The following is a 114,029-nucleotide window of genomic DNA, read 5'->3' on the forward strand; positions in this document are numbered from 1 at the left end:
CAACCTCGTGGGCATCGAGATGGACCAGGACGGCATCCTGCCCGAGGCGCTGGAAGAGGCGGTGCGCCGGCATGCGCCAAAGGCCCTCTATCTCAACCCGACGCTCCAGAATCCCATGACCATCACCACGTCCGAGCGCCGGCGCAGCGCCATCTGCGCCATCGCGCGGCGCATGGGCGTGCCCATCGTGGAGGACGACGCCTATGGCTTCATCGCGACCCACGGCCCGCCGCCGCTCGCCGCCATCGCGCCGGACATCTGCTGGCACATTGCGGGCCTCGCCAAGTGCATCGGCGCGGGATTGCGGCTCGCTTACGTGGTCGCGCCGGATGCGCGGGCGGGCTGGTCGTTCACGGGCGCGATGCGCGCTCTCTCGGTGATGGCCTCGCCGCTGACGGCCGCGGTCGCGACGCGCTGGATCGATGACGGGACGGCCGACACGATCCTGCGCTTCATCCGCGCGGAGGTGTCGGCCCGGCAGAAGCTGGCGGCGCGCCACTTCGAGCCGGGCACCTACCTCTCTGATCCCCTGAGCTTCAACATCTGGCTGCCGCTGGGCAATGGCTGGACCCGCTCGGCCTTTGCCAGCCATGCCAGCGGCACCGGCATCGGCGTGGTCGCCAGCGACGCGTTCACGGTGGGCGGAACGCCGGCGGAGGCGGTGCGTGTCGGCCTCGGCGGCCCCATCGACCGGGCGCAGCTGGAGCGCGGGCTGGAATTCATGGCCCATGCGCTGGAAGGCCCGCCGGAAATGGCGGCCGGCTTCTTTTAGCCTCCGGGCCACGGTAGGTGCGTGCTTTCTTCCTCTGCCCGGTCGAGGACTGGCCATGACGAATCCCGGACATACCGAGCCGCCCGCGGAAAAGGACCCTCGACCCGCCATTCAATCTTCGCTGAAGGATGCGCCGCCCGGCTGGGTCAACCGGTTCGGGGGTAAGCTCGTGCTCGTTCTGCTGGACAACAAATACACGCCCTCGATCCGGAACGGGCGCAGCCTCTGGGGCCTGCATGATCCCCTCACCTATCGCCCGAGCAACGGGGAAGACACGATCACCGTGCCCAAGGGCTTCGTCACGGATCTCGCCTCCGTCCCGCGCTGGGGGTGGATCATGCTCCCGCCCGACGGCCCCTGGGTGAAGGGCGCCGTCATTCACGATTTCCTCTACGCCACGCAGGGTACGGGGATCTGGTACGCTCATCCGTCCGGCAATACGCGGACGGCGCCCTACACGCGGGCCGAGGCGGACTGGATCCTGCGGGATGCGCTGGAGAATCGCGGCGTCGATATCATCCGCCGCAACATCATCTGGGCGGCGGTGCGGATCGGCGGTGCCGGGGGATGGGGCAATGACCGGTCCCGCCGGAAGCGCGCGACCGCAGCCGACGAAGCCTTTATCCGGGAGTGATGGTGGCGCCCGATATCGCGCCGCCTTCACTGCCGGCCGCGAGGCGCGCCGCCCGGAATTTGCCGCATCGATGGCGGAAAGTTGGGGAGGTTGACACGCCGCTCACCCTTCATGGCGGCCAACGTGGAGACCTGACAATGAGCCGTGGTTATCCATCAATGACCGCTCTGCTCGGCCTGTTGGCCATTGCAGGCTATCAAAACCGCGACAAGATCGGGGAAATGCTCGGAAAACTGGGGGGCGGAGCGACACCTGCCGATCCCAATCAGCAAAGCGCCCAATCCGGTGGGCTCGGAGGGGTCCTTGGCGGCCTTGGCGGCCTGCTAGGCGGCGCCAGCGCCGGCTCGGTGCTGAATGGCGGCCTGTCGGAGCTCCTCGAACGCTTCCAGACGAACGGCTACGGCGATGCCGCCGAATCCTGGGTCGGCACAGGGGCCAACAAGGACCTCCCGCCCCCTCAGCTCGAACAGGCCATCGGCCCGGACGTGCTCGAAACGCTCTCCAGACAAACCGGCCTCTCCCGCGAGGAGCTTCTTGCGCGGCTGACACGAGAGCTTCCCGAGGCCGTGAACAGGTACACCCCGGACGGGCGCCTTCCCTCAGCCGACGCGGCCTGACAGGGCTTGCCGCACTGTAAAGCGCCGCCGCGGGTCACCGCATATCGCTGACCGGCCAGGGCCCGCCCCAGTTGGGCGGGCCGCGATGCGCGCTCCAGCCGTATCCGGATGCGTCAGCTCTTTACTTCCCGCCACGCCATGCCCCTCTTGTGGGGCGGCGGGGGATTCTCACCGGGAACGGGCGGCGTCGCGCCGCCGGCCGTTCCGCCCGGAGACCATTCCTCATGGGGCGGCACGGAAGGTGGTGCTTTTGATCTCTCGCTGGGGCCGAACTTGGCCGGTGCGTTCTTCGCCGGTGTGGTCATGGTGTCCTCCCTGGGCTTTAGGGAGAGGAACCAGACAGGGCGGGAAAAGTTCGCCGCCTATCGCGACAGGCCCGCCATCCCCCTCCCCCTCAATGGAGAAGCAGCGATGGCGGGGCCTTAACGTCAGGCCGCGTCAGACCCGCACGGCGAACGGGTCTCGGGCCTCGTTGGAAAAGTCGATCATCACATTCTTGGTGCGCAGGAATTCGTAGAGCCCGGCCGCGCCGCGCTCGCGCCCGAAGCCGCTTTCCTTGATGCCGCCGAACGGCGTCTGGGCGGCGGAGGCGCGATAGGTGTTCACCCACACCATGCCGGAATTGATGGCGCGGCTCACGCGCTGCGCACGGTTGAGATTCTGCGTCCAGATGCCGGAGGCGAGGCCGTAGCGCGTGTCGTTGCCGATGGCGATGGCCTCCTCCTCCTCATCGAACGGGATGATGGAGAGGACCGGGCCGAACACCTCTTCCTGCGCGATGCGCATGGTGTTGCGCACGTCCGCGAAGATGGTGGGCTTCACGAACAGGCCGTTTGCAAGGTTGCCCTCGCGCGCCGCCTCGCCGCCGGCCACCAGAGACGCGCCGTCCTGCTTAGCCGCCTCGATGAAGCCGAGGATCATGTTGAACTGGGGCTCGTTGGCGGCGGTGCCCATCTCGGTTCCCATGTCGAGGGGATCGCCGAGCTTGATCAGCTTCGCCCGCGCCGCGAGGCGGTCCACCATCTCCTGATAGACCGGCCGCTGCACCAGAAGGCGCGAGCCGGCGATGCAGGTCTGGCCGGTGGCGGCGAAGATGCCGGCGAGCGCGCCCACCACCGCCTTGTCGAGATCGGCATCCTCGAACACCATGTTGGGCGACTTGCCGCCCAGCTCCATGATGACCGGCACGAGGTTCTTGCCCGCAGCCGCCGCGATCTTGCGGCCCGTATGGCCCGAGCCGGTGAAGGAGATCTTGTCGACACCCCCGCCTTCCACCAGAGCCGCGCCCGTGCGCCCGTCGCCCGTGACCACATTGAACACGCCGGGCGGGAAGCCGGCCTGCTCCACGAGGCTCGCGAATTCCAGCGTGGTGACCGAGGCGTGCTCGGAGGGCTTCACCACCACGCAATTGCCGGCGGCCAGCGCCGCCGGCAGCTTGTTCGCCAGCAGCGCCATGGGCGAGTTCCAGGCGGTGATGAGACCCACCACGCCGAGCGGCTCATAGGTGGCGTAGTCGAACACATCCTTCTGGTCGAGCGGGATCACCTGGCCGAAGATCTTGTCCGCAAATCCCGCATAGAAGCGGTAGATTCGCGCGGAGAACGGCATCTGGCTGCGTGTCTCGCGGATCACCTTGCCGTTGTCGGTGCTCTCCAGCTTGCCGAAGCGGTCGGCATTCTGCTCCAGCAATTCGGCGAGCTTCAGGAGCATGCGGCCGCGTTCCAGGCCGTTCACATGCTTCCAGGTGGTGTCGAAGGTGCGCCGCGCCGCCGCGACCGCCGCCGCCACGTCCGAGGGGCCGGCCTGGGAGATCAGCGCCCAGGGCTGCTGGTTATAGGGATTGTAGGTCGGGAAGGTCTCGCCGCCCGCCGGCGCCACCCAGCGGCCATCGATATAGAGCTGGTAGGTCTTCAGATCTGCCGGCGCGTTCATCCCGTTTCTCCCGTGTCTTTTGTCCGCTTGCGCGTGGCCGCATGACGTGGCGCGACGCTAGAAGCTGCGGGCATAATGAAAAAATACCGATTTGGCCTTGAGCGATGCGCCCCCGATATACTGGACACCCAAGCCCACTATGCACAATTTGAATGCTGAAGGCGCTATCGTGATTATCCCAAGATGGTGAAGCCCCCTATGTTCGCCGTCACCAAAATGTTTTTATGTCCGCGAGCCGTTGCGGGAGAACAGAAAAACCGGCGGCGTGGGACCGACAAGGACGGTGGGAGATGGGATCGCCAAGGACTGACACGCCGGATGCCGAGTTTGACTTCATCGTCGTGGGTGCCGGCTCCGCCGGGTGCGTGCTCGCCAACCGCCTCTCCGCGGACAGCACGCACCGCGTGCTTCTGATCGAGGCGGGCGGCAAGGACAACACCCTCAACATCCACGTGCCCCTGATGGTGGTGAACCTCCTGAGGGACGAGCGCTATACGTGGCCCTTCATGACCGAGAAGCAGGTCCATCTGAACGGCCGCGAGCAGCTCTGGACGCGCGGCAGGGTGCTGGGCGGCTCGTCCTCCATCAACGGCAACGTCTATGTCCGCGGCGACCCCGCCGAATTCGATTCCTGGAACATCCCCGGCTGGGATTGGGAGGGAATGCTCCCCTACTTCAAGCGCATGGAGAATTTCGCCGAGGGCGATCCCGCAACGCGCGGCAAGGGCGGCCCCATCAACGTCACCCAGCTCAAGCATTTCGACAAATTGGGCGACGCCTATCTCGAGGCCAACCGCGAGGCCGGCTTCGAGCTGGTGAGCGACTATAATGACGGCCACTACGAAGGCGCGTCCTATCTCCAATATTCCACCAAGCGCGGCTTCCGCTGCTCCTCCTCGGTGGGCTATCTGCGCCCGGCCCGCTCGCGGCCCAACCTCACCGTGTGGACCAACACCCTGGTGAACCGCGTGCTGATCGAAGGCAAGCGCGCCGTGGGCGTCGAGTGCCGGCGGGACGGCAAGGTGGTGAAGGTGGCCGCGCGGCGCGAGGTGGTCGTCTCCGCGGGGCCCATCCAGTCGCCCAAGATCCTGGAGCTGTCCGGCATCGGACGGCCTGACCTTCTGCAATCCCTGGGCATTCAGGTGGTCCATGCGCTGCCGGGCGTGGGCGAGAACCTCGCCGACCATCCCAATGTGCGCCTCACCTTCGAATGCGCCCAGCCCATCACCATCAACGATGTGCTTCAGCGGCCCACCAGCAAGCTGAAGGAGGGCATCCGCTACATCCTGTTCGGCAAGGGCCTCCTCTCCATCTGCTCGGCCACCGCCCACACGGTGATGCGCAGCAATCCGGGGGAGAACCAGCCGGACCTGAAGCTGCAATTGCAGCCCTTCTCCGGCAAGGATCGCTATGCCCGCCGGCCGAAGGACGGGCTCGACCCCTATTCCGGCTTCACCGTGGGTGTCATGGCCCTGCGCCCGCGCTCGCGCGGCTACGTGCACGCCGCTTCCGCCGACCCGTCGGTCTTCCCCAAGATCGACCCCAATTATCTGGCGGCGGAAGAGGATGTGAAGGTGCTCACCGCCGGCATTCTGGCGGTGCGCCGCCTCGCCGAATCCCCGACGCTGAAGCGCCTCATCGTGCGCGAGACGCGGCCGGGCCCGGAGGTGAGGACGACGGAGCAGATCGTCGAGTACATCCGCTCCACCGCTCAGACCACATGGCACGTGGTGGGAAGCTGCAAGATGGGCTTCGACGCCGATGCCGTGGTGGACCCCGAGCTGCGCGTGCGGGGCATCGAGGGCCTGCGGGTGGTGGATTCCTCGGTCTTCCCGACGGTCCCCTCCTCCAACACCAACGCGCCGACCATTGCGCTCGGCGAGAAGGGCGCGGACCTCATCCTGCGCTCATGGCAGAAGGTCGTCGCCCTCAACGCGGCCGCCTGAGACTGATTGATTGTCATGATTGAACGTATCGAAGTCATCGTCGCCGAACTGCCCATCCGCCTGAAGCGGATCTTCTCCTCCGGAAGCTACGACACCGGTCCGCCCGAGCAATTGCTGGGCAAGCCGGTGTTCGTGAAGATCTTCGCGGACGGCGTGGTGGGCTGCGCACAGATCCGGCCCATCAGCCCCGGTCATTTCGTGGCGGACACCACCCATTCGGTGGTCGCCGCCATCACCGAGATATTAGGGCCGAACCTCATCGGCCGGAGCATCTTCGACATCGAGGCCATCACCGAGATGTTCGATTTGCGCCTTGCCGCCAATCCGGCGGCGCGGGCAGTGCTGGACATCGCGCTGCACGATGCCATGGGCAAGGCGCTGGGAGTTCCGGTGCACAAGCTCATCGGCGGATGCAGCCAGAGCGTCATCCCGCTCGAATGGTCCGTGAGCCTCGCCGACGATATCAACGTGATGATCGCCGAAGGCCGCCGCGCGGTGGACGAGTACGGCATCAAGGTCCTGTGCATCAAGGCCGCCGGCAAGGGCGGCTGGAAGCAGGACGTGAAGAATTTCGAGGCCATGCGCCGCGCCTTCGGCGACGACATCGTCATCGGCGTCGATCCCAATACCGGTTGGAGCGTGCCCGACAGCATCGCCGCCATGCGGGCCATGCGCCCGTTCGATGTGGGCTATGTGGAGCAGCCCGTCAGCCGCCGCGACCTGGACGGCCTCGCGGAGATCCGCCGTAATGCGGCGGGCGTGCCCATGATGGCGGATGAGAGCCTGTTCACGGTGGAGGACGCCGTGGACCTCGTCCGGCACCGGGCGGTGGATGTGTTCTGCATCAAGCTCTACAAGGTGGGCGGCCTGACCCCGGCGCGGAAGATCGCGGCGGTGGCGAAGGGCGCCAACATCCTGCTGAACTGCGGCGGGCTTGCCACGGTCTCGAACTTCGAGGCGGCGGCGGCCGCGCATTTCTGCGCCACCATCCCCGCGCGGCAGACGTTCGGGGCGGCCGAATTCGTCTTCGGCCTCGGGCCCCTGGGGCGCGATCCCCTGGTGGTGGACACCCCGCTCGTCATCAAGGACGGCGCGGTGGAGGTGCCCACGGGGCCGGGCCTCGGCCTCACCCTGGACGAAGCCGCATTGGAGAAGATGACGCTTCAGAAGAGCGTGGTCGCGCGCTGAGCGGTTTGTCCTGGACAAGCGACAGCGAAGCTGGAGCGCAGATCCGGGACCCAGCGCAAAGCACCGCCGAAGGCGCTTCAACCCCTCTCCGTCGCTGCACGACGGAGAGGCCTTCACGCTGGTCGCGGATTGCCGGCTTCGCCGTAGCCTTGCGCTGGGTCCCGGATCTGCATTCGCGCTGCGCGCTCACTTGTCCAGGACAAGCCTCATCCCCCTCACCCCCCATGCTGCTCCCGCAGCGCCCCACGCACCACTGCCGGCGTGAGCTGGGGCGCGACCGCCTTGATGAAGTCCAGCATGTAGCCGCGCAGATAGGTGTTGGCGCGAAGGCTGATGAAGATGGTGCTCGGCTCGAACAGGTGGCTTGCATCCCGCAGGCCCAGCTCCAGATCGCGCTTGGGATTGTAGGTGATGGTGGTGAGAACGCCGATGCCGAGGCCGAGCTCGATATAGGTCTTGCACACGTCCGCATCGATGGCGGACAGGATCACCTTCGGCTCCAGCCCCGCCTTGGTGAACGCGTTCATCACCCGCCAGCGGCCGCTATAGCGCTGGTCGTAGGAGATGATGGGATAGCGGGCGATCTCCTCGAGCGTCAGCTCCTCGATCTTCAAGATCGGGTGGTCCTTCAGCGCCACCACCGAGCGGGGCAGCGAGAAGCAGGGCAGCTTCACGAGGTTGGGCAGCACGTTCATGGTGTCGGTGCCGATGGCAAGGTCCGCCTCGCCTGCATCCACCATGGCGCAGATGTCTTCCGGATTGCCCTGGCGCAGCACCAGCTGGACGTCCGGATGGGATTTCACGAACTCCTCGATCACGTGAGGCAGCACATAGCGCGCCTGGGTGTGGGTGGTGCCGATGGTGAGGGTGCCGTGCGCGCCGGAATTCACGTCGTCCTTCAGCGAGCGCAGCGCCGCCATGTCGGTGACGACGCGTTTCGCGATCTCCAGCACGAGCCGCCCCGGCTCGGTGGGGCCGATGATGCGGTTTCGGGTCCTCAGGAAGATCTCAAAGCCAAGCTCGGCCTCCAGAAGCTGCACTTGGCGGCTCACGCCGGGCTGGGAGGTGTGCAATGCCTCCGCTGCCGCCGACAAGTGGTTGTTCTGACGTACGATTTCCAAAATGTACCGGAGCTGCTGAAGCTTCATTTCCACCCTGCATGTGTTTTTCACATGCTAGGATAACGTCTTATTCTGTGCGTGCATACTGGTGATCGCTCTAAGTGTCTGGCGATGGACAAAACGGGGCACGCAAGAGGCCCTGCGCACCAGGAGTCTCGCTCCATGACAGAGCCTTTCAGCAAGCGGTATGACGTGATCGTTGTCGGTGGTGGCAACGCGGCCCTGTGCGCAGCGCTTTCAGCGCGCGAACAGGGCGCCAGCGTTCTTGTGCTGGAGCGCGCGCCGCTCGAGGAGCGCGGCGGCAATTCCGCCTATACGGACGGCCTCATGCGCGTCGTCTACGAAGGCGCCGACGACATCCGCGCCTTCGCCCCCGACCTCACCGACGCCGAGGTGGAGAGCGCCGATTTCGGTAGCTACACCGAGGGCGACTTCTTCGACGACATGGCCCGGATCACCCAGTACCGGACCGACCCTGACCTCTGCGAAATCCTCGTGCGCAACAGCAAGGCCACCATGCTGTGGATGCGCGACCAGGGCGTGCGCTTCATGCCGAATTTCGGTCGGCAGGCGTTCAAGGTGGACGGCCGCTTCAAGTTCTGGGGCGGCGCCACCATGGTGGTGGCCTCCGGCGGCCCCGGCCTCGTGGACGCGCTGTATCTCGCCGCCGAGAAGAAGGGCGTCGACATCGTCTATGAGGCGTGGGCGCGCGACCTCGTCCATGACGACAAGGGTGTCCACGGCGTCATCGTCCAGCACGGCGGCACGAGCCACACCGTGCTCGGCGGCGCCGTCATCCTCGCCTGCGGCGGCTTCGAGGCCAATGCCGAATGGCGCGCCCGCTATCTCGGCCCCGGCTGGGACCTCGCCAAGGTGCGCGGCACCCGCTTCAACACCGGCGACGGCCTCCAGATGGCGCTCGATCTCGGCGCCCAGCCCTACGGCCACTGGTCCGGCTGCCACGCCACCGCCTGGGAGCGCTATGCCAGCGACTTCGGCGACCTCGCCGTGACGCCCCAGTATCAGCGCCACTCCTATCCCTTCGCGGTCGTCGTGAACAAGGACGGCAAGCGCTTCATCGACGAGGGCGCGGATTTCCGCAACTACACCTACGCCAAATACGGCCAGGCGGTGCTCGCCCAGCCCGGCCAGGTGGCCTGGCAGATCTATGACGCCAAGACCCGCCATTTGCTGCGCGACGAATACCGCACCCGCCACGTCACCAAGTTCTCCGCCAACACGCTGGAGGAGCTGGCCGACAAGATCGAGGAAGTGGACAAGGAGCAGTTCCTCAAGACCGTCACCGAGTTCAATGCCGCGGTCCTCGACGACGTGCCCTTCAACCCCAATGTGAAGGACGGCCGCGGCGCGCCCGGCCTGCCGGTGCCCCGCTCCAACTGGGCCTGCAAGATCGATACGGCCCCCTACGAGGCCTATGCCGTCACCTGCGGCGTCACCTTCACCTTCGGCGGGGTCAAGGTGACCACCAATGCCGAGGTGGTGAACACCTCGCATGAGCCGATCCGCGGCCTGTTCGCGGCCGGCGAGATGATCGGCGGCATCTTCTACTTCAACTATCCCGGCGCGTCGGGGCTCACCTCCGGCGCGGTGTTCGGCCGCCTCTCGGGGCGCACCGCCGCGCAGTTCGCCCTCGGCCGGAGCCCTGAAGAGAGCGCCGCCGTCAGCAAATACGGCCGCAGCGCCGCCGAATGATCACGAACGGCCCCCGGCACCAGGGCCGCCTTATTCCCAAGGAGTTCACCTATGAACGTTGCCGTTGACCCCACCGTCGCCTCCCCCACCCGGGCGCTTGCCGAATTCTCCGTCGGCCTGCGCTACGAGGACCTGCCGGCGGATCTCATCACCAACGCCAAGCAGTGCATCCTGGACAGCCTCGGCTGCTCCATCTTCGGCTCCAACAAGCCCTGGACGCTCTCCGTTGCCCGCGTGGTGGAGAAGCTCGGCCAGAAGGGCAGCGCCAGCGCCTTCGGCATGTCGCTGCGTGCCGACCCCACCGGCGCCGCCCTCATCAACGGCACCGCCGCGCAGGGCTACGAGTTGGACGATTGTCACGACCAGTCCATGTCCCATTACGGCGCCGGCGTCGTTCCCTCCGTGCTCGCGGTGGCGGAAGCGTTCGGCCCGTTCGACGGCAAGGACCTGATCCTCGCCACCGTGGTGGGCTATGAGTGCGGCACCCGCATCGGCAACTCGGTGAGCCCCCACGCCTTCACCCGCGGCTTCCACCCCTGTGGCCTCACCTCGACGTTCGCCTCCGCCGCCGCCATCGGCAAGCTGCTGGGGCTGAACGTGGACCAGTTCGTGAGCGCGCTCGGCCTCGCCGGCTCGCAGGCCGCCGGCCTCATGGCTTCGCAGTACGGCGCCATGGCGAAGCGCTTCCACTCCGGCAAGGCGGCGCAGAACGGCATCCTCGCCGCCATGGCCGCGAAGGAAGGCCTGACCGGCGTGCGCAACGTGCTGGAAGCCCCCTATGGCGGCTTCTGCTCCACCTACGCCGCGCAGTACGACCTCGGCTACATCACGAACGGCCTCGGCACCGACTTCGAGATGCGCCACAACGGCTTCAAGCGCTACTCGTCGCTGGCCTCCAGCCAGACCTCGGTGGACGCGCTGCGCGCCATTCGCGAGAAGCACGGCGTCAAGGGCGACGACGTGGCCAAGGTGTTCGTCGAGACCACCGAGATGGTGCACCGCCATTGCGGCTGGCCCTATGTGCCGGCCGAGACCATCACGGCGCAGATGAACCTGCCCTACACCGCCGCCGTGACGCTTCTGGAAGGCAACGCCTTCGTCGACCAGTACGCCGACGAGAAGCTGCGCGATCCCAAGATCCTCGACCTCGCAAACCGCGTGGAAGTGGTGATCGCCCCCGACCTCGACGCCCTCGGCCCGCACGAGATGCGCGCGGTGCGGGTCACCGTCACCATGAAGTCGGGCGAGACGTTCACCCACGCCCAGACCTACCGCTCGGGCCACTGGAAGAACCCGCTCTCCGACGAGACGCTGAAGGCGAAGTTCCGCGACCTCGCCGGACGCCGCCTCGCCCCCGAGGCGGTGGCCGAAGTGGAGGGCATCGTCTCCAGCCTGGAGACCCAGTCGGCCCCTGCGGCCAAGCTCGGCGCGGCGCTCCAGAAGGTGCGCGCCTGACGCTCAACGTGCGGGCGCGCGGCAATGCGCGCCCGCCGTCATTCAATTCTGAAGGGATGAGGGATCATGGGAACGCCGATCACCGAGCACACGCTCTCCACCACACTCGCCGAATTCGCGGCCGGGCTCACCTTTGACCGCATCCCCGCCGAGGTCCGCGCCGCCGCGCTGTGGCACGTGGTGGACTCTATTGGCGTGTGCATCGCCGGCGCCAATCCGCGCGAGGAGAGCGGGCAGGCCGCAAACAAGCTCGCCAAGCAATGGTCCGGCCCCGGTGCCACCGTGCTCGGCGTCGGCTCCACCGTGCGCCCCGAGATGGCGGCGCTGGTGAACGGCGCGCTGGCCCAGGCGCTGGAGATGGACGACAAGCACGGCTCGTCCCTCGCCCGCCCCGGCTCCACCGTCACCCCGGCGGTGCTTGCGGTCGCCCAGGCCAACAATTTGCCCCTGTCCAACGTCATCACCGCCGTGACCGTGGGCTATGAGGTGATGATCCGCCTCGGCTTCGTGGCCGGCGAGCGCTTCCTGGAGCGCGGCTACCACACCTCCTCCCTCCTCGGCGCGTTCGGCACGGTGGCGGCCATCGGCTCGCTCATCAAGGCGACCCCCGCCGAGATCGTGGACGCGCTCGGCATCGCCGGCACGTTTGCCGCCGGCATCCAGGAGGCGACCCGCACCGGCTCCACCTCCAAGATCCTGCATGGCGGCTGGGGCGCCCATTCGGGCATCGTCGCCCTCGACCTCGCCCGCGCCGGCATCACCGGCCCGGTGACCGTGTTCGAAGGCAAGTTCGGCTTCTTCTCCTGCTTCCTCACCCCCATCAAGGGCGAGCTCAACTTCGCCATCGCGGCCGAAGGCCTCGGCACCCGCTGGTACACGCCGGAGACCGCCTACAAGCCCTATCCCTGCTGCCAGCTCCTCCACGCCTTCATCGAGGGCGGCAAGCAGATCCTCCAGGACTTCAAGGCGGACGGCGTCTCGCTGGATGCCATCGAGAGCATCTCCTGCCAACTCGCCGAGCCGGGCCTCACCCTCGTCACCGAGCCGAAGGACCGCAAGAAGGCCCCGAGCCACCCCCACGAGGCCCGCTTCAGCCTGCCCTACGGCGTCGCGACCACGCTGGTGCATGGGGATGTGGACGTGGAATCCTTCCGCGTCGAGCGCCTCTCCGATCCGGTGGTGCGCCGCCTCATGGCGCTGGTGGAATCCTCCGAGGACCCGGATTCCGACTATCCCCAGCATTGCCCGGCCATCCTGGAGATCAAGGCCAAGGGCAAGCTCTATCGCCGCCACGTGCGCTTCCATCCGGGCTCCCCGGAGGCGGCGCTCTCGAAGGACGACGTGCTGGACAAGTTCGCCCGCAATACGGGCTGGCTGTTCGGCGACCGCGCCCGGGAGGTCGGCGCCGCCTTGACCCAGACCACGGAGAGCGCCTCGGTCGACACCATGTTCCAGCGCATCGCCTCTGAGGCGGCGCGCCGACCGGTCGTGAAGGCGGTCTGAACCATGGCCGTCACATCCGAGGCGACCCGCCCCACCACCGAGCTGCGCCGTTTCGACCGCCTTTTCATTGGCGGTGAATGGGTGGCACCCCGCTCGGGCCGGATGATCCGGTCCATCGAGCCCGCGACCGAAGAGGTCTGGGCCGAGGTGGCGGAGGCGGACGCCTCGGATGTGGATGATGCGGTGAAAGCCGCGCAGGCAGCCCTGCGCGGCAAGTGGAGCCAGATCACCCCCACCCAGCGCGGCGAGCTGATGCTGCGCCTCGCCGCCCTCATGCGGCGCGACGTAGACAAGCTCGCTGAGGTGGAAAGCCGCGACAACGGCAAGCCGCTGCGCGACACCAAGGGCGAGATCGCCCGCGCCGCCGACTGGATCACCTTCTTCGCCGGCGCCGCCGACAAGATCAACGGCACGCAGATCCCCTTCCGGCCGGACGCGCTCGCTTACACGCGCCGCGAGCCGCTGGGCGTGGTGGGGGCGATCCTGCCTTGGAATTCGCCCATCTCGCTCTGTTCCTGGAAGCTCGGCCCGGCGCTCGCCGCCGGCAACACCATCGTCCTGAAGCCGGCAGAGCAGACCCCTGCGAGCCTGCTCGCGCTGGGGAAGTTGGTCGAAGAAGCGGGCTTTCCGGGCGGCGTGGTGAACGTGGTGCCCGGCTATGGCGAAGTGGCCGGCGCGGCGCTCGTCGCCCATAAGGGCGTCGCCAAGATCTCGTTTACCGGCGACCACCGTACCGCCCAGAAGATCATGCAGTCCGGCGCCGCGACGCTGAAGCGCTGCACCTTCGAATGCGGCGGCAAGTCCCCCTACATCGTCTTCGCCGACGCGGATATCGACAAGGCGCTCACCGTCGCTCTGCACAGCGCCTTCCGCTCCACCGGCCAATCCTGCTCGGCCGGTTCGCGCGTGTTCGTTGAGCGCTCCATCCAGCGGGAGTTCGCCGAACGCATGGCGGAACGCTCCCTCCGCATCCGCCTCGGCAACCCGCTGGACCCCAAGACCCATATCGGCCCGCAGACGTCAGCCGAGCAGCTCGCCAAGACGGAGAGCTACATCGCGCTCGGCCGCGAGGCGGGCGGGCACGTGCTGGCAGGCGGCAAAAGGCCGGACAGCCAGCCGCGGGGCTATTTCATCGAGCCCACGGTTTTCGTGGATGTGGAGAACACCTCACGGCTCGCGCGCGAGGAAGTGTTCGGCCCGGTCGTGGCGGTGATGCCGTTCGAGGACGAGGATCACGCCGTGAGCCTCGCCAATGACACGGATTACGGCCTCGTCGGCGGCCTCTGGACGTCCGACGTCACCCGCGCCCATCGGGTGGCACACCGCATCGAGGCCGGGCTCGTCTCGGTCAACACGTTCCGGCCCGTGCACTGGATGCTGCCCTATGGCGGGTACAAGATGAGCGGGATCGGGCGCGAGAACAGCCTGGAAGTCCTGAACGAGTATACCCAGACCAAGACGGTGGTGGTGGAGCTTGCCATCGGCGCTCCGGCGGACCCCTTCGCGGATTGACGCCGGAAGGCGCCTCTGACGCTGGGTCAATAGCATGGAGCATAATAGTTAGGCAGGGTTGGGATATCAAAAGCACATACTCGATCCCCAATCGGTATTTGCTCCGCCTCCCTTGCCACCTAAGCTCGGCTGAAGGGACCACATCCGGCACGTGCCGGAAAAAGAGGGTCCACGCCGAAAATACCTAGGGAGAGGACATGATGAGTTACCGCAGTGCGGTCGCCTGCGTCGCGGCCCTGATGCTGGGTCTCGTTGCCCCCGTGGCGCGGGCCGAGCAGCCCATTTCGATCATCGTCGCCTATGCGGCCGGTGGCACCACGGACACGCTCGCCCGCATCATCGGCGCACGGCTCTCCGACAAGCTCGGCACGCCGGTCATCATCGAGAACAAGGCGGGCGCCACGGGCCAGATCGGCTCGCGCTATGTGGCCAAGGCCGCGCCGGACGGGCGCACGCTCCAGATCGCGACCCAGACCACCCACGCGGTGGCCCCGTCCCTCTATCCGAACATCGGCTACGACCCGATGAAGGATTTCACCCCCATCAGCCTCGTGGCGTGGTCGCCCTTGGTGCTGGTCACCAACCCGTCCTTCCCGCCGAAGACGGTCCAGGAGCTGATCGCCTACATCAAGGCGCGGCCCAAGGAGGTGAGCTTCGCCACCGGCGGGCGCGGCGACGGCTCCTTCATGGCCGCGATGTTCTTCAACAACATGGCCAAGATCAATCCGGTGGCGGTGCCGTTCCCGGGCGAGGCCCCGGCCCTGCCGCAGGTGCTGGGCGGCCAGCTCCCTTATATGTTCTGCTCCGCGCCCACGGTTGCCGCCTCCATCGAGGCCGGGCAGCTCAACGCGCTCGCCGTGACCTCCAAGGTGCGCGCCTCCAACCTGCCCAAGGTCCCGACCATGGCGGAGTCCGGCCTGCCCGGCTACGAAATGGTGAACTGGTGGGGCTTCTTCGGCCCGGCCGGCATGGCGCCGTACCTCGTCAAGAAGCTCAACACCGCCTTCGTGGACATCCTGAAGGAGCCGGACACCAAGGCGAAGCTGGAAGCCCTGGGCTACGAGCTCACCGGCACCTCCTCGGACGAGTTCAAGGCCTATGTGGGCTCGGAGATCGACAAATGGGCTGCGCTGGTGAAGGCCGAGGCCGCCGTCCAGCAGCAATAGGATTGCCAATCGAGACCTGCGGGGGCCCGTGCATGCGGGCCCCCGCGACGCTTCAGGCGGAGGAATGAATGGATAATCGCTACGTCTCCCCACGGCCGGCCCACACCACGATCAGGGACCCGCAGAACTTCGTCGCGGGCTTGATCCTGATGGGCTTCGCCGTGGTGGGATGGCTCTCCACCTCGGACCTCGAGGTGGGCACGCTGTTCTCCATGGGCCCCGGCCTCCTTCCGCGCTTCCTCATGGTGTGCCTCGCCGGGTTCGGCGTGTTCCTTTCCGGCACGGCGCTGGTCCAGGACGGTCCGTCGGTCCGGCTGTCGGACTTCAGCGCCATACTGGCGATCGCGGCGCTCGTCGCCGCCGCCGTCGCCGCCGGAAGCCTGATGGGGCCAGGCGACGTGTTCGGCCTCGCGCCCTTCGCCTTCGTCTTCTGCGTGCTCTACCTCGCGCTGATGGTCGGCCTCGTGGTGCTCAGCGTGCGGCGCTCCACCTGGCTCGACCGCAGCGGCCTCCGGGGACCGATCTTCGTGGTGGGCGGAGTGCTCGCCTTCGCGCTGACCGTGCGCTCCTGCGGCCTGTTCGTGGCCGGTCCCCTGCTCGCGCTCATCAGCGGAGCCGCCGCGCCGGACACGCGCTTCGGAGAGCTTGTGATCTTCGCCATCGCCGTCACGCTGCTCAGCGTCGGCCTCTTCAAATACGTGCTGCAGCTGCCGATGCCCGCTCTGGTCATTCCCGGCGTCATTTATCTGTGAGGGCCCGATGGACATGTTGGCCAATCTCGGGCTCGGCTTTTCGACCGTCCTGAATCTCGTCGATATCCACGTTCCGCTCATCGGCATCGTTCCTTTGCCGATGAACATCCTTCTGTGCTTCGTGGGCTGCCTCGTGGGCACGCTCATCGGCGTTCTGCCGGGCGTCGGCCCCATCGCCACCATCACCATGCTGCTGCCCATCACCTTCGGCCTGCCGCCGACGGGGGCGCTCATCATGCTGGCGGGCATCTATTACGGCGCGCAATATGGCGGCTCCACCACCGCCATCCTGGTCAATATCCCCGGCGAGGCCACTTCAGTGGTGACCGCCCTGGACGGCCACGAAATGGCAAAGCAGGGCCGCGCCGGCACGGCGCTGGGCATCTCCGCCCTCGGCTCCTTCTTCGCCGGCTGCGTCGCAACCCTGGTGATCGCGGCGCTCGCGCTGCCACTCACCAAGATGGCGCTGATGTTCGGGCCGGCGGAGTATTTCTCCCTCATGGTCATGGGCCTCGTGTTCGCCGTGGTGCTGGCGCACGGCTCGCTCTCCAAGGCCATGGCCATGATCTTCATGGGCCTGCTCCTCTCCACCGTCGGCACCGATCTTGAGACTGGGCAGGAGCGCCTCACCTTCGGCTTCGCGCCGCTTTCCGACGGCATCGACTTCGCCGTGCTCGCCATGGGCATCTTCGGGTTCGCCGAAGTGCTGCGGAACCTCGGCGTGGACGAGAAGCGCGACCTCGTCTCCAAGCCCATCGGCCGGCTGCTGCCGTCCAAGGCGGATTTGAAGCAGTCCGCCATGCCGGTGATGCGCGGCACCATCGTCGGCGCCATCCTCGGCATCCTGCCGGGCAACGGCGCGGTGCTCGGGCCGTTCGCGTCCTATTCGCTTGAGAAGAGGCTCGCCAAGAACCCGTCGCGGTTCGGGCGCGGCGCCATCGAGGGCGTTGCGGGGCCGGAGAGCGCCAACAATGCGGGCGCGCAGACCTCCTTCATCCCGCTTCTCACGCTGGGCGTGCCGCCCAATGCGGTGATGGCGCTGATGGTGGGCGCCATGACCATCCAGGGCATCATCCCCGGGCCGCAGGTGATGACCAAGAACCCGGACCTGTTCTGGGGGATGATCACCTCCATGTGGATCGGCAATCTGATGCTGCTGGTCATCAACCTGCCCATGATCGGGCTGTGGGTGCGCCTGCTCCAGGTGCCCTACAGGCTGATGTTCCCCACTATCCTCGTCTTCTCCTGCATCGGCATCTATTCCATCAACAACAACCCCATGGATGTGGTGATGACCGCCGGCTTCGCGCTCGCCGGCTACACCTTCATCAAGCTGGGGTTCGAGCCGGCGCCGCTGCTGCTGGGCTTCGTGCTGGGCAAGCTGATGGAGGACAATCTGCGTCGCGCCTTGCTGATGTCGCGTGGCAGCCTTTTGGGCGTGATCGAGCGGCCGGTCAGCGCGGCACTGCTTTTGATCGCGCTGGTGGTGCTGGTGGCCGCGGTGCTGCCTTCGCTGCGGAAAGGCCGGGACGAGATATTCGCGGACGCGGACTAGCAATGAGGACGTGCCCTCCCTCGCAGGGAGGGCACCTCATTCAGCCCTTCAGGCCCAGCGTGCGCGCAAGGAAAGCGCGCAAGGCGGCCACATCGTATGGCACGCCGCGCCAGGCGAGGTATTTGTCCGGCCGCACCAGGCTGGCACCTGCCCCGTAAAGCTTGGCGAATTCCCCGCCGTCATCGCTCACCAGAGTCACCCCCACCGGGTCGGGAATGTCGGAGCCTGCCGGCGCCACCGCCACCACCCGGAGCGGCAGGCCGAGCGCTTTCAGGTCGCGGGCGTCGGCCTCCAGGGCCGTAACCGCCGCGGCGTCCTCGACCCCGCACAGCAGCACATGCTCCGCGCCACGCAGGAGATCGAACAGCCGCAGCGGGAAGCCGACGCCACGGCGACGCAGACCCGCCGCATCCGGCGCACGGTCGCCGGGCTGGAGGGCGTCCTCGCCGGGCGCGGCCCCGTCCACGATGGCGCTGCCGCGATAATTCACCCGGATCTGGGTGTGGGCCAGCCGGTCCACGGGCTTCTTGGCCCGGCCGAGGTTGATGCTCTCCTCCACCGTCTGGGCGATGACACCCTCGGCCACCGGCCGGCGCTCCGCCTCGTAGCTGTCCAGCAGATTGGGGGCGGCGATGCCCTTGAGCACCAGCGCCATCTTCCAGGCGAGGTTGTAGGCGTCCTGGATGCCCGTATTCATCCCCTGCCCGCCGGTGGGCGGGTGGATGTGGGCGGCGTCGCCGGCGATGAAGGCGTTGTCCACGCGATAGTGCTGCGCGAGTCGCATGGAGATGCGGAACTGGGACGACCAGCGCAGTTCGCTGGCAATCGGCGGATGCGGCATGACCCGGTCCGCCACCGCCTGGATATCCGCCAGCTCCGGGCCGGGGCGCTCGGACTGAATGCCGTGCGCCACCGCGTCGGCGGGCTGTGCGGAGACCGCGTCGGGCGCCATCATGGAGACCCGGTAGCGGCCGTGCTCCGGCAGCGGGATGGCGATGAACAGGTCCGGCGCCTCGTCCTCTCCCGTCACGCGCACGCCGCGCAGCGCCAGCCCGCGCGGCAGGGCCTCGCCCTCCGGCCATGTCAGGCGCACGTCGCCCAGCATGAACATCATCGGGAAAGCGTCGCCCTCGAACCCGATGCCGAGACTGCGACGTACCGTCGAATGGGCGCCATCGCAGCCCACCACATAGCGCACATGGTCGAAATCGGCGCCGGACGGCCCTTCGAGGTCGGCCCGCACCTTCTCACCCTCCTGGGTGAAGGAGACGAGGCGCACGCCACGCTCCACCGCGATGCCGAACGTGGAGAGGTGGGCGGCGAGCAGGCGCTCGGTCTCGGGCTGGGGCACGCCGAGATTGGCATAGGGAAGGTCCGCAAGGTCCTGCATGCCGTCTCGGGCGGGCTGGCCGGACACCATGAAGCGCGTGCCGAGCAGCCACAGGCCCGCATCGATCATGGGCTGCGCGATGCCCATGTCCTCATAGACTTCCAGTGTTCGGGAGGTGACGCCGATGGCGCGGCAGAAGGGCGATGGCGTCTCCCGCGCCTCGATGATGCGCACGCTGGCGCCGTGGCGCGCCAGCTCGCAGGCCAATGTGAGCCCCACCGGGCCCGCTCCCACCACCAGCACGTCCGCCATGTCGCTCCCCCCAATTGGCGTCTTGTTGTTCCCGATTTTCAGGCCCGGAGCAATGCGATGTGCGACATGGCACCCCATATGGGCGGAGCGCCATGCCTTGACGCATCCATGCGGAAGGCGCCATGACGCACCCGCCCGCGCGCCTCAGGCGCCGCATGTAAAGAGAGGCCTGCCCATGTCCCCGCGCATTCCAACCATGCTGGTCATCCTGGACGGTTGGGGTTGGCGCGAGGAGAGTGAAGACAATGCGGTGCGCCTCGCCCACAAGCCCAAGTTCGACCGGCTCTGGAGTTCCTCCCCCCACGCTTTCCTGCACACGTCGGGCAAGGATGTGGGCCTGCCCGGCGGGCAGATGGGCAATTCGGAGGTGGGCCATCTCAATCTCGGCGCGGGCCGGGTGGTGATGCAGGACTTGCCGCGCATCGACGCTGCCATCGAGGATGGCGGGCTGAAGGCGCGCATCGAGGAGAGCGGCCTCATCGCCGCCCTGAAGCGCACGGGAGGCACCTGCCACGTCATGGGCCTCATGTCCCCCGGCGGCGTGCATGCCCACCAGGACCATGCGGTGGCGGTGGCGAAGATCCTGCGCGCGGAGAACATCGCGGTGAAGGTCCACGCCTTCACCGATGGCCGCGACACCCCGCCCCGCTCGGCGGCGGACGACATGGCGCGGCTCCATGCGGCCCTGCCGGAGGGCGCGCCCATCGCAACCGTCTGCGGGCGCTATTACGCCATGGACCGGGACAATCGCTGGGAGCGGGTCGAGCGCGCCTATGCGCTGCTCACGCAGGCCAAGGGCAACCGCTTTGACAGCGCCGAAGCCGCTGTGAAGGCAAGCTATGCCGCCGACTTCTCCGACGAGTTCCTGAACCCGGCGGTGATCGGCGACTATGCCGGCATGCAGGACGGCGATGCCATCCTGTGCACCAATTTCCGCGCCGACCGGGCGCGGGAAATCCTCGATGCGCTGCTGCTGCCGGGCTTCCGCGGCTTCAAGCGGGAGCGCGAGATCGCCTTCTGCGCCGCCGCCGGCATGGCTTCCTACAGCGCCGAGCTGGACACGGTGATGAAGACGCTGTTTCCCCGCCAATCGCTGGAGATGGGCCTCGGCGAGAGCGTGGAGAAGGCGGGGCGCACCCAGCTGCGCATGGCGGAGACGGAGAAGTATCCCCACGTCACCTATTTCTTCAGCGGTGGGCGCGAGGAGCCTTATGAAGGCGAGGACCGCATTCTCGTCCCCTCCCCCAAGGTCGCCACCTATGACCTGCAGCCGGAAATGTCGGCGCCGGAGCTCACCGACAAGGCGGTGGACGCCATCGAGAGCGGCGAATACGACCTGATCGTGCTGAACTATGCCAATCCTGACATGGTAGGCCACACCGGTAGCCTGCCCGCCGCCATCAAGGCGGTGGAGACGGTGGATGCCGGCCTCGGCCGGCTGGCAGAGGCCGTGCTCTCCATGGACGGCTCGCTTCTGGTGACGGCCGACCACGGCAATTGCGAATTAATGCGCGATCCCGAGACCGGCATTCCGCACACCGCCCACACCACCAATCCCGTCCCCATCTTCCTGGCGGGCCGCCCCGGCTTCGCGCTGAAGGATGGAAGACTAGCGGACGTGGCACCGACCCTTCTGGCGCTGATGGGCCTGCCCAAGCCGGAACAGATGACGGGTACGTCTCTGGTGATGAAGGGCTGAGTTGGCCGGGGCTGTGCGCGGCGGGCGCACAGCCATCCCGTTACGGAAAGCTGAAATCCCGATCAGAACTGGCCAGCGGGCGCCGCGGCCGGCGGCAGCGGACGGCCGACAACGGCCGTGGCGGATGCCGGCGTCACAGGCGGATGAATGGGCCGCACCTTTTTCTTTGGTGCCGGCGCCAGGGCTGCCACCTTCGGCGAAACGGGCTTGCCCTTGGCGATCAGCTCGGAGACGGTGAGGAACTTGTAGCCCTTGGCGATCAGCTCATCGAGCACGCGCGGCATCGCGGCCACCGTGGTGGCATGGATGTCGTGGGCAAGGACGATGGCGCCCGGCCGCACCTGCTTCATGATCTGGTCGTGGACAACCTGGGCGTCGCGATACTTCCAGTCGAGGGGATCCACCGACCAGAAGATCAGGCTCATTCCGTATTTCTCTTCGATGTGCTGCTGCAGCGACTGGGTTATGGCGCCGTAGGGCGGGCGAAGATAGATGGGCTTGGTGCCGGTCAGGCTCTGGACCAAGGCGGACGTGTCCTCGATCTGCTTGTCCACGGCGGCAACCGCCAGCTTGGGCAGCTGGGGGTGGCTCCAGGAATGGTTGCCGATTTCATGACCGGCGGCAGCGATGCTCTTGACGATGTCAGGCGCCGCCGCAGCCCGGGCCCCCAGGACGAAGAAGGTCGCCTTGATATTGCGCGCCTCAAGCATTTTGAGGAGCTTCGGCGTGGTCTCGGGATTGGGGCCGTCGTCGAAGGTCAGGGCGATATAGGGGCCATCCACTTCCACTGACGTGTAGGCCATGGGCTGGCGCGGCCCGGGCACAGGCGCGGCCCCCGGCGCGGCCGCAGGTGCATCGGGCACGGGCTGGAACAAGGCCGCCGGGGCCGCGGGCAAAGCCGGCAGGCTTGGCAAAGCGGGGATGGCGGAGAAGATGGTCCGCGTGGAAAAGTCCGGCAGGATGGCGGGCGCCGAAGAAGTCGGCGCCGGTGCGGCGACGGGCACATGGGCTTGGGCCGCGGGCACGGGTGCCGGCGTCGGCGCAGGCGCCGAGGAAAGCATTTGACTGCACGCGAGGCCGAGACCCAGGGCACCTGCCGCCAGGAACGCAGACACTGCTACAAACGCTTTCACGATGGCGGCTTCCCAACCCACGGAGGAGAACGGAGCATCAGTTTCGCTCTCCTTGTATGGATAAAGCGTGAAGCCGGCGTGATGCCGCTCCCATTGGCGCATAATTATGGCGCCGCAGGCCCATACTGAGATCAAAATCCCACACTCGGCGCCTGCCATAGCATTTCCGAGGCGAAGAGTCCGAACTCTGTTCGGCTTTTGTCCCGCCGCGAGAGCATGTCTTGCTCCCGCAGCCTTGCAACGCCTGCAGAGCCGCAGCACATATTCCGTAAGGGCATATAAAAGTTCTGCAAGGGTGAGGCGGCAGCCCCCTCAGCTCCCGATCTCCTTGGCCACCTTGCGCTTGTGCGCCGCCAGCGCCATGAGCCTGCGGTCGCGCCACACCTGCCGCTCGCCCAGTTGCTCCTCCGGCAGCCGCGCCCGGCGCTCGGTGAGGATGGTCTCCATCACCTCGCCCATCCAGTCCACCCGGCGCCACTGGCTGGGCGAGATGCGCTGGTAGATCTGCTCGTAGCGCGCGGCATAGTCCTTCACGCCGCCGGGGGCGTTGAGGTCGATGGTCTCGAACGGCCCCATGAAGGACCAGCGCAGCGCCAGCCCCTCGCGGATGCCCACGTCCACATCCTCCACGCTGGCATAGCCGTCCGCCACGAGACGGAACGCCTCCTCCAGCAGCGCGCCCTGCATGCGATTCATGACGAAGCCGTCCAGCTCCTTCTTCATGACGAGGGGCGCCTGGCCCGCCGCGCGCATGAGATCGGCGGCGCGCTGCATGGTGGAAGTTTCGGTCCAGGGCGCCGGCACCACCTCCACCGCTGGGATCAGATAGGGCGGGTTGATGGGATGGCACACGCAGCACCGTCCCCGGCCCGCCAGCTTTTCGGTGAACAGCGAGGGCAGGATGGCGGAGGTGGAAGAGGCCAGCACCGTGTCCGGGGCGGCCAGCCGGTCCAGCTCGGCGAAGAGGGGGAGCTTGATGTCGAGGCTTTCCGGGGCGTTCTCCTGCGCATGCACGGCGCCGTCGAGGGCGGCGGCATAGGAGGGGGCGGCGGAGAGGCGGGCGCGGACAGCGGCGGGGCTCGCGCCGTTGAGGAGATCGTTCTCCGCAAGGTCCGGCAGCACGCCCTCGATATAGGCAAGCGCCGCCTCCGGTGCGCCCTGTGCCTGATCTGCGAGCGCGACATCGAAGCCCGCGCGGGCGAAGGTGATGGCCCAGGCGCGGCCGATGAAGCCGGAACCGATGATTGCGATCTTGCTCATGGATGGCCTTTCAGATCATGCCGCCGCGGCGAGCGATGGAAAGCCCTCTCCCGCTTGCAGGGGAGGGTTGGGAGGGGGAAATGGTACGGTGCGAGGGCCGGGCGCCGGCTTTGCTTCACGGGCCCCCTCCCCAGCCCTCCCCCGCAAGCGGGAGAGGGAGCTTTGGTGCGCCGACCATCACAGCCACAACACGCTGCGCCGCAGGTCGAGGTCGCGTGCCAGGGGCCGCGCCGGGCCTTCGTGCACCACCTGCCCGCGCTCCAGCACCACGGCGCGGTCGGCGAGGTTCAGCACCACGTCGAGATGATGGTCCACGATGACCAGCGTCAGTTGATGGCGCAGCCGGTCGAATGCATCGAACAGCTCTTCTGTCACGGCGGGCGAGAGGCCCTCGAAGGGCTCGTCCAGCAGCAGCACGCGGGTGTCGCCCACCAGCGCGCGGGCCACCGCCACCATCTGCTGCTCGCCGCCGGAGAGCAGGTCCGCCGCCGTGTCGAGCCGCTGCTTCAGACGCGGAAAGAGATCCAGCACCTCTTCTTCCGAAAAATGCTTCCCCGCCCCGGTGCGGCGCTTCAGCCGGCCCAGCTCCAGATTGTGGCGCACGCTCATGCCGGAGAACAGCGCCCGGCCCTGGGGCACATAGCCGACCCCGCGCCGGGCGATGGCGGCCGGCGTCATGCCCGCAAGGTTCTCGCCCGCCAGCGCCGCCGTCCCCGTCGCCGGCGTGACGATGCCGACGATGGTCTTCAGCAGCGTGGACTTGCCGGCGCCGTTGCGACCGAGCAGGGCCAATATCTCCCCTTCCCGCGCCTCCAGCGCGACGCCGGAGAGGATGCGGCTCTTGCCATAGAAGGCATCCACCCCGTCCAGCGCCAGCATGGGCTTGTCGGTGGCGGCGGAGGCGAGATCGCGATTGGCGAGGGCCGCCGAGCCCGAACCGATATAGACCTCCTGGACCTTCTTGTTGGTGCGCGCATCCTCCACCGTGCCGTCCACCAGCACCGCGCCGTCCGCCATGACGGTGACCGCATCCGCCAGCTCGAACACCCGGTCAATGTCATGCTCCACCAGCAGCACGGGCACCTCGGCCGAGATTTGCTTTATGAGGTTGGACACCCGCGTGCGCTCGGCGGCGGCGAGGCCCGCCAAAGGCTCGTCCAGCAGCAGCACGCGCGGCCGCGAGGTGAGAGCGAGGCCCATGTCCAGCAGGCGCTGGCCGCCATAAGAGAGCGCGCCCGCCTCCGCCTTCTCCATGCCGGCGGCACCGAGGAAGGCGATCATCTCCCGCGTCTCAGCCTCGATCTCGGGGATGGAGGAAGCATCCGTCCAGGGGTCGAAGCGGCGGGCATGGGTCGCCTGAACGCCGAGGCGCAGATTCTCGTGCAAAGAGAGCGTGGGGAAAAGGTTGGTGATCTGGAACGAACGGGACAAGCCCTTCGCGCAGACCTGATGTGGCGACAACCCGTCGATGCGCACGCCCGCCAGCCGGATTTCCCCCGCATCCGGCTTGAACATACCGGAGATGAGGTTGAAGGCCGTGGTCTTGCCCGCCCCGTTGGGGCCGATGAGGGCGTGGAGCGTGCGGTCCCTCACCGCCACCGCGCCGTTCTCCACCGCCTTGATGCCGCCGAAGGCGCGGGCGAGGCCCTTCGCCTCCAGGATCGGCCCGTCCCCGGACCACGGTTCGCGCGCGGTGAGGGTTTTGGGCAGCGCCTGGGCCTGCGCCACCGTGCGCCCGCCCATGGCGGCGTCCTCCACGGTCCGCTTGCGCAAGGGGGCGAGAAGCCGGCCGGCGACACCCACGAGGCCCGTGGGGGAGAAGACGATGAAGCCCATGAAGAGGAGGCCGAACCAGAACAGCCAGTTGGGCGTCCACATGGAGAGGAATTCGCGGAACAGCACATAGAACAGCGCGCCCAGCGCCGGCCCCAGGAAAGAGCGCATGCCGCCGATCACCACCATGGCCAAAAGCTCGCCCGAGAAGGCCACCGCGATGGGGTCCGCCGAGGCGAAGCGATGGTTGAACACCATGAGCGCGCCGGCGAGCGCGGTGACACTGGCCGAAAGAGTGAAGCAGGCGATCTTGTAGAGGGTGGTGTTGTAGCCCACGAAGCGGGCGCGCTGCTCGTTCTCGCGGATCGCCGCCAGCACCGAGCCCATGGGCGAGCGCACGAAGCGCTGGAGCAGGAAGATGACGACGAGCACCACCACCGCCACCAGCGTATAAAACACCCCTGCCCGCTCCAGATCGAGCCCGAACAGGAGCCCGCGCTTCACCCCGCCAATGCCGTTCTCGCCACCGGTGAGCGCGGTCCAGCGATAGGCGACGGTGTAGAGAAGCGCCGTGAAGGCCAGCGTCAGCAGCGAGAAATAGACCCCGCGCCGCCGCAGCACGACGAAGCCCACCGGAACCGCGAGAAGGCCGATAAGGAGCATCGCCGGGATCGCCAGCGCCACGCCGCCATCGGGCCAGACGCGGTGCTGGAGAAGGGCCGCCGCATAGGCCCCGAGACCGAACCACGCGCCATGGCCGAAGGAGACGAGGCCGGTGTAGCCGACGAGGAGGTTCAGCGCCATGCACGCCATGGCAAGGATGGCGACATCGGTGGCGGAGGTGAGCGTCAGGCCGATGGCGTTGAGGACATAAGGCAGCGCCAGAAGGGCGGCGGCGGCGATCAGCAGGTTGGCATGGCGCTTCAGCATGGCGCCGCCTTTCGCGGGATGGGCGGTGGGATGTTCGAGGGTGACCGTGCGCGCCATGGGAGCCTCACTCGAACCTCAGGATGCGCTCGCCGAACAGGCCGCGCGGGCGCAGCAGCAAGACGAGGAGCATCAGCAGATACATGGACGCCTCGGCGGCCGGCGGGATGAAATAGACCGTCATGCCCCGCACCACGCCCACCAGCAGCCCCGCCGCCACCACGCCCCAGAAGGAGCCGAGCCCGCCGATCACCACCACCACAAAGGAGGCGGTGAGGATCTCGCTGCCCATGGCGGGATGGACGCCGGTGATGGGCGCGAGCATCACGCCCGCGAGCCCCGCAAGGCCGATGCCCAGCGCCGCCACGGCCGCGAGATAGGGCGTGAGCGAGATGCCGAGCGCGCCCACCATGTCGGGGTTCTGCACGCCCGCCCGCACCACCCGCCCAAAGGCTGTGCGCTGGAGCAGCAGCCACAGGCCAAGCACCGCCACGATGGCGACGACGAGGATGGCGAGGCGGTAGCGCGAATAGATGAAGTCGCCCACGAACACCTGTCCGCGCAGGAAATCGGGGATGGAGAAGGGGATGGGCGTGGCGCCGAAGGTCATGCGCAGCGCCTGCTCGATCACCATGGCGAGGCCGAAGGTGAGCAGCAGCGAGAGGATGGGATCGGCCCGGTAGAAGCGCGCGAACAGGACGCGCTCGATGACGACGCCGATGAGCGCCACGGCGATGGGCGAGATGAAGAATGCGGCGGGGAAGCCGTAACGGTTTCCGACCACCACCGCCGCATAGGCGCCGATGGCGTAGAACCCGCCATGGGCCAGATTGACGATGCCGCCGAGGGAGAAGATCAGCGACAGGCCGAGCGCGATGAGCAGATAGGCGACGCCCACCAGGAGGCCATTGAGCAATTGCTCGATGAGGAAGACGAGTTCGAGGGGCATGTCCTGCCTCGTTGTCCGGGTGGCGGCGCCCCCTCTCCCGCTTGCGGGGGAGGGCTGGGGTGGGGGCCGAGCGAAGCGAGGAGGAGCGCTCGATCTGAGAGCGCCCTTCCCCCTCCCTAACCCTCCCCCGCAAGCGGGAGAGGGGACGGCATTGCGCTTGCGGAAATCGTCACACCGGGAACGAGCAGGCATTCTCCGCAGGGGTCGGCGCGATCACGTCCAGCGCGTCATTCTGCGCGGGGACAGCCGGGCCGAGGACCATCAGGTCCCACTGGTCTTTCACCTGCGCCACCGGCTTCGCCGAGATGGTGTACATCTCCTGGATGAGCTGGTGGTCGAAGGCGCGGAAATAGCCCTCCCGGCCCTTCAGGATATCGAGCTTGGGTTCCTGCTCGAAGAAGCCGATGAGCTTTGCGGTGTCCGTGCCCTTGGTCTCTGTCATGGCGCGGGCCACCGCCTTGGTGGCCACGTAGTCGCCCCACGCCTGGTTCTCCGGCGGCTTGCCGAACTTCTTGGTGAAGGCGGCCACAAACGCCTTGGAGGATGGGGCCGCCACGTCATGGTGCCAGATGCAGGGCCAGATGCCGCCGAACGAGCCCTTGCCCGCGCCCCACGCCACCGCCGTGTCGAAGCCGAAGCCGCCATAGGGAAATTGCAGGCCGAACTCGGCATATTGCTTGATGAAATTGGTGATCTGGTTGCCGGCGAGGTTGGAGATCACCACGTCGGGGCGCGCCTGGCGGATCTTCAGCATATAAGCGGAGAAGTCCGTGGCGTCGGTGGGCACCAGTTCGTCGGCCATCACGGTCCCGCCATTGGCCTCGATATAGCGCTTGGCGACGCGGGAGAGGTCATGGCCGAAGGCATAGTCGGCGGTGAGGAAGAACAGCTTCTTGCCCTTGATCAGCCCGTCGCGCAGCATGGCGGCGCCCACGGCCTTCACATATTGCGTGTTCGCACCCTCCACATGGAACATGAAGCGGTTGCAGTCCTTGCCGCGCAGGGCGTCCGAATTGCCGCCGGTGTTCACGAACATGATCTTGTTGCGCGCCGCAACTTGAGCGATGGCCAGGCACGAGGCGGAGGAAATCTCGCCGATCAGCACCGCCGCCTTGTCGCGCTCGATATAGCGCTCGGCCTTGGAGGAGGCGGTGGCGGGGTTCACGCTGTCTTCCATGATCAGCGACACCTTGCGGCCATTCACGCCGCCGGCGGCATTGATCTCGTCCACCGCGAGCTGAACGCCCATCTGCGCATAGGCGCCGAGCGGCCCGAGGAAGCCGGTGAGCGGGGTGAGATGGCCGAACACGATGGTGTCGGCCTGGGCCTTCACGATGGCCGGGGCGAACACGCCGCCGGCGATGGCCGCCGCACCCATGCCCTGGAGCACGCGGCGGCGGGAAACAGACATGGAAGTGGCGTCGGGGGTCTTGTGCGACATGGCGTTCTTCCTCCCAGGGGTCCGCTCCGCCTCACGGAGATGAACGCCTTGGCGGACGCCCTCCCCTTGATTTACCGAGGTCGAAACGGTTGCCGATTGGTTCGGCAATCTGTTATCTGTGATCACACATATCAGATGGGCATAATGGAACACAACCCCGCTTCCTCAGAGCAACCCGACGATGCCCTCTCCGGCCGCATGGGGCGCATCGTGCGTCTCACGCTGGCGGACACGGTCTATCGGGACCTGAAGGAGATCTTGCTGTCCGGCCGCGCCGCCCCGGGCGAGCGCTTCACGCTGCGCGGGCTTGCCACTGCCATCGGCACCAGCCCCATGCCGGTGCGCGAGGCGGTCTCGCGCCTTGCCGCCGAGAACGCGCTGGAAGTGCTGCCGAACCGCGCCGTGCGCGTGCCGCTCATGCCCCGCGTGCGCTTCGAGGAATTGCGGCTCATCCGCATCCAGCTGGAGGGCCTTGCCGCCACCACCGCCGCGGCGAACGCCACAGAAGAGGACATCGCGGAGGTGGCCCGCTTCGAGCGCCTGTTCGCCGCCGAGCGCGAGAAGCGCAAGCCCGACGGCGCCGCCGCCATGCGCTACAACAAGGACCTTCATTTCGCGCTCTATCGCGCAGCGCGCCTGCCCACCCTCCTCCAGATGATCGAGGGCCTGTGGCTCCAGATCGGGCCCGTGCTCAATCTCGATTTCCAGGCGGGGCCGGACCGGGTGCGCCAGGGCGAGGCCCATGTGCACCATGAGGCGCTTGTCGCCGCCCTGAAGGCGCACGACCCGGACGCGGCGCGCGCGGCGCTGGTGAGCGACATCTGGAGCGCCGGAGACTTCATCCTTTCACGCGGCATCCTCCCGGATTGACCGCGACGGCAGCCCGGGCCGCAACCGGGAGAAAAACGTGGAGGACGCCATGGATCTCGGCATTACCGGCCTGCGGGTGGTCATCACCGCGGGTGCGGGCGGCATCGGCCTCGAAATCGCCCGCGCCTTTGCCAAGGAGGGCGCACGCGTGATCGTCTGCGACGTGGACGCGCCGGCGCTGGAGGCACTCCGCACCCACGATCCCGACATCTCCGGCCATGTGTGCGACGTCTCCGACCGCGCCGCCGTCCAGCGCTTCATGGACGACGCGCTCGGCCGGCTCGGCGGGCTCGACGTGCTGGTGAACAATGCCGGCATTGCTGGCCCCACCGGCCGGGTGGACCAGATCGACCCCGCCGACTGGGACCGCACGCTGGCGGTGGACATTACCGGCCACTACAACGTCACCCGCCTCGCCGTGCCCGCGCTGAAGGCCAGCGGCAACCCCTCCATCATCGGCCTGTCCTCGGCGGCGGGACGCTTCGGCTTTCCACTGCGCACGCCTTATGCGGCCTCGAAATGGGCGGTGGTGGGCTTCATCAAGTCGCTGGCCATGGAGCTGGGCGAATTCGGCATCCGCGCCAACGCCATCCTGCCCGGCGCGGTGGACGGTCCGCGCATCCGCTCGGTGTTCCAGAACAAGGCGCGCGAGCGCAACCTGCCGGTGGAGGAGATCGAGGCGCAGGTGCTCGCCACGGCCTCGCTGAAGCGCCTCATCCCGCCGCAGCATCTCGCCAATGTGGCGGTGTTCCTGGCCTCGCCTTTGGGCTCCAGCATTTCCGGGCAAGCCATCGCGGTGGACGGCGACACGCAAATGCTGGTGTAGAACCGGCTTCGCGCATCCAAGACAACGGCCCTGCCCGGCCCGACGTCACCCCTTGGGTATGCCCGCCGTCATTGGCCCATCGGCCGCTGCTGAGCCAGGATCCCAGAGAGGGCGCGCACATAGTCCAGCACCAGGCCCGGCGTCCAGGCCATGGTGGTGGCGCGCTGGCGCAGCATGCCGGCGAGCATCAGTTCCGGGCTCATCAACAGTCGCAGCACGAAAATGGGCGAGCGGGCGGCGTCCTCAAACACGCCCTCCAGCCCCGCATCAAGGGCCTTGACCACCGCGCTGGAACAGTTGCGGTTGGTGAGGTTGTAGGTGGGGTCCTGCCGGTAGAGCGCCCAGAACGCTCGCAGCGCGCGGCCATCCACGTTGGGAATCGGCACCTGGAAGGAAGAGGGGCACCAGCCCGCGCTCTCTTCCTGGTAGCTCGGCTGGAACCGGCCGGGCACGTCATTTTCCTTGGTGGCCCTCAGAACGCGGGCGAAATCCGATGGCGCGCGGTCGATCTCCACCCCGGGATAGTGGCTGATATAGAGGCTCGGCGGCAGTTCGAGCGCGGAATGGCCGGTGGAGATGTTTCCCTGCTCATCCACGGCGGCGATGTAGCGCTGCATGCCGTGATGGAGGGCGGGCAGCGCACCGGTGGGCGTCCAGACATGCACGGTCGCAGTCTCGCGCGCACGAAGCGCCTCTGGAGCTTCTTCCGGGCCGGCGATCACGTCCGCCGCTGTGGGCAGTGCCGGCCAGCCGGTGGAGGCGATGGAGGACAAGGTGGTCTCGGGCGGCATGTGGCGCAGCCGCAGGGCGAAACCCAATACGCCCAGCGCCGATATGATCAGCAGCATGCCCACGTCCGATTCCACCTCGCCGGCATAATTGGTGGGCCATGGCGAGAGCGACCATACGCCCATCGTGAACTGGAAAATGGCCTTCGCCAGCGACATGCGCCAGCCCGGGATCCGCACCACGATGGCGCTTCCGCCACGCCAGAAGCCGTCCACACACATGAAGGTGCCGACGATGAGTCCCACCGCCATGGAACTGTGGCGGGGCAGCGCGATCAGAAGGACGGCGACGATGATGAAGACGAGGGCCTTGCCGAACCGCAGCATGCGCGCGCGCTTGAACGCCACGACGGCGATGAGCGTGAGCCCGGCGTCGATCAACAGCAGTGCCGCGAAGAATGTCAGCGGGATTCGGACCTCGTCGATGAAGGCATTCACGGAGAAGAACACCCCGAGCGCCATCCAGACGAGACCGAGGAAGCCGAGGACCCACCATCTGCGCCGGAGCAGCCGGCCCCCGAGAAGAAGAAGAAAGAGTTGAACCATGGCAAACCTTCAATGAAATGGCCGGCTTAGAAATCGTCCCCTTCGGTAGCCGCGCCCCGCTCCCGCTTCAAGGGCTTGGCGGCTTCAGGCCCCTCTCAATAGGTTGTGTTTACTTCCCAGTTTGCGTGGCGCACGCCCGGCACAAGCCGGAGGGCCTCCATCACCGCATCCAGTTCCTTGGTCTTCGCCGTGGTGCTGACCAAGCGCGCCACGATCTCCGTGACATTGTCGGAACCCGCGGTCAGGTGAACATGAGCCACCGGATACTTCGCCTTCTTGAGCTGGGCGACCATCTTCTGGCGGATCGCCGGCACCTTCTCGCTTTCCGCACTCACACGCACCTCATAGACCGCTTCCGAACCGCCCTCGTCGATGGGGATGCGGTTGATGGCGTTGACGAGGGGGCGCAGCAGCGTGTTGCCCGCGAGGATGAACAGCGTCACCGCGGCTGCTTCCGCGAGGCGATCCGTGCCGGCGCACGCGCCGACCGCCGCCGAGGACCACAGCGTCGCCGCGGTATTGAGCCCGCGGACATTCATGCCCTCTTTCATGATGACGCCGGCGCCGAGGAAGCCGATTCCCGACACCACATAGGAAATCACCCGCACCGCGCCTTCCGGCCCGGTGAGGCGCATGCTGAGATCGACGAAGGCAGCGGCGCCCACCGCCACCAGGACCACCGTCCTCAGCCCCGCGCTGCGCTGGCGATATTGCCGCTCCGCGCCGATCGCCGTGCCGAGAATGAAGGCGACGACCAAGCTGACAAGCGTGTCCAGAAGCGAGAGCAGATCGAAGGCTTCGATGAACTGCACGTCTTAATCCCCGCCCTGCGCCAAACCCTGCGCATGATCATTGGCATACCTCACATGCCATGACGAGAGGACGGGGACGTGACAGCCATCAGGCGTGGGCAGAAGCGCCTATTTGCTGTGTTCGCAAAATGTCGCGGGGTACGGCTGCTGCTGAAGCGGACGCGAAACGCTGTTCCACCATGCATCAAGGCTAGCGCGCGTGCAGTCGAGCTTCACGGACAACCCCTCGGTGAATCTCAGCCAGTCGGTGAAGCGCGACTGAGGCACGGGAAGCAGGACGGGCACATCCCGCGCCACCGCCTCCGAGATCACCGTGAGGAGGCCGCCGCCGGAGCGCTCGGCGGCGCCGAAGCGGTTCAGGAGGAGAAGGTCCGGCCTGCGTCGTGCGGCCTTCAGCAGCCAGGCCTCCGCATGGATGAGGGCGCTCGACCAGGAGGCGGAGGTGGGATGCTCGGTGCTGCCGCAGCAGGCAATGGCAAGGGTGCGCCCGCCGGGGATGAAGACGAGGCCGCTGCCGGCGGCGTCGGGGAGATGGGCATTGCGCCCTTGCAGCACCCCCACGGCGTTCACGCCCCGCGCCCTCAGGTCCGCCGCAAAAGCGGCCATGAGTTCGTCGGGGTGCTGATCGGGCGTGTAGACGAGGGCTGCGATATCGCAGTCGCTGTCGAAGGCCGTGCTGCGCGTCGACATCTTTACCTCGCGGGGGGCCTGAGGCCCTTTGGGGATATATCCGCGCTGCCGCTGCCTCATTCGGCCGCGAGCGGCGTCCGGGTCGTGAGGTCGGCGAGCGCCGCCGCGAAACTCGCGAGGCTGGCGCTCCGCAGCGGGACGAAGGGTTTTCCGGCCTCGCGGCAGAGCCGCTTCACCTGTGTGGATGCGAGGTGGCTCACGCAATCCACCGGGAAGAACGCGATGTCGGCCTGGCTGATGAGACCCGGCAGGAGCGTGGTGGTCTCCTCCACGCCGCCATCATGGCTGAGGAGTTGGCCGCCGAGGCGCTCCGCCAGCCCCCGCAATTGCTCGATATGCTTCGGCCGCCCGCCCACATAGAGCAGGCGCCGGCCGTCGAGCCGGGACGCGGGCGCATCAGTGGCATCCGAGGAAGAAGCCGGCCCGGAGAGTGAGGCTTCCAGGGAGGCGATCTCCCGCTCCAGGTCCGAGGCCTGCCGCTCCGCTTCGACCGCCCGGCGCTCGCTTTCGGCCAGGGCCAGATCGCGGGCGGCGAGACGGTCCGCCAATGCGGCGGAGCGGGCCTGCTCGTCGCCGAGCCGCTGCCGCAGGACGGAGACGGCCTCCGGCTCGGGGGCGGGGGTGGCGGCCAGTTCCAGGGCCCGCTTCAGGTCGGCTTTCAGCTGCTCCGCCTCCCGCTGGAGCACGGACCGCTCCTGCGACATCTGCTGGAGGCGGCTTTCCTGCCGGGCGATCTTCTCGTCCCGCGCCCCGAGGTCGCGCTCCAGCTCGCGCAGCTTGGCGATGTCCGCCCGGTTCGACATGCCCACCAGATGGGAGAGCATGTGCACGTCCCCGAACACCTCACGGACCAATCCCGCATCGGTGGCCGAATGGGTGAGCACCGCCCAATAGGCGCCGGGCACCTCGCCCTTGTCGAGGCAGGTGCGCCACAAGGCGCGCACCTCCTCCACCGTCGCCGCCTTGGAAAAGCGCCGCACAAAAACCTCGTGGCGCTTCTCCAGCATCTTGTTGAGCAGCTTGCCCGGCAGGTCCCGCCGCCCTGCGGCGCGCACGGCAAGGCTGTGCACCTCGTGGTCGGAGGCGGTCTTCGCCAGCGGGTCCTTCAGCTTGACGAAGAACTGGCGCAGCTCGGTTGTGGAGAGGCAGGTGCCAATGATGGAGCAGTGAAGATTGGAGGACAGCTCCCAGATGCGCTCGCGGCGGGAACCGTTGCTGAGCACAAGCTCCTCGGCGGGCTCCTTGTCCGCGGACGGGAACATGCCGGCCCGTTCGGCGAAATGGCGCAGGAGGACCGGGGAGGTGTTCACGGGCTCGGCTCATTCGTAATGCTTTTTCGGATATAACGATGACCGCAAACACCCCCACTTTGTCAAGATGCTGCATTGAAAATGGCGCTGGGCGCCCGCCGCCCCGCTATGCCCGACCGGCTATTCGGCGGCGGAGGACTTGTCGGCGACCGAGGATTTGGCTGCCAGTTCCTGCTTCAGCGCGGCAAGGTGGGAGGATGCGGCCTCCGTCGCCGCCTTCTCGATGGCGCGGTAGCGGGTCACGAGGGTGAGGCCGAATGGCGTGAGTACGGCCCCTCCGCCCCGCCGCCCGCCGGTCTGGGCGGCCACCACCGGCGTATCGAAGGTGTGGTTGAGATCTTCCACCAGCTCCCAGGCGCGGCGGTAGGACATGTCCATGGCGCGCCCGGCGGCCGAGATGGAGCCGAAGGCTGCGATCTTCTCAAGAAGCTCGATTTTGCCCGGACCGATCCGCAGGTCCGGGGTCAGATCGATGCGCACACTCAGGGACGCCATGGGACAAGACCTGTGAAGAATCGGGCTGCCTCACAATCGGCGTCCCTTGGAACCAGTCTATCAAACAGCCTGGAGCCTTGTCGTTATTCCCGAAACTGAATAACGTATCGCGCAAGGAGACATGCATGTTCGTCCGCCAGCTTCACTATTTGGTCGCCGTGGCACGGGAGGCTCATTTCGGCCGCGCGGCGGATGCCTGCCACGTGTCCCAGCCGACGCTGTCCTCCGGCATCCGCAAGCTGGAGGAGGAACTGGGCCTACCGCTGGTGATCCGCGGCCACCGCTTCCTCGGCCTCACGGAACAGGGCGAGCGCGTGCTGCTCTGGGCGCAGCGCATCGTCGCCGACTATGACGGGCTGAAGCAGGAGCTTTCCGGCTCCGGCGCCGGGCTCTCCGGCGTGCTGCGCATCGGCGCCATTCCCGCCGCCTTGCCCGCCTTGCCGCCACTGGTGAACGCCTTCTGCGCGCGCCATCCGCAGGTGCGGGTGCAGATCCAGTCCATGCCGTCGGCCGCCATCCAGCGCGGGCTGGACGAGCTGGAGATCGACGCCGGCGTCACCTATCTCGACAACGAGCCCCTGAGCCGCGTGCGCACCACCCTGCTCTATGACGAGAGCTATGCCTTCGTCACATGCGCGCCGTGGTTCTCCGGGCGCGACACCATCACCTGGGCCGAGGCCGCCGACTGCCCGCTCTGCCTCCTCACGCGGGACATGCAGAACCGGCGCATCATCGACCAGATCTTTGCCGAGGCGGGCATCGTCTCCAACCCGCGCATCGAGGTGAATTCGTTCGAAGGCGTCTGGTCCATCATCTGCTCGGGCGCCTGGGGCGGCATCGTGCCGTCGAGCCATGCTGAGGTGTTCGGCCAGATGGAGGGCCTGCAGGTTCTGCCCCTCATCGATCCCGTGCGCACCCAGCCGGTCGGCCTCGTCATATCCGACCGCGACCCCGCCTCCCCCGTGGCAACGGCCCTGATGCGGCATGCGCCGCGCCGGGAAGCGATTTCCGTCCGGGCGCCGGCCCTCACCTGACGCTGCGTCATTCGTTCCGTCTATGAATTCTTGCGTCCAAACGATTGGACGCGCGACGTCCTCAGCCGTTGAATATCCGTCATCGGCTGACCCATGGCGTTGAGCTCACGCCTCTCAGCCGGACCCGACGCGCAGCGGTCGTGGCCTCAGGCCCATCGCCCGCGCCTATCGCTCCCCGGAAAGGCCGCCCCAAGCGGCCGAAGGGGTCTGCGCGCCCGATTCAATGCAACAGGAGGAAACCATGGCCAAGGTGGTCTGCGTTCTTTATGACGATCCGGTCGACGGCTATCCGAAGTCCTATGCCCGCGACGACCTCCCCAAGATCGACCAGTATCCCGGCGGCCAGACGCTGCCGACGCCCAAGGGCATCGACTTCCAGCCGGGCACCATGCTGGGCAGCGTCTCCGGCGAGCTGGGCCTGCGCAAATATCTCGAAGCGAATGGCCACACCCTCGTCGTGACCTCCTCCAAGGACGGCCCGGACAGCGTGCTGGAGCGCGAGCTGCACGACGCCGAGATCGTCATCTCCCAGCCCTTCTGGCCGGCCTACATGACCGCCGAGCGCATCGCCAAGGCGCCCAAGCTGAAGGCGATCATCACCGCCGGCATCGGTTCGGACCACACCGACCTGCAGGCGGCCATGGACCGCAACATCACGGTCGCCGAGGTCACCTACTGCAACTCCATCAGCGTCGCCGAGCACGTGGTGATGATGATCCTCGGCCTCGTGCGCAACTACATCCCCTCCTATCAGTGGGTGGTGAAGGGCGGCTGGAACATCGCCGACTGCGTCGCCCGCTCCTATGACGTGGAGGGCATGCATGTGGGCACGGTCGCCGCCGGCCGCATCGGCCTTGCGGTGCTGCGCCGCCTGAAGCCGTTCGACATGCACCTGCACTACACCGACCGCCATCGCCTGCCGGCCGAGGTGGAGAAAGAACTGAACCTCACCTGGCATGAGACGCGCGAGGACATGTACAAGGTCTGCGACGTGGTCACGCTGAACTGCCCGCTCCATCCCGAGACGGAGCACATGATCAACGAGGACACGCTGAAGCTGTTCAAGCGCGGCGCTTACCTCGTAAATACTGCGCGCGGAAAACTGTGCGACCGCGACGCCATCGCCCGGGCGCTGGAGAGCGGCCAGCTCGCCGGCTATGCGGGCGACGTGTGGTTCCCGCAGCCCGCCCCGCAAGACCACCCCTGGCGGACCATGCCGCACCACGGCATGACCCCCCACATCTCCGGCACCTCGCTCTCCGCCCAGACGCGCTATGCGGCGGGCACGCGCGAGATCCTGGAATGCTTCTTCGAGGGGCGGCCCATCCGCGATGAGTATCTCATCGTCGAGGGCGGCAAGCTCGCGGGCGTCGGCGCCCATTCCTACAGCGCCGGCAACGCCACCGGCGGCTCCGAAGAGGCCGCAAAGTTCAAGAAGGCCGTCTGAGGCTTTCCCCCTATGGCGGCGCCACTTCGGCGCCGCCATTTTCCTTTTCAACCCCTCCCCGCACCATAAGGAGTGCCGCGATGTCGTCGCGCGACGCCGCGCGCGAAGTCGCGCCCCGCAAGGCCCCTCCCCGCTTCAGCCTGCCCGCGGCCCGTTGGGCCCAGGCGGCGCTCGCCGGGCTCGGCGGCTTCGTCACCATCCTCGCTCTGGCCATGGCGGAAGCCGGTGTTGGGACGCTTCTCCTGATCGCCCCTTTCGGCGCGAGCTGCGTCCTTGTCTTCGCCCTCCCGCAGAGCCCGCTCGCCCAGCCGCGCAACGTCATTGGCGGGCACCTCATCTCCACGGCCATGGGGCTTTGCGTGCTCCATCTGCTGGGCGCCACGCCGCTCGGCTTCGCGCTGGGCGTGGGCCTCGCCATCGCCGCCATGTCGCTGACCGGAACGCTTCATCCGCCGGCAGGCGCCGATCCCATCGTGGTGATGATGGTGGCCGCGCCCTGGTCGTTCCTCATCTTTCCCGTGCTCACAGGCGCGCTGACCATCGTCCTGATGGGCATCGGCTTCCACCGCTTCGTTGCGGGAAAGCCGTATCCCACGCCCTGAGGCCGCCGCCGGCACGGGCTCCCTCCTAGGCATGGCTCATGTCAAAGCATCTTGCGTTATATTCATTTGGATATAACACTGACCGCACCCATCGAGCGTTGGCTCGCGCCCTTCCTATGCAGCGGAAAGCCCATGCAGACCAATGGTGAGGCCGAAAGCACCGACGCCTTCCACGCCATCGCCCACCCCACGCGCCGCGCCATCCTCGATTTGCTGCGCCTCGACGACATGTCGGCCCCACAGATCGCCTCCCGTCTCAGGGAAAGCGAGGAGGGTATCCGCACGCACGTCAAGGTTTTGCAGGATGCAGCCTTGATTCAGGAAAAGCGCGGGAGATCACAGGCCCTCTCCGTGGTGCCGGGTGCTCTGGCGGAGGTGGATCATTGGCTGACCTCCTTCCGGCCGTTCAAGCTCGTGCGCATGTCGGATTTCAAGCGGCTGGTGGAAGCCGAGAAAAGGAATGGCCGCTAGGGGCCATACGCTATATCGGCGTGAATGTAGCGTGCGGAACGCTGCGTCATCCGTAATGCACCTCTCCGCCGCTTCCAAACCCTCGTGAAACAATTGCCGCCGCGAAGCCTGCCGCGGAACACCCAGCACGATATCGCACTGGCGGCCCGTATATTTCTCCCGATTGCTTTTGCAGTCCCCCAATCCGCTCCATAAGAATGGCGCTGGAGATGTGACACGTGCACGGGGCGAGGAGCGCTCGCCCGCCGGCACGGTCAGCGCACGGAGGACGAACGAGATGGGCGGCGAAGTCATCGACAATCCCGCTGAAAGCCGTTTCGAAATGCCCGTGGGAGACGAAATTGCCGTCGCCTATTACGTGATCGAGGACGGCCGGGTGGTCCTGACGCATACGGAAGTCCCCCAGGCCCTGTCCGGCCAGGGCATCGGCTCCAAACTGGCGAAAGGCGTGTTCGAGAAGATCCACGCCAGCGGGCGGCGGGCGATCGCCAAATGTCCCTTCATGGCGGCCTATGCGAGCCGTCATCCGGAATTCGCCGCCCTCCTGGATGGTTGAGGCGGGAAACGCGAAGACAGGAACGAAAACATGACAAAGGGCTCCGATCTTCTCGTTGCGGCGCTGGAAAATGAAGGGGTCGACCGGATCTTCGGCATCCCCGGCGAAGAAAATCTCGATGTGGTCGAATCCCTTCGCACGTCGAAGATCGAGCTCGTGCTCACCCGGCACGAACAGGCCGCCGCCTTCATGGCGGCGACCCAGGGCCGATTGACGGGGCGGCCGGGCGTCTGCCTGTCCACTTTGGGACCGGGCGCGCTGAATTTCTCCACCGGCGCGGCCTATGCGCATCTCGGCGCCATGCCCATGCTGATGATCACCGGCCAGAAGGCCATCAAGAGCGCGCGGCAGGCGCGCTTCCAGATCGTCGACATCGTGGGCGCCATGCGGCCGCTGACGAAGATGACGCGCCAGATCGTGTCGGCCTCCTCCATTCCCACCATCGTCCGCGACGCGTTCCGCATCGCCGTGGAAGAGCGCCCGGGGCCGGTGCATCTGGAGCTTCCGGAGGATATCGCCGCCGAAGAGGCAGACGCCGCCCTGGTGCCCCCGCACCCCATCGACCGCCCGGTTGCCTCCCCCGTCGCCCTTGAGCGCGTGGCCCGCATGATGCTGGAGGCGAAATGCCCGCTGATCATGATCGGCGCCGCAGGCAACCGGCCGCGCCTGATCGAGCCCCTGTCCGATTTCGTCCACAGGATGGGCATCCCCTTCTTCAACACCCAGATGGGCAAGGGGGCCGTCACCGGGGGCTCGGACCTCTATCTGGGCACGGCCGCGCTGTCGGAGCGCGACTATGTCCATGACGCCATCGACTGCGCGGACCTTATCATCGCCATCGGCCACGACACGGTGGAAAAGCCGCCCTTTCTCATGGGGCGCGCCCTGGGCGGCCGGAAGGTCATCCATATCGGCTACGTCTCCGCCAATGTGGAAGAGGTGTTCTATCCCGATGCCGAGCTCATCGGCGATATCGGGGCCAGCGTCACGGCGCTGGCGGACCGTCTCGACGGCAAGCTGAAGCCGGACGAAGGCATGTTCGCTCTGCGCCGCGAGATTCTGGCGCACATTAATGAAAGGGCGGAGGATGGCGCCTTCCCGGTGACGCCGCAGCGCCTCGTGCACGACATCCGCCACGTCATGCCCGAGGACGGCACCGTCTGCCTCGACAACGGCATGTACAAGATCTGGTTTGCGCGGAACTACCGCACGCGCATCGCCAACACCCTGCTGCTGGACAATGCCCTCGCCACCATGGGCGCCGGCCTGCCCTCGGCGATCGCCGCAAAGCTCGTCCACCCGGAGCGCCGGGTGCTGGCCGTGTGCGGCGACGGCGGGTTCATGATGAACAGCCAGGAGCTTGAAACGGCTGTGCGGCTCGGCCTCGATCTGGTGGTCCTGATCATCGAGGATTCGGCCTACGGCATGATCCGGTGGAAGCAGGCGGTGGACCAATTCCCCGATTTCGGCATGACCTTCGGCAACCCCGATTTCGTCACCTATGCGCGCGCCTATGGTGCCGAAGGGCACCGCGTCGGCGCCACCGCGGATCTCGTCCCCACCCTCGAGGCGTGCTTCCAGGCGGGCGGGGTGCACCTCGTCGCCGTGCCCATCGATTACAGCGAGAACGTCCGGGTGCTGGTTGACGAGCTGGGCAACCGCACCACAGGCGTGCCCGATTGAAGGGGCGCCCGGGCTCTGCCCGCTGAAGGACGCGCCGGGAGGCCGGTTCCTTGCGCGGGCAGGTGGGCGAAGCGGGAGAAATCGTCTATGCCGGCACGGACCGGGCATCCCCGGACCTCGCCACGGGCTCTCCAAAGCCCTTGGCCGGGAACGGATGCTGCGGATCGATGCTGCCATCGGCTCAGCTGCGGCGGCGTGGGAACCGGCTGAAGAGCCTGGACCGCCGGGGCCTCCGGCGGCGCGGCTCGGGTAGGGTGAGGAAACGATGAGGAAACCGGTCTACGACCTGGCCGGCGCCGTCGCGGATATTCCCGATGGCGCAACGATCATGATCGGCGGCTTCGGCGGCGCGGGTGCGCCCGTGGAGCTCGTCCATGCGCTGATCGATCAGGGTGCGCGAGAGCTCACCGTCGTGAACAACAATGCCGGCAACGGAGCCGTGGGCCTTGCGGCGCTCATTCGCGAGCGGCGCGTGCGCAAGATGATCTGCTCCTTCCCGCGCTCCGCCGATTCCAGCGTCTTCCAGGAGCTGTATGCCGAAGGCGCCCTCCAGCTCGAGCTGGTGCCCCAGGGCACGCTCGCCGAGCGCATCCGCGCGGGTGGTGCCGGCATTCCGGCCTTCTTCACCCGCACGTCGGTGGGCACGCCGCTTGCCAAGGGTAAGGAAGAACGCGAGTTCGACGGCCAGCGCTATGTGATGGAGCGTTGGCTGAAGGCCGATTACGCCCTGGTGAAGGCGCGCCGGGCGGACGCCTACGGCAACCTCCTCTACAACATGACCGCGCGGAACTTCGCGCCGCTCATGTGCATGGCAGCCGCCACCACCATCGTCCAGGCGAGCGAGATCGTGGAGCCCGGCGGGATCGATCCGGAGGCCGTGGTCACCCCCGGCATCTTCGTGAACCGTCTGGTGGAAGTGCGCGCTCCCGCGCAGGAGGAGCGCCTCGTGGCCGAAGGAGTGCGCTACCCATGAGCATCGATACGAAGGTGAAGAAGCTCACCCGCCAGCAGATGGCGTGGCGCGCCGCCCAGGACATCGCCGACGGCAGCTACGTCAATCTCGGCATCGGCCTGCCCGAGCTGGTGGCGCGCTGCGTGCCCCCCGGCCGGCACGTGACCTATCACACCGAGAACGGCCTCCTCGGCTTCGGCGAGCGGCCCCCGGCCGGCGAGGAAGACCCCGACCTCGTCAATGCCGGCAAGAAGCCGGTGACCCTGCTGCCCGGCGCGGCGCTGTTCCACCATTCGGACAGCTTCGCCATGATCCGGGGCGGGCATCTCGACCTCTCCATCCTCGGCGCGTTCCAGGTGGCGCAGAATGGCGACCTCGCCAACTGGCAGGCCGGCGAAGACGCCGTGCCGGCGGTGGGCGGCGCCATGGACCTCGTCAGCGGCGTGAAGCAGGTGTTCGTGCTGACCGAGCACACCACCCGCGACGGCAAGCCCAAGCTGGTGGATGCGTGCTCCTATGCCCTCACCGGGGCTGGCGTGGTGAGCCGCGTCTTCACCGACCTTGCGGTGGTGGACATCCGGGACGGACATTTCGTGGTGCTGGAGATCGTCGACGGGCTCGACCTCGCCGGGCTCCAGGCCGTGACGGGCGCGCCGCTCCATACCGACGGCACGCCGGGCGTTCTCCAGGCGCCCTGACACGCCGGCCGCGCGCGGCCGACATGAAGACGGTGGTGACGGGCTGCCGAAACGGCGGCCCGTCAATGCCAAGAGCGAAATGCCCGCTCAGCTTCCGACATATTTGACGCTGCACCCATAGGGCCGGGTGACGGCCGTGGCGACCTGCTCGCCCTTCAGGGCCGCCTGGAGCGCGTCCCGGAAATAGGGCTTCGCCTTCTCGATGTCCTCCACCCGCGTGGAGGCGATGGAATCGATGCCGCCCATATAGAGCAGCTTGCCGTCCGCGCCGATGATGTACATGTGCGGCGTGGTCTGCGCCCCATAGGCGCGGCCCATCTTGCCGTCGGCGTCCAGCAGCACGGCAGTGGGCGTCGCCTTGCGCTCCTGGGAGAGGCTGTTGGCCTTGGCGCCGTCCACATGGCCCTGCTCGCCGGGGGCGGAGGAGATGACGGTGAGCCAGACCGCCCCGGCGGCCTTCGCCTCGTTCTGCAGCTTCTGCATGTTCTGCGCGCCGTAATGCTTGCGCACGTAAGGACAGTCATGGTTCGTCCATTCCAGGACGACGAGCTTGCCCTTCAGCGCCGACAGGCTCTGCACCTTCCCGTTGCTGTCCACCACCGAGAAATCCGGCGCCGGCTGGCCGACCTGCGGCGCCGCGAAGGCGGGGGCGGCCCCCAACAGGAGCGATCCGGCGGCAAGGCCCGCCGCACCGCCGGCAAGGAACGTCCTGCGGTCGAGGCGGAGGAGGTCGAGAGGAAAGCGGGTCTTCGTCATTCGTCTTCTCCCATGTGCTGTTTCGGGACGTGCGGTTTCAGTTCGTGGCGCGCTGGATTTCCTCCACCAGCATGGCCTCGGTGAGCACAGGGGGGAGCACAACCGGCTCGCCGCCCCCTGCGGGGTAAAGGGCGTAGAAGGGAAGGCCGTCGCGATTGAAGCTGCGCAGGAAGGCGGTGATCCGCGGATCCTGGTTCGTCCAGTCGCCCTTCAGATAGGTGACGTCATTCACCTCGAACGCCTTTTTGACGGCGGTGGTGGACAGGGCCGTGCGCTCGTTCACGAGGCAGGTGATGCACCAGGCGGCGGTCATGTTCACGAACACCGGCTTGCCCTCCCGCCGCAGCGCGGCGAGGCGCCCATCGTCGAAAGGCTCAGCCCCGGAGGAGGCTGCCCCGGCCTCCGGCGCGGCGACGGCCCGAAGCTGCGGCAGCAGCGCCAGCGTTCCAATGATGGCCGCCATGGCAAGGCCGCGCGGAATGAAACCCCGACCGCTTCCATGCTGGGCGATGCCGTAGATCCAGGCGGCAAGCGCCACGAGGAGCGCGCCCGAGAGCGCGATCATGACGCCGAAATCTCCCGCCTGCCGCGCCAGCACCCAGACCAGCCAGGCGGCGGAGGCATACATGAGGAAGGCCATGGCCTGCCGCAGGCGCACCATCCACAGACCGGGGCGCGGCAGGAGCCGCGCAAGGCCGGGAAAGAGCGCCAGCAGCCCATAGGGCGCCGCAAGGCCAAGGCCCATGGCGGCGAACAAAGCGAGGCAGACGGCGGGCGGCGCAGAGAGCGCGGTGCCGATGGCCGCGCCCATGAAGGGCGCCGTGCAGGGCGTCGCCACCACTACCGCCAGCAGCCCGGTGAAGAAACTGCCGCCATGGCCCGGCTTCCCGGCGAGACCCTGCCCCATGCCCGCCATGGACAGGCCGATCTCATACACGCCGGAAAGATTGAGGCCGATGGCGAGCATGAGCCAGCTCATGGCTGCAACGAAGATGGGGCTCTGGAACTGGAAGCCCCAACCCACCGCACTGCCGGCGGCCCGCACCGCGAGCAGCGCGCCGGCCAGCGCCACGAAGGCCACCAGCACGCCGAGCGTGTAGAAGAGGCCGGACAGGCGGATGTCCCGCAGGCTGCCGCTGGAAAGCCGCGCGATGGACGTTGCCTTGATGGCGAGGACCGGGAACACGCATGGCATCAGGTTGAGGATGAGACCGCCGAGAAAGGCGAACATCGCCGCCTGAAGGAGAGACAGGCTCTCTCCGCTGCCCATGGGCACGCCCGATGCCTGCCGTGGGCTGGGGGCGGCCGCATCGGCCGGAGCAGCGATCTCGAACCATCGCGTCTCGCCGCCACCATCGGTGACAGCGAGGAGGCCGGACACAGCACCGCCGGGACTGAATGTCTGGCCCTTCTCCATGGCCAGCGTGAGCCGGCCCTCATCCACGGTGAGCTGCTGGGGGGCGGCATGGGTGAGGACGCCCCATTCCGCGGGATAGAAGAAGGCGCCCCGGACCGATGATGGCAGGATGTCCTTGCCCTCGACCGTCAAGGCGAGCGCGGCACCCTCAGCCGCCAGCCGCGCGGTCCAGGGGCTCGGCCGGGGCTGTCGCATATCGGAGGCGGCAAACGCCGCCGCCACGTCCGGGCCGGCGGGAGACGGGATGGCGGAAATCGGAAGGTCGAGGCTGAAGCGTCCGGCTTCGGGAATGCACTCCTTCTCGCAGACCAGCCAGTCCGCCTCGGCGGCAACGGTGAAGGTCTGCCCCGGTGCGGCCGAGCCGGGCACCGTCACCGTGATGGGGAAGACCACCTCGCGCTCATAGCCGAAGCTCATCACCGGGCCGACGGAGAAGCGGTCGGGCCCCGGCCATTGGATCTCGCCGGCCTGCGCACCATCCGGCAGAGCCAGCCTGATCTCCGGCGGGGCGCCCGCATCACCCGGATTCTTCCAATAGGTGTGCCAGTGGGGCGCCAGCTTCTGGCGCAAGCCGATGCGGAAGGTCGAGCCGGGCGCGACGCTGTCCGCATCGCTGATGAGGGTGACCGTGGCGCGGGGGCTGCTCTGCGCCGCGCTCTCCGCTGCCTGAGCGCGCGCAGGCGCAAGGAGCGCGGCGGCCGCGATCGCGCCGACCGCCCACCATGCCAGTGCCCCGCTCCGGGACGTTCGTCGCGCGCCTGCCGCTGTCGAAATCACGCACATCTCCGATAGGGAGCAGGGTCATGTTGCCTAACGTAAGGATGCGTGTTTTTCGCGGTGCGGCAATGGCGCTTTGCCCCGGCCCCTGGCAGGGCGGACTCAGGCGGGCCGGAAAGAACTATCTATGTTTCAATGGATTAGCGAAAGTTCACCGGCATTTTTCAAAGCTGCCAGGGCGTCTGCACAATGGCGTGAGGCCTCGCACCACGCGGTGACGGCAGCGCTGCCTCACGAAGCGACCAGCCCGGCAAGGTCGACCTGTACCTCGTCGCCCACCTGCCGCGCATCATACAGGCGCAGGGGCCGGAACAACCAGCCGGCGGCGGTTCCGTTATTGAGATCGAACCAGGCCAGATGGCGGGGACAGAGCAGTTTCCCGTCCGAGCACCGCCCGTCAGCGAGATCTGCCGCCTCATGCGGACAGGCCCGCTCGGCGGCGACCAGCCGCTCCCCATCCCGGATGATGATCAGCTGAACGCCCTCGACCGTCGCCGCGACGATCTGCTTGCCCTTGAAGGCATCGGTGCGGCACGCAGGCACCCAGCGGGTCATGTCGTCCGTGTGCTCCAGGCGCCGTCTCGATCTCACGTCTCCCCGCGCAAGGGGCGAGCAGCCACCCTAAAGACTGGCGAAGGTCCCCTCAACTGCCACGCGGCGCAACCGATTGCTTCAGGCACGCAGGGACGCTTGAAGCGCGGCCTCCACAGCCTGCCCGATGGCCAGCAGCGAGCGGTCATGCCCTGCCCCGGCGGCGATCATCAGCCCCACGGGGGCCGTATCAGGCGCATGGCAGGGAACGGAGAGCGCACAGCCGTCCAGGAAGTTGATGAAGGTGGGATTGCGCAGGATCAGCGCATTGGCGGCGGAATAGGCCGCTTCGTCGCGTTCCAGTTCCTTCAGCACCGGAGCGATGACGGGCACGGTCGGCAGGACCGCCGCGTCGAACGGCATGAGCCGCGCCTCCACCGCCGAAATCCAGGCCCTGCGGGCCTCCAGCACGTCGATATAGTCGGCGGCGGATATATCGCGGCCGCGCATCATGCGGACCAGCACGCGCGGATCGTAGCGCGAACCTTCGCGCTCGATCAGGGAACGATGCCAGTGCCACGCCTCCGCAGCGGCAAGGCCGCCCTTGGCATTGATGGTGGCAAGCGCGGCAAATTCCGGCAATGCGATCTCGGTGATCTTCGCGCCGGCACTGGAAAGGATGCCGAGCGCCTTCTGGAAAGCTGCGGCAACGCTCGCGTCCATGCCGTCCAGCACCACAGTCGTGGGCGCCGCTAATCTCAGGCCCGCGAGCATCGCCGGCGGCGGGATGTCTTCGCCTTCCCCCGAAAGGACGGCATCGAGCAGCGCGCAGCACGCGACGCTCGGTGCCAGGGGGCCGATAGAATCGAGGCTGGTGGAGAGCGGCAGCACGCCTTGGAGGGGGACGCGCCGGGCCGTCGGCTTGAAGCCCGTGAGACCACAGAGGGCGGCGGGAATGCGCACCGAACCGCCAGTATCCGTGCCGATGGCGGCGGCGGCCATGCCGTCCGTCACCGACACCCCCGCGCCGGAGGACGAGCCGCCGGGAATACGTCCCGTGGCCCGGTCGAACGCATTGAGCGGCGTGCCATAATGGGGATTGAGGCCGAGGCCGGAAAAGGCGAACTCGGTCATGTTGGTGCGGCCCACCAGCACAGCGCCCGCCGCCAGGAGGCGCCTCACCACTTGCGAATGCGCCGACGCGGGAGCGGCGCCGTCGCGGGCGACGGAACCGGCAAGGGTGGTCTCGCCCGCGACGTCGAACAGGTCCTTGATGGAAACCGGCAGGCCCTCGACGGGCGAGCGCGGAGAACCCGCCTTGATCAGCGTGTCGGAGACCTGCGCCGCCGCGCGGGCTTTATCTCCATAAAGCCGGGTGAAGACACGCGCGCCTTCACCCGCCGGATCGGTGGCGCGCTCCAGCGCGACCTCAGTGAGGCCGGTGGAGGTGGCGCGCCCCGCATCCAGGGCGGCGCGCAGTTCAGAAAGGGTCGCCGCCACGGCTCAGGCCACCTCTGGAAGCACGTCCACCGTGTAACGGTGGCGGATAATGCGGCCCTTCACCGGGTCGAACAGCTCCATGGTGAAGACGGGCGCCGGACGGATGCCGCCGATGGCGCCCACCGTGCCGCAGATCATGCCGACGCCTTCCGGCAGGCGCGTCGCCCCGCCGGTGAAGCCCGCAACCAGTTCCATGGGCGGGCGCAGGGCAGCCAGCGGGCCTTCCTGATAGAGCACGCTCTTTCCGCCCTCCTCGATGAAGGCCCGGATGATCATCTCATCCCAATGGTCCGCCACGTCGGAGAAGCGCCAGGCCGTGCGGGCGATGGGCTTGGGACAGATCTGCTTGGACAAGGCGACGCTCTGGGTTTCCAGCTTGCGGTCCGTGTGGTCCGAGGCAAGGCTCACATAGGTTTCGCCGCCCGCGCTGAACACGAAGGTCTCCACCTCGCCGGAGGTCTGGGCCCCGAGAACCTGGATGCGCTCCGACTGCGTCATCAGATTCTCCGCCGCGCGATAATAGAGCGGCACGGCACTCGGGCGCGGCACGCCGATGGCGAACAGCTCCTCGATATGGTGCTCGATGGCGGCCATGTCCCGTCCCGCCCAGCCGGCGACCACCAGTTCGGTAAGCGTGACCGTGAGGGGAGAGGTTGCGGCGTCCGCGGCGATGTCGAACTTCAGTTCCATGACGACCTGCTGAAAGGGAGGTGACGCGGCCCCGAACCTTTCGAGAAGATGCGGGGCAGGAAGGGCACGCAGCCGACGACCACCGCGCGTGTGGGAGACATTGCAGGGCATCAGGACATTTGCTGTCCAATTGTATGTTTGGAAGCGAGGTCTAAATTTAATTTATACCTCCTCCCTCTCCTGCTCGCCCCTCGCGGTCTCGTCCCTCGCCACCTGCTGCGCCATGCGGGCGATGATGCGGGAGGGGTAGCTGTCGGGCCCATCGATCCAGCTCGCCGTGAAGTTGAGGTCGGGCAACGGGTCGGACACCACATCCAGCAGGCGCAGATCGCCGCGCTCCAGTTCCTTGCCGAGGAAGACCGGCGTGATGACGGCGGGGCCGATGCCATCCAGCACCATCCGCACCACCATGGAGAGCGAGGCGCTGCCATACATGCGCGGGGTCGAGATGCCGGCGCGCATGAGCATGTCGCGCACCATGCGGTAGGGCGAACTGCTGGAGGCGTAGGTGATGATGGGCAGCATCGCCACCTCGTCCAGCGAGACCGGCCCGGGCCCCAGCGCGAGGCCGGGCTTCGCCACCCAGGCCAGGGGATAGGTGCAGAGCGGCAGATTCTCCACCCGCGCCTCCAGCACCGGCCCCATCAGGAAGGCAAGGTCGATCTGCCGTCCCATGAGGTGGGATTGCAGCACGTGCGTGCTGTCCACCTCAATCTCCAGCACCAGGGCCGGATAGGCCGTATGGATCTGCTCGATGAGCGCGGGCAGCCAGGTCTGGACGATGGTCTCGGCGACGCCGATGCGCAGCGTGCCGGCCATGGTGCTCTGGTCCCGCGCCGCACGGATCATGTCCCGCCGCGCCTCGATCATCCGCTCGGCATGGGCGAGCAGTTCGTGGCCCTTGGCGGTCAGCTTCACCCCGCGCGCATCGCGCTCGAACAGCCGCACGCCCAGCGCCGTTTCCAGCGAGGCGATGCGCTGCGACACCGCCGGCTGCGTGGTTCCAAGCTTTTCGGAGGCCGCCCGCAGGCTCCCAAGGGCGGCCGCCCAGAAGAATGTCTCTATATTGCGCAGGTCGATCATACGCAGATGATGCGCTGAATGCGGCACGGCTCCAACGGCTTGCTCCAGAACCCGAAATAAGGCCGCACGGGCCCTGGTCGTCACCAGTCCAGGTTCAGGCTATCCTCGCTTTATGGGAGGCGCAGCATGTCGCACAGGGTCGTGGTGGTCGGAGGTGGCTTCGCCGGTCTCTGGGGCGCAGCGAGCGCGGCCCGGGCGCGGGCGCTCTTCGCAGTGCCGGAGGAAGAACTGGAGATCGTCCTCGTCTCCCCGGATCCCTTCCACACCATTCGCGTGCGATGCTACGAGGCCGACCTTGCGCCGGTGCGCCTGCCCCTCGACGAGACGCTCGGGCCCATCGGCGTGCGGCGGATCGAGGGACGGGTGACGGGCATCGACCCCACGGCCCGCACGCTCACGATGCAGGATGCGGGGAAGGATCTGCCGAACCTTTCTTACGACCGCCTGCTCCTCGCGCCCGGAAGCGCGCTCACGCGCCCGCCGATCCCCTTCGATGGGGAGACATTCGACGTGGACACCTATGACGGTGCCCGACGTCTCGCCGCCCATCTCTCGGCCCTTGCGAGCCGGCCGCGGGCCCCCGCGACGGGCACCGCCGTGGTGATCGGTGGCGGGCTCGTCGGCCTGGAGATCGCGTGCGAGCTTCCCGACCGGCTCCGCGCCGCGCTCGTGGCAGACGCCCCGGTGCGGGTGGTGCTGATCGACCACGGAAACATCGGCGCCGCCATGGGCGAAGGGCGCGACGTGATCCTCGACGCGCTCACTACGCTCGGCATCGAGACGCGGCCCGGCTCCGCCGTCGCCGCCGTGGATGGCGCGGGTGTCGTCCTCGAAGGGGGCGAGCGCATTCCGGCGGCCACCGTGATCTTCGCCACCGGCATGAAAGCGAGCCCGCTGACACGGGATCTCGGCGTCGCCTGCGACCGGCTCGGGCGGCTTCCCGTCGATCGCTTCCTGAAGGTGGAGGGCGTGGAGGGTGTCTATGCGGCGGGGGATTGCGCCAGCGCCCAGGCGGACGAGCTGGGGCATGTGACCGTCATGTCCTGCCAGCATGCCCGCCCCATGGGGCGCCTCGCCGGGCACAATGCGATGTGCGACCTCATGGGCCGCCTCGAAGACCGGGTGCCCTTCACCGCACCCGATTATGTGACAATTCTCGATCTCGGCCCGCTCGGCGCGCTCTACACGGCCGGCTGGGAGCGCGGCCGGCTGGTGGCCAAGGGCGCCGAAGCCAAGGCCACGAAGCAGACCATCAACGGCATCCGCATCTATCCCCCGCGCAACGGAACCCGCGACGCCATCTTCGCAGCAGCAGCGCCGGTCATCCAGGCGCGGCCGACGGTGAGCTGAGCGAGCCGTAACGGCGCGAACCTCTGGATGCCTGCGGCTCAGTCCGCCTGCGTCGCTTCGGGCTCCGTCGCACTTGCAACAGCGTTGGGATCGCCGGGCTCGGTCTCCCAGGCGAGGCCGGGGATGGCCACGATGCGACGGCCGCGGCCGTCCAGGCGGCACACGATGACCTGACGCTCCTCCATATAAGCCAGGAGGCGCCGCGCCCGGCCAGGGGAGCGGCTGCCATAGGCGCGGGCGACATCCGCATCGGAGGGGCAAGGACGGCGGTCGAAAGCGGCGCGCGCGAGGGAAAGGAACACGCCCTGCATGTCCTCCGGGAGCCCTCCGGCCATGGTCAGCACCTCCGCCCAGGGAGAATCCTCCGCTTCCGCCTCGGCGAGGTCGATGCCCGCATGGGCCACTGCGAGCCGGCGCCGGAAGGCGGAGAGGCTGAGGGGATCGCCGCCAATCCGGCGGATCCGGCAGCGCACCAGAAAATCCTGATAGAGCACGGAGATGGAGCGGAACCCGGCATCGCTCTCGTTCAGGATCTCGCGCAGCGCCATATCGATGGCGGCTTGGCGCTGCTCGGGCGAGAGGCCGGGGGGCGGCTCGGCGGCGGGTGGCGGCGCGGGCGGCACGCTGCGGGCAAGCTGGGCCAGCACGTCCGCCGTGGGCGCGACCGCCGGCGGCCGGCGCGGCACCAAAGGCTGGCGCGCCTCGTCGGCGCCGGGGGTGAAGATCAGATCGTGGGCGTCCTCGGCGGCTGAAGGCTCCGGCAGGGGCACCAGCTTGGGGCTGGTGGAGCGCGCCGAGGTCTCCACCGCACCGATACGCACCGGCAGCGGGCGGCGTGCCAAGGCCGGGCCGAGGGCGATGAAATTGCCGCTTTCCAGGTCCCGGAACATCTCGGCCTGACGCCGTTCCATGCCCAGGAGGTCGGCGGCGCGGGCCATGTCGATGTCGAGGAAGGTGCGGCCCATGAGGAAATTGGACGCCTCAGCCGCCACATTCTTCGCGAGCTTGGCGAGGCGCTGGGTCGCGATGACCCCCGCGAGGCCGCGCTTGCGGCCGCGGGACATCAGATTGGTCATGGCGCCGAGGGACACCTTGCGGGCCTCGTCGGACACCTCGCCGGCGGCGGCGGGCGCGAACAATTGCGCCTCGTCCACCACCACCAGGACAGGATACCAGACATCCCGGTCGGCATCGAACAGGCCGCCGAGGAAAGCGGCGGCGGCGCGCATCTGCTGCTCGGCGTCGAGCCCCTCCAGGTTGAGCACGACCGAGACCCGGTGCTGGCGCACCCGGGCCGCGATGCGCTGGAGATCCGCCTCTCCCCGCTGGGCGTCCACCACCACATGGCCGTAGCGGTCCGCCAAAGTGACGAAATCGCCCTCGGGGTCGATGACCGCCTGCTGCACCCAAGGGGCGCTCTGCTCGAGCAGGCGGCGCAGCAAATGCGATTTTCCGGAGCCGGAATTTCCCTGCACCAGGAGACGCGTGGCCAGAAGCTCCTCCAGATTCAGCTCGGCCGTGCCTCCGCCCGCGCGGGTGCCGAGGTCGATGGCCACCTTGGCGGGTGCCGTCATGGCGGCGACCGGCCTGCGGTCTGGGGGCAAAAAATCATGGCTGGACTCATATCGATTCGCGCCGCGCGTTCAATCGCACTGCGCGGGGCTTACCCTGAAACCGGGTCAGCAGCGGTAGCCCATGGGGCCGCAGACGACTTTTACCAGCGCTTAGACGGTTCCTGCCCTTCAGCCTTGTGGCGGCGGCCTGCGCGATCACCCCAGCGGGCCAGGCTTGTGGACAAAGCTTGAGGGAAGCTTCCTTCCCTAACGGCATGAGGCCTGACCAGGGGGAATTCCAGCCCTCGCTGGCCTGGAAGTGGCCCCGCGCAGGAGCGCGGAGCCGGATCAGGCGCGAATGCGGTGGGCGGTCTCCACCTCGCCGCCGAGATAGGCGGCGCGGACGTGCGGGTCGGCGATCAAGGCGTCGCCCGCCCCCTGCATGACGATGCGCCCCGCCTCCAGGAGATAGGCGTGGTCGCACAATTCCAGCGCCGCATAGGCGTTCTGCTCCACCAGCAGGACGGTCACCCCGCCATCGCGGATAGCGCGGATGATGGAAAGCACCTGCTCGACGATGTTGGGCGCCAGGCCCAGCGAGGGCTCGTCGAACAGCACCAGCTTGGGCCGCGACATCAGCGCCCGGCCGATGGCCAGCATCTGCTGCTCGCCGCCCGACAGCGTGCCCGCCGCCTGGGCGCGGCGCTCGGCGAGGCGGGGAAAGTCGGCATAGACCCGCGCATAATCCTGCCGCACGCCGGCGGCATCGCTGCGCAGATAGGCGCCCATGGCGAGGTTCTCCGCCACGCTCATGTGCGGGAACACCCGCCGGCCTTCCGGGCAATGGGCGATGCCCAAGGCCAGCATGCGGCGCGGGTCGGCGCCGGTGACGTCCTCGCCCTCGAACCGAATTGAGCCGGATCGCGGCTTCACAAGCCCGGAGATGGATCGCAGCGTGGTGGACTTGCCCGCGCCATTGGCGCCGATGAGGGCGACGAGGCGCCCTGCGCCCACCTCGAGCGAGATGCCCTTCAGCGCCGCCACCTGCCCGTAGGCGCAGACCAGATCGCGGATCTCAAGCATGGGCGGCCTCCTGCTGCGCGGCCTTGGCGGCGCCCTTGCCGAGATAGGCTTCGATGACCGCCGGATCGGCGCGGATCGCGTCCGGCGGCCCCTCCGCGATGAGGCGGCCATAGTTCAGCACCACGATGCGGTCGGACACCTCCATCACCATGGGCATGTCATGCTCCACCAGAAGGATGGTGACACCCCGCGCCCGGATGGCCCGCAGCAATTGCACGAACACCTGGGTCTCCGAGGCGTTCATGCCCGATACCGGCTCGTCCAGCAGCAGCATGGCGGGGCGGGTGGCCAGGGCCAGCGCCACCCCCACCAGGCGCTGCTCGCCATAGGACAGGGCCCCCGCCATCTCGTGGGCCCGGCCGGCGAGGCCGACAAGGTCGAGGATCTCGCGGGCATTTTCGCGCGCGGCGCGCTCCGCCGCCCGTTCGCGCGAGAGGTTGAAGACCGCATCCAGCAGCCGGCCGCCGCCCTCCCGGTGAAGGCCGATGAGCACATTGTCCAGCACGCTGTCACTGGGGAACACGCTGGTGCGCTGGAAGGTGCGCGCCAGCCCCAGCCGCGTGATGCGGTGGGGCTGGAGCCCGGTGAGCGGCACGTCCTTGAAGCGCACCTGCCCCGAAGTGGGTCTCAGGAAGCCGGTGATGACGTTGAACGCCGTGGTCTTGCCCGCGCCGTTCGGCCCGATGAGGCTCAGGATCTCGCCGGGGCGCACGTCGAAATGCAAGTCCGCGATGGCGGTGAGACCGCCGAAGCGCACCGCCACGTGGTCCACGCAAAGAATTGGCGGCGTCTCGTCCTGGGGATGCGTCGTCATGGCCGGCCCTCCGCCTCGATGGGCTTTTGCGCCGCGACAGGGCGGGCGCGGCGGGCGGCGAACAGGTCCTCCAGCTTCGGCACGATGCCGCGCGGCATCACGAACAGGATGAGGATCAGCACCGCCCCATAGACGATCCACTGCGCCTCCGGCGCCATCACCGGGCGCAGGGCCACGGGGAGCAGGCCGAAGATCAATCCCCCCACCAGCGGCCCGGCCAATGTGCCCTTGCCGCCGCTCACCACCATGATGACCATGGTGACCGTGTAGGAGAACAGGAACACGTCCGGGTCCACGATGCGGAAATAATGCGCATAGAGGCTGCCGGCCGCGCCCGCCATGGCGGCCGACGCGGTGGCGGCGATGGTGAGCGTGCGGGTGGCGTTCACCCCCACGGAGAGGGCCAGGGCCTCATTCTCCTTTAGCCCGCGCATGGCCCGGCCGAAGCGCGACCGGGTGAAGCGCGCCACCACCAGGAAGCTGACGGCGGCGATGCCCAGCACGAGATAGTAATTCTGCACCTTGGTGCGGAAGATCATCTCGCCGAGGCCCGGAAATCCCAGCCGCATGCCCGGGATGCCGGTGAGCGCCAGCGGGCCCTGGGTGAGCTCCACCCAGTTCAGCGCCACGAGCCGCACCACTTCGGCAAACGAGATGGTGACGATGACGAAATAGGCGCCGCGCACCCGGAACGAGAGGCGCCCCACCAGATAGCCGGTGGCCCCGGCGATCACTACCGCCAGCGCGAAGCCGGCGAGCGGCGACCAGGGCTCGTGCACCACCCGCAAGCCGAACAGCAATTCCACGTCGAAGCCCAGGGCGGTGAGCGCACTCACATAGGCGCCGATGCCGAAGAAGGCGATATGCCCGAGGCTGAGCTGGCCGGTATAGCCCAGCAGTAGGTTGAGGCTCATGGCGCCGATGGTGAAGATGCCGGTCTGGATGAGCGCGTTGAGCAGATAGGGGTCACTGAGGCCCAGCGGCAGCAGGGCCAGGACCACGAGAAGCGCGAGGGGGAGATAGCGCATCATCCGATGCGCTCCGCCCGCGCGAACAGGCCGGTGGGCTTCACCAGCAGCACCGCGATGATGATGAGGAAGCCCATGGCGTCGCGATAGCCCGACGAGACGTAGCCGGCGCCGAACTCCTCCGCCAGCGCCAGGATGAAGCCGCCGATGGTGGCACCGGTGATGCTGCCGAGCCCACCCAGTATGACGATGGCGAAGGCCTTCACCGCCGCCAGATCCCCCATCTGCGGGAATACCACATAGACCGGTCCCAGCAGCGCGCCCGCCGCGGCCGCAAGGCTCGACCCGATGGCGAAGGTGGCGGTGTAGATGAAGCCCACATTCACCCCCATCAAAGCGGCGGTGTCGGCGTCCTGGAAGGCGGCCCGCATGGCGCGCCCGAGCTTGGTGCCGTTGATGGCGGCGTAGGTGAGTGCGATCAGCGCCAGCGCCGCGGCGAACACGAACACCCGCACCCAGGAGAGCGACACGGGACCGATCTGCAGCGGGGCGTCAGGGAACGGCGTGGGAATGGATTTCGCCACCCCGCCGAACACCCACAGCGTGCCCGATTGCAGGATGATGCCGGCGCCGATCATCACCAGCATGGTGGTGTCGATATCCGAGCCGCGCAGCGGGCGCAGCAGCACGAACTCGATCAGCGCGCCCAGCAGCAGCCCGGCCACGATGGCCACGGGAAGCGCCAGGAAGAAATCGAGGCCAAGCGCCACCGAGGCGATGTAGGCGGCATAGGCGCCGAAGGTATAGAGCGCGCCGTGGGTGAAGTTCACCACGTTCATGATGCCGAAGATCAGCGTCAGGCCTATGCCCAACAGCGCATAGGTGCCGCCGAGCACCAGCGTGTTGGCGAGATGTTGCAGCAACTGCGTCACGGATGGCTCCGGGATGGGCGCATGAAAGGAGCCCGCCCGGCGCCGTGCCGGGCGGGACATGGACGGCTCAGATGTTGACGAGGCTGACCTTCCCGCCCTCGATCTTGATGAGATAGACGAGCGGCTTGCTCTGCCCGCTCTCCTTGCCCGCAGGCCCGGTCTTCACGAAGGCGATGGGGCCGTTGAGGCCGGTGAGCTTCGTGTCCCAGAGCGCCTTCTGGATCGCCTTCGGCTCGGCGACGCCGGCCTTCTGGATGGCTGCCGCGATGGTGCGGATGCCGTCATAGCCCCGGAAGCTCTCGGTCGCGCCCGCAAACGAGAAGCCGCGCTTCTTCCACTCCTCGAGGAAATAGGTGGTCGCGGCGGGGTCCGGGGTCTGGGCCGGATCCCACGGCAGGAAGGTGGTGAGGTGCATGGTGCCTTCGGCGGCGGCGCCCGCCTGGGCGATGATCTGGTCGGGATTCTGCGAGCCGCCGGTGGTGATGACGCGCTTCTTCATCCCCAGCGCCGCCATCTGCTTGAAGATCAGGGTCAGCTGGTCCACGGCGGAGGTCACGATGAGGGTGTCGGCGTCGGACGCCTTGATCTTGGCGAGCTGGGCGCTCATGTCCTGCGCCGCCGGGTCCATGGTCTCCACGAGGCCCACGTCCACGCCCTTGGTCTTCAGCATGGCGCTGAAATCGGTGGCGGTGCCGCGGCCCCAGTCATTGTTGATGACCAGGAAGTCCACCTTCTTCAGGCCCAGATTTCCCACCTTCGGCTCGAACAGCTCCGCCTCCAGCGAGGAGGGAGGCGAGATGCGGAAGATGAAGGGGTTGCCCGACGTGGTGATCTTGCCGGAGGAGGACGTCTCCACCAGCATGGGCACCTCGTAATCCACCAGCTTCGGCATCACCGCCAAAGTGAGGCTGGAGCCCCAGGCCCCCATCATGACCGGCACCTTGTCGGAGGTGATGAGCTTCTCGGCCACGGCGGCGGCCTCGGTGGGGTTGCTCTTATTGTCCTCGATTACCAACTCGATCTTCTTGCCGAGCACGCCGCCCTTGGCGTTGATCTCGTCGGCGGCGATCTTCGCCCCGTTCACCACATAGGTGCCGGAGGCGGCGAACGGGCCCGTCAGCGGCTCGTTGACGCCGATCTTGATGGTCTGGGCGGAGGCGGCGCTCGCGAGAAGCGCGAGCGAGAAGGCGGCAAGCGTGGCGAGGCGGAGTGGTGTTTTCATCACGATCTCCCGGGTGAAACGGCAAAAAAGAGAAGCATGCTTCGTATCCGCCTTTATGCAGAGGGCATGCCAAGAAGCGGCAGAACACGCGGGCACTGCGAGGGAAGACGGATGCACATGACACTGGAGGCGCGGGGTCTCATACAGCGCCGCCGTGCAAGGCGACGCTCTAGACACCCCAACGGAAGGCAATGCCCGATAGCCCGACGCGGAGCCCTTGCCCGCTTAAGCGCGGAAGTAGGCCAACTCCTGGAGGCGCACCTGATGCGCGTGGTGAGCGCGTCCACTGGCGCTTCAAGGCAGCGAACTTGCTTTAATTGTGGGCAACTGCCCTGGAATTGATCCAGATCAATGCTGGACGGCGCTCCGCCGTGATCGACGAGGACTTCCGCTGTCCATCGTGACAGGAGGGCACGCCTGCGGTAACGCAATGGCATGCCGTCCTTTCCTCCGGTTCAGTCCGTCCAGCGCGCGCTCGCTCTCCTGACCGAGCTTAACCGGCAGCGCGTCACCAGCGTGGGCGAGTTGCACCAGCGCACCGGCCTGCCGAAGCCGACCATCGTTCGCCTGCTGGAAACCCTGATGGCGGAAGGTTTTGCCGCCAGCGACAGCCGGCTCGGCGGCTATCAGGTGACATCCAAGGTCGCCGCGCTGAGCAGCGGCTTCCATGGCGCCCCCATGGTGATCGAGGCCGCGCGGCCCTGGGCGATCGACCTCACGCGTAAGCTGAAGTGGCCGGCGGCGGTGGCGGTGCTGCAGGAAGACGCGGTGTTCGTGCGCTTCAGCACCATTCCGGACAGCCCGATTTCGCCGTTCCACGCCACGCTCAACCTGCGGCTCAGCCTCGTTTCCCGCGCGCTGGGCCGCGCCTATCTGGCCTATTGCCCGAAGGAGGAGCGGCGGCTTCTGGTCCAAATGCTGGGCGCCTCCGGCCATGCCGAGGACCACCCGGAGAATCTCACGCGCACGGTGCAGCAGCTGGTCCGCTCCACGCGCAGCCGCGGCTTCGCCGAGCGGGACCCGAACGTCGAGCCCAAGAATTCCGGCACGATCGCAGTGCCCATCATGGCCGACGGGCTGGTGCTGGCGACGCTGGGCCTGACCTATTTCCGCTCGGCCGTGCGGCGCTCCACCCTGATCGACACCTTGGTGCCGGCGCTCAAGGAGGCGCGCGCACATATCGAGCAGAGCATCGAGGCGATGCGCGCGCTGTGAGAGATAGCCCCCTACTCCCGGTGGCCGAGGATCGCCTTCACCTCGAGATATTCCTCAAAGCCGAAGACCCCGAATTCGCGCCCATTGCCGGACTGCTTGTAGCCGCCAAAGGGCAGGCTGCGGTCGAACGGAGCGCCGTTGAGATAGACGCGCCCCGCCCGGATGCGGTTGGCGACGGCACGGGCCCGGTTCAAGTCCCTGGACTGCACGAAGCCCGCCAATCCGAACGGCGTGTCATTGGCGATTTCGATCGCTTCCTCCTCGCTGTCATAGCTCATGATGGACAAAACGGGGCCGAAGACCTCTTCGCGCGCGATCCTCATCTGCGGGGTCACGTCACCGAAGACGGTGGGGCGAACGTAATATCCACGGTTGAGGCCCGAAGGCCGCCCCGTTCCGCCCGCCAACAGGGTCGCGCCCTCATCGAGGCCCGACTGGATCAGATCCTGCACTTTCTCGAACTGCGCCTCGCTCACCAGCGGCCCCATGGTGGACGCCGGATCGAGCGGGTCTCCCAGGCGAATGGTGTCGATGGCCGCGCGCGCCGCCTCGAACGCGGCATCCCGCTGCGCACGCGGGATCAGCATGCGCGTGGGGGACTGGCAGTTCTGGCCGGCATTTGTATTGCAGGCGTGAACGCCCGCGATCACGGCGGCTTTCAGGTCGGCATCGGCGAGGATGATGTTGGCGGACTTGCCGCCCAGTTCCTGCGCGACGCGCTTCACCGTATCCGCGGCAAACTTTGCCACCCTGACACCGGCCGTCGTCGATCCGGTGAAGGACACCATGTCGATCTCGGGGTGGGCGGCGATGGCCTCGCCCACCGTGGGCCCGTCGCCATTCACGAGATTGAAGACACCGGCCGGCAGGCCCGCGTCGTGGACGATCTCGGCAAACAGCATCGCGCTGAGCGGCGCGATCTCGCTGGGTTTCAGGACCACGGTGCAGCCGGTTGCGAGCGCCGGCGCGACCTTGGAGGCCACCTGGTTCAGCGGCCAGTTCCATGGCGTGATCAGCCCGCAGACACCAATCGGCTCGCGGCGGACGATCCCGTCCCCCATCCGCTCCTCGAATTTGTATCGGGCAAGCACGCGCGCCGCTTCTTCGAAATGAAACAGCGCGACGGTCGCCTGGCGCTCTGTGGCGAACGTGATGGGCGCCCCCATTTCGAGGGTCATCATCTGCGCCAGTTCCGGCAGGCGCGCCCTGAAGCCTGCGATGATCTTTTCTAGGTAGGACAGGCGGCCTTCGACACTCACCTCGGAATATGCCGCGAAAGCGCGGCGCGCGGCCTTGGCGGCCCGGTCCGCATCCTGCCACGAGCCCAGGCTGATCTGCGCGAAGGTCTCCTCGGTCGCAGGGTTGACGATGCCCAGGGTTGACGGCGCGGCGGGATCCACCCAGGCACCGTCGATGTAGAATTTCAGCTTTTCCATCGGTCCCTGCCCTTAAAGGTGCCGGCCTTCGTCCACCGGCACGACAATGCCCGTCGAACTGGTCAGGTTGACGATGCAGGCGATAACCGCCCTCGCCACATCGTCAGGGGTGGTGACGTGGGCAAGCGGGAATCTCTCCGAGGTTTTCTGGAGCTGCTCACGGCTCCGGCCGGGGACAAAATCCGTGTCCACACCGGCCGGCGAGACGGAGAAGACGCGGATCTTCGGCGCGAGAACCTTCGCGAGCGCGATGGTGAGCGCATCGACGCCCGCCTTGGCGGCGAGATAAGCGAGGCTGCTGCCCAGTCCCGTGCGGGCCGCGATGGACGAGATGTTCACGACGGCTGCCCCGCTGCCGCGCTCCAGCAAGGGGCGGAAGGCACGAACCATGGCGAACGGCCCCCGCAGATTGACCGTGAGGGTTCGGTCAAAGATCTCGTCCGTCAGCCCGTCAAGATCGTTGGCGGGCACAGGGGTCGTGGCGCCCCCGCAATTGACCAGCGCATCGAGCCGCCCGTACTGCGCCTCCACGGCCGCCGTCGCCTCGGAGATGGATGCCGGATTGTCGATGGCGATGTGCATGGCGACATGCCCGATGCCCTGCAGCCCGTCGACCACCTCTTCCGCCAGCGCGCGGCGGCTGTTGTAGCCGACCACGACGGCCGACCCCAAGGCGGCGAGGCGCGCCGCCGTCGCCTTGCCGATGCCGCTGCTGGCACCCGTGACGAGCGCCACTTTCGGGATCGACAGCGCGGGAATTTCGATGCCGGTCATCTGCCGCCCTCCCAATAAGGCCGCCTCAGGTCCTGCTTCAGGACTTTGCCCACATTCGACCTCGGCAACGCGTCGCGCAATTCCACGCCGGACAGGCGCTGCATCTTCCCGAGCTGGGCATTGGTCCAGGCCAGGAGTTCGCCAGGATCGATCTGCGCATCCTCCCGGGCAACGACCAGCCCGAGGGGCGTCTCGCCCCATCGCTCGCTGGGCACCGCGATGACGGCTGCGTCGGCGACGGCCGGGTGCGACAGGAGCTTTTCCTCCAGGTCCGTCGCATAGATGTTGAACCCGCCCGAGATGATCATGTCCTTCTTGCGGTCGAGCAGAACGAGGAAACCGTCCTCGTCGAACAGGCCGATATCGCCGGTGCGGTGGAAGACGGCCCCTTCCCCATCGCTCCAATAGAAAGCCCGGTTGGCGGCTTCGTTGCGGAAATAGCCCGACATCATGGTCGCCGACCGCCCGATGATTTCACCGCGCATCCCCGCCGGCAGAAAGCGACCGTTCTCGTCGATGATACGGATGTCGTTTCCCGGAGCCGGCTTGCCCACGGTATGGGCCTTATGCGGAAAGGCGGACACGTCGAGGACACACGTGCAGCCCCCCTCCGTGAGACCATAGATCTCAAGAAAGCGCCCCGGCCACCGTTCGACGGCCGCCTCCTTGACCGCCACGGGCAGCGGCGCGCCGGTGCATTGCTTGATCCGGAAATGAGAAAGGTCGCGCGCCCCGAAACCGTCCGATGCCAGAATCCGCTGGTATTGCACAGGGACCAGCATGGTGTGCGTCACCCGCTCGGCTTCCGCGAGGTCGAGATAAGCTTCGACGTCGAACTTCGGCATCAGGATGACGCGGCCGCCATGGAACAGCGTGGCGAGCAATGGCATCAGAGTCGTGTTGGAATAGAGTGGGGTGGCGAGCAGCATGGTGCTCGCCTTGTCGATCCCGAAAAGGCTTCTGGCGGCCTGCCGGTAGCGCATCGCGTGCGAATGGACGATGCCCTTGGCCCGTCCCGTGGTTCCCGAACTGTAGATGATGTTGAAGTCCGCCTCCGGCGCGCTGGCGCGCACATGCTCCAGCGGCGCGGCGCGCAGGAAGCTGCGGGGAAGTCCCTCCCCTGGCGTGACCGCAAGCACCGGCACCCCGGAAACGGTGCGGACGAGCGGTTCGTTCTCGTGGTGCGCAATGACAAGATCCGGCTCGCTGTCGGCGATCATGCCTGAGAGAGCATCACGGTGAGCCGAGGCCGGCAGCGGCACAGCGCACCCGCCAGCGGCGACACTTGCCAAGTACGCGACCACGAGTTCGACACTGGCGGTGCCGAGGAGCCCGACGCGGCCGCTGCCCTCGGCAACCACCGGCGCGAGAGAACCGGCGGTCTCGAACACGGCTTCCCGAAGCGACCGCCAACTCAGGCTTGCACCGCCGCAGCGCAGGGCTTCATCGCCCGGCCTATCGAGGCCGTGCGCGAGTATTCTCCCGAGGAGCCTTCCTTCCTCTCCAGGTACCGACATCATTCGTCCTCGATCAAAACGATGTTCCTGGCGATCAGGGCCGGCTTGTCCGCGCCCTCGATCTCCATGGTCGCCTCCAATTCGATGCGCGTGCCCGTCGCCTGCCGGGTGGCCTGGACGAGCGACAGGGTCAGCCTGATGCGGCTGTCCACTTGCACGGGCGCCAGGAAGCGGACGCGGTCATAGCCATAATTGAAGCCGCGCCCCCGCCTGCGAACCGCGAAAATCCGGCGTTGGAGCCAGGGGATCAGCGAAAGGACGTAGAGGCCGTGCGCAATGGTCCGGCCGGCCGGCATTTCGTGTGCCGCGCGCTCGGTATCTATGTGGATCCAATTGTCGTCGCCCGACAGCCGCGCGAAGTCGTCGATGTGCTGCTGCTTGATGGTGAACCAGTCCGACGCGCCCATGAGGTGCCCGGCATGGAGTTGCAGATCGGCTGCGTACTCGACGGTCAGCATCGGACACGCTCCGGGAGGCTTTGCGCGCGCTGGGGATCGACCAGTAGCACCACCTTGCCGATCTGCGCGTTCCGGTCGAGCAGCTCATGTGCGTCGCGCACTTGCTCCCACGGAAACACAGCGTGGATCCGGGTGACAATGCGGCCTGCCTCGATCAGTGGCCAGACATGCTGCACCAGCTCGGAGGCAATGGCGCCCTTGTAGGAGGCCGGCCGTGGCCGCAGCGTGGAGCCGGTCAGCGTCAGCCGGCGGCGGACGATGGCGCGGACATTCACCTCGGCGCTCTCGCCGAGATGGCTTGCGATGAGGACGAGGCGTCCGTCGGATTTCAGAAGGTCCAGTTGCTTCTGGGTGTAGTCGCCCGCCTGCGCATCAAGCACCACATCGACGCCTTCCCCGCCGGTCGCGCTCCGGACCTCGCTTTCCCAGTCGCCGCGATAATCGATGGCGTAATGCGCCCCCACCTCCAGGCAGACCTGCCTCTTCTGCGCCGTGCCGGCGGTCGCGAAGACAGTGGCGTCGCGCAACTGACGGGCGATCTGGATGCCGGCGAGACCCACACCGCTCGTCCCGCCCTGGATCAGAATGGCTTCGCGCCGAGCCAGCCTTCCAAGCCAGATAATGTTGTTCCAGGCGGTGAAGAAGACCTCCGGCAGCGAAGCCGCTTCGGCGAATGTGAGGCCGCTCGGAACCGGCATGCACTGCACAGCCGGAACGCTGCAGAACTCGGCATAGCCGCCGCCATTCACAAGCGCGCACACGCTGTCGCCGGCCTTCACGCTGCTGACGCCCTCGCCCACTTCTTCAATGAGGCCGGCCACATCGAGGCCCGGAAGGGGGGACGCGTCCGGCGGGGGCGGATAAAGGCCGCGGCGCTGCTGGATGTCCGGACGGTTCACGCCGGCCGCGAAAACCCGGATCACAACCTCCCCGGCCTTTGCCCGAGGACGCGGCATGTCGGTCATCCGCAGCACCTCGGGGCCACCCGGGCGTTCGATTTCGATGGCGCGCATCATGCGTCTGCAGGCATCGGATATTCGTCGGCATTCAGCACCAGGCCCGGCTTGCGCGAGAAGTCGAGCCGCGGCGGGGCGAAGATGTCGATCAGCCAGGAACGCTTGTCGCCGATATTGCGGCTCGTATGCACCACCCTGGGCGGGATGACGGTGACCGACGGGCTGCCGATCTCCAGGTGCTCGTCGGGACGCCATTGCGACATGTCCGGCACCCAGGGATACCGCAGGTGATGGATATAATCGCCCTCCAGCAGTAGCGAGGCCTGCTCGAAATCATCGTGGGCGTGCGGGCTGAGCTTGCTGATGTCGCGCGGCGCGGTGCGCTTGGTGAGCACGTTGATCATCAGGTTCGTCGAGCGGAACAGCCGGATATTGGTGTCGGGCTTGTCGTAGTCGAATGGCCTGTAATTGCGCAGCTTGAAGCCGCCGGGCGGTTCCGGCCAGGGAATGAGCGGCGCGACCTCGGCGGCGCCGTCCGCATAGGTCGCGGCATTCTCTGCCTTGCCGGCCAAGTCGGCGGCGCGGTTCGAGAGCACGCGCACCACATGGCCCGCGCCTGTCGCCACCATTTCGCTCGGCCCGGGCGGGACGATGGTGAGCGTTTCCGGCGCTGCCTCGATGGTCTCTCCACCCGCCCGAATCGTGGCGCCCACATCGCCGAGCAGCACCATGTATTCGTCGGGATTGTCGGCGCGGCTCAGCACGGCGCCGGGCTCGACCTTGGACATGGCGACCACGAAATTGGCGCCGCGTGTGATCCAGGTGCGGCTGTCGGCTTCCGTGAGCTGCGGCGGGGCTTTATAGGCGCGGCCGGCGCTGGCCGGCCTGATGTGCGCGGTCATTGAGGTCTCTCCCTATGGACGCATGGCGTCTGTTATTCGTGGTCAGGCCGTCTTGGCCTGGGTGCTTTCGGCAGGCGCGCCGAGCGCACGGATTTCGGCGAGGGCCTGCCCCGCTGCCTTGCGGATGAAGCCCTGGTCCGAGGAGACCACGAACGCGGTCGCGCCCTCATCGCGCAGCCAGGACGCCTCTTCCCGGCCGCCGACGAACATGCAGATGGGCTTCTGGGCGGCGCGTGCCGCCCTGCCGATCCGCTCCACCGCGCCACGCACCTCCGGGGCATCGGAGGATTTCGCCCCGAACGCGACGGAAAGGTCGCCGCGGCCGATGAACAGGGCGTCGATGCCCTCCACCGCGGCGATGACGTCGATCTCGTCGAGCGCTTCCGGGTCCTCGATCTGGGCGATCACCGTGGTGGCGGCATCGGCAGCTTCGACCGTCTTCCACATGCCGGCGGCGCCATAGCCGGCATGCCGGGGTGAGCCGGAATATCCGCGCCGCCCCCCCTTATAGCGGCAGGCCGCTGCGACCTCGCGGGCATAGGCGGCGGTGGCCACATGCGGCACCAGAACCCCTGTCGCGCCGCAATCGAGGACGGACAGGATGCCCGCCGCACTCGAAACGCGCACCAGCGCGGCCGTGCCGGCGGCGCGCGCGGCGAGCAATGTTGCGTCGGTCGCGAGGCGGTCGAACGGGGCGTGCTCCTCATCGATCACGACGAAGTCGAAGCCGAGCGCGCCGATGATCTCGGTGGCGTGGGTGGTCGGCGTCTTGATGAAGGTGCCGATCAAGTGCTCCCCGGCGAGCAGCCGGCTGCGGAACAGGGTGGGATCAGCCATCTCATGCGCTCCTGGCGAGGGCCGGCGCGGCATTGGCGCCGAGGCCGGCAAGGCGCATGGCGTTGAGGCTCACCATCTTGCGGATGTCGTCCTCGCCATAGCCGAGTTCGAGCAGCAGGCGGATGATCTGGCGGAAGCCTTCGACGGGGGACGGATTGTTCTCCTGGCCGAGATCGGAGCCGAAGAAGGTGCGGTCGACCCCGGCGGCGTCGATATAGCTCTTGAGCTGTTCGGGCGTGTACGTCTTGAAGCGCGAGTCGATGAACATGCAGATGGAGTGCTCGATATAGACGCCGAGCTCCATGAGGCGGGGAAAGTCCTTCAGCTCCGCGCCCACAGTGTAAGTCGGATGGTTGACCAGCAGCCGGGTGCAGCCGCGGCGCCTGGCTTCCTCGAACAGCGGCCACACCTCGCTGATATGCAGGTGCCCGCAGGACAAAACAGCGTCGTACTGGGCGACGAGGTCGAGGATCGGCTTCACCTCCTCGCGCAGGTTGCCGTGCTCGTCCACCACGGAGAGGGCGGTCGGGCGCCGCATCTCGGATTTCGCCACCAGAAGCTTCTTGTTGTGCCCTTCGCGGATGTGGTTGGCGGCCGAGACGGTGGGCATCCAGACCACCTTGCTGCCCATCTTCAGCGCGACCTCCACCGCATAGGCATTGAAGCCGCCGAGCGCGTTGTTGAGCACGATGGCGCCGAGGGGCTCCACGCCGAGATGCGCATAGCGCTCACGGATCAGTTCGACGATGGGTGCGGTCGGGTAGTAGTGGTCCTTGAACAGAACCGCCCGCATGCCGGCGGCTGCGGCCTCTTCGATGGCGTCGATATGGTCCACCAGCCGCGCCATCACCGAAGGGCCGCTGTGGCAGTGCAGATCGACGGCTCCGCGCATCGGGGCGTCCACCGACGCGGCCTTCGTCTCCGCCTTGTTGTCGCTCATGGCGGCCTCCTTTCGTTTCCGGCGGTGAAGCTAGCCGATGCGGAGCTTGCGTCGACCGGCGATTGCGCCCGTTTCGCATCACGAAACGCTCCCACAAAGGCGCACCGTCGGCCGCCGGGTCGGCTAGGGTGCACAAAACAAATGGCGCAGCTCCGGCGCGCGGCAGGGAGGACAGAATGAAAGCTCGCATCACTCGAAGGATTGCGCTTGCCATCGCCGCCACCGGCCTTCTGGCGGGGCCGCCGGTTGCCTTCGCTCAGGCCTGGCCGACACGGCCGGTCACCATGATCCTGCCGTTCGCCGCCGGCGGGGGGACCGATCTTTTGGCGCGTGCGCTCGCACAGGATCTCAGCGAACGGCTCGGCCAGCAGTTCGTCGTCGACAACCGCACCGGCGCAGGCGGCAATATCGGCGCCGCCGCCGTCGCCAAGGCCACCCCCGATGGCTACACGATCATGTTCGGCACGCCCGGCCCGCTCGCGAACAACAAGCTGATCTATAAGAGCCTTCCGTTCGATCCCGAGCAGGCCTTCGTGCCCATCGTGCTGATCGCCAAGTCGCCTCTCATCATTGCGGCGAAGGCATCGCTCCCGGTGAAGGATATCAAGGATCTTGCGGCATACGCCAAGGCGAACCCCGGCAAGCTCACGGTTGGGGTTCCAGGCAACGGAACGCTCGGCCACATCACCGCGCTGCTGCTGCAGAAGGACCTCGGGATCACCATGACGAGCGTCCCCTATCGCGGCACGGCGCAGGTGGTGAACGACCTGATCGGGGACCAGGTGGACCTCGCCATGGATTTCATGCCGTCCTATCTGCCGCTGGCGCGCGACGGCAAGATCCGCGCGCTCGCCGTCACCACCGCCCAGCGTTCGAGCGATCTGCCGGACGTGGAGACCGTGCAGGAGGCCGGCTTCAAAGGCTTCGAGGCCTCCGCCTGGTTTGCCCTGGCGGCGCCCACGGGCACGCCCAAGGAGATCATCGACAAGCTCAACGCGGCCACCAACGCATTCCTGAAGAGCCCGAAGGGGCAGGAAGTGCTCGCCAAGCTAAGCATGCAGGCCGTGGGCGGCACCCCGGCCGATCTAAAAGCCTTCATCGCTTCCGAGCTACAGAAGTGGGGCCCGGTGGTGAAAGAGGCGAACATCACCATGTGACGCGTTCTGGATCAGATGGCGGGGCCGCGAGCGGGAAGAGCGATGACGAAATACCTCGAGGATTTTCACGAAGGGGACGTCTGGCACAGTGGAACGATGACGATCGGCGAGGCTGAGATGATCGCCTACGCCACGGCGAACGATCCGCAACCCATCCATATCGACCCGGTCGCGGCGAAGAGCGGGCCATTCGGCGAAATCATTGCCAGCGGCTGGCAGATCGCGGCCTTGTCCATGCGGCTTTTTCTTGAGGCCGGCGGCTACGGCGATGCGCCCATCGTCGGCATTGGCATCGATGAGTTGCGCTGGAAGCAGGTGGTGCGGCCGGGCGATGTGCTCCGCACCGCCCGTGAGATCGTCGAGGCACGCAGGTCCCAATCCAAGCCGGACCGCGGCGTGATCCGGACCCGCGTGACCGTCCTGAACCAGCGCGACGAGACGGTGATGACCTACTATGCGCTCGGACAGGTGCGGGCGCGCGGCACGGTCCCCGAGGGGACATAGCGCGCATCAGAGGTTTCATCCTTCTCCGAGGATGGAAGAATTTCCTGGGAATCCACTCGTTGACTGCCGTCTGCGCGCCTGCGGACGGCGGCGAGCTTTATTGCTGCAAGACGCTGCTCGCGCGCCGGCTGCAGCGCGCAGTGCTTTGCTGCCTTGCCTCATCGTTGTGCAGCGCAAAGGCCGCGCAAAAGCCCCGGAATTGCTTTGATATAGGTCAACATATTTATCAGTATGCCCCTTTATATCGCGTCTGCGAGAACGGCACCGCAGCGATAAATTGCCAATAAATCCGCCATAACGCCCATTAATCGATCAGTTTAGAGTTTTCCCATCTTGGCCATTGACACTCAAATTAATCAGTGTACCCCTATTTATCGAGGTCGCTTCCAACGGCCCGTGCAAATGCCTGCCCACCCTCAAGGAGGCCCCAGATGGCACAAGAGCCGCTCGCCACAAAAGGCAACTTCCTGCACATTTACGACTTCACCATCGCTCCCGGCTCGGAAGCCGAGTTCATCCGCGAGTTCGAGGATTTCGACTACTCGGACGGGAACCCCATGCATAAGTCGTGGGCGCAGGTGAAGGACGGCGTTCTTCTTCGCGATACGCAGGATCCCCTGCGCTTCTACCTGATCGCGGAATGGTCCGACATCGAGGAGCATGCGCGCATCCGCAAGATCCTCGCGGAGGAGCTGAAGCCCTCCTTCATCCGCCACATCACCGGCGGCAAGTTCGTGCCGCGCTATGCGGAAGTGGTGTCCAGCACCCCCGAGGAAATCCTCAACAAGGCGGCCTCCTGAGCCTTGCCTTCCGCGCAGGCGGCGCCCGCGCCGCCTGCGCTTTCAAAGACGCAAAAGAACAACAAGACCTTTTCAGAGAATGCAGATGGAGCTTTACGGCTTTTTCCGCTCGTCCACCTCCTACCGGCTGCGCATCGCGCTGGCATTCAAGGGGCTCGATTACGAACCCCATTATGTCAGCCTGCCGAAAATGGAGCACCGGACCGAGGACTATATGGCCCTCAACCCGCAAGGGCTCGTCCCGGCGCTGGTGGATGGCGGGGAAATCTTCGCCCAATCGCTGGCGGTGATGGAATATCTGGAAGAGGCCTATCCGGCCCCGCCCATGCTGCCCGAGGGCATGATCGAGCGCGCTTATGTGCGCTCCGCCAGCCAGATCATCGGCTGCGACGTCCACCCGCTCAACAATATCCGCGTGCTCAAATACTTGAGGAACCGCTGGTCGCTCTCCGAAGCGGACAGCAATGAATGGTACGCCCATTGGGTAGCGGAAGGCTTCCGCTCCTTCGAGGCGACATTGGCCGCCAAGGGGCGCTCCGGCCGCTTCGTGCTGGGCGATGCACCGGGCATGGCGGACATCTGCCTCGTGCCGCAGGTGTTCAACGCCCGCCGCTTCGATTGCGACCTCTCCGCCTTCCCGCGCACCCTCGCCATCTTCGAAAACTGCATGAAAATCGACAGCTTCATCAAGACACAGCCGCAATTCCAGGCTGACGCCTTCTAGATTAGAAAAATAAAAACTACTCTTAAAAAGAGAAATACACAGTAACGAACGCAATTTTTAACCGGGATCACCGGAATGGATACGCTTCTCGCCCGTGCTCGATGCGATCTGCCTGACCCCGCTTTGGCGACCTGCCGTTCCCGCGCAGGGCGAGCCTGAAGCCATGAGCTGCATCGCCCGCGCCCCCTCTTCACCCCCGGCCGGCAACGTCCGGCCGGCCATGCCCGCCCAACCAGAAAAACAACCTGTCCAGTGCCGCTGTGATGCCGCGTCGCGCTGCCCGTTGGCGGCGCGCAAGCACCAACCAGAGAAAGGGGACCTGAAATGAAGAGACGCGATTTCCTCGCCCAGATGGCCGTGGGCGCCGCCGCCACCGCGGTCGCCGCGCCCGCGCTCGCGCAGGGCACGCCGTCCATCAAATGGCGCATGGCCACGTCCTGGCCGAAGAGCCTCGACACGATCTATGGCTCGGCCGCCGCCATGTGCAAGCGCATCTCCGAATTGACCGACGGCAAGTTCGATGTGACCCCCTTCGCCGGCGGCGAGATCGTCGGCGCGACGCAGGTCCTCGACGCCACCAAGAACAAGACCATCGAGTGCTCCCACACGCTGACCTCCTTCTTCACGGGCAAGAACCCGGCCTATGCCTTCGACGGCGGCATCGCCTACGGCATGAACGCCCGCCAGCAGAATGCCTGGTATTACGAAGCCGGCGGCAAGGCGCTGATCCAGGAGCTGTTCGCCAAGGACAACGTGGTCTCGTTTCCCTGCGGCAATACCGGCGTGCAGATGGGCGGCTGGTATCGCAAGGAGATCAAGGCGGTCGAGGATCTGAACGGCCTCAAGATGCGCATCGGCGGCCTCGGCGGGCGCATCCTCGCCAAGCTCGGCGTCGTGTCCCAGCAGATCGCGCCCGGCGACATCTACCCCTCGCTGGAGCGCGGGACCATCGACGCGGCCGAATGGATCGGCCCCTATGACGATGAGAAGCTCGGCTTCGCCAAGGTGGCGAAATACTATTACACGCCCGGCTGGTGGGAGGGCAGCGCCCAGATCACCGCGCTCGCCAACAAGGAATCGTGGGACGCCTTGCCCGCGCTCTACAAGATCGCCTTCGAGACGGCGGCCACCGAGCAGAACCTGATCATGCTCGCAAGCTATGACGCGAAGAACCCGCAAGCCCTGAAGCGCCTTCTGGCCTCCGGCGTCGAGCTGCGGGCCTTCCCGCAGCCGGTGATGGACGCCACCTACAAGGCCACCGTGGAAGTCTTCAACGAGATCGCGGCGTCCAGCCCCGATTTCAAGAAGATCTACGACCCTTGGAAGGCCTTCCTGAACGAATCCAACGCCTGGATGCGCCTGTCCGATTACCGGCTCGACAGCGCCCGCTTCTCGGCGCCCAAATGGGCGTGAGGATCTAGACTGTAAATAGCCCCTCCCCCGCAAGCGGGAGAGGGGCCGGCCTGAAGCGTTGAACAAAGAAGGAAAAGGGCCATGTCGGGTGAAGCCGTGACGGGCGATGGCATCGGCGCACGGGTCCGCCGCAAGGAGGATGCGCGCCATCTTCTGGGGCGCGGGCGCTTCGTGGGCGACATCCGTATGCCGGGCCTCAGCGACGTCGCCTTCCTGCGCAGCCCCATGGCCCATGCGCGCGTACGCTCCGTGACAAAGCCCGAGGGCCAGGAGCAGCGCGTGTACACCGCGCAGGACGCCCCCGGCGTCGGCGCGATCATCACCCGCTCGGCCATCCCCGGCTATAAGCTCTCCTCCTATCCTCCGCTCGCCACAGAGAAGGTGCGGTTCGTGGGCGACATCGTCGCCATGGCGGTGGCCCCTACCCGCGCCGAGGCAGAGGACCTCTGCGACGCCACGGTGTTCGACTATGAGGAACTGCCCCCCATCGTCGACTGCACCTCCGGCCGCGCGCCCGGTGCGGCGCTGCTGCACGAGCCATGGGGCGACAATCTCTTCCTCGAAACCTTCTTCGACAGCGGCAACATCGAGGAGGTGGCGGCGACCGCGCCCGTGAAGGTGGAGAAGCGCTTCAAGACGGCGCGCCAATGCATGCACCCCATGGAGGGGAAGGGCGTCGTCGCCTATTGGGATTTCCAGGCCAACCAGCTCGTCGTCATCACCTCGACGCAGGTGCCCCATCTCATCCGCACGGGCCTGTGCGAATGCCTCGGCCTGGAGCATGCGCAGGTGCGCGTGCAGCCGCCCGACGTGGGCGGCGGCTTCGGCTATAAGTGCCTGCTCCAGCCGGAGGAGATATTGGTCTCCTGGCTGGCGCTCACGCAGAAGCGCCCATTCCGCTGGATCGAGGACCGGCGCGAGCACCTGACCGCCGGCGCCAATGCCCGCCAGCACGAATACATCATCACCGCCTATGCGGACGAACGCGGCCGGCTGCTGGGCCTCGACGCGGAAGTGAGCGTGGATGTGGGCGCCTATTCGGTGTGGCCCTTCACCGCCTGCCTGGAGGCCGCGCAGGCGGGAGGCAACCTGCCGGGGCCCTATGTGCTCCCGGCCTATCGCTGCAAGACCTTCTCGGTCGCCACCAACAAGCCGCCCTTCGCCCCCTATCGCGGCGTGGCGCGGCCCGGCGTGTGCTTCGCCATGGAGCTGACCATCGACGCCATCGCCAAGGCGGTGGGGCGCGAGGCGGTGGAGGTGCGGGCGGAGAACCTCGTGCCCGCCTCCGCCATGCCCTACGCCAACATCACCAAGAAGTTCTACGACAGCGGTGACTATCCCGCTTCGCTCGCCACCGCCCGCGAGATGATCGGCTTCGACACCGTGCGCGCGCGCCAGCAGGCGCCGGAGAGCGACGGGCGCCTCATCGGCCTGGGGTTTTCCACCTATACGGAGCAATCGGCCCACGGCACCAAGGTGTTCGCCTCCTGGGGTATTCCCATGATCCCCGGCTTCGAGCAGGCCACCATCCGCCTGACGCCGGACGGCGGCGCGGAGGTGAAGGCGGGCATCCACACCATCGGCCAGGGGCTGGAGACCACGCTGGCGCAGGTGGCGAGCGAGATCCTGACCCTGCCCGTGGACCGGATCCGCGTGGTGCTGGGCGATACGGCCACCACCCCCTATTCCACCGGCGCCTATGCCTCGCGCGGCATTGTCATGGCGGGCGGGGCGGTGTCGAAGGCCTCCTCGGTGCTGGCGGAGCGGGTGAAGGCCATCGCCGCGCACCTCATGCAGTGCCGGCCGGATGAGGTGCGTTTCGAGGGCGGCGCCATCCACGGCGTCAACGCGACGCTCTCCTTCAAGGATGTCGCCCGCGCCTGGTATCTGCGGCCGGAGCTGCTGCCCGACGGCGTGAACACCGGCGGGCTGGAAGTGACCGAGGGCTACAAGCCCGAGGTGGACACCGGCGTGTTCTCTTATGCCACCCATGCCTGCGTGGTGGCGGTGGACCCGCGCACCGGCGCCACCGAGATCCTGGACTATGTGGTGGTCGAGGATTGCGGGCGCATGGTGAACCCCATGATCGTCGAGGGCCAGGCCTATGGCGGCGTGGCGCAGGGCATCGGCACGGCCCTGTTCGAGGAGAGCACCTATGATGCTCAGGGCCAGCCGCTCGCCTCCACCCTGATCGACTATCTGCTGCCCGGCCCCACCGAGCTGCCCAAGGTGCGCGTGGTGCACACCGAGACGCTCTCGCCCTATTCCGCCCACGGCATCAAGGGCGTGGGGGAAGGTGGCGCCATCGCGCCCGCCGGCGCGGTGGTGAACGCCATCAACGATGCGCTGCGCCCGCGCGGCGCGGTGCTCACCGAGATCCCCGCCAGCCCGGCCCGCGTGATGGCGGCGCTCAGTGCGGTCGAGGAAAGGGCGGTGGCATGAAGGCCGCAGCATTCGATCTTGCCCCCGCGGCCTCGCTCAGTGAGGCCGTGAACGCGCTTGCCGGCGATGGCGCGAAGGTGATGGCGGGCGGCTGCTCGCTCGGCCCCATGCTGAACCTGCGGCTCGCGCGGCCCAGCACCCTCGTGGACCTGCGCCGCATCGGCGAACTGCGCACGCTCCAGAGGAACGATACCCATCTCCTCATCGGCGCGGCTTGGACTCATGCCGAGATCGAGGACGGCGTGGTGCCGGACGTCACCGCGGGCCTGATGCCCCGCGTCGCGCACGGCATCGCTTATCGCGCGGTGCGCAATCGCGGCACCGTGGGCGGAAGCCTTGCCCATGCGGATCCCGCCGCCGACTGGGTTTCGACCCTCACCGCGCTCGATGCGCGCCTCGTGATCCGGGGGCCGGCAGGCACGCGGGAGGCGGCACTGCCGGACTTCTTCCTCGCCGCCTACACCACGAGCCTCGCGGACGACGAGATCATCACCGCCGTGCGCATTCCCGTGCTCTCCGGCAGCGCGCGCACCGGCTATCACAAGATCTGCCGCAAGACCGGCGAATTCGCCCAGGCCATCGGCGCCGTGGTGGTGGATGCCGAGCGCGGTTTCGCACGGGTGGTCTGCGGCGCCATCGAGGCGCCGCCCATCCTGCTCGTTGGCGCTGCGAAGGCACTCCTGGCAGGCGACCGGGTCGGCGCGCTCAGCCGCGCCAAGGAAGATTTGGACGCCGCCCTGAAGGACCACGATGCCGCCTTCCGCGCCTTGCACGCGGTGGCGGTGGAACGCGCGCTGGACGAGGCCGCAGTATGAACGCCATCACGCTCACGGTGAACGGGACGCCCATTTCGGCCAGTGTCGAGCCGCGCACCCATCTCGCCGACTTCTTGCGCGAGCACCTCTCGCTCACGGGCACCCATCTCGGCTGCGAGCAGGGCGTGTGCGGCGCCTGCACGGTGATGATCGACGGGACTCCCCAGCGTTCCTGCATCGCGTTCGCGGCCGTTTGTGACGGCGCAGACATCCGCACCATCGAGGGGTTCGACGACGACCCGGTGATGGGCGAACTCCGCGAGGCCTTTTCCAGCCATCACGCCTTGCAGTGCGGCTTCTGCACGCCGGGGATGCTCATCTCCTCGCGCGACATCGTCACCCGCCTCGGCGCCGTGGACGAGCGCACCATCCGTGAGGAGCTGAACGGGAATCTGTGCCGCTGCACCGGCTATGTGGGCATCGTGAACGCGGTCCATGCGGTGGCGAAGGACAAGACGCCGGCGACGCGTCAGGAGGCGTCAGCGACGATTGCCGCTCCCATGGCAGTGCCGGCCGCGCCCGTGGCGGAGAAGCCCCGTGCCGCTCCAGCCGCGAGCGCTGCCGTTTCCAGCGGCCAGGGCTGGAGCGAGATGAGCCAGAGCGTGCCCATCACCGCGCCGCCGGAGGCCGTGTGGACGGCGCTGAAGGATGTGCGCGTGCTCGCCGAATGCCTGCCGGGCGCGGAGATCGAGGCGTTTGACGGGCGCACGGCGCGCGGGCGCATGAGCGTGAAGTTCGGGCCCATCAAGGCGAGCTTCGGCGGCGAGGCAGAGGTCTCCTTCGATGAAGCCGCGCGCACGGGCCTCATCTCCGGCTCCGGCCGCGACGGCGGCTCGGGATCGCAGGTCAAGGGCGAGCTCGGCTTCGCTCTGAAGGAGGACGGCTCTGCCAGCCGGGTGGATGTCACCCTTCGCTATCGCGTGGCCGGGCCGCTGGCCCAGTTCTCACGCGGCGCGCTGGTGCAGAATCTGGTGGGTCACCTCGCATCCCTGTTCGCGGACAATCTGGCGGCGCGCCTCGGCGGGACGCCGGCGGCAACGCGGCCGAAGGAACTCAATGCCTTCAGGCTGCTTCTCGCCACGCTCATGTCCTGGCTGAAAGGGCAGCGCGGCTAGCGGGCCGAGGGCATCATGACATGAGCGTGTCGCGATGCCTTGCCCTTGGGAAAATAGAAAGTATACTGATTAAAATTTGCCTTTCGAGGAGGTTCGGATGGCTTGGCGGAATGCGGCGGCGCGCGATGCGCTGAAGGATGGCGGAGTGGTGGACGTCGAGATCGACGGCACCCCCATCCTGCTCTTTCTCATGGGCGATGAGGTCTATGCCACCCACGGCATCTGCACCCATGCCTTGGCTTTCCTGAAAGATGGATGGGTGGAGAACGGCACCGTCGAGTGCCCGCTCCACCAGGGCATATTCGACATCCGCACCGGCGAGGCCCTGTGCGCGCCGCTCACCGAGGACCTGCGCACCTATGCGGTGAAGGTGGAGGGCGGCGAGGTCTATGTGGACCTCGAAATGCGGGCTACACCGCATAAAATCACACCTGAAGCAACAGAGAAGAACGCGCCGCAAGAGAAGGCACCGCAGGAGGAAGGTCTGCATCTGGTCGTGGTCGGTGCGGGGCAGGCATCCGCCGCCGCCATCCGTGCCGCCCGGTCGGCGGGATTTAACGGCCCCATCACCCTCCTCGGCGCCGAGCCGCACCTTCCTTACGAGCGCCCACCGCTGTCGAAGGAGCTTCTGAGCGGAAAGGCGGATTTTGCCTCCTGCATGCGCCTCACGGAGCCGGATACGGAAGCGTTCGGCGTCGTCCATCGCCCTTCCACCCGCGCCGTGAGCGTGGACGCGCAGGCCAAGACGGTCGCCCTTGCCGACGGCTCGACTGTTCCCTACGACGCCCTGCTCCTTGCCACCGGCGGGCGGGCGCGGCGCCTCGCCGTTCCCGGCGGCGACCTTCCCGGCGTGCACTATCTGCGCACCCTGGAAGACGCGCAGGCCATCGCAAAAGGGCTGAAGGGCGCCAAGCGGGTGGCAGTGGTGGGCGGCGGCTTCATCGGCATGGAGCTGGCTTCGGCCGCGGTCGATCAGGGGTTGTCCGTCACGGTGCTGGAGCGCGAGAGCGAGCTGATGGCGCGCCTCATGCCACCCGCCCTCGGTGGGGCCTTCCGCCAGCTGGCGCAGAAGGCGGGCGTTGAGGTGCGGCTCGGCGTGGCGGTGGAGGCCATCGCGGCCTCCTCGCGGGGACTGGTCCTCTCCACATCGGACGGGCTGTTGGAGAGCGATCTCGTCCTCGTGGGCGTGGGCCTCGAACCGGAGACCGAGCTTGCCGTCGCGGCGGGCTGCGCGGTGGAGGGAGGCATCATCGTCGATGCGCAAGGGCGCACCACCGTTCCCGGCATCTGGGCGGCGGGCGACTGCACGCTGCATCATGTGGCGGTGAACGGCCGCCGCCGGCGCCTGGAAAGCTGGCAGAATGCCGAGGACCAGGGCGCGGCCGCCGGCCGCTCCATCGCCGGCATCACCGAGGTCGCGGCGGACAAGGCGCCATGGTTCTGGACCGACCAGTTCGGCCTCAACATCCAGATGCTCGGCACGCCGGACGCGGACGACCTCGTGGCGGTCTCGGGCGATGAGGGCGGCAAGGGCGCCGTCTACCGCACGCTCGATCCCGCATCCCGCCGCCTCACCGCGGTCATCGCCTTCTCGGACCCCGCCGCCATCCGCGCCGCCCGCGCGGAACTGGCGAGCAATGCCCCCTTCGATCTGGAGGCTGCCCAGGCCCGCCTCCTCACCGACACCGACGAAGAAACCCCGGAGGACGAGGACATGAGCGCAGATCCCGCCGCCCAGTTCGCCAAGAAATATGTGTGGCCCAAGGAAGGCCTCACCGCCATTCCCGACTGGGTCTATACGGACGAGACCATCTACCAGCGCGAGATCGAGCGCATCTTCCAGGGCCGCACCTGGAATTATGTGGCGCTGGAATGCGAGGTTCCCAACCCGGGCGACTTCATCCGCTCCCATGTGGGCCCCACCCCCATCGTGGTGGCACGGGCGGAGGACGGGACCATCCACGCCTTTGAGAACCGCTGCGTCCACCGCGCGGCGGAGTTCTGCCGGGACCTGTCGGGCAACACCAAGGAGTTCGTCTGCCCGTACCACCAGTGGTCCTACGACCTGAAGGGGAACCTCGCAGGCGTTCCGTTCCGCCGGGGCGTGGACGGCAAGGGCGGCATGCCCAAGGACTTCAAGAATTCCGAGCACGGCCTGAAGCAGCTCGCCGTCACCACCCATCGCGGCGTGGTGTTCGCCTCCTATGTCCACGACATGGAGCCGCTTGAGGACTATCTGGGTGAAGAGGTGCTGCGCGAGTTCGAGGCCACCTTCGACGGCCGCAAGCTGACCCTGCTCGGCCACTATCGCCACAGCCTGCCGGGCAATTGGAAGCTCTATCACGAGAACCTCAAGGACCCCTACCACGCCACCCTGCTGCACACCTTCCTGGTGACGTTCGGCCTGCTGGTGGCGGGCAACAAGTCCCTCATGCTGGCGGACCCCTCGGGGCGCCACGGCGTGATGGCCTCGGCCAAGTCCACCGCCGCCGTCTCGGACGACAAGAAGAAGGAGATGCGCGCCTACAAGGAGGGCATGACCCTCCAGGAGCCGCGCTTCATGGACTTCATCGACGAGTTCGACAGCCCCTGGTCGGTCACCATGGCCACCATCTGGCCGAACCTCATCGTGCAGCGGGAGATGAACACGCTGGGCATCCGCCAGATCGTGCCCACCGGCCCGCATGAATTCATCATGAAATGGACCATGTTCGGCTTCGAAGGCGACGATGAGGAGATGACCCGCCACCGCCTGCGCCAGGGCAACCTCATGGGGCCCGCCGGCTTCCTCGGTCTTGAGGACAACGAGGCCATCAAGTTCGTGCAGGACGGCATGGTGCGCGTGCCGAACGGCGAGCATCTCGTGCAGCTCGACCCCGACACGGAGGGCACCGCCGACACGCTCATTTCGGAGGCCGCCATCCGCGCCATGTATCGCCACTGGCGCGATGCCATGGGCATTGCCTGAGAGGGAGACGCGCCATGCTGACCGTGCCCGACAAGAAGGTGCCCACGCAGGACCAGGCCATCGCCGCCATGCTTCTGAAAGCGGAGGTGGAAGCCTTCAACACCGCTTATAGCGCCGCCCTCGACGAGCAGCGCCTCTCCGACTGGGCGGAGCTGTTCACGCCCGATGGCTTCTACATCATCATCTCGCGGGAGAACCATGACCGCGGCCTACCCGTGGGCCTCATCTATTGCGAGAACCAGGGCATGATCCGCGACCGCGCGTTCGCCCTGGAGAAAACCGCCATGTTCGCCCCGCGCTATCTCAGGCACATGGTGGGCAACGTGGCGGTGGAGCCGGAGGACGCGGACGGGCTCATCGTCGCCCGCGCCAATTACGTGGTGTTCCAGGTGCTGTTCGACCGGCCGGACGCCACCATCCACCAGGTGGGGCGCTACGAAGATGTGTTCCAGCGCACGCCCGGGGGCCTGCGGCTGAAGAAGCGCGTCTGCGTCTATGACAGCCTGCTCATCGACAACGCCTTGTGCATCCCGGTGTGAGGCGGAAGGACATCATGCAGGATCAGGCTGAGACGGTCGCGCAGCGCGCCGCCGCGCACAGGAGCGGCGCGCGCAAGGTGACCGACACCATCGGGCAGACGCTGGAGCGGGCGCAGGCCGTCCAGCGGGCCTTCAACGCCTTCGCCTCCCTCGATGCGGATGCGCACATCGCAGCCGGAGCGGAAAGCGGGCCTTTGGCGGGCGTGGCCATCTCCGTGAAGGATATCCTCGACGTGGCGGGCCTACCCACGCGCTGGGGCTCGCCCTTGTTCGCGGAGGCCGCCCTGGCCAAGACCGACATGGCCGCCGTGGCGCGGCTGAAGGCGGCGGGCGCCGTGGTGATCGGCAAGACCACCACCACGGAATTCGCCCATTCCCCGCTGGGCTCTTCCCCCCTCACGGGGATGACGCTGAACCCGTGGAATCCGGCCCTCACCTGCGGCGGCTCCTCCGCCGGCGCGGGCACCAGCATTGCTGTGGGCGCGACGCGGGTGGCGCTCGCCACGGACGCGGGCTGCTCCACGCGCCTGCCGGCGGCCTGCACCGGCGTCTACGGCCTCAAGCCCACGCTGAGCCTCATTCCCCACGAGCGGGTGCCGGACGGGTTCGGCAGCTTCATCCATCTCGGACTTCTGGGACGAAGCGTCGCCGACATCGCGGCGGTGCTGCCGGTGGTGGCGGGGCCGCAGCCTAACGATCCCTGGAGCCTGCGACCGCCGGCGGCAACGCCCGTAGCGGCCGATGCGCCGCTGGCGGGAAAGACGGTGCTGCTCTGGATGCGCACCGGCAACCGCATGGTCTCGCGCGAGGTGGAGGCGGCAACGCGCCGCGCGTCCGCGATCCTGGAGGAACTGGGCGCGGACGTGCGCGAGGCGGACTATGGCTTCGCCCATCCCGACCCCATCTGGAAAACCCTCCAGCAGACCAATTGGGCCCTGCGCTTCGCGTCTTCCTCGGAGACGGAATTGGCGCGGCTCTCGCCCACCCTCCTCGCGGGGATCGAAGAGGCGAAGGGCTATAGCGGCCTCGACCTCCAGCGCGCGCAGGTGGCCCGCACCCAGCTTTTCCGCGCGGTGCAAGGAGTGTTTGCGGGCGTCGACTTCATCCTCACACCCTGCACCTCCGCCGCGCCCGTAGCGGCGGATTTCGACCTTTCGGGGCCGCTCATGGTGGATGGCGCCGAGGCGGGGGATCTGCGGTCCGAATGGACGGCGGCGCTGTCGCTGTTCGACCTGACGGGCCATCCCGCCATCGCCCTGCCGGTGGGGCTTGGGGACAATGGCGGCCCAGTGGCGGTGCAGCTCGTGGCGCCATGGCATGGAGATATGGCGCTGCTCGGCGCCGCCGCGGCTTTTGAAGCGCGCGTGCCGCCGCCAGTGTGGGCGGGAGCGGTTTAGCCCGGGTCTTTCCTGCTTTGCGCGTCCCCTCCCCCCAAGCGGGAGAGGGGGTCCGAAGGCATCAAGCCTTCAATGCCCCTCGGCCCTCCCCTGCTTCCAGGGCAGGCAGATGCGCTCCAGCACGTCGATCACCGCGATCATCGCCACGCCCAGCACCGCCAGGATGAGGATGGCGGCGAACACGCGCGGGGTGTCGAACATGCCCTGGGCCGTGAGGATCACGTAGCCGAGCCCTCTCTGGGAGGAGACGAACTCCCCCACGATGGCGCCCACCAGAGCCAGCGACATGGTCACCTTCAGCCCGGCGAAGATGTGCGGCAAGGCGCAATAGAGCTTGATGCGCAGCAGCACCTTCAGCCGCGAGCCGCGCAGCGCCTTGGCGAGATCCAGCGTATCGGCGGGCACCGAGCGCAGGCCGAGGGCCGTATCCACCACGATGGCGAACACCGCCACCAGGAAGGAGATGGCGATCTTCGGCTCGGACCCGGTGCCGAACCAGATGATGAAGAGCGGCGCCACCGCCACCTTCGGCACGCTGTTGAGCGCCACGAAAAGCGGGAACAGCAGCTTGTCCAGCACGCTCCATTCCACGATCAACACCGCGAACAGGATGCCGAAGATGGACGCGCTGGCAAAGCCCGCCAGCGTGATCAAGGCGGTATAGCCCGTCTGTTCCGCGAACCAGCCCGGCGAGGCCGCGATCTCCGCGAACACCACCGAGGGCGCCGGCACGAGGATGGGCTTCACATGGAGGATGTGGACCGCCGCCTCCCACACGATGAGCGCGGAGATGGCGCCAAGGACCGGCAGAAGGAGGCGCCGCAGGAAGAGGAGGCCGTCAATCATGGATCAGGCCCATGGTTTCGAACAGATGGCGGAAATGGCGGGTATAATCGAGGAATTGCGAGCTCTCGCGCACGGCGAGGCGGCGCTCGTCCGGCAGGTCCAGCACCACATTCTCCACGATGCGCCCCGGGCGCGGGGAGAAGACCACGATGCGGCTCGACAGGAACACCGCCTCCGAGATGGAGTGGGTGACGAAGACAGTGGTCATGCGCCGCTTCAGCCAGAGATGGTGCAGGTCCACATTGAGCTGGTCGCGGGTGAGGGCATCGAGCGCGCCGAAGGGCTCGTCCATGAGCAGCAGGCGCGGGTCCAGCAGCAGCGAGCGGCAGATGGCGGCGCGCTGGCGCATGCCGCCGGACAGGGCGGCGGGATAGGCGCCGGCGAAGTCCTTCAACCCCACCATGGCGAGAAGCTCGCGGGCACGGGGCACATACGCCTTCTTGGACAGGCCGCCGAAATCCGCCGGCAGCAGCACGTTCTCCAGCACGTCGAACCAATCCAGCAGCGCATCGCGCTGGAAGGCGATGCCGAGCCGCTCCGGCGGGCCGGAAATGGCGCGCCCGTCCAGGGACAGGGTGCCGGCGCTCGGCGCCTCAAGCCCGGCGAGGCAGCGCAGGAACGTGCTCTTGCCGCAGCCGGAGGGGCCGAGCAGGCTGACGAACTCCCCCTCCCCGATATCGAGGGAAATGTCGTCGAGGGCGAGGAGCCCCTTCTTCCCCCCGAACGTCTTGGTGACGTTCTTCGCCGCGATGAGGGCGGTTTCAGCGCCCGCCATTGGCCGCCTCGGCGATGAGCGCCGGATCGAGGAGCGCATTGGTGAAATAGTCGCCCGCCGCCTGGCCGGCGGGGACGAGCCCGCCCTCGGCCAGCACGGAGAGGGACTTTGTCCAATCCTCCTCCGCCATTACCCCCATGGGCTTGTCCTTGGTGGCGGGGGTGGAGACGAAGCCCTTCAGGGTCTCGATCTGGGCGCGCAGTACGGCGGGGTTCAGCTTCGCTTGCGGGCGCGCGGCGATGATGGCCTCGACGCCCTCATCCTCGTGCCCGTTGAAGATGTAGGTCCAGGTGCCCGCCACGATGGAGGAGAACCGGCGCAGCGCGTCCGCCTTCTCGGCGATGCTCTTCTCGGTGGCGAACAGGCCGAAGCTGGGGAATTCCAGGCCGTAATCGGCGAACTTGATGGCGGCGGCGGGGCGCTGCGCCTCCACCAGCGGCAGCAGGAAGGGCACTGAGGAGAAGGCACCGTCCGCGCGCCCGGTCATGTAGGTCCCCGCCTTCGCGGCGGCATCCACCGCGATCAGTTCCACGTCGGCGCGCTTCAACCCGCCGGCGGCGAGGAAGCGATCGATGAAGGGGGCCTCAAGCGAGCCGGCGGTGAAGGCCAGCTTCTTGCCCTTCAGGTCCGCCGGCTTGGTGATGCCGCTGTCCTTGGGCACCAGCAGGCCGATATCGTTCTGGCGGATGAAGTTGGCGATGGCCTTCACCGGCAGGCCCTTGGCGCGGGCGATGGCCATGGGCGCGAGGGACGCATGGCCCACGTCGAACTCGCCATTGCCCACGATCTGCACCGTGGCGACCGAGCCGTTGCCGTCGGCGATCTCCACGTCGAGTCCGTGCTTGGCGAACAGGCCCTTCTTCGCGGCGAGGTGGAAAGGCGCCTGGTTGCCCCACGGCGTCCAGTCCAGCCGGACGCGGATCACATCCGCGGCGGATGACGCCAAATTAATCAGCATACAGCTTATTAGGGCGGCAAATGCTACAGGGATCATCTTTGAGCGCATGACAGATTCCCCGTCTTCTGGAAGTTTTCTATAGGCTCAACGAAAGCAGAAAAGAGCATGCCCATCAAGCCATAAAGGGGTATGCTGCGCGAATGCTGATTGCACTCTCATCGCTGCCGCCGAGCCAGCGGTGGCGATGGGGGGTGACGGATCGGCAGGCTTGGAATTGCGGAGATTGCCGGCTAATGGGCGCCCATGCTCCCATATGCTTCAAGCTGGGCGCATCGCCGCGGGATCACGATTGGGACGACGCATGCAAGTGAAGGGTCGGGGCGAGGGAAAATTGCATGAGGTGGAGCACGGGCGTCACGACATGATCCCGTCCATGCCGCTTTCGGCGCGGCCCGGCTTCCTGGTGCGGCGGCTGCACCAGATCCATTCGGCGATCTTCCTGGAGGAGTGCAAGGATTTCAGCCTCACCCCGGTTCAGTACGGCCTGATGACCGCTTTGCTCCAGCATTCGGGGAGCGACCAGCGCACCCTGGGCGTGGAGGTGGGCATCGACCGCACCAATGTGGCCGACGTGCTGGAGCGCCTCGCCGAGCGTGGCCTGGTGCGGCGCGAGCGGTCCGAGACCGACCGGCGCTCCATGAACGTCTTCCTCACCGATGAGGGCCGCACGCTGGTGGAGCAGATGTATGCCAGCATGGTCCGCGCCCAGGAGCGGCTGCTGGCGCCGCTGGACCCTGAGTTCCGCCCGGCCTTCATGGCCATGCTCACCCAGCTGGTGGAAGGCAACAACCAATATAGCCGCGCCGAGATGCGGGCCGACTTCAAAGGCCGGCGGGGACGGCGCAAGGGCGAGGAGTGAAGCCCCCGCCCGGTAAGCGCATCTCAGTGGCCCTGCATATCGATGCAGACATCATCGAAATCCCGCTGAGCGAGGGCCTCTGCCTCAAGAACGAAGTAGATGTTGCCGCCATCGCCCCAGCTCTGCCAATCCGAGCCGTCGTGATAGGAGTTGGCCTGCAACAGCAGCTTCTCCCCAGCTTTCTCCTCCTTGGGTAAAAACACCCCCACATCCCGCTCCTGGATGAGATCCGGCCAGCCGAGGAGCTTGCTTCGCGCATCACTCCACGGATCCTCGGGCATGCCATGATTTGAAATCTGCGCGCGCAGGCCCGCATAAGCCTCCACTTCAGCCGCGGTGAGCCCCAGCGCCTCGACAGCATCGCTTTGCGGATCGGGCAGTTCGACCGTGTCATAAAATGCCAAGCCGCACTCACGGCTCAGCTCGAAATCCTCGACGGGAAGGGGCGCCGATCCGAGCTTTTGCGGATCCGGGAAATAGAGGACGGCGCTGTCGCAACACGGTCCGCATCCCATGACGCCGTCCGATTCCCCGAAGAATTGCAGGATGCCGCGATCCGGGAATGGCGTCTTTCCAACCGCCGCGCGAAGCTCCGCGCAATTGATCTGGCCGACAAAGACCATGGGCTCATCATCCACCCGCGGCCAGGACTGGCCCTTGGGAAAGACCGGCAGGCCACCGAAGCGGGACGCCACCGGATCCCCGGAAAATTTAACCGGCCACAGCCGGACAGCCCGCTTCAGCAGCGCCGCGAGCGTGCCGGCGCGCGGCTCGGAGAAAGCCGCATTGATGAGGGCGGCCCCCGTCTCGTGCGTGCAGCCACCGGGCATTGGCGCATAGGGGATTTTCTTGGGCGGCTGGAGCTTGGGTTCGGCAAGACGTTCCTTCACCGCCGCCTTTGCGTGGCTCTCGAGCCATGCCGCAGCCTGCTCTGCGGAATAATCCCGCCCTCGCGCCAGTTTCTCCACCGCACGCTCGGCTTCCGCCACCATCATCTCGTGCTGGCAACAGTACGAAGCCGTGAGCAGGCGGACCTCCGGTTCGGAACGATCGAGCAATGCCTGAAGCAGCTCCCTGCGCGCCGGGTCGGAGCGAATTCGATCCAGCAAAGCATGCCGCTGCTTGAAAAACCGGGTGTACCGGCTGACGGGGATCCGGTCCATATACCGATCCCGATCCCCCATCGCTTCCGTCAACGTCGCGATCTTCGCAATCAGCGCATCGTGCTCGGGCTGCATCAAGGACATGGCTACCCCCGTCTCCGCTGGACTTTTCGAGTATGCATGTTCACTATATGTTCTGCAAATGAAGGTTGCAAGACATAGCCAAGCTCAACTTTCTTTTCCGGGGCTCGATCCGACGCCGACCGACCGCCTCTTCTTTGCCGTGTGCCCGGATGCGCAGGCCGCAGCGGACACCACGCAGATCGTTAAAGGCCTGTGCGAACAATTCGGCCTGAAGAGCCAGCCGCTGGGGCGGGACCGGCTTCACGTCTCCCTCTGCTGCCTGGGAGATTTTGCCGGCCTTCCGGACGGCCTCGTTGCGCAGGCTCGGCGGGCGGCGGAGGAGGTTGTGGAAGAGTCAGTTCCCGTCACCTTCGACCGCGCCGGCACCTTCGCGCACGGGCGCAAGCGCAAGTCGGCGCTGGTTCTGCTCAATGATCTGCCGCTGATCCCGCTACTGGAATTTCAGCACGCGCTAGGCAGGGCCATGGCCCGCAACGGGCTCGGATGCCGCGTCCCGCCTTATCTCACGCCCCACATGACGCTGCTCTACGACACGCGCCATGTGGAGATGCGCCCCGTAGGGCCGGTGGAATGGACCGCGCGGGAATTCGTGCTCGTCCACAGCCTGCTGGGACAGGGCAAGCACATTCCGCTCGGGCGCTGGCCCTTGGCCGCCTAGGGCCGCTGCCGGCCGAGCAAACGCCGGCCGTTGCGCAGGCCCCAGAGGGGAATGCGGACGAGGTGATAGAGGAAGTGGAGCGCCGGCGGCAGCGGCCATGCAAGCCGGTCGGTGTGGGAGGTCCATTTCAGGCCCGCCTCCCGGAAGGCATATCCCGCGCCCTCCCCGAGGAAGAAGTCTGAAAGATTGCGGCGGACCGTAAAGGCGAAGGGCATCTGTCCCCCGCGCTCGTCATAGGCGAGGCAGCGCAGCGCATTGGCTGCAAGGAGGCACGTCGTCCGGTCGACCCGCGCCTCTGCCAGGATGGCCTCCGGCACGAGGGCGCCCAGCACGTCGTGACACAGAAGCAGAGCGAGGCCGGAGGCACGGCCGGCGCCGACCGCCCGCGCGGCCTGGTGCAGGGATGTGATGTCCGTTTCCGGCCGGGCAATGAAGGCGTTGAGATCGGCCAACCATTTCAGCCGGCTCCAGCAATGCCGCGCGCCATGGACACAGAGATAAGAAAACAGCGTCTCGTCCGACAGCGTGCGAAGCAGGCCGCCACCCAGAGGCACGCTTTGCGCCGGCATGCCAAGACTGCCGAGAAGGTGCGGGTTGTGCGCGAGTCGCCAGTGAATCTCCACCGTCATGCCGGAAGCGGGATGGGAGAATTCCTGCTCCATGTGAAGCGCGACGATGAGGTCGAACTCTTCCTCGGTGGAGGGCTGCGCCTCCCCGCTCGGCCGGTAGCTGAGTTCCTCCAGAAGGCGGCGGGCGGCGGAGGCGTGCTCCGGCGTGGTCAGGAGGTCGATGTCCCGCGACTGCTTGAGGCCGAGATCGCCATAGGCAAGGCAGGCGAGCGTCACGCCCTTGATCATGAGGATGGGCAGGCCGGCCGCATCGAACAGCCGATGGAGGCGCAGCGTCTCCCCCGCCATGGCGAGCGCAAGGCGCCCCTCTTCGGCGGTCGCGCGGGCAAGGTGAGCCTCGAATGCCTGCGGCAGCGCGATGCCCGCCTTCACCAGCCCGTTGCGCGCCAGGGCCGTCACGCGATGGCGCCTCACCAATTGTTCGAAGCGCGCCCAATCGACGGAGCCATTCGCCGCCGCGCGCACTGCCGCTTCCCGCTCCGCTGAGGGGGGCCAGCGGCAGCACGCGGCAAGCAGAGCGAACTCCGCCGGTAGGCCCTTCCTCACCCCACGGCCTCCGCCGCCATGGGCGTGGTGCGGCTCTCTTCCCGCACCACGCGTCCCCGGTCGAGGACTAGCACCCGGTCGCATAAGGAAAGGCTTTCCGCACGGTGGGCAATCATCACCATGGCCGGGCGCGGCTCAAGGGCGCGGAGGCGCTCCAACACTTCGTGCTCGCCGGCCACGTCGATGGCGCTCGTCGCCTCGTCCAGGATCAGAAGGGCTGGACGGCGCAGCAAAGCGCGCGCCAGAGCGAGGCGCTGACGCTCCCCGCCCGAGACGAGCGCGCCGCGCTCGCCCACCACGCTGTCGAGACCCTGCGGCAGGCGCGCGATCACGGGCTCCGCCCCGGCGACCGCGAGCGCCGCGGCAAGCGCGTCCGCGCCGGCGGAGGGCCGCGCCCAGAGCAGGTTCGCACGCACCGTGTCGTTGAACATCACGGGGTCCTGGGCCACATAGGCCACCTGCTCCCGCCAGTGGGCGGCGACATCCTCCATGAGCGGCACGTCGCCAATCCTGATGTGGCCGGACTGCGGCTCCACCAGCCCTGAGAGAAGATCGGCCAAGGTGGTCTTTCCCGCGCCGGAAGCGCCGCTGATGCCGACCATCTCGCCCGGCTCGATGCGCAGCGAGATGCCAAGCGCCCCGGCATCGGCCTCATGCGTGTAGACCACGTCTTCCAGGCTGATAGTGCCGCGCAGGAGCGGTTTGTGGGCAGACGCCGGAACCGCGCGGGCCGCCTGCGCCAGTTCCTGCTGGAGCGCGCGCACCGCTTCCCAGGCGGGCAGGGAATAGGCGATCTGCTGGAGGCCGAGCTGGATCTGAGCGCCCGGCCCAGCGATGCGGTTCAGCACCACCAGCAAGGTGAGCAGCACGGGCGCCGAGACATGCAGCGCGGCAAAGCCCGCCAGCACCGTCGCCAGGGCGACGACGGCGGCGAGAAGTGTCCACAGGCCCCGCGTCAGGGACTGCTGCCGGATGAATGCCTTCTGCTGCTCGGCGGCGGTGTTCAGCTCGCGCTCGAATGCGGCAACGAAGCTGCCCTCCAGGTTCTGGCTCATGGCGAGCTTCATGCCCGACAGGAAGCGGCCGACCTCTTCCATGATGGTGAGGTTGGAGCCGGAGACCCGCCGGCCGGCCTCGTGTGCCTTGCGCAGCAGACGGGACAAAGCGAACGCCCCCACCGCCATCATGCCGACGGCGAACAAGGTCAGCGCCGGCGAGAGGAGGAAGGCGAGGACCGTCTGCACCAGCACCATCACCACCGAGGTGCCGCTCTGGAGCAGGAAATGTACGCCGGCGCCGCAGCGCTGCACATCGCTGCTCATGATGTGGTTGATGCGCCCATGGCCGAGCCGCGCCAGCGCCGCCCAACGGGCGGAAGCAAGCTGGCGCGCAACCATGGTGCGCTGCGCTTCCACAAATCCCACATGCAGGGCCGCGAGGCGCGCATCCCGCACCCACAGCACCACCATGCGCACCACCATCAGCACCACGAAGAGGCCGAGCAGCAAGGCAAGGCGCGCGGTGGGATCAAGCCCGGGCGCGAAGGCGCCGGCCCAGGCCGCAAGATGGCCTGATCCCGCGCCCGAATCGAACAGCATCGCCAGCAGCGGCACCAAAAGCACGATGCCGACGCCTTCCAGCAGGGCGCCCGCCCCCACCAGCAGCGCCGCGACAATGGCACGCCCGCCGGCAAAGCGGGCAACCGCCATGCTGAAGCCGAAGCAGCGTTTGAGAAGCTCGATCATCCCCACCCCTTCCGGCGGGAACCCCACTCCTGCCAGCGTGACGAACCTGCAACTTTTCCACGACGTTTGTCAGACGGCGCGTCACGCCTCCGGCACGTTCCGCGAAAGTTCGTCCAGCCAGAGGCGGGCATCCCCGTCCGAAGGCGCGCGCCAGTCGCCGCGCGGCGAGAGGGAGCCGCCGGAGGTGATCTTCGGGCCGTTGGGCAGAGTGGAGCGCTTGAACTGGCTGGTGAAGAAGCGCTTCAGGAACACTTCGAGCCAATGGCGGATCTCGGTGAGCGAATAGGCCCGCTGGTCGCCCGCCGGCAGGTCCACCGGCCAGGAGCCGCGCTCCGCATCGCTCCAGGCATGGTGCGAGAGGAAGGCGATCTTGGAGGGGCGAAAGCCGTAACGCGTGAGGTAGAAGAGGTTGAAGTCCTGGAGCGCATAGGGGCCGACGATGGCCTGCGTGGACTGGATAGGCTTGCCCTCGCTCGCCGGCACCAGTTCGGGCGAGATCTCCGTGGCAAGGATGGAATGCAGCACCCGCACGGTCTCCTCGCTCACATCGCCAGAGGCGGCGACGAAGCGGATGAGGTGCTGGATCAGCGTCTTCGGCACGGAGGCGTTGACGTTGTAGTGGGACATGTGGTCCCCCACGCCATAGGTGCACCAGCCGAGCCCCAGCTCGGAGAGGTCGCCGGTGCCCACCACCAACCCGCGATGGTGGTTGGCGAGGCGGAAGAGATAGTCGGTGCGCAGCCCCGCCTGCACATTCTCGAAGGTCACGTCATAGACCGGCTGCCCCTCGGCGAAGGGGTGGCGCATGTCCGCCAGCATCTGGCGGGCGGCGGGGCGGATGTCGATCTCCTCGGCCGAGACGCCGAGCGCCCGCATGAGCGCCCAGGCGTTGGACTTGGTCTCGTCCGAGGTGGCGAAGCCCGGCAGCGTATAGGCGAGGACGTTCTTGCGGTCGCGGCCGATGAAATCCATGGCGCGGGCGGCGACGATGAGGGCCTGGGTGGAATCAAGCCCGCCCGAGACACCGATCACGGCCGTCTGCGCCCCCGAGGCGGTCATGCGCTTGGCGAGGCCCTGCACCTGGATGTTGTAGGCCTCGTAGCAATCCTCCCGGAGGCGGGAGGGGTCTGAGGGCACGAAGGGATAGCGCTCCAGCTTGCGGCCGAGCGGCACGGTGCGGCCGGGCGTGTCGAGGCGGAAGGACACGGTGCGGAAGGCGGGGCCGCGCCCCGCTTCCTCCCGCTGGCAGTCGCCGAATGAATTGACCCGCATGCGCTCCTGGCGGAGACGCCCCAGGTCCACATCGGCGGTGGCGACTACGGCGCCCTTCGGGAAGCGCTCGGTCTCCGCAAGGGTCTCGCCATATTCGAACACGGCCGCGTGCCCGTCCCAGGCAAGATCCGTGGTGGATTCCCCCGGCCCCGCCGCCGAATAGGCATAAGCGGCGATGGCGCGCGCGGAATGGCTGGCGCAGAGCAGACGGCGGGTATCCGCCTTGCCGATGGTGATGTTGCTGGCGGACAGGTTCAGCAGAAGCTCGGCGCCGTTGAGCGCGGCGCGGGTGGAGGGCGGCAGCGGCACCCACACGTCCTCGCACACTTCCACATGGAAGGTGACGGGCACCGGGCCTTCCGCCCGGAACAGGAGGTCGGTGCCGAACGGCACGCTCCTGCCCGCCACCTCGATTGCGCCTCCGGTCACGCCCAGGCCGGAGGTGAAATGGCGGCGTTCATAGAATTCGCGGTAATTGGGCAGATAGCTCTTGGGCACGGCGCCCAGGATCGCGCCGTCATGGATCACCACGCCGGCATTGTAGAGCCGCCCCTCCCGGCGCAGCGGCGCCCCCACCACCAAAACGGGATAGAGCCGGCGGGACGCCTCCACGATGCGCGCGATGGCGGTCTCCACCGCGTCCAGCAACGCGTCCTGGAACAGGAGGTCGTCGATGGCATAGGAGGACAGGCCAAGCTCGGGGAACAGCATGACCGCCGTTCCCGCCTTATGCCCCTCCTCCGCCACCCGCAGGGTCTCCTCGGCGGCGAAGTCGGGGTCGGCCACCCGCGCCCGGGGGACGCAGGCGGCCACACGGATGAAGTCATGGCTGTAGAGAGAGTGGAAATCCATCGTCGCCCGCACGCCGCCCAGGTCTGAAAAGTGGCGGGCAAGGTCGGGGATTTTTCACGCCAGAACAAGTCAGGCGATGCGCGACCTCATGGCATTCACATGCAGCGTGAGTTCCGGACGCCGGCGCGCGGCGACCCACACGCTGTCCGCATCCACCAAACCGGGGCCCGGCGCGAACCCGGCCTCCTTCAGGCGGCGGCGCACGCTTTCGATGCTGTCGGCGGCCGTACGCTGGGCGCGCACGATGAGCCAGCCGCCCACCCGCAGGACGCCGCGCGCCGCGTCCACGGCCTTGGCCAGCCGTTCATTGCCATTGCCGATGATGACGGCATCGGCGGTGCCGAAGGCCGGTCGGTTCAGCCGCTCGGGCGCTACGTCCACATGCACGAAGCCCGCGCGCCACAAGGCAAGCGCGGTGTCGAGGCCGCCCTGGCCGAGCACCGCCACATGATCCCGCCGGTCGAGCCGGGTCAGAGCCATCATGGCGCGTACCGGCGGGAGAGGTTCTCGGGGCTCCGCCTTTTCTGCGGGACGAGAAGCCTGCGAACGGGTCTTGGACGGCGAAGTGCGGGGCATGTTGCCCATCTCCTTGATCGCGACGCGCTGAAGCGCATCTCACGCAAAAAGGATGGGACGGCCGCGATAAAGCCTCCATTGGGAAGGGGAGCGAACGACATAAGGCGCGTATAAACCCTGCGGCATGCATGCGCGGAATGGGAAGGCAGGCGGCAAAACCATGCGCCGAGGCGCCTCCCTTTGCTGCAGACATATGCTAAGGAGCACTGATCAATATCGGACCCAGAATGCCCGCTCCCACCCTGCCCCGGCACGTGCTGATCCCGCTCATCGTGGCGTGTGCGCTGTTTATGGAGCAGGTGGATTCCACCGTGATCTCCACCTCGCTGCCCGCCATCGCAGCCTCGCTCAATGAAGATCCGGTCTCGCTCAAGCTTGCGCTGACCTCTTATCTCCTGAGCCTCGCCGTCTTCATTCCGGCGAGCGGCTGGGCGGCGGACCGCTACGGCGCGCGCACCGTGTTCCGCTCCGCCATCGTCATCTTCACCATGGGCTCGATCCTGTGCGGGCTGTCCACGAGCCTCATGGACTTCGTGCTCTACCGCATCATCCAGGGCATGGGTGGGGCGATGATGGTGCCGGTGGGACGGCTGGTCATCCTCAGGTCCATTCCCAAGGCGCAACTGGTCTCCGCGCTCGCCTGGCTCACCGTGCCGGCCCTGATGGGGCCCGTGCTCGGACCGCCCCTCGGCGGCTTCATCACCACCTTCTTCGACTGGCGGCTCATCTTCTTCATCAACGTGCCCATCGGCATCCTTGGCGTCATCCTCGCCACGCGGTTCATCGAGAATGTGCGCGAAGAGGACGTGCCGCCCCTCGATCTCAGGGGGCTGATTCTCTCAGGCATCGGCCTGTCGGGCATCGTCTTCGGGTTTGCGGTGATGGGCCAGGAGCTGGTGCCCCTGTGGATGGCCGGCAGCGTCATCGCCGTCGGCATCATCGCCTTCGTCCTCTATGTCCTGCACGCCCGCCGCACGCCTCATGCGGTGCTGGATCTCGGGCTGCTGCGCCTTCCCACCTTCCGCGCCGGCGTGGTGGGGGCCTCAATCTTCCGCATCGGCATCGGCGCCATTCCCTTCCTGCTGCCGCTGATGCTGCAACTGGCCTTCGGCCTTTCCCCGCTCGCCTCGGGCCTGCTGACCTTCGCTGCCTCAGCGGGGGCGATGGTCATGAAAGCCACGGCCGCCCCCATCATCCGCCGCTTCGGCTTCCGTCGCGTGCTGGTGGTCAACAGCCTGATCTCGGCCGCCTTCATCGCCTCGAACGCGCTGTTCACCCCCGAGACGCCACATCTGGTGATCATCGCCGTGCTGTTGGTGGGCGGCTTCTTCCGCTCGCTGGAATTCACCGCGCTCACCGCCATCGCCTATGCCGACGTGAACCAGCACGACATGAGCCGGGCCACCTCCTTCGTCAGCGTCGCGCAGCAGGTTTCCATCTCCATGGGCGTCGCGGTGGCGGGCATGGTTCTGGAAGTGATGCGGTCCTCGCGCGGCTCCACCGAGCTGATCCTGTCGGACTTCACGCCCGCCTTCCTGGTGGTCGCGGCCATCAGTGCCCTGTCCATCTTCAGCTTCCTGCGCCTGCCCAAGGATGCGGGCGCGGAAATGGCCGGCCGCAAGGCGGCGCAGGAAAACACCCTGCCCGATCCGCGCGGCGAGATGGCGGACCACTGAAAGCACGCGTCCGGGCCGCCTTCAGGGCTTGGAGGCGGTGTAGCGGTCGCTCCAGAACAGCACGGCGGCAAAGCCGACGAAAAGCGCGACGATGGCGCCGACGACGATGGCTATCTCAAGGGGCATGGCGGATCTCCTTCGGACCCGCACCCTAAAAATGCATCCGTCGCGCGCCTTGATCTGCGTCAAGCGCAGGATCGCCCCCTCGACAAGCAACCCGAGGGCTCCCATGTGCATTGATAGGGGGCGAAACCAACAAAAGGAGGAGCGGATGAACGCTTCACAGTCCCATAAGCCGGCCAAGCCGGCTGCGGCCCGGACCGCCAAGCCCGAGCACGGGTCCAACCCGCCCATTCACGGAACCCCGTCTGGCGGGATGACCGGAGCCTCGACCACACCGACCGGCATCAGTGGCGGGATTTCGGCTCCCCTGCCGAAGGGCCATGACGGCAAGGTGAAGATTTCTGGCGGCATCGGCTGACGCCGCCCCCTCACAGATACGTCTCATATTCCAGCGGGAGGATGGTGCGCGAGAAGGCGGCCAGTTCCTCCTGCTTCATCACGGCATAGACCCGGCGATATTCCTCCCCGAACGCCCGCTCGATGAAGGGCGAGCCCGCAAAGCGCGACACCGCCTCCGCCATGGAGGGCGAAAGGAGGGGGGCATCGTTCTCATAGGCATTGCCGGTGAACGGCGCCGGCGGCTCGATGCCCGCCTCGATGCCTTCCAGCATTCCCGCCAGGATTGCCGCAAGCACCAGGTGAGGATGCGCGTCCGCCCCGGCGATGCGATGCTCCAGCCGCAGGGCATCCGGCGGGCCATTGGGCACGCGCACGGCTACCGAGCGGTTGTCGTACCCCCAGGTGATGCCGGTGGGCGCATAGCTGCCCGGCACCAGCCGGCGATAGCCGTTGAAGCTCGGCACGAACAAGAGCGTGGAATCCGCCATGGTGGAGAGCAGGCCACCTGCCCCATGTCGCAGCAGGCGCTCCCCCTCACCGCCGCCACGGGCGAAGACATTGGCGCCGGCCTTGTCCTTCAGGCTCACATGCACATGCATGCCGTTGCCGGCGAAATCCAGCAGCGGCTTCGCCATGAAAGTGGCGCGCAGGCCGTGCCGCCGCGCGACCCCGTCGATCAGGCGGCGCAGGAGGATGGCGTCGTCCGCAGCACCCAGCGCATCGTCCTTATGATAGAGATTGACCTCGAACTGGCCCGGTGCCGCCTCTGAGATGACGGTGTCGGTGGGCAGGCCCTGCGCCGCCGCGGCGGTGCGCATGTCGTGCAGCAGCGTTGCGTAGGCGTCGAGGTCGGACATGGCATACATGTTCTGCCGCGCCTGCCCCTGCGTGGAGAAGACCGGCTGGGGCGGCGCCCCCTCCGCGCCCGGCTTCAGCAGATAGAATTCCAGCTCGAACGCGACGCAGGCGGAGAAGCCGCGCGCCGCCAGCCGGTCGACGATGCGCACGAGCTGCTGGCGCGGATCGAGCATCCAGGGCGCGCCGTCCGGCTCATGCATTGTAATGAGCACCTGGGCCGAAGGACGCGGCGACCAGGGCACCGGCTTCAGCGTGCCGGGCACGGGCCAGCACAGGCCGTCCTTGTCGCCGGTCTCGATGTGGATGCCGGTGGCCTCCACCTCGCACCCCCAGATGTCGAGGCCGAAGATGGAGAGCGGGATGGGAACGCCGCTCTTCCAGATCTTGTTCATGGCGGCGCCGGGAAGCCATTTCCCGCGCAGGATGCCGGACGTGTCCGGCAACAGGACCTCGACGATCTCCGGAATGCCGAATGCCTTCACGAAGGCGCCCGCCTCATCGGCCCCGCTGGTGTCGTCCATGTCCTCGATGCGGCAGGTGGGGGCAGATTCCGGCATGATACTCCAGCACTCGAAATTTCATTGCCTATTCAAGCGCGTCGCCGGCTCACCGACAAGCTGTAGCTCTGCCTTTATTTTCACCTTATCACGCCGTCATCCCGGGAATGTTGTCCGCAACGGGAAGTTCACGCTATTCTACGCCTGATTTCGTCCGGGATTCGGGCCGCTCGGCCTTTCCTTTTCTCTACAGAGCATTCCAGCGCGCCGGAGTAGACCCCCCGCATGGCGTTACGTGACCAGAACCGGGCGCCATTGCTGTCGCGCCTGAGTCAGCCCGTCTTGCTCGGCCTCGGCTTTGCAGTGCTCATCGCCATCAGTGCCGCCTCCATCTGGCTGGTGAACCAGGCCCGCAGCGATGCGGCGGCGGTTGCCCATACGCTGGAGGTGGAGAATTCCCTCGCCCAGATCCAGGTCTTGGTGCGGCGTGCCGAGAGCGGGCAACGCGGCTTCCTACTGACCCGAAACCCCTCCTACCTTCAGCTTTTCGACAATTCGAGCCGCGACCTCGTGCCCGAGTTGGGCGAGATCGCCACGCTGACCGCCGACAATCCGAACCAGACCGGCACGATCCAGACCCTTCTGCCGAAGATACGTGAGAAGATGGACGAGCTTGGCCAGACCGTCCAACTGGGCCGCCAGGGGCGCTGGGATGAAGCCCTCGCCATCGTCAACACCAATCGCGGCGAGCTGGTGATGCGAGACATCGCTTCCGCCATCGAGATGATGAAGGCGGAGGAAGAGAGGCTGCTCGGCTCGCGCACCGCTTCGGCGCGCGAATCCGCGCAATGGCTGCTGCTGGTCAACATTGTCGGCGTCATCGCCATCATCAGCGTCGCCGCCGTCTCGGTCCATCTCTCCCAGCGCACCAACCGCGCGCTGCGGCAGGCCCATGCCGCGCTCGCCGTCATCAATGTGGACCTGGAACGTCGGGTCGAGGAGCGCACTGCCGACCTCCAGGAAGCCAACCAGGAAATCCAGAGCTTCGCCTATATCGTCAGCCACGATCTGCGCTCGCCCCTCGTCAACATCATGGGCTTCACCAGCGAGCTGGAGGAGCTGCGCACGGACCTGTTCCACCGCATTTCGGGGCTGCGCGAGCGCGCGGGCGACACCAATGCGGCCCAGGACGAGGAACTTGCGCAGGATTTCACCGAGGCGTTCGGCTTCATCAAGGCGTCCATCATCAAGATGGACCGGCTGATCAAGGCGATCCTCGATCTGTCCCGCCAGGGTCGCGCAGAGTTCCAGCCCGTTCCGGTGGACGCCAACGCCCTGGTGGAGAACATCGCCTCGACGGTCGCCCATCAATTGATGGCGCGCGACGCCAAGATCGAGATCGCCAAGCTGCCGCCCCTCGTCACAGACCGCATCGCGCTGGAGCAGATTTTCACCAATCTCATCGACAATGCGGTTAAATACCTGCGTACCGACGTGCCGGGGCGCATCGAGGTGAACGCCATCGAGAGTTCGGCCTATATTACCTTTTTGGTATCGGACAACGGACGCGGTATAGATTCGAAGGATCGCGCGCGCGTCTTCGAGTTGTTCCGCCGCTCCGGCCCCCAGGACACGCCTGGGGAGGGCATCGGCCTTGCCCATGTGCGCACCTTGGTGCGCCGCATGGGCGGATCCGTGATGCTCGATTCCGAGCTGGGCCGAGGGACGACATTCAAGGTCACGCTGCCGCGAACCTTGACCATGCAGCGCCAGGGGGAATGAACCATATGGTCAATCACGTCACCATCATCATGATCGAGGACGATGAAGGTCACGCACGCCTGATCGAGAAGAACATCCGTCGCGCGGGCGTGCTCAACGAGATCGTTCCCTTCAAGGATGGCACCAGCGCCCTCACGCACCTGTTCGGCCCGGATGGCTCCGGCGCGGTGAGCGCTGGGCGGGCGCTGCTGGTGCTGCTGGATCTCAACCTGCCAGACATGACCGGCGTCGATATCCTGAAGCGCATCAAGGAAAACGAGCATCTGAAACGCTCCCCCGTCGTGGTGCTGACCACCACCGACGACAAGGTGGAGATCCAGCGCTGCTACGACCTCGGCGCCAATGTCTATGTGACCAAGCCGGTCAATTACGAGAATTTCGCCAACGCTATCCGCCAGCTCGGCCTGTTCTTCTCCGTCATCCAGGTGCCCGAGGCGAAATGATGCCGTCCCTGGCGCCCGAGCACAGTGCCGATCCGGCGCCCGAGCGCGAGGAGTTGCTCGGCCCCGACGGTGTGCCGGCCGGGGAGAGCATGCGCATCCTCTATATCGATGATGATCCGGGCCTCGGGCTCCTGGTGCGGCGCAAGCTCTCGCGCCTGGGATATGAGGTGGAGCTTGCCACATCCGGTCCGGAAGGCCTTGCGCGCCTCGCCCAAGGCGACATCCACGTGGTGGCGCTCGATCATTTCATGCCGGGGCAGGACGGGCTCGAGACCCTGGCCGCCATCCGCGCCATGCCGGATCCGCCCCCCGTCGTCTATGTGACCGGCACCCAGGAAAGCCGCGTGGCCATCTCGGCCCTGAAGGCGGGCGCCACCGACTATGTGATCAAGGAGGTGCAGAGCGACTTCATCGAGCTGCTGCGCTCCGCCCTTGATGCCGCGATGCAGACGGTGCGCATGCGCAAAGCGCATGAAGCCGCCGAGAGGGAGATCCGCGCCGCTCGCGACCGGTTCGAGGCCCTCGCCGCCGAGCGCGCGCTGCTGCTGCGGGAGATGAACCACAGGGTGGGCAACTCCCTCCAGATCATCGTCTCCATGCTCCACGTCCAGGCGGGCGCCACCGACAATCCCGAAGTGCAGGAGGCGCTCAGCGCCGCGCGGGGCCGGGTCGCCGCGGTGGCGCAGGTGCACCGGCGCCTTTACACCTCCGACCAGGTCACGACGGTCGCCGTGGACCAGTATCTGGCGGCCCTGGTGGATGATCTTCAGATTTCCGCCCGGCACGGCGATGTGGGCATCGCGCTCTCTGTGGCGGCGGATCCGGTGGCCATCGACCCGGACCGGGCCGTGGCCATCGGCGTCATCGTCACCGAGCTGGTGATCAACGCCTCGAAATATGCCTATCCCCAGGGGCGCGGCCCGGTGCGGATCGCGCTGCGCCAGGAGGGAAGCGCCTTCCTTCTCTCGGTGGAGGATGATGGCATCGGCCTGCCCGCCGATCCTGGAGCGAGCACCGGGGGACTGGGCAATCGGATCGTGCGCGCCATGGCGTCCAAGCTGGGAGCGGAACTGGCCTTTGCCCCGCTCCAACCCGGCACGCGCGTGAGCCTCACTTTCGCGCTGGACCCCACGGCCCAGCGCTGACGCTCACCCCTGCTCGGTTTCGAAACCCGCCTGCTTCCAGGCGAGAATCCCACCTTGCATATGCTCCTCATAAGGAAGGCCGGCCGCCTGCGCCATGGCCGCGGCGCGCTGCGAGCGCTGCCCCGAGCGGCAGGAGAAGACGAGACGCTTGCCCTCGGGATCCGGCAGCGCAGCGGCATCGAACGTGGTGAGGGGAAACGTCTCGGCGCCGGGAATCCGCTCCGCCGCAATCTCGTTGGGTTCGCGGACATCGACGAGGAGGATGCTGCCATCCGCCATGCCCGCCTTCACCTCCTCGACCGTGAGGTGGCTGATTCGGCCGCCGAAGGGATTGGATTCGCTCATCTGTGTCTGTCCTTGGTCCGTGACCCGCGCGGCGGAATGCTATCTTCCGCTATCCGCACCGCAGCGCGCGCGCAAGCGGTGCGCCTCCGGGGTCACTGCTTAGATGGTCATGGCCGGAACGGGGAGCGCCCGCGCGGGGTAACATTTTTGTTATCGCTCGGCTTTGCGTTGGGCGGGGCCGGCATCGGCGCTCCCATCCAGCGACGCGCTGCGATCCCGCATCCGCCGCCGATCGATAATTTCATTGTATTATAGCAGGTTACGGACAGCCTTAAAAGGATGACCATGCCAATCAAACCGCATTTGATACCATCATCATACCGCCAATGAACTCGAACTAAGCAGGGCACTCATCTGATGTTCATGTTCTGATTGGTATGCAGAACTCAATAAATCGCGTGGTGCTGTGACGAAAGTTAGCGGCATCCGGGGTTCCGGGAGCGTCACGGAAATCGCCGATCTGGAGCGGTTCGCGTCACTTCCCAGGGACTTTTGAAGGACTATTGATCGGTTTCGTTCCCCCGCACGGTTCCGATCAGTGGAAAGGCGTCGGCGCAAGTCGACGCCTTTTTCCATTCTGCGCCCGGCACACGCGCTCTGTGACCTTGCGCCGTTTCCCTCGCTTCGCGAAGCGCATTACTCTGCGTGCATGTCCAGCTCGCGACAGAGCATTCCCACCCTTGAACACCTGCGCACCGGCGGCAAGCGCACCATGGCGCAGGCGTTGGCGGCGACAGAGGCGCGGCGCGGCGCGCCCGAGCTGGTCGCCCTCCTCGATGAGGCGACCCGCGCGGCAAAGGCCCATGTGCTCGGCCTCACCGGGCCGCCGGGTGTGGGAAAATCCACCCTCACCAATGCGCTCGTCCGCCGTGCCCGCGCAGAGGGCGAAACCATCGCCGTGCTGGCCGTCGACCCCTCCTCTCGGCGCACGGGCGGCGCGCTGCTGGGAGACCGCGCGCGCATCCAGACCGACCCGGAGGATCGCGGCGTCTTCGTCCGCTCCATGGCCGCCCGCGACCGGCTCGGGGGATTGTCGGACGATGCGGTCGCGGCAATCGTCCTGCTCCGTGCCGTCTATGACCGCGTCATCGTGGAGACCGTGGGCGTCGGCCAGTCCGAAGCGGACATCGACCTTGTGGCCGACACCGTGGTCCTGTGCATCCAGCCCGCCTCCGGCGACAGCCTCCAGTTCATGAAGGCGGGCGTGATGGAGCTGCCTGATATCATCGTCGTCACCAAGTCCGACATGGCCGATGTGGCACGCCGTGCCGCCGCCGATGTCAGCGGCGCCCTCTCGCTCGCCGGGGGCGGCGGGGCATGGCGTGTTCCCGTTATCCGCCTCTCCGCGGCCAACGGAGAGGGCCTTGATGATTTCGCCACGGCGGTCGCGCACCATCGCGCACACCTTGCCGAAGGCGACCGCGCGGAGACCCGCCGAGCGGCCCAAGAACTCCGCTGGGTGGAGGAGGCGGTCCGCATCCGCTTCGGCACTGAAGGCCTGAAGCGGGCGCGCGGCATCACGCTCCCGGCCGGCGGACCTTTCGCCCGGGAGGCGGCGCTCGCTGCGCGCTTAACGCACTCGTAAGCTTAATGCGCGAAAGCTGTCGACAGGGACGGTCGCGTTTCGGCCGCCCGCCGTGTCGAGGGCGATCTCATGGCTGTCCGTTCAGCCGGCCTTTGGTCGGCGTGCCTTGTTGCCGTGTGCTTCGGCAGCGGCCCTGCCTTCGCGCAATCGCTTCCCTCCGATGCTTTCCTGTCCCGCGCTGCAGCGGAACGCACCCAGCCGCCGCTCCTGGGCGCGCCGGCGCGCGCCTTGCGCATCGCCACCTTGGAATGGCCCGCACCGGGCCTTGCCGGTCCGGGCGAGGGGCCGCACGAGAACACGGACGCCGCCTTCGCCTTCCCGCCGCCCCTGGTGCTGGGCGGCGGCCAGCCGCCCGCCATGCCGGCCGAAGGGGAGAAGGATGAGCCGCTCATCTTCGGGCCGGTCCCGGCAGCCGACCTTGCTTATGTGGAACTCGCGCTCGACCTCGTCATGAGCCTTCCGGGCATCGATGAGGAGACCCTGGCCACGGCCGACCTCGAACCGGTTCTGTTCGGGCCGGACCTCGGCAGCGTGGATGGCACCGCTATGGCCGCGGAAGCCCCGCCCGAGCCGGACGCCGCTGAGCCGACCGAGGAAGATATGCGCCGCCTCGCCTCCCAGGACATGGATGCGGCGACCCTGTTCACGCGGGACCTAGGCGTCTCCCCGCTTTATCACGACCGGGCCATCGTCTTCGGTTTCGAAAAGGAGCGCTTCCCGCCGCTCGCTTTCGAGTACGCCGCGCTGCCCGCCAAGCTGACGCTGGTTCCCCTGCCCGTCTCGGCACCGCTGCGCGATGATGAGGAAGCGCTGGAGGCCATCGAGCCTTCCCCCGCCATGCGGCTCTCCCTCGAAGGCCCACAGCGGGCGCGGGCGGAGAAGTGCCTCGCAGAAGCCATCTATTTTGAGAGCCGGGGCGAGCCCAAGCGCGGCCAGATCGCGGTGGCCCAGGTGATCATCAACCGGGTCTTCTCGGGCTATTACCCGAACGACGTCTGCAAGACGGTCTACCAGAATGCCAACCGCCGCAACGCCTGCCAGTTCACCTTCGCCTGCGACTATGTGAAGGACGTGATCCGGGAGCCGGACATGTGGGTGCAGGCAAAGCAGATCGCCTCCGACATGCTGGACGGCAAGCTCTGGCTCGACAGCGTGGGCCGCGCCACCCACTACCATGCCTATTGGGTGCGCCCGAGCTGGGTGCGTGAGATGCGCAAGCTGGACCGGATCGGGGTGCACACGTTCTACCGGCCACGGCGCTGGGATGGGTGATGCCTCTCCCGAAGCTTAATTCCCTCTCCCGCAAGCGGGAGAGGGAGCCGGCTTGCACTCGGCTTTAGCGTCTCAGAGCGCGCCCTGGGCCTCCACCACAGCCACTGCCGTCATGTTGACGATGCCGCGCGCGGTGACGGAGGGGCCAAGGATGTGGGCCGGCTTCGCAGTGCCCATAAGGATGGGACCCACGGGGAGCGCGTCGCCCAACACCTTGATCATGTTGTAGGCGATGTCGGCGGCGTCGAGGTCGGGCATGACCAGGACGTTGGCGACACCCGACAGCCGCGAATGCGGGAAGGTGCGCTCGCGGATCTCTTCCAGCAGCGCCGCGTCCGCCTGCATCTCGCCGTCCACCTCAAGGCTCGGATCGCGCTGGAGAATGAGCTCGAGGGCGGAGCGCACGCGTCGGGCGCAGGTGGTGTCGTTGCTGCCGAAATTGGAGTGGGACAGCAGCGCCACCTTCGGCTCGATGCCGAAGCGCCGCACATGGGCGGCGGCGAGGATGGTCATGTCGGCGAGGTCCGCCGCTGTGGGTTCGGTCTGGATCTGCGTATCGCAGAGGAAGAAGTTGCCCTTGGGCGTGATGAGCAGCGAGAGCGCCGCCAGATCCTTCACCCCCGGCGCGAGGCCGATAATGTCGCGCACATGGCGATAGTGGCGCATGAAGCGCCCCTCGATGCCGCACAGCATGGCGTCCGCCACGCCCTTCTTCACAGAGAGGGCGGCGATGATGGTGGAGGAGGTGCGCACCAGGGTGCGCGCCGCGTCCGGGGTCACGCCGCGACGGCCGGCGATCTCCACATAGGAGCGCACGAAGTCGCGGTAGCGCGGATCATCCTCGGGGTTCACCACCTCGAAGTCGACGCCGGGGCGGATGGAGAGGCCGAAGCGCTGGAGGCGGGTCTCCAGCACGCTCGGGCGGGCGATGACCATGGGATGGGCGATCCCCTCTTCCACCACCGCCTGGACCGCGCGCAGCACGCGCTCGTCCTCGCCCTCGGCATAGATGACGCGCTTCTTGTCCTGCTTCGCGCGCTGGAACAGCGGGCGCATGATGAAGCCGGAACGGAAGACGAAGTGATCGAGCTTGTCGATATAGGCTTCGAAGTCCGCGATCGGCCGGGTGGCGATGCCGGTCTCCATGGCCGCCTTCGCCACCGCCGGCGCGATGCGCAGGATGAGGCGCGGGTCGAACGGCGAGGGGATAATGCTGTCGGGCCCGAAGGAGCGGGTCTCGCCGCCATAGGCACGGGCCACCACGTCGGACGGCGTCTCGCGGGCGAGCGCGGCGATGGCTTCCACCGCCGCCATCTTCATCTCGGCATTGATGTCGGTGGCGCCCACGTCCAGCGCGCCCCGGAAAATGTACGGAAAGCACAGGACGTTGTTGACCTGGTTCGGGAAATCCGAGCGGCCGGTGCAGATCATGGCGTCAGGCCGCACGGCGCGGGCTTCCTCGGGCATGATCTCGGGGTTCGGGTTGGCGAGCGCGAGGATGAGCGGGCGCTCCGCCATGCGCTTCACCATGTCGGGCTTCAGCACGCCGCCGGCCGAGACGCCGAGGAAGATGTGCGCGCCGTCGATCACCTCGCCCAGGGTGCGGGCGTCGGTCTTCTGGGCATAGACCGCCTTGTAGGGGTCCATCAGGGTCTCGCGGCCCTCATAGACCACGCCCTCGATGTCGCAGACCCAGATGTTCTCGCGCTTGGCGCCGAGCGTCACCAGCAGGTTGAGACAGGCCATGGCGGCCGCGCCGGCGCCGGACGCGACGATCTTGAGGTCCTCGATCTTGCGCCCGCTGATCTCCAGCGCGTTACGCACCGCCGCACCGACGATGATGGCCGTGCCGTGCTGGTCGTCATGGAAGACCGGGATCTTCATGCGCGCGCGCAGCTGCTTCTCAATCTCGAAGCATTCGGGCGCCTTGATGTCTTCCAGGTTGATGCCGCCGAAGGTGGGCTCAAGCGCGGCCACCGTCTCGACGATATGGTCCACCTCGCTGGCGGCGATCTCGATGTCGAACACGTCGATGCCGGCGAATTTCTTGAACAGCACCGCCTTGCCTTCCATGACGGGCTTGGAGGCGAGCGGGCCGATATTGCCGAGGCCGAGCACCGCGGTGCCGTTGGAGACGACGGCGACAAGGTTGGCGCGGGTGGTCAGCTCGGCCGCCTGAAGCGGGTCGGCGACGATGGCCTCGCAGGCGGCGGCGACGCCGGGGGAATAGGCAAGGGCGAGGTCACGCTGGTTTCCGAGGGGCTTGGTGGCCTGGATTTCCAGTTTTCCCGGGCGCGGCAGGCGGTGATAGACCAGCGCGCCGGATTTCAGATCCTCGGAAATGTTCGACATGTTCGACGCCATGTCCTCCCCCAATCTTCTCTTGGCCGCCGTGGGCCTGAAACGCCAGCCTGGCCGCAATACAGCGAAATGGGGGCGCACGGTAGCCGCCTGAGGTTGCGATGTCACCCGGTCTTCCCGCGAGGGATCGGCTTCAGCGCCGCCATTTCGCCGCACCCGGGATTGAGCTTTCCCGCGCGGACAGGCAGGGTCCCGGCAGGACGAGGCTGGAGAGCACAATGAAGAAGCTTGTCATCGGGCTCATCGCCCTCGTCGTCATCGGTGCCGGAGGCACCTTCGGCTTCGCCCAATACAGCCGCGCCCGCGCCCAGGCCGAGGTGGAGAAAGCCTTCCAGGCGCTGCGGGCCAGCGGGCGGGAAGCCAGCCACGGGCCCGTGGGCTTCGAGCTCTTCGCCAAGACCCTGACCATTCCCGACATTTCCATCCGCTCGCGCGACGGGGCGAGCCTGAAAGTGGCGAGCCTCATCGCCGCCGGCATCTCGCAGCCCGCAGGGGGCCGTGTCGCCGCGCGCGCCGTGGAGGCGAACGGCCTTTCCATCGAGGTGCCGGAGGCGGGCACGCAGGCCAAGACCACCTATGCCCTGCCCAGCCTGAAGATCGAGGATTATACTGGGCCGGACACGCTTGTGTCGGTGGACGGGAATGGCGGGCACGAGGTGCTGCGCCTTGTCCTGCGCCAGCTCGCCGCCATCACCGCCGCGCGCATCACGGCGCCGGAGGCGTCCGCGCAGATCACCATGGCCGGCACCCCGGCCCTTTCCACCAGCGCCACCTATACGAACCTGAAGGCGGAAGGGCTGGCCGAGGGCCGCATCAAGACCGTCGCCTTCGACCGCATGTCCTTCGAGACGACGGCCCCCAAGGATTCGCCGGAACTCGCATTGAAGGGCCGGCTCGACGGCTTCTCCGCCGCCGACATCGACACGGCTCCGGTCCTCGCCCTCGCGGAGCGCAAAGCGTTCAAGCCGGGCACCACAATTGTCTATGGCCGCATGACGGCCACCGGCTACGCCCTCGCCAATGGCGACGGGTCGACCACGGCAGTGGGCGCGGTGCTGGCGGAAAATCTCGGCATCGACCCCTCCGTGATCTCGCTGGACCGGGTCGACGAGATGCGGGCGCTCGGCCAGAAGGGCGAAGCGCTGAGCGAGGATGAGGCGAAACGCCTCTACCAGGCGAGCGCGGACATGCTGAAGGGCGTCGCCTTCACCACCTTCTCGCTCAAGGACGTGGCGGTGACGGACCCGCTCGGCAAGGCGAAGGTGGGCGCCATCGCCCTCTCCAACTTCAAGGACGGCCGGCTCGGCACTTTCGCCGTTGAAGCCCTGTCCGCCGAAGCCTCGGGCGAGAAACCCGTCACCCTGGACAAGCTGACCTTCACCGGCGTCACGCCGCTGCCGATCATGGAGGCATCCGCCAAGGCCGCGCCGGACAGCTCCTTCAGCTCGCTGGACGGGATGCTCGCCATCTTCCGCACCCTGGAGAGCATTGAGCTGTCCGGTCTGAACGCCGCCGGCGACACGCCACTGGCGGTGAAGTCGTTCAGCTTGAACTGGGGCCAGTTCATCGGCCTCGTCCCCACTCGCCTCACCATCAAGGGCAATGGCATCACCGCCCCGATTTCCGACCAGGACATCCTGCCGCTGGCCTATCTCGCCACCGCCGGGGTGAGCCAGGTGACGGCCGATCTGGACATGGCGCTCGCTTATGATCCCGATGCGCACACCATCAGCCTCTCCCCCGCCTCCACCCGCGTGGAGAAGGTTGCCGCGGCCACCCTCGACGTGAAACTGACCGATGTGCAGCGCCGCGCCTTCGAGGACCCCATCGCCGCGCTTGCGGCCGCCCAGCAGATCGGCGTGGGGCCGGCGAAGCTGGTGGTCACCAATCTCGGCCTCGCGGACCTGCTCCTGAAGCTGAACGCCGACATTATCGGGACGTCCCAGGAGGACCTGCGGGCAGAGGTGATCAAAGGCATCCAGCAGGCGGCGAAGGACTTCGCCCCGCTCTATCCCGACGCGCCAACCCTCGGCGAGGCGCTGGCCGCCTTCGTGAAGGTGCCGGGGACGCTGACGGTGACGGTCACACCCAAAACGGATGTGAAGGTGCTGGACCTCATCGCCACCGACCCGCTGGTGTCGCTGCAGAACTTCACCATCACGGCGGTGGCGGGGCCGTAAGTGGTTTGTCCTGGACAAGCGACGGCACAGCCGGAGCGCAGATCCGGGACCCAGCGCAAAAGTTCTGCGCAGCAGGCACCCAGCGACCAGCGTGAAGAGCATCTCCGCCGCGCGGCGGCGTAGATGGGTTGAAGCGCCTTCGGCGGGGTCCTTGCGCTGGGTCCCGGGTTGCATTCCACACCGCTGCGCGGCGTTTCATGCCCCCAGGACAAACTTCACTTCTGCGGCGGGTTCAGCCTGATGTGCAGCTCGCGCAGCTGCTTGGGCGCCACCTCGGAAGGTGCGCTCATCAGCAGGTCCAGCGCCTGCTGGTTCATGGGGAACAGCGAAATTTCGCGCAGGTTGGTCACCCCGCAGAGCAGCATGACCATGCGATCGATGCCCGCCGCCATGCCGCCATGGGGCGGTGCGCCATACTGGAACGCGCGGTACATGCCGCCGAACCGCTCCACCACGTCGCTCTCGCCATAGCCGGCGATCTCGAACGCCTTCACCATGGCGTTGGGGCGGTGGTTGCGGATGCCGCCGGAGGCGATCTCATAGCCGTTGCAGGCGATGTCGTACTGGAACGCGTTGATGGTGAGCGGATCCTTGGTCTCCAGGGCCTCAAGCCCGCCCTGCGGCATGGAGAAGGGATTGTGGGAGAAGTCGACCTTCTTCTCCTCCTCGTTCCACTCATACATGGGGAAGTCGACGATCCAGGCCAGCTCGTAGCGCTCGGTGTCGATGAGGTTCAGCTCCTCGCCCACCTTGGTGCGGGCAAGGCCGGCGAACTTGTAGAACTTGGTCGGGTCACCCGCGACGAAGAAGGCGGCATCGCCCTCCTTCAGGCCCAGCGCCTCGCGGATAGCCGCCGTGCGCTCGGGGCCGATATTGTTGGCGAGCGGGCCGGCGCCCTCCCCGCCCTCGCGCCACATGATGTAGCCGAGGCCCGGCTGGCCCTCGCCCTGCGCCCACGAATTCATGCGGTCGCAGAAGGCGCGCGAGCCGCCGGTGGGGCCGGGGATGGCCCACACCTGGTTCTTCGGGTCTTCGAGCATGCGCGCGAACACCTTGAAGTTCGAGCCGCGGAAATGCTCGGACACGTCCTGCATCACCAAGGGGTTGCGCAGGTCCGGCTTGTCGGTGCCGTATTTGCGCAGCGCCTCCGCATAGGGGATGCGCGGCCAGTCCTTGGTGACCGGCTTGCCCTCGGCGAACTCCTCGAACACGCCGGTGATGACCGGCTGCACGGCCGCGAACACGTCTTCCTGCTCGACGAAGCTCATCTCCAGGTCAAGCTGGTAGAACTCGCCGGGCAGGCGGTCGGCGCGCGGGTCCTCGTCGCGGAAGCAGGGCGCGATCTGGAAGTAGCGGTCGAAGCCCGACATCATGATGAGCTGCTTGTACTGCTGCGGGGCCTGGGGCAGCGCGTAGAACTTGCCTGGATGGAGGCGCGAGGGCACGAGGAAGTCGCGGGCGCCCTCGGGAGAAGAGGCGGTGAGGATGGGCGTCTGGAACTCGAAAAAGCCCTGGTCCTTCATGCGCCGGCGCAGCCCGTCGATGATCCGCCCGCGCTTCATGATGTTGTTGTGGATGCGCTCGCGGCGCAGGTCCAGGAAGCGGTAACGAAGCCGGATATCCTCGGGATAGTCCTGGTCGCCGAACACCGGCAGCGGCAGTTCGGCTGCGGGGCCGAGCACTTCCAGCTCGGTGGCGTAGATCTCGATCTTGCCCGTGGGCAGGTCCGCATTCTCCGTGCCTTCGGGGCGCAGGCGCACCTTGCCGTCGAACCGCACCACCCATTCGGCGCGCACCTTCTCGGCGTCGGCGAAGGCCGGGCTGTCCGGGTCCACCACCACCTGGGTGAGGCCGTAATGGTCGCGCAGGTCGATGAACAGGACGCCGCCATGGTCGCGGATGCGGTGGCACCAGCCGGACAGGCGGACGCTCTCGCCCACCTGGGCATCGGTGAGCGAACCGCAGGTGTGCGTGCGGTAGCGGTGCATGGGACGGCCTTTCGGACAACGGGAAAGCAAGCGGAGGCGGGCATCGCCGGGGGGCGTCGCCGCAGGACGCCGGAAGGTGCATGCAGCGCTTTCCTTGTCAAGGGCGGGCGGCCGCAAGGACCGATGGCGCGAATCCCGGCTTAAGCCCCCCGCGGGAAGAATTCGATCCTTGGCGCGACCAGCCTCCGGTAAGGATTAGCTCCACAGGACAATCATGTATAACCTCCCCTGCAGGGATCGGTCGAAGGGGACTTCATGGCGGACGCACCGGACACGCGTGAGCGCGAGGACGGTTCGCGTGGGGGGCTGAAGGAGACGGCTGCCCACGGGGTCGGCTGGGTGCGCACCATTGGCGGGCTTTTCGCAGTCGCGGTGCTGGTGGCCGCCATCGTCCTGGCCTACCAGACCCGCGAGCGCGCCACCGCCGACCGCCAGCGGGAGATGGCAAATCTCGCCCTCGCATTGGCGGAGCAGACCGAGCGCGCCTTCCAGGCCCTTGAGCTGGTGCAGCTCTCCGTCATCGAGCGCATCACGGCGGCCCACGTCACCGACGAAGCGCAGCTTGCCGCCACAGTGGGCACCATGGACGTGCACCGCATGCTCAGGGACAAGATCGACGCCCTGCCCTATGTGGACGCCGTCACCATCATCGGCGGGAGCGGCGCACTCCTCAATTTCTCCCGCTACTGGCCAATCCCGGTGGTGAACGTGGCGGACCGCGACTATTTCAATGCGCTGAAGGTCTCCGGCTCCGACGTCTCAATCAGCGCCCCGGTGCCCAATCGCGGCACCGGCACGGTCACCATCTATCTGGCGCGGCGCTTCAAGGCGCCGGATGGAAGCTTCCTCGGCCTCGTGCTCGGCGCCATGGAGCAGTCCTATTTCGAGAAATACTTCTCCGCCATCAAGCTCGGCCGCGATGGCGCCATCGCCATGTTCCGGCAGGACGGCTCCTACCTCGCCGGGCACCCCCATCTGGATCCGGACGCACAGGGCGCGGCCATCCGGCGGCAAGTGGCGTCCTCGCTGATCGCCACCTCGCTCGAAGAGGGGCGTGCGACCCCGGGCTTGCTGGACCGGAAGGAGCGCCTCTACGCCGCCAAGCGCCTCGCGACATATCCCGTCACCATATTTGTCACCGACAGCGTCGCCGCCGTGGAGCGGCGCGCCCGCGGGCAGATCATCCCCATCACGATCTTCGCCGGGCTCATCTGCCTCACCATACTGGTCGTGGTGCTACTGGCGGAACGGCATCTCAAAGCCCAGCAGCGCTTCACCCGCGCCGCCCACCATTCCGCGCGCCACGATCCCCTGACCGGCCTTCCGAACCGGCTCCACTTCTCCGAGCATCTCGACGAAGCGCTCGAAGCCCGCCCCGCCAACACCAGCCTCGCGCTGCTCTTCCTCGATCTCGATTATTTCAAGTCGGTCAACGACACGCTGGGCCATGCCATCGGCGATGACCTGTTGAAGGGGGTGGCGGATCGCATCTCCGGCTGCGTGGGGCCGGAGGCCATGGTGGCGCGCCTCGGCGGGGACGAATTCGCCATCGTCCTGTCTCACGCCGATGAAACCGAGGCATGCCGCATCGCCCAGCTCATCATCAATGCGATCCGCGAGCCGTTCGACCTCGGGCATCATCGTGTCGTCGCCGGCGGTTCCATCGGCATCGCGCTCGCGCCCGACCATGGCGAAACCCTGCCGGAGCTGTTGAAGAATGCGGACCTCGCGCTTTATCGCGCGAAGGGGGACGGACGGGGCCTCGCCAAGGTGTTCCAGCGCGAGATGGAGCGCGCCGCCCTCATCCGCCGGACCCTGGAGCTGGATCTCGACACGGCGTGGCGCGAGAAGCAGTTCTTCCTCGCCTACCAGCCCATCTTCGATTGCCGCACCTCGCGCATCGTCGGCTTTGAGGCCCTGCTGCGGTGGCGGCACCCGACACGGGGCATCGTGCCGCCTTCCGCCTTCATTCCCGCCACCGAGGACACCGGGCTCATCTTCCTGCTGGGCGCCTGGGTGCTCGAGGAAGCCTGCCGCGCCGCCACCGCGTGGCCGGAGCATATTTCCGTAGCGGTGAACCTCTCGCCGATCCAGTTCCGGGGCAACCGCGTCGCGGCGCAAGTCACCAACGCGCTGGAGGCTTCCGGCCTCCCCGCGCGCCGCCTGGAACTGGAGATCACCGAGACGGCGCTGATCCAGGAGGGTCCGGCAGCGCTCTCCATCATCGAAGGGTTCCGCGCGGACGGCATCCGGGTCGCGCTCGACGACTTCGGCACCGGCTATTCCTCCCTCGCCTACCTGCGCACCCTGCCCATCGACCGAATCAAGATCGACCATGCTTTCGTCGAAGGATTGGGCATGGACCACCACAGCCTGCCCATCATCCGGGCCATCCTCGCCCTCGCGCGCGCTTTGCCGCTGGCCACCACCATAGAAGGCGTGGAAAACTCCGAGCAGCTGGAAATCCTTCGGGCGGAAGGCTGCACGCACGTTCAGGGCTACCTCCTGGGCGGCCCGATCCCCTTCGAGGAGGCATGCGCACTGGTTCAACGCGAACCGATTGGCGCCGCGTAGCAATCAGGCCCTTTCAAGGCGGGCACCGGGCGCGCTATTGTCGCGCCATGGACCCGATCACCTCCACAGAGGCGCTGGCTTCGGCCTGCGTGCGCCTCTCCCGCCACGATTTCATTACCGTCGACACCGAGTTCCTGCGCGAGACGACGTTCTGGCCGAAGCTCTGCGTGATCCAGGCGGCGTCCCCGGACGAGGCGTTCATTGTCGACGCCCTGGCCCCGGACATCGACCTCACGCCCTTCTTCGAGCTGATGGCGAACCCGCGCGTGACCAAGGTGTTCCACGCTGCGCGGCAGGATATCGAAATCGTCTGGCACCGCGCCGGGCTCATCCCCCACCCGGTGTTCGACACCCAGGTGGCGGCGATGGTGCTGGGCTATGGCGACAGCATTTCCTACGACCAGCTGGTGCAGCGGGTCTGCGGGCATGCGCTGGACAAGTCCTCCCGCTTCACCGACTGGTCTCGCCGCCCGCTCTCCCAGGCCCAGCTCACCTACGCCATCGCGGACGTGACCCATCTGCGCGACATCTATCTCGCGCTTCTGAGGGATCTCGAAGCGCGCGGGCGCAGTGAATGGGTGGGCGAGGAAATGCACGTCCTCACCTCCCCCGCGACCTACCGGCAGGATCCCGATTCCGCCTGGGAGCGGCTGAAGTCGCGGGTGCGCAAGCCGCGCGAGCTGGCGGTGCTGGTGGAAGTGGCCGCTTGGCGCGAGCGCGAGGCGCAGTCGCGCGACCAGCCGCGCGGGCGCATCATCAAGGACGAGGTGATCGGCGAGATCGCCCTCCAGCAGCCCCAGACGCCGGAAAAGCTGGCCGAGCTGCGCTCGCTGCCCAAGGGCTTCGAGCGCTCGCGCTATGGCGAGGCGGTGCTGGAGGCGGTGAAGCGCGGGCTCGCCCGTGACCCCAAGACCCTGCCCCGCCTGGAGCGCGACCGTCCCTTGCCCAATGGCGCCACCGCCACCGTCGAGCTGCTGAAGGTTCTGCTGCGCATGACGGCGGAACAGCACGCCGTCGCCGCCAAGGTGATCGCCACCACCGAGGACCTGGAGCGCATCGCCGTCAATGACGAAGCTCCCGTGCCGGCGCTCAGCGGCTGGCGGCGCGAATTGTTCGGCGAGAACGCGCTGGCCCTGAAGGCCGGGCGGCTGGCGCTTGCGGTGGAGCACGGCAAGGTGATCGCGGTGGAGCGGTAGCTCCTACCGCCTGTCCGTCCGCATAATCTCCCACATGGAGATGTCCCGGGGCTGCTCCAGAAGATGGGGCAGCGCGGCGTGCCACTCTTCCCGGTAAGGCCGGGCGAGTTGCACCTCCAGCACGTCCCCGTGGTCCGCCCAGGTCTCGTGCAGCAGGAAGCGGTGCGCATCTTCCGGGTCGCGGTGGAGGGTGGCGTTCACGAATGTCGCCTCGTGGCGCATGGCGTCGAGGACGCCGTTCAGAAGGCCGAGGAAGCGCTCACGCTCCTGGGGCTTCACGGTGAAGCCAATCACATAGGTGACGCTCATGACCGGGTCTCCGGTGCCGGATTCAGGAAGAAGGCGCGCGTCTCGTCATCGGCCGGATAGAAGCATTCCAGCGCCATTTCTGAGAGCGTGACCTCGGTGGCGGTGCCGAACACGGTGGTGGCGGAGAGGAGCGACAGCACCATCCCGCTTTCCGGCACGCGCAGCTGCAGCGGCACGGCGATGGGGTTGGCGGCCGCCGCCGGCATGCGGCCCGTTCGGGCCGGCAAGGCGGACAATTCCCGGTGCAGCGCGAACAGGACCGGGTCTCCCGTCGCTTCCGCCTGGGCATTCAGCCGGTCGAGGAGGTGGTGGCGCCATTCGGCGAAGTTGGCGATGCGCGGCGCCAGCCCCTTCGGATGAAGGCTCAGCCGCAGCACGTTGACGGGCGGCGTGAGGAGTTCAGCCGATACGCCCGTAAGCAGGCCGGCGACCGCCCCGTTCGCCTCCACCAGCGTCCAATGCCGGTCCACCGCAAGCGCGGGGAACGGCATGTGCCCGGCAAGCACCCCATCCACCGCCGCGCGGGCAGCCGCCATATCCGGCGCGCCCAAAGGCCGTTCGGGATGGACCGGCGCATAGCCGGCGGCCAGCAGCAGGCGGTTGCGCTCGCGCAGCGGCATGGCGAGGCGCTCCGCGAGGCGCAGGAGCATCTCCCGGCTGCCGGCGGCACGGCCGCATTCCATGTAACTGAGGTGCCGGGCGGAGACGCCCGCATCTCCCGCAAGGTCCAGCTGGCTCAGTCTCCGGCGCCGCCGCCATTCTCGCAGCATGTCGCCTGCCGTATCGGAAGCATGTGTCATGGCGGCCATCATGGCGGGACACATACCGCAAGGCGATAACCTGCGAGGTCATGTCCAACGTGAGGGTGTCATTCCCATATTACCTCACACGACACTGTATCCGCAGGTATTTTCACATTCGAAATGTCGTTGCGGAAGGTTATGTCTTCCGCAACGTTTCAGTAAAACTGTCATCATCCTGTCGGAACCCTCCCCTCATGTTCGGCGCGCTTCATTGCCGATGGAGGGCGTTCCATGAAAAAATCCGCCGCCAGCCTTCTTCTTTCTGGCCTTATTGCCACTGCATGCATGCCCGCCTCCGCGGCGGACCGGCCGAACAACGTGATCTTGTTCATCGCCGACGGCCTGCGCAGCCCCATGGTGGATGATTCCACGGCGCCCACCATGTCGGCGCTCGCGCGCAGCGGCGTGTTCCTGCGCAACAGCCATGCGCTGTTCCCCACCTTCACCACCGCCAACGCCTCGGCCTTCGCGACCGGCCACTATCTGGGCGACACGGGCGATTTCTCGAACACCATCTACAGCGCCTTCCCCGTGCAGGCGGCGGGCGGCAGCGTCACGCCGTTCCTGGAGAGCGATCCGGTGATCGAGGAGGTGGACGCCCACTTCCAAGGCAATTACCTCAACGAGGAAACCATCCTGCAGATGGCGCAGGCGAAGGGCTACGGCACCGCGGCCGTGGGCAAGCTCGGCCCCACCTACATGTTCGACAATGTGGGCCGCAAAGCCATCGTCATCGACGACTCCACCGGCTCCAACAAGGGCGTCGCGCTCTCCCAGGACGTGCAGGACCGCATGAAGGCCGCCGGCCTTCCCCTCATCGCTCCCACGCGCGGCCCGAACGGCGTCGCCGGCGATTTCAAGACCCCCGGCACCAAGGTGGCCAACACCACCCAGCAGGACTTCTTCGCCGCCGCCGCCACCCGCGTGGTGCTGCCCATGCTGAAGGAAAAGGGCCAGCCCTTCGTGATGGTGTTCTGGTCGCGCGACCCGGACGGCACCCAGCACAATCAGGGCGACAGCCTGGGCAAGCTGGTGCCGGGCATCAACGGGCCGACCTCGCTCGCCGCCATCCGCAATGCCGATGACGATCTCGCCCGGCTGCGCGCCGCGCTCCAGGAGCTGGGGCTCGCGGACAGCACCAACATCATCGTCACCGCCGACCACGGCTTCTCCACCATCTCCAAGCAGAGCGCCACCAGCCCGGCGGCCAAGGACAGCTATGCGGACGTGCCCGCCGGCATGCTGCCCGTGGGCTTCCTCGCCATCGACATCGCCAAGGCGCTGAACCTGCCGCTTGCCGACCCCGACGCCAACTACGCCGCCATCGCCGCGGGCCAGCACCCCAAGGGCGGCAACGGCGTGATCGGCACCGACAAGGACAAGCCGAAAGTGGTGGTGGCGGCCAATGGCGGCTCCGACCTCATCTACCTGCCGGACGGCGACAAGGAACTGGCCGGAAAAGTCGTCCGCATGCTGCTGGAGCAGGACTATGTGAGCGGCCTGTTCGTGGACAAGGCGCTCGGCGCCTTCCCCGG

At 67.2% G+C, this 114,029-nt stretch carries 97 protein-coding genes (2 of these 97 cut by a window edge); 49 read left to right on the plus strand and 48 right to left on the minus strand.

Translation table 11 applies throughout. From position 1 onward, the window contains the following. The 3 genes from ABLE91_RS00460 to ABLE91_RS00470 form a co-directional block, all read left to right on the plus strand. On the plus strand, nucleotides 1-772 hold the 3' portion of the coding sequence (locus ABLE91_RS00460) for an aminotransferase-like domain-containing protein (protein ID WP_348927339.1). The gene continues 611 nt to the left of window position 1, outside the view; only the last 772 of its 1,383 coding nucleotides appear in the window; its start codon lies beyond the left edge, outside the window; its stop codon occupies nucleotides 770-772. A 55-nt stretch (nucleotides 773-827) separates the two neighbouring features. Beyond that, the gene (locus ABLE91_RS00465; protein ID WP_348927341.1) at nucleotides 828-1,406 is read left to right on the plus strand and encodes a DUF1353 domain-containing protein; all 579 of its coding nucleotides are present in this window, start codon (nucleotides 828-830) and stop codon (nucleotides 1,404-1,406) included. Nucleotides 1,407-1,543: 137 nt separating this feature from the next. Further along, nucleotides 1,544-2,023, plus strand: a complete 480-nt coding sequence (locus ABLE91_RS00470; RefSeq protein WP_348927343.1) for a YidB family protein — start codon at nucleotides 1,544-1,546, stop codon at nucleotides 2,021-2,023. A 113-nt stretch (nucleotides 2,024-2,136) separates the two neighbouring features. Here the strand turns inward: ABLE91_RS00470 and ABLE91_RS00475 are convergent, their stop codons facing one another. Together ABLE91_RS00475 and ABLE91_RS00480 are read right to left on the minus strand one after the other, a co-directional pair. After that, entirely contained in the window at nucleotides 2,137-2,328 is a 192-nt protein-coding gene (locus tag ABLE91_RS00475) for a hypothetical protein (RefSeq protein ID WP_348927345.1), read from the minus strand. 133 nt (nucleotides 2,329-2,461) lie between these two features. Next, complete coding sequence (locus tag ABLE91_RS00480) at nucleotides 2,462-3,955, minus strand: aldehyde dehydrogenase (protein ID WP_348927347.1); 1,494 nt, start codon at nucleotides 3,953-3,955, stop codon at nucleotides 2,462-2,464. A 290-nt stretch (nucleotides 3,956-4,245) separates the two neighbouring features. On the opposite strand from ABLE91_RS00480, the gene ABLE91_RS00485 reads away from it, so the two are divergent. Both ABLE91_RS00485 and ABLE91_RS00490 read left to right on the plus strand, forming a co-directional pair. After that, the gene (locus tag ABLE91_RS00485) at nucleotides 4,246-5,901 is read left to right on the plus strand and encodes a GMC family oxidoreductase (protein WP_348927350.1); all 1,656 of its coding nucleotides are present in this window, start codon (nucleotides 4,246-4,248) and stop codon (nucleotides 5,899-5,901) included. Nucleotides 5,902-5,916: 15 nt separating this feature from the next. Then, nucleotides 5,917-7,089, plus strand: coding sequence for a mandelate racemase/muconate lactonizing enzyme family protein (locus ABLE91_RS00490; RefSeq protein WP_348927353.1), 1,173 nt, complete (start codon nucleotides 5,917-5,919; stop codon nucleotides 7,087-7,089). Between the two features lie 215 nt (nucleotides 7,090-7,304). Here ABLE91_RS00490 and ABLE91_RS00495 read toward each other — a convergent pair whose 3' ends face one another. Then, nucleotides 7,305-8,237: a LysR substrate-binding domain-containing protein gene (locus ABLE91_RS00495; protein WP_348927355.1), complete on the minus strand. Its 933-nt coding sequence runs from the start codon at nucleotides 8,235-8,237 to the stop codon at nucleotides 7,305-7,307. A 135-nt stretch (nucleotides 8,238-8,372) separates the two neighbouring features. On the opposite strand from ABLE91_RS00495, the gene tcuA reads away from it, so the two are divergent. The 7 genes from tcuA (at nucleotide 8,373) to ABLE91_RS00530 (ending at nucleotide 17,866) form a co-directional block, all read left to right on the plus strand. After that, entirely contained in the window at nucleotides 8,373-9,923 is a 1,551-nt protein-coding gene (gene tcuA, locus ABLE91_RS00500) for an FAD-dependent tricarballylate dehydrogenase TcuA (protein ID WP_348927356.1), read from the plus strand. Nucleotides 9,924-9,974: 51 nt separating this feature from the next. Further along, on the plus strand, nucleotides 9,975-11,378 hold the full coding sequence (locus ABLE91_RS00505; protein ID WP_348927358.1) for an MmgE/PrpD family protein: 1,404 nt from the start codon (nucleotides 9,975-9,977) through the stop codon (nucleotides 11,376-11,378). 66 nt (nucleotides 11,379-11,444) lie between these two features. Then, a complete protein-coding gene (locus tag ABLE91_RS00510) occupies nucleotides 11,445-12,881 on the plus strand; it encodes an MmgE/PrpD family protein (RefSeq protein WP_348927361.1) in 1,437 nt (478 codons plus the stop codon). Between the two features lie 3 nt (nucleotides 12,882-12,884). After that, nucleotides 12,885-14,393 carry an aldehyde dehydrogenase family protein gene (locus ABLE91_RS00515; protein ID WP_348927363.1) on the plus strand — a complete coding sequence of 503 codons (1,509 nt, stop codon included), beginning with the start codon at nucleotides 12,885-12,887 and terminating at the stop codon, nucleotides 14,391-14,393. Between the two features lie 200 nt (nucleotides 14,394-14,593). Further along, the gene (locus ABLE91_RS00520; RefSeq protein ID WP_348927364.1) at nucleotides 14,594-15,559 is read left to right on the plus strand and encodes a Bug family tripartite tricarboxylate transporter substrate binding protein; all 966 of its coding nucleotides are present in this window, start codon (nucleotides 14,594-14,596) and stop codon (nucleotides 15,557-15,559) included. Nucleotides 15,560-15,627: 68 nt separating this feature from the next. Beyond that, a complete protein-coding gene (locus ABLE91_RS00525) occupies nucleotides 15,628-16,311 on the plus strand; it encodes a tripartite tricarboxylate transporter TctB family protein (protein ID WP_348927367.1) in 684 nt (227 codons plus the stop codon). Nucleotides 16,312-16,318: 7 nt separating this feature from the next. Continuing rightward, on the plus strand, nucleotides 16,319-17,866 hold the full coding sequence (locus ABLE91_RS00530; RefSeq protein WP_348927370.1) for a tripartite tricarboxylate transporter permease: 1,548 nt from the start codon (nucleotides 16,319-16,321) through the stop codon (nucleotides 17,864-17,866). Between the two features lie 40 nt (nucleotides 17,867-17,906). On the opposite strand, the gene ABLE91_RS00535 is transcribed toward ABLE91_RS00530, so the two are convergent. Then, on the minus strand, nucleotides 17,907-19,586 hold the full coding sequence (locus ABLE91_RS00535; RefSeq protein ID WP_348927373.1) for an FAD-dependent oxidoreductase: 1,680 nt from the start codon (nucleotides 19,584-19,586) through the stop codon (nucleotides 17,907-17,909). Nucleotides 19,587-19,683: 97 nt separating this feature from the next. Between ABLE91_RS00535 and gpmI the strand changes: the two genes are divergently transcribed. Continuing rightward, on the plus strand, nucleotides 19,684-21,207 hold the full coding sequence (gpmI, locus tag ABLE91_RS00540) for a 2,3-bisphosphoglycerate-independent phosphoglycerate mutase (RefSeq protein WP_348927375.1): 1,524 nt from the start codon (nucleotides 19,684-19,686) through the stop codon (nucleotides 21,205-21,207). A gap of 62 nt (nucleotides 21,208-21,269) precedes the next feature. On the opposite strand, the gene ABLE91_RS00545 is transcribed toward gpmI, so the two are convergent. From ABLE91_RS00545 to ABLE91_RS00565, 5 genes are all read right to left on the minus strand, one after another. Further along, complete coding sequence (locus ABLE91_RS00545; RefSeq protein WP_348927377.1) at nucleotides 21,270-22,232, minus strand: polysaccharide deacetylase family protein; 963 nt, start codon at nucleotides 22,230-22,232, stop codon at nucleotides 21,270-21,272. Nucleotides 22,233-22,652: 420 nt separating this feature from the next. Then, nucleotides 22,653-23,600: a 3-hydroxyacyl-CoA dehydrogenase gene (locus ABLE91_RS00550; protein WP_348927379.1), complete on the minus strand. Its 948-nt coding sequence runs from the start codon at nucleotides 23,598-23,600 to the stop codon at nucleotides 22,653-22,655. Between the two features lie 177 nt (nucleotides 23,601-23,777). Beyond that, nucleotides 23,778-26,303 carry a branched-chain amino acid ABC transporter ATP-binding protein/permease gene (locus ABLE91_RS00555; RefSeq protein WP_348928294.1) on the minus strand — a complete coding sequence of 842 codons (2,526 nt, stop codon included), beginning with the start codon at nucleotides 26,301-26,303 and terminating at the stop codon, nucleotides 23,778-23,780. A 64-nt stretch (nucleotides 26,304-26,367) separates the two neighbouring features. Next, nucleotides 26,368-27,249 (minus strand): branched-chain amino acid ABC transporter permease, encoded by an 882-nt coding sequence (locus tag ABLE91_RS00560; protein WP_348927381.1) that lies wholly within the window; start codon nucleotides 27,247-27,249, stop codon nucleotides 26,368-26,370. Between the two features lie 169 nt (nucleotides 27,250-27,418). Further along, entirely contained in the window at nucleotides 27,419-28,690 is a 1,272-nt protein-coding gene (locus tag ABLE91_RS00565) for an ABC transporter substrate-binding protein (RefSeq protein ID WP_348927382.1), read from the minus strand. Between the two features lie 135 nt (nucleotides 28,691-28,825). Here ABLE91_RS00565 and ABLE91_RS00570 point away from each other — a divergent pair, with 135 nt between their 5' ends. Together ABLE91_RS00570 and ABLE91_RS00575 are read left to right on the plus strand one after the other, a co-directional pair. Next, nucleotides 28,826-29,560 (plus strand): GntR family transcriptional regulator, encoded by a 735-nt coding sequence (locus ABLE91_RS00570; RefSeq protein ID WP_348927384.1) that lies wholly within the window; start codon nucleotides 28,826-28,828, stop codon nucleotides 29,558-29,560. A 49-nt stretch (nucleotides 29,561-29,609) separates the two neighbouring features. Then, nucleotides 29,610-30,386, plus strand: a complete 777-nt coding sequence (locus ABLE91_RS00575; RefSeq protein ID WP_348927387.1) for an SDR family oxidoreductase — start codon at nucleotides 29,610-29,612, stop codon at nucleotides 30,384-30,386. Nucleotides 30,387-30,454: 68 nt separating this feature from the next. On the opposite strand, the gene ABLE91_RS00580 is transcribed toward ABLE91_RS00575, so the two are convergent. From ABLE91_RS00580 to ABLE91_RS00600, 5 genes are all read right to left on the minus strand, one after another. Next, nucleotides 30,455-31,720 carry an HdeD family acid-resistance protein gene (locus tag ABLE91_RS00580; RefSeq protein WP_348927389.1) on the minus strand — a complete coding sequence of 422 codons (1,266 nt, stop codon included), beginning with the start codon at nucleotides 31,718-31,720 and terminating at the stop codon, nucleotides 30,455-30,457. A gap of 95 nt (nucleotides 31,721-31,815) precedes the next feature. Beyond that, nucleotides 31,816-32,532 (minus strand): MgtC/SapB family protein, encoded by a 717-nt coding sequence (locus tag ABLE91_RS00585; RefSeq protein WP_348927391.1) that lies wholly within the window; start codon nucleotides 32,530-32,532, stop codon nucleotides 31,816-31,818. Nucleotides 32,533-32,640: 108 nt separating this feature from the next. Further along, complete coding sequence (locus ABLE91_RS00590) at nucleotides 32,641-33,222, minus strand: DUF2478 domain-containing protein (protein WP_348927393.1); 582 nt, start codon at nucleotides 33,220-33,222, stop codon at nucleotides 32,641-32,643. 56 nt (nucleotides 33,223-33,278) lie between these two features. Then, nucleotides 33,279-34,532 carry a DUF2325 domain-containing protein gene (locus tag ABLE91_RS00595; RefSeq protein ID WP_348927395.1) on the minus strand — a complete coding sequence of 418 codons (1,254 nt, stop codon included), beginning with the start codon at nucleotides 34,530-34,532 and terminating at the stop codon, nucleotides 33,279-33,281. A 120-nt stretch (nucleotides 34,533-34,652) separates the two neighbouring features. Further along, complete coding sequence (locus ABLE91_RS00600; RefSeq protein WP_348927398.1) at nucleotides 34,653-35,027, minus strand: winged helix-turn-helix domain-containing protein; 375 nt, start codon at nucleotides 35,025-35,027, stop codon at nucleotides 34,653-34,655. Nucleotides 35,028-35,152: 125 nt separating this feature from the next. On the opposite strand from ABLE91_RS00600, the gene ABLE91_RS00605 reads away from it, so the two are divergent. The 8 genes from ABLE91_RS00605 (at nucleotide 35,153) to ABLE91_RS00640 (ending at nucleotide 42,470) form a co-directional block, all read left to right on the plus strand. Beyond that, complete coding sequence (locus ABLE91_RS00605) at nucleotides 35,153-36,061, plus strand: LysR family transcriptional regulator (RefSeq protein WP_348927400.1); 909 nt, start codon at nucleotides 35,153-35,155, stop codon at nucleotides 36,059-36,061. Between the two features lie 241 nt (nucleotides 36,062-36,302). Then, nucleotides 36,303-37,508, plus strand: coding sequence for an NAD-dependent formate dehydrogenase (locus ABLE91_RS00610; protein WP_348927403.1), 1,206 nt, complete (start codon nucleotides 36,303-36,305; stop codon nucleotides 37,506-37,508). A gap of 80 nt (nucleotides 37,509-37,588) precedes the next feature. After that, entirely contained in the window at nucleotides 37,589-38,110 is a 522-nt protein-coding gene (locus ABLE91_RS00615) for an HPP family protein (protein WP_348927406.1), read from the plus strand. 132 nt (nucleotides 38,111-38,242) lie between these two features. Next, nucleotides 38,243-38,581 (plus strand): helix-turn-helix domain-containing protein, encoded by a 339-nt coding sequence (locus ABLE91_RS00620; RefSeq protein WP_348927408.1) that lies wholly within the window; start codon nucleotides 38,243-38,245, stop codon nucleotides 38,579-38,581. Between the two features lie 211 nt (nucleotides 38,582-38,792). Next, a complete protein-coding gene (locus ABLE91_RS00625; RefSeq protein ID WP_348927410.1) occupies nucleotides 38,793-39,137 on the plus strand; it encodes a GNAT family N-acetyltransferase in 345 nt (114 codons plus the stop codon). A gap of 30 nt (nucleotides 39,138-39,167) precedes the next feature. Next, a complete protein-coding gene (locus ABLE91_RS00630; protein ID WP_348927413.1) occupies nucleotides 39,168-40,820 on the plus strand; it encodes an acetolactate synthase large subunit in 1,653 nt (550 codons plus the stop codon). Nucleotides 40,821-41,085: 265 nt separating this feature from the next. Next, complete coding sequence (locus ABLE91_RS00635; protein WP_348927414.1) at nucleotides 41,086-41,793, plus strand: 3-oxoacid CoA-transferase subunit A; 708 nt, start codon at nucleotides 41,086-41,088, stop codon at nucleotides 41,791-41,793. After that, nucleotides 41,790-42,470, plus strand: coding sequence for a 3-oxoacid CoA-transferase subunit B (locus ABLE91_RS00640; RefSeq protein WP_348927415.1), 681 nt, complete (start codon nucleotides 41,790-41,792; stop codon nucleotides 42,468-42,470). The genes ABLE91_RS00635 and ABLE91_RS00640 overlap by 4 nt, the downstream gene beginning before the upstream one ends. 87 nt (nucleotides 42,471-42,557) lie before the next feature. Here ABLE91_RS00640 and ABLE91_RS00645 read toward each other — a convergent pair whose 3' ends face one another. From ABLE91_RS00645 to ABLE91_RS00670, 6 genes are all read right to left on the minus strand, one after another. Further along, nucleotides 42,558-43,226: a redoxin domain-containing protein gene (locus tag ABLE91_RS00645; protein ID WP_348927418.1), complete on the minus strand. Its 669-nt coding sequence runs from the start codon at nucleotides 43,224-43,226 to the stop codon at nucleotides 42,558-42,560. A 37-nt stretch (nucleotides 43,227-43,263) separates the two neighbouring features. Continuing rightward, entirely contained in the window at nucleotides 43,264-45,420 is a 2,157-nt protein-coding gene (locus ABLE91_RS00650) for a protein-disulfide reductase DsbD family protein (RefSeq protein WP_348927420.1), read from the minus strand. A 231-nt stretch (nucleotides 45,421-45,651) separates the two neighbouring features. Then, entirely contained in the window at nucleotides 45,652-45,975 is a 324-nt protein-coding gene (locus ABLE91_RS00655) for a Rieske (2Fe-2S) protein (RefSeq protein ID WP_348927422.1), read from the minus strand. A 117-nt stretch (nucleotides 45,976-46,092) separates the two neighbouring features. Beyond that, nucleotides 46,093-47,451 carry an amidase gene (locus tag ABLE91_RS00660; RefSeq protein WP_348927425.1) on the minus strand — a complete coding sequence of 453 codons (1,359 nt, stop codon included), beginning with the start codon at nucleotides 47,449-47,451 and terminating at the stop codon, nucleotides 46,093-46,095. 3 nt (nucleotides 47,452-47,454) lie between these two features. After that, nucleotides 47,455-48,141, minus strand: coding sequence for a DUF2848 domain-containing protein (locus ABLE91_RS00665; protein WP_348927429.1), 687 nt, complete (start codon nucleotides 48,139-48,141; stop codon nucleotides 47,455-47,457). A 162-nt stretch (nucleotides 48,142-48,303) separates the two neighbouring features. Continuing rightward, complete coding sequence (locus ABLE91_RS00670; protein ID WP_348927431.1) at nucleotides 48,304-49,224, minus strand: LysR family transcriptional regulator; 921 nt, start codon at nucleotides 49,222-49,224, stop codon at nucleotides 48,304-48,306. Nucleotides 49,225-49,350: 126 nt separating this feature from the next. On the opposite strand from ABLE91_RS00670, the gene ABLE91_RS00675 reads away from it, so the two are divergent. Then, nucleotides 49,351-50,574: an NAD(P)/FAD-dependent oxidoreductase gene (locus ABLE91_RS00675; protein ID WP_348927434.1), complete on the plus strand. Its 1,224-nt coding sequence runs from the start codon at nucleotides 49,351-49,353 to the stop codon at nucleotides 50,572-50,574. A 38-nt stretch (nucleotides 50,575-50,612) separates the two neighbouring features. Here the strand turns inward: ABLE91_RS00675 and ABLE91_RS00680 are convergent, their stop codons facing one another. From ABLE91_RS00680 to ABLE91_RS00705, 6 genes are all read right to left on the minus strand, one after another. Beyond that, entirely contained in the window at nucleotides 50,613-52,148 is a 1,536-nt protein-coding gene (locus ABLE91_RS00680) for an ATP-binding protein (RefSeq protein WP_348927437.1), read from the minus strand. Between the two features lie 327 nt (nucleotides 52,149-52,475). Then, entirely contained in the window at nucleotides 52,476-53,210 is a 735-nt protein-coding gene (locus ABLE91_RS00685; RefSeq protein WP_348927440.1) for an ABC transporter ATP-binding protein, read from the minus strand. Further along, nucleotides 53,203-54,024: an ABC transporter ATP-binding protein gene (locus ABLE91_RS00690; RefSeq protein WP_348927443.1), complete on the minus strand. Its 822-nt coding sequence runs from the start codon at nucleotides 54,022-54,024 to the stop codon at nucleotides 53,203-53,205. The genes ABLE91_RS00685 and ABLE91_RS00690 overlap by 8 nt, the downstream gene beginning before the upstream one ends. Next, on the minus strand, nucleotides 54,021-55,055 hold the full coding sequence (locus ABLE91_RS00695; protein WP_348927445.1) for a branched-chain amino acid ABC transporter permease: 1,035 nt from the start codon (nucleotides 55,053-55,055) through the stop codon (nucleotides 54,021-54,023). The genes ABLE91_RS00690 and ABLE91_RS00695 overlap by 4 nt, the downstream gene beginning before the upstream one ends. Further along, a complete protein-coding gene (locus ABLE91_RS00700; RefSeq protein WP_348927447.1) occupies nucleotides 55,052-55,924 on the minus strand; it encodes a branched-chain amino acid ABC transporter permease in 873 nt (290 codons plus the stop codon). Before ABLE91_RS00700 ends, ABLE91_RS00695 begins: the two co-directional genes overlap by 4 nt. Nucleotides 55,925-55,991: 67 nt before the next feature. Then, nucleotides 55,992-57,146 (minus strand): ABC transporter substrate-binding protein, encoded by a 1,155-nt coding sequence (locus tag ABLE91_RS00705; RefSeq protein WP_348927449.1) that lies wholly within the window; start codon nucleotides 57,144-57,146, stop codon nucleotides 55,992-55,994. A gap of 435 nt (nucleotides 57,147-57,581) precedes the next feature. Between ABLE91_RS00705 and ABLE91_RS00710 the strand changes: the two genes are divergently transcribed. Continuing rightward, on the plus strand, nucleotides 57,582-58,361 hold the full coding sequence (locus ABLE91_RS00710; protein WP_348927451.1) for a DNA-binding transcriptional regulator: 780 nt from the start codon (nucleotides 57,582-57,584) through the stop codon (nucleotides 58,359-58,361). Nucleotides 58,362-58,372: 11 nt separating this feature from the next. On the opposite strand, the gene ABLE91_RS00715 is transcribed toward ABLE91_RS00710, so the two are convergent. From ABLE91_RS00715 to ABLE91_RS00750, 8 genes are read right to left on the minus strand one after another with little or no spacing between them, the layout of a single operon-like run. Continuing rightward, nucleotides 58,373-59,797, minus strand: coding sequence for an aldehyde dehydrogenase family protein (locus tag ABLE91_RS00715; RefSeq protein WP_348927454.1), 1,425 nt, complete (start codon nucleotides 59,795-59,797; stop codon nucleotides 58,373-58,375). A gap of 12 nt (nucleotides 59,798-59,809) precedes the next feature. Then, nucleotides 59,810-60,571: an SDR family NAD(P)-dependent oxidoreductase gene (locus tag ABLE91_RS00720; RefSeq protein ID WP_348927456.1), complete on the minus strand. Its 762-nt coding sequence runs from the start codon at nucleotides 60,569-60,571 to the stop codon at nucleotides 59,810-59,812. Beyond that, nucleotides 60,568-62,091, minus strand: coding sequence for a class I adenylate-forming enzyme family protein (locus tag ABLE91_RS00725; protein WP_348927459.1), 1,524 nt, complete (start codon nucleotides 62,089-62,091; stop codon nucleotides 60,568-60,570). The genes ABLE91_RS00720 and ABLE91_RS00725 overlap by 4 nt, the downstream gene beginning before the upstream one ends. Then, nucleotides 62,088-62,546 (minus strand): MaoC family dehydratase, encoded by a 459-nt coding sequence (locus ABLE91_RS00730; RefSeq protein ID WP_348927460.1) that lies wholly within the window; start codon nucleotides 62,544-62,546, stop codon nucleotides 62,088-62,090. Before ABLE91_RS00730 ends, ABLE91_RS00725 begins: the two co-directional genes overlap by 4 nt. Beyond that, nucleotides 62,540-63,559 carry an NAD(P)H-quinone oxidoreductase gene (locus ABLE91_RS00735; RefSeq protein ID WP_348927462.1) on the minus strand — a complete coding sequence of 340 codons (1,020 nt, stop codon included), beginning with the start codon at nucleotides 63,557-63,559 and terminating at the stop codon, nucleotides 62,540-62,542. The genes ABLE91_RS00730 and ABLE91_RS00735 overlap by 7 nt, the downstream gene beginning before the upstream one ends. Next, a complete protein-coding gene (locus ABLE91_RS00740; RefSeq protein ID WP_348927464.1) occupies nucleotides 63,559-64,404 on the minus strand; it encodes a cupin domain-containing protein in 846 nt (281 codons plus the stop codon). Before ABLE91_RS00740 ends, ABLE91_RS00735 begins: the two co-directional genes overlap by 1 nt. Nucleotides 64,405-64,446: 42 nt before the next feature. Next, complete coding sequence (locus tag ABLE91_RS00745; RefSeq protein ID WP_348927466.1) at nucleotides 64,447-65,241, minus strand: HpcH/HpaI aldolase family protein; 795 nt, start codon at nucleotides 65,239-65,241, stop codon at nucleotides 64,447-64,449. A gap of 1 nt (nucleotide 65,242) precedes the next feature. Beyond that, nucleotides 65,243-66,181 carry a DUF6282 family protein gene (locus ABLE91_RS00750; protein WP_348927468.1) on the minus strand — a complete coding sequence of 313 codons (939 nt, stop codon included), beginning with the start codon at nucleotides 66,179-66,181 and terminating at the stop codon, nucleotides 65,243-65,245. Nucleotides 66,182-66,357: 176 nt separating this feature from the next. Between ABLE91_RS00750 and ABLE91_RS00755 the strand changes: the two genes are divergently transcribed. The 11 genes from ABLE91_RS00755 (at nucleotide 66,358) to ABLE91_RS00805 (ending at nucleotide 80,055) form a co-directional block, all read left to right on the plus strand. Next, nucleotides 66,358-67,338: a Bug family tripartite tricarboxylate transporter substrate binding protein gene (locus tag ABLE91_RS00755; protein ID WP_348927469.1), complete on the plus strand. Its 981-nt coding sequence runs from the start codon at nucleotides 66,358-66,360 to the stop codon at nucleotides 67,336-67,338. A gap of 42 nt (nucleotides 67,339-67,380) precedes the next feature. Then, the gene (locus ABLE91_RS00760) at nucleotides 67,381-67,842 is read left to right on the plus strand and encodes a MaoC family dehydratase (RefSeq protein WP_348927472.1); all 462 of its coding nucleotides are present in this window, start codon (nucleotides 67,381-67,383) and stop codon (nucleotides 67,840-67,842) included. A 431-nt stretch (nucleotides 67,843-68,273) separates the two neighbouring features. Continuing rightward, nucleotides 68,274-68,642, plus strand: a complete 369-nt coding sequence (locus ABLE91_RS00765; RefSeq protein WP_348927473.1) for a hypothetical protein — start codon at nucleotides 68,274-68,276, stop codon at nucleotides 68,640-68,642. A 79-nt stretch (nucleotides 68,643-68,721) separates the two neighbouring features. Then, nucleotides 68,722-69,366 carry a maleylacetoacetate isomerase gene (gene maiA / locus ABLE91_RS00770; RefSeq protein WP_348927474.1) on the plus strand — a complete coding sequence of 215 codons (645 nt, stop codon included), beginning with the start codon at nucleotides 68,722-68,724 and terminating at the stop codon, nucleotides 69,364-69,366. A 324-nt stretch (nucleotides 69,367-69,690) separates the two neighbouring features. Continuing rightward, the gene (locus tag ABLE91_RS00775; protein ID WP_348927477.1) at nucleotides 69,691-70,779 is read left to right on the plus strand and encodes a TRAP transporter substrate-binding protein; all 1,089 of its coding nucleotides are present in this window, start codon (nucleotides 69,691-69,693) and stop codon (nucleotides 70,777-70,779) included. 81 nt (nucleotides 70,780-70,860) lie between these two features. Continuing rightward, on the plus strand, nucleotides 70,861-73,221 hold the full coding sequence (locus tag ABLE91_RS00780) for a xanthine dehydrogenase family protein molybdopterin-binding subunit (protein ID WP_348927480.1): 2,361 nt from the start codon (nucleotides 70,861-70,863) through the stop codon (nucleotides 73,219-73,221). After that, nucleotides 73,218-74,036: an FAD binding domain-containing protein gene (locus tag ABLE91_RS00785; RefSeq protein WP_348927482.1), complete on the plus strand. Its 819-nt coding sequence runs from the start codon at nucleotides 73,218-73,220 to the stop codon at nucleotides 74,034-74,036. Before ABLE91_RS00780 ends, ABLE91_RS00785 begins: the two co-directional genes overlap by 4 nt. Then, a complete protein-coding gene (locus ABLE91_RS00790) occupies nucleotides 74,033-75,151 on the plus strand; it encodes a 2Fe-2S iron-sulfur cluster-binding protein (RefSeq protein WP_348927484.1) in 1,119 nt (372 codons plus the stop codon). The genes ABLE91_RS00785 and ABLE91_RS00790 overlap by 4 nt, the downstream gene beginning before the upstream one ends. Before the next feature lie 97 nt (nucleotides 75,152-75,248). Next, a complete protein-coding gene (locus ABLE91_RS00795) occupies nucleotides 75,249-78,119 on the plus strand; it encodes an FAD-dependent oxidoreductase (RefSeq protein WP_348927486.1) in 2,871 nt (956 codons plus the stop codon). A gap of 14 nt (nucleotides 78,120-78,133) precedes the next feature. Continuing rightward, on the plus strand, nucleotides 78,134-78,658 hold the full coding sequence (locus ABLE91_RS00800; protein ID WP_348927489.1) for an aromatic-ring-hydroxylating dioxygenase subunit beta: 525 nt from the start codon (nucleotides 78,134-78,136) through the stop codon (nucleotides 78,656-78,658). Nucleotides 78,659-78,672: 14 nt separating this feature from the next. After that, complete coding sequence (locus ABLE91_RS00805) at nucleotides 78,673-80,055, plus strand: amidase (RefSeq protein WP_348927492.1); 1,383 nt, start codon at nucleotides 78,673-78,675, stop codon at nucleotides 80,053-80,055. A 69-nt stretch (nucleotides 80,056-80,124) separates the two neighbouring features. Here ABLE91_RS00805 and ABLE91_RS00810 read toward each other — a convergent pair whose 3' ends face one another. From ABLE91_RS00810 to ABLE91_RS00820, 3 genes are read right to left on the minus strand one after another with little or no spacing between them, the layout of a single operon-like run. Further along, nucleotides 80,125-80,901, minus strand: coding sequence for an ABC transporter permease (locus tag ABLE91_RS00810; RefSeq protein WP_348927494.1), 777 nt, complete (start codon nucleotides 80,899-80,901; stop codon nucleotides 80,125-80,127). Then, a complete protein-coding gene (locus tag ABLE91_RS00815; RefSeq protein ID WP_348927496.1) occupies nucleotides 80,894-81,676 on the minus strand; it encodes an ABC transporter ATP-binding protein in 783 nt (260 codons plus the stop codon). The genes ABLE91_RS00810 and ABLE91_RS00815 overlap by 8 nt, the downstream gene beginning before the upstream one ends. Further along, entirely contained in the window at nucleotides 81,663-82,622 is a 960-nt protein-coding gene (locus ABLE91_RS00820) for an ABC transporter substrate-binding protein (RefSeq protein ID WP_348927499.1), read from the minus strand. The genes ABLE91_RS00815 and ABLE91_RS00820 overlap by 14 nt, the downstream gene beginning before the upstream one ends. A gap of 313 nt (nucleotides 82,623-82,935) precedes the next feature. Between ABLE91_RS00820 and ABLE91_RS00825 the strand changes: the two genes are divergently transcribed. Continuing rightward, the gene (locus ABLE91_RS00825; RefSeq protein WP_348927501.1) at nucleotides 82,936-83,493 is read left to right on the plus strand and encodes a MarR family winged helix-turn-helix transcriptional regulator; all 558 of its coding nucleotides are present in this window, start codon (nucleotides 82,936-82,938) and stop codon (nucleotides 83,491-83,493) included. Nucleotides 83,494-83,516: 23 nt separating this feature from the next. Here ABLE91_RS00825 and ABLE91_RS00830 read toward each other — a convergent pair whose 3' ends face one another. After that, on the minus strand, nucleotides 83,517-84,740 hold the full coding sequence (locus tag ABLE91_RS00830) for a DUF1963 domain-containing protein (protein ID WP_348927504.1): 1,224 nt from the start codon (nucleotides 84,738-84,740) through the stop codon (nucleotides 83,517-83,519). On the opposite strand from ABLE91_RS00830, the gene ABLE91_RS00835 reads away from it, so the two are divergent. Beyond that, nucleotides 84,739-85,398 carry a 2'-5' RNA ligase family protein gene (locus tag ABLE91_RS00835; protein WP_348927507.1) on the plus strand — a complete coding sequence of 220 codons (660 nt, stop codon included), beginning with the start codon at nucleotides 84,739-84,741 and terminating at the stop codon, nucleotides 85,396-85,398. The two genes, ABLE91_RS00830 and ABLE91_RS00835, sit on opposite strands and share 2 nt — an antisense overlap. On the opposite strand, the gene ABLE91_RS00840 is transcribed toward ABLE91_RS00835, so the two are convergent. From ABLE91_RS00840 to ABLE91_RS00855, 4 genes are all read right to left on the minus strand, one after another. Then, the gene (locus ABLE91_RS00840; protein WP_348927510.1) at nucleotides 85,395-86,657 is read right to left on the minus strand and encodes a nucleotidyltransferase domain-containing protein; all 1,263 of its coding nucleotides are present in this window, start codon (nucleotides 86,655-86,657) and stop codon (nucleotides 85,395-85,397) included. The two genes, ABLE91_RS00835 and ABLE91_RS00840, sit on opposite strands and share 4 nt — an antisense overlap. Further along, nucleotides 86,570-88,318 carry an ATP-binding cassette domain-containing protein gene (locus ABLE91_RS00845; protein ID WP_348927513.1) on the minus strand — a complete coding sequence of 583 codons (1,749 nt, stop codon included), beginning with the start codon at nucleotides 88,316-88,318 and terminating at the stop codon, nucleotides 86,570-86,572. Before ABLE91_RS00845 ends, ABLE91_RS00840 begins: the two co-directional genes overlap by 88 nt. An 81-nt stretch (nucleotides 88,319-88,399) precedes the next feature. Next, nucleotides 88,400-90,442 carry an NAD(+) synthase gene (locus tag ABLE91_RS00850; protein ID WP_348927516.1) on the minus strand — a complete coding sequence of 681 codons (2,043 nt, stop codon included), beginning with the start codon at nucleotides 90,440-90,442 and terminating at the stop codon, nucleotides 88,400-88,402. A gap of 69 nt (nucleotides 90,443-90,511) precedes the next feature. Further along, complete coding sequence (locus tag ABLE91_RS00855) at nucleotides 90,512-90,925, minus strand: hypothetical protein (protein WP_348927518.1); 414 nt, start codon at nucleotides 90,923-90,925, stop codon at nucleotides 90,512-90,514. A gap of 320 nt (nucleotides 90,926-91,245) precedes the next feature. Here ABLE91_RS00855 and ABLE91_RS00860 point away from each other — a divergent pair, with 320 nt between their 5' ends. Then, nucleotides 91,246-92,694: an MFS transporter gene (locus tag ABLE91_RS00860; protein ID WP_348927520.1), complete on the plus strand. Its 1,449-nt coding sequence runs from the start codon at nucleotides 91,246-91,248 to the stop codon at nucleotides 92,692-92,694. A gap of 271 nt (nucleotides 92,695-92,965) precedes the next feature. Then, entirely contained in the window at nucleotides 92,966-93,175 is a 210-nt protein-coding gene (locus ABLE91_RS00865) for a hypothetical protein (RefSeq protein ID WP_348927522.1), read from the plus strand. Between the two features lie 10 nt (nucleotides 93,176-93,185). Here the strand turns inward: ABLE91_RS00865 and ABLE91_RS00870 are convergent, their stop codons facing one another. After that, nucleotides 93,186-94,571, minus strand: coding sequence for a glutamine synthetase family protein (locus ABLE91_RS00870; protein WP_348927525.1), 1,386 nt, complete (start codon nucleotides 94,569-94,571; stop codon nucleotides 93,186-93,188). A gap of 225 nt (nucleotides 94,572-94,796) precedes the next feature. Between ABLE91_RS00870 and ABLE91_RS00875 the strand changes: the two genes are divergently transcribed. From ABLE91_RS00875 to ABLE91_RS00885, 3 genes are read left to right on the plus strand one after another with little or no spacing between them, the layout of a single operon-like run. Next, entirely contained in the window at nucleotides 94,797-96,293 is a 1,497-nt protein-coding gene (locus ABLE91_RS00875; RefSeq protein WP_348927527.1) for a sensor histidine kinase, read from the plus strand. A gap of 5 nt (nucleotides 96,294-96,298) precedes the next feature. After that, the gene (locus tag ABLE91_RS00880; protein WP_348928296.1) at nucleotides 96,299-96,736 is read left to right on the plus strand and encodes a response regulator; all 438 of its coding nucleotides are present in this window, start codon (nucleotides 96,299-96,301) and stop codon (nucleotides 96,734-96,736) included. Next, nucleotides 96,736-97,881 carry a sensor histidine kinase gene (locus ABLE91_RS00885; RefSeq protein WP_348927529.1) on the plus strand — a complete coding sequence of 382 codons (1,146 nt, stop codon included), beginning with the start codon at nucleotides 96,736-96,738 and terminating at the stop codon, nucleotides 97,879-97,881. The genes ABLE91_RS00880 and ABLE91_RS00885 overlap by 1 nt, the downstream gene beginning before the upstream one ends. A 3-nt stretch (nucleotides 97,882-97,884) precedes the next feature. Here the strand turns inward: ABLE91_RS00885 and ABLE91_RS00890 are convergent, their stop codons facing one another. Continuing rightward, a complete protein-coding gene (locus ABLE91_RS00890) occupies nucleotides 97,885-98,226 on the minus strand; it encodes a rhodanese-like domain-containing protein (protein ID WP_348927530.1) in 342 nt (113 codons plus the stop codon). Nucleotides 98,227-98,875: 649 nt separating this feature from the next. Between ABLE91_RS00890 and ABLE91_RS00895 the strand changes: the two genes are divergently transcribed. Both ABLE91_RS00895 and ABLE91_RS00900 read left to right on the plus strand, forming a co-directional pair. Further along, the gene (locus ABLE91_RS00895) at nucleotides 98,876-99,811 is read left to right on the plus strand and encodes an ArgK/MeaB family GTPase (RefSeq protein ID WP_348927532.1); all 936 of its coding nucleotides are present in this window, start codon (nucleotides 98,876-98,878) and stop codon (nucleotides 99,809-99,811) included. Nucleotides 99,812-99,880: 69 nt separating this feature from the next. Further along, a complete protein-coding gene (locus ABLE91_RS00900) occupies nucleotides 99,881-101,083 on the plus strand; it encodes a cell wall hydrolase (protein WP_348927535.1) in 1,203 nt (400 codons plus the stop codon). A gap of 72 nt (nucleotides 101,084-101,155) precedes the next feature. Here ABLE91_RS00900 and ABLE91_RS00905 read toward each other — a convergent pair whose 3' ends face one another. After that, entirely contained in the window at nucleotides 101,156-103,435 is a 2,280-nt protein-coding gene (locus ABLE91_RS00905; RefSeq protein WP_348928298.1) for an NADP-dependent malic enzyme, read from the minus strand. Nucleotides 103,436-103,662: 227 nt separating this feature from the next. Here ABLE91_RS00905 and ABLE91_RS00910 point away from each other — a divergent pair, with 227 nt between their 5' ends. Continuing rightward, complete coding sequence (locus ABLE91_RS00910) at nucleotides 103,663-105,624, plus strand: aq_1923 C-terminal domain (RefSeq protein WP_348927538.1); 1,962 nt, start codon at nucleotides 103,663-103,665, stop codon at nucleotides 105,622-105,624. A 215-nt stretch (nucleotides 105,625-105,839) separates the two neighbouring features. On the opposite strand, the gene aspS is transcribed toward ABLE91_RS00910, so the two are convergent. After that, nucleotides 105,840-107,612: an aspartate--tRNA ligase gene (gene aspS / locus ABLE91_RS00915; RefSeq protein ID WP_348927541.1), complete on the minus strand. Its 1,773-nt coding sequence runs from the start codon at nucleotides 107,610-107,612 to the stop codon at nucleotides 105,840-105,842. Nucleotides 107,613-107,867: 255 nt separating this feature from the next. On the opposite strand from aspS, the gene ABLE91_RS00920 reads away from it, so the two are divergent. Together ABLE91_RS00920 and rnd are read left to right on the plus strand one after the other, a co-directional pair. Next, nucleotides 107,868-110,186, plus strand: a complete 2,319-nt coding sequence (locus ABLE91_RS00920) for a bifunctional diguanylate cyclase/phosphodiesterase (RefSeq protein ID WP_348927544.1) — start codon at nucleotides 107,868-107,870, stop codon at nucleotides 110,184-110,186. 47 nt (nucleotides 110,187-110,233) lie between these two features. Further along, nucleotides 110,234-111,382, plus strand: a complete 1,149-nt coding sequence (gene rnd / locus ABLE91_RS00925) for a ribonuclease D (protein WP_348927546.1) — start codon at nucleotides 110,234-110,236, stop codon at nucleotides 111,380-111,382. 3 nt (nucleotides 111,383-111,385) lie between these two features. Here rnd and ABLE91_RS00930 read toward each other — a convergent pair whose 3' ends face one another. Together ABLE91_RS00930 and ABLE91_RS00935 are read right to left on the minus strand one after the other, a co-directional pair. Further along, the gene (locus tag ABLE91_RS00930; protein ID WP_348927548.1) at nucleotides 111,386-111,691 is read right to left on the minus strand and encodes a putative quinol monooxygenase; all 306 of its coding nucleotides are present in this window, start codon (nucleotides 111,689-111,691) and stop codon (nucleotides 111,386-111,388) included. Then, nucleotides 111,688-112,491, minus strand: a complete 804-nt coding sequence (locus ABLE91_RS00935) for a helix-turn-helix domain-containing protein (protein ID WP_348927551.1) — start codon at nucleotides 112,489-112,491, stop codon at nucleotides 111,688-111,690. The genes ABLE91_RS00930 and ABLE91_RS00935 overlap by 4 nt, the downstream gene beginning before the upstream one ends. Before the next feature lie 234 nt (nucleotides 112,492-112,725). Between ABLE91_RS00935 and ABLE91_RS00940 the strand changes: the two genes are divergently transcribed. Further along, nucleotides 112,726-114,029, plus strand: partial view of an alkaline phosphatase family protein gene (locus tag ABLE91_RS00940; protein WP_510181889.1) — the 5' portion only. 517 nt of this gene lie beyond the right edge of the window; the window shows 1,304 of its 1,821 coding nt (coding positions 1-1,304); it begins with the start codon at nucleotides 112,726-112,728; the stop codon falls past the right edge of the window.

Origin of the sequence: Aquabacter albus (assembly GCF_040049275.1) — a bacterium.
GTDB lineage: Bacteria > Pseudomonadota > Alphaproteobacteria > Rhizobiales > Xanthobacteraceae > Aquabacter.

Coding starts and splice junctions, on each gene's coding strand:
- ABLE91_RS00465 (WP_348927341.1), top strand. CDS start 828: ATGACGAATCCCGGACATACCGAGCCGCCCGCGGAAAAGGACCCTCGA.
- ABLE91_RS00470 (WP_348927343.1), top strand. CDS start 1,544: ATGAGCCGTGGTTATCCATCAATGACCGCTCTGCTCGGCCTGTTGGCC.
- ABLE91_RS00475 (WP_348927345.1), bottom strand. CDS start 2,328: ATGACCACACCGGCGAAGAACGCACCGGCCAAGTTCGGCCCCAGCGAG.
- ABLE91_RS00480 (WP_348927347.1), bottom strand. CDS start 3,955: ATGAACGCGCCGGCAGATCTGAAGACCTACCAGCTCTATATCGATGGC.
- ABLE91_RS00485 (WP_348927350.1), top strand. CDS start 4,246: ATGGGATCGCCAAGGACTGACACGCCGGATGCCGAGTTTGACTTCATC.
- ABLE91_RS00490 (WP_348927353.1), top strand. CDS start 5,917: ATGATTGAACGTATCGAAGTCATCGTCGCCGAACTGCCCATCCGCCTG.
- ABLE91_RS00495 (WP_348927355.1), bottom strand. CDS start 8,237: ATGAAGCTTCAGCAGCTCCGGTACATTTTGGAAATCGTACGTCAGAAC.
- tcuA (WP_348927356.1), top strand. CDS start 8,373: ATGACAGAGCCTTTCAGCAAGCGGTATGACGTGATCGTTGTCGGTGGT.
- ABLE91_RS00505 (WP_348927358.1), top strand. CDS start 9,975: ATGAACGTTGCCGTTGACCCCACCGTCGCCTCCCCCACCCGGGCGCTT.
- ABLE91_RS00510 (WP_348927361.1), top strand. CDS start 11,445: ATGGGAACGCCGATCACCGAGCACACGCTCTCCACCACACTCGCCGAA.
- ABLE91_RS00515 (WP_348927363.1), top strand. CDS start 12,885: ATGGCCGTCACATCCGAGGCGACCCGCCCCACCACCGAGCTGCGCCGT.
- ABLE91_RS00520 (WP_348927364.1), top strand. CDS start 14,594: ATGAGTTACCGCAGTGCGGTCGCCTGCGTCGCGGCCCTGATGCTGGGT.
- ABLE91_RS00525 (WP_348927367.1), top strand. CDS start 15,628: ATGGATAATCGCTACGTCTCCCCACGGCCGGCCCACACCACGATCAGG.
- ABLE91_RS00530 (WP_348927370.1), top strand. CDS start 16,319: ATGGACATGTTGGCCAATCTCGGGCTCGGCTTTTCGACCGTCCTGAAT.
- ABLE91_RS00535 (WP_348927373.1), bottom strand. CDS start 19,586: ATGGGGTGCCATGTCGCACATCGCATTGCTCCGGGCCTGAAAATCGGG.
- gpmI (WP_348927375.1), top strand. CDS start 19,684: ATGTCCCCGCGCATTCCAACCATGCTGGTCATCCTGGACGGTTGGGGT.
- ABLE91_RS00550 (WP_348927379.1), bottom strand. CDS start 23,600: ATGAGCAAGATCGCAATCATCGGTTCCGGCTTCATCGGCCGCGCCTGG.
- ABLE91_RS00555 (WP_348928294.1), bottom strand. CDS start 26,303: ATGCTGAAGCGCCATGCCAACCTGCTGATCGCCGCCGCCGCCCTTCTG.
- ABLE91_RS00560 (WP_348927381.1), bottom strand. CDS start 27,249: ATGCCCCTCGAACTCGTCTTCCTCATCGAGCAATTGCTCAATGGCCTC.
- ABLE91_RS00565 (WP_348927382.1), bottom strand. CDS start 28,690: ATGTCGCACAAGACCCCCGACGCCACTTCCATGTCTGTTTCCCGCCGC.
- ABLE91_RS00570 (WP_348927384.1), top strand. CDS start 28,826: ATGGGCATAATGGAACACAACCCCGCTTCCTCAGAGCAACCCGACGAT.
- ABLE91_RS00575 (WP_348927387.1), top strand. CDS start 29,610: ATGGATCTCGGCATTACCGGCCTGCGGGTGGTCATCACCGCGGGTGCG.
- ABLE91_RS00580 (WP_348927389.1), bottom strand. CDS start 31,720: ATGGTTCAACTCTTTCTTCTTCTTCTCGGGGGCCGGCTGCTCCGGCGC.
- ABLE91_RS00590 (WP_348927393.1), bottom strand. CDS start 33,222: ATGTCGACGCGCAGCACGGCCTTCGACAGCGACTGCGATATCGCAGCC.
- ABLE91_RS00600 (WP_348927398.1), bottom strand. CDS start 35,027: ATGGCGTCCCTGAGTGTGCGCATCGATCTGACCCCGGACCTGCGGATC.
- ABLE91_RS00605 (WP_348927400.1), top strand. CDS start 35,153: ATGTTCGTCCGCCAGCTTCACTATTTGGTCGCCGTGGCACGGGAGGCT.
- ABLE91_RS00610 (WP_348927403.1), top strand. CDS start 36,303: ATGGCCAAGGTGGTCTGCGTTCTTTATGACGATCCGGTCGACGGCTAT.
- ABLE91_RS00615 (WP_348927406.1), top strand. CDS start 37,589: ATGTCGTCGCGCGACGCCGCGCGCGAAGTCGCGCCCCGCAAGGCCCCT.
- ABLE91_RS00620 (WP_348927408.1), top strand. CDS start 38,243: ATGCAGACCAATGGTGAGGCCGAAAGCACCGACGCCTTCCACGCCATC.
- ABLE91_RS00630 (WP_348927413.1), top strand. CDS start 39,168: ATGACAAAGGGCTCCGATCTTCTCGTTGCGGCGCTGGAAAATGAAGGG.
- ABLE91_RS00635 (WP_348927414.1), top strand. CDS start 41,086: ATGAGGAAACCGGTCTACGACCTGGCCGGCGCCGTCGCGGATATTCCC.
- ABLE91_RS00640 (WP_348927415.1), top strand. CDS start 41,790: ATGAGCATCGATACGAAGGTGAAGAAGCTCACCCGCCAGCAGATGGCG.
- ABLE91_RS00645 (WP_348927418.1), bottom strand. CDS start 43,226: ATGACGAAGACCCGCTTTCCTCTCGACCTCCTCCGCCTCGACCGCAGG.
- ABLE91_RS00655 (WP_348927422.1), bottom strand. CDS start 45,975: ATGACCCGCTGGGTGCCTGCGTGCCGCACCGATGCCTTCAAGGGCAAG.
- ABLE91_RS00665 (WP_348927429.1), bottom strand. CDS start 48,141: ATGGAACTGAAGTTCGACATCGCCGCGGACGCCGCAACCTCTCCCCTC.
- ABLE91_RS00670 (WP_348927431.1), bottom strand. CDS start 49,224: ATGATCGACCTGCGCAATATAGAGACATTCTTCTGGGCGGCCGCCCTT.
- ABLE91_RS00675 (WP_348927434.1), top strand. CDS start 49,351: ATGTCGCACAGGGTCGTGGTGGTCGGAGGTGGCTTCGCCGGTCTCTGG.
- ABLE91_RS00680 (WP_348927437.1), bottom strand. CDS start 52,148: ATGACGGCACCCGCCAAGGTGGCCATCGACCTCGGCACCCGCGCGGGC.
- ABLE91_RS00685 (WP_348927440.1), bottom strand. CDS start 53,210: ATGCTTGAGATCCGCGATCTGGTCTGCGCCTACGGGCAGGTGGCGGCG.
- ABLE91_RS00690 (WP_348927443.1), bottom strand. CDS start 54,024: ATGACGACGCATCCCCAGGACGAGACGCCGCCAATTCTTTGCGTGGAC.
- ABLE91_RS00695 (WP_348927445.1), bottom strand. CDS start 55,055: ATGATGCGCTATCTCCCCCTCGCGCTTCTCGTGGTCCTGGCCCTGCTG.
- ABLE91_RS00705 (WP_348927449.1), bottom strand. CDS start 57,146: ATGAAAACACCACTCCGCCTCGCCACGCTTGCCGCCTTCTCGCTCGCG.
- ABLE91_RS00710 (WP_348927451.1), top strand. CDS start 57,582: ATGCCGTCCTTTCCTCCGGTTCAGTCCGTCCAGCGCGCGCTCGCTCTC.
- ABLE91_RS00715 (WP_348927454.1), bottom strand. CDS start 59,797: ATGGAAAAGCTGAAATTCTACATCGACGGTGCCTGGGTGGATCCCGCC.
- ABLE91_RS00720 (WP_348927456.1), bottom strand. CDS start 60,571: ATGACCGGCATCGAAATTCCCGCGCTGTCGATCCCGAAAGTGGCGCTC.
- ABLE91_RS00725 (WP_348927459.1), bottom strand. CDS start 62,091: ATGATGTCGGTACCTGGAGAGGAAGGAAGGCTCCTCGGGAGAATACTC.
- ABLE91_RS00730 (WP_348927460.1), bottom strand. CDS start 62,546: ATGCTGACCGTCGAGTACGCAGCCGATCTGCAACTCCATGCCGGGCAC.
- ABLE91_RS00735 (WP_348927462.1), bottom strand. CDS start 63,559: ATGCGCGCCATCGAAATCGAACGCCCGGGTGGCCCCGAGGTGCTGCGG.
- ABLE91_RS00740 (WP_348927464.1), bottom strand. CDS start 64,404: ATGACCGCGCACATCAGGCCGGCCAGCGCCGGCCGCGCCTATAAAGCC.
- ABLE91_RS00745 (WP_348927466.1), bottom strand. CDS start 65,241: ATGGCTGATCCCACCCTGTTCCGCAGCCGGCTGCTCGCCGGGGAGCAC.
- ABLE91_RS00750 (WP_348927468.1), bottom strand. CDS start 66,181: ATGAGCGACAACAAGGCGGAGACGAAGGCCGCGTCGGTGGACGCCCCG.
- ABLE91_RS00755 (WP_348927469.1), top strand. CDS start 66,358: ATGAAAGCTCGCATCACTCGAAGGATTGCGCTTGCCATCGCCGCCACC.
- ABLE91_RS00760 (WP_348927472.1), top strand. CDS start 67,381: ATGACGAAATACCTCGAGGATTTTCACGAAGGGGACGTCTGGCACAGT.
- ABLE91_RS00765 (WP_348927473.1), top strand. CDS start 68,274: ATGGCACAAGAGCCGCTCGCCACAAAAGGCAACTTCCTGCACATTTAC.
- maiA (WP_348927474.1), top strand. CDS start 68,722: ATGCAGATGGAGCTTTACGGCTTTTTCCGCTCGTCCACCTCCTACCGG.
- ABLE91_RS00775 (WP_348927477.1), top strand. CDS start 69,691: ATGAAGAGACGCGATTTCCTCGCCCAGATGGCCGTGGGCGCCGCCGCC.
- ABLE91_RS00780 (WP_348927480.1), top strand. CDS start 70,861: ATGTCGGGTGAAGCCGTGACGGGCGATGGCATCGGCGCACGGGTCCGC.
- ABLE91_RS00785 (WP_348927482.1), top strand. CDS start 73,218: ATGAAGGCCGCAGCATTCGATCTTGCCCCCGCGGCCTCGCTCAGTGAG.
- ABLE91_RS00790 (WP_348927484.1), top strand. CDS start 74,033: ATGAACGCCATCACGCTCACGGTGAACGGGACGCCCATTTCGGCCAGT.
- ABLE91_RS00795 (WP_348927486.1), top strand. CDS start 75,249: ATGGCTTGGCGGAATGCGGCGGCGCGCGATGCGCTGAAGGATGGCGGA.
- ABLE91_RS00800 (WP_348927489.1), top strand. CDS start 78,134: ATGCTGACCGTGCCCGACAAGAAGGTGCCCACGCAGGACCAGGCCATC.
- ABLE91_RS00805 (WP_348927492.1), top strand. CDS start 78,673: ATGCAGGATCAGGCTGAGACGGTCGCGCAGCGCGCCGCCGCGCACAGG.
- ABLE91_RS00810 (WP_348927494.1), bottom strand. CDS start 80,901: ATGATTGACGGCCTCCTCTTCCTGCGGCGCCTCCTTCTGCCGGTCCTT.
- ABLE91_RS00815 (WP_348927496.1), bottom strand. CDS start 81,676: ATGGCGGGCGCTGAAACCGCCCTCATCGCGGCGAAGAACGTCACCAAG.
- ABLE91_RS00825 (WP_348927501.1), top strand. CDS start 82,936: ATGCAAGTGAAGGGTCGGGGCGAGGGAAAATTGCATGAGGTGGAGCAC.
- ABLE91_RS00835 (WP_348927507.1), top strand. CDS start 84,739: ATGGCTACCCCCGTCTCCGCTGGACTTTTCGAGTATGCATGTTCACTA.
- ABLE91_RS00830 (WP_348927504.1), bottom strand. CDS start 84,740: ATGTCCTTGATGCAGCCCGAGCACGATGCGCTGATTGCGAAGATCGCG.
- ABLE91_RS00840 (WP_348927510.1), bottom strand. CDS start 86,657: ATGCGACCGGGTGCTAGTCCTCGACCGGGGACGCGTGGTGCGGGAAGA.
- ABLE91_RS00845 (WP_348927513.1), bottom strand. CDS start 88,318: ATGATCGAGCTTCTCAAACGCTGCTTCGGCTTCAGCATGGCGGTTGCC.
- ABLE91_RS00850 (WP_348927516.1), bottom strand. CDS start 90,442: ATGGATTTCCACTCTCTCTACAGCCATGACTTCATCCGTGTGGCCGCC.
- ABLE91_RS00855 (WP_348927518.1), bottom strand. CDS start 90,925: ATGATGGCTCTGACCCGGCTCGACCGGCGGGATCATGTGGCGGTGCTC.
- ABLE91_RS00860 (WP_348927520.1), top strand. CDS start 91,246: ATGCCCGCTCCCACCCTGCCCCGGCACGTGCTGATCCCGCTCATCGTG.
- ABLE91_RS00865 (WP_348927522.1), top strand. CDS start 92,966: ATGAACGCTTCACAGTCCCATAAGCCGGCCAAGCCGGCTGCGGCCCGG.
- ABLE91_RS00870 (WP_348927525.1), bottom strand. CDS start 94,571: ATGCCGGAATCTGCCCCCACCTGCCGCATCGAGGACATGGACGACACC.
- ABLE91_RS00875 (WP_348927527.1), top strand. CDS start 94,797: ATGGCGTTACGTGACCAGAACCGGGCGCCATTGCTGTCGCGCCTGAGT.
- ABLE91_RS00880 (WP_348928296.1), top strand. CDS start 96,299: ATGGTCAATCACGTCACCATCATCATGATCGAGGACGATGAAGGTCAC.
- ABLE91_RS00885 (WP_348927529.1), top strand. CDS start 96,736: ATGCCGTCCCTGGCGCCCGAGCACAGTGCCGATCCGGCGCCCGAGCGC.
- ABLE91_RS00890 (WP_348927530.1), bottom strand. CDS start 98,226: ATGAGCGAATCCAATCCCTTCGGCGGCCGAATCAGCCACCTCACGGTC.
- ABLE91_RS00895 (WP_348927532.1), top strand. CDS start 98,876: ATGTCCAGCTCGCGACAGAGCATTCCCACCCTTGAACACCTGCGCACC.
- ABLE91_RS00900 (WP_348927535.1), top strand. CDS start 99,881: ATGGCTGTCCGTTCAGCCGGCCTTTGGTCGGCGTGCCTTGTTGCCGTG.
- ABLE91_RS00905 (WP_348928298.1), bottom strand. CDS start 103,435: ATGTCGAACATTTCCGAGGATCTGAAATCCGGCGCGCTGGTCTATCAC.
- ABLE91_RS00910 (WP_348927538.1), top strand. CDS start 103,663: ATGAAGAAGCTTGTCATCGGGCTCATCGCCCTCGTCGTCATCGGTGCC.
- aspS (WP_348927541.1), bottom strand. CDS start 107,612: ATGCACCGCTACCGCACGCACACCTGCGGTTCGCTCACCGATGCCCAG.
- ABLE91_RS00920 (WP_348927544.1), top strand. CDS start 107,868: ATGGCGGACGCACCGGACACGCGTGAGCGCGAGGACGGTTCGCGTGGG.
- rnd (WP_348927546.1), top strand. CDS start 110,234: ATGGACCCGATCACCTCCACAGAGGCGCTGGCTTCGGCCTGCGTGCGC.
- ABLE91_RS00930 (WP_348927548.1), bottom strand. CDS start 111,691: ATGAGCGTCACCTATGTGATTGGCTTCACCGTGAAGCCCCAGGAGCGT.
- ABLE91_RS00935 (WP_348927551.1), bottom strand. CDS start 112,491: ATGACACATGCTTCCGATACGGCAGGCGACATGCTGCGAGAATGGCGG.